Consider the following 114739-nt stretch of genomic DNA (forward strand, 5'->3'; position numbering starts at 1 on the left):
CACTGGCAGGCCACCACCCCCGACCGCCGCCAGCGCGTCCTGGTGCACCGCGCCGCCACCCGCACCGAGGCCATCGACACCCTGCTCGCCGCCCCCGGCCCGCTGTGGGGCGACCCCGCCGAGACCACCGTCCACGACCTGAACGCCGCCTGAGCCGCGCCTGCCTTCCGTCCCGATCCGAGACCTCCATGGCCGACATCGAGTTGCCCGAAATGCTCACTGCCGCCGCCGCGGTGCTGGAACGCACCGGCGAGATCGCGCCGGTCACGGTGACGTGCGACCGGGCCACCGTGCTGCCGCCGGTCACGATCTCGCCCGCCTCGCGCACGTTGCCCGGCGCCGTCCAGCGCGGCGTCGTGCCCACCATCGCCGATGCGATGGGCTGGCACGTGCGGAGGTCGAGCGACGAGGACGGCGTCAGCGCCTGCGGACGTGTCGGCGCCACCGAGGTGGAGACCCTCGTGCTCCCGCTGGCCAGCCACCCGGGCGACCGGCCCGGCCCGCGTCGTGCGAGCACCGCCGCGCACGCCGAGTTGTTGCGCGCCCTGGTCGATTGGTCGGCGGCCCTGCCCGTGCAGGTCCGGGCCCTGACGGTCGCCGAGCGCACCGCGACAGAGCATGCCGGCGGCCAGGACAGCAGTGCGCTCGGTGTGCGGCTCACCGTGCGCGATCACGCCCACGTCGACGCCGTACGCGCCGAGGTGATCGTGCCTATCGACCCGGACCGATGGTCGGGTCTGCGCGGCCTGGTCATGGTGCCGACCGGCCACACCTGACGATCAGCGTGGCCCGGCCGTGACCCGACACCATCCCCGTGCCGTGCTCACCGCCATCCCTTCGCCGATGAGCCCATGGAGCCGGACTGCTGCCAGGGCCTGCGTAGAGTCCCTGGCAGCAGTGGACCAATCGAGACGGCTGCTACATGTGGTCCTCCCAGGTGATGCCAGGCCTTCGAGAAGGCCTACGCCGCGGTGATGGACTGGAGGAACGCCGCGGCGGCCGCGACGTGGAACCGGCACCCGTCTGCGCTGACCTCCTTCACCACCTGGGCGCAGCGCCAGGAGCGAGTAGGAACCGGCGGCCCTGCCGCTCGGGGGTAGCCCAGCGCGGACGCATGCGCAATCCCGGAACTTCTCAGCCCCGGGACTGCGCAATCTCGAGCCCATGGGCGAACCGGCGCGTTCTTGCCAGTGCGGCCACGACGTGCTTTCATCACGCGGAGGTGCTGACCGAAAGGGTTCAGTGGTAGGACTGCACGAAGACCTCAGTCGTGTGCTTCAGTCCCCCAAGCCGAACCGATGCGTAGTGCTTCTTGCCGACCCTTGCATTCGTAATGCGAAAACGCATCCATTTGCCGAGGCAGAGGCCCATGTACTTCCTCCTGGGGGACCACCCGGGGAGCGCCTTTTGGTAGATGACGCCGACGGCGTACGTACCGTCGCCTCCGTTCCAGCAGCGGGCGGTGATCTGCAGGGTCTTGCTCCGGGCCGTGAAGTTCGGACTACTGATCGTCTTGGCGTTCCTCTTGCCGTACCAGACATTCCTCCAGCGCGCCTGAGCTTTGGCCTGTGGCACTGGACGGGCACTGGGCGCCGCGGACACAGCCGCTGGGGCACTGGCTTGCACTGGATTGGCGGTAGCCGGGACTGCAGCCACCACGCCGCTGAACATGAGTGGCACGGTCAAAGCGACGGCGGTCGCCGATCGAGCAGAGCGCATTGAGAGCTCCGTTCCGGGTGGGTGATGTCGGCGGGGCCGGTTGACCACCGCCGGACACAAGGTGACCAACCCGGCATGCGTCTCAGTAAGGTGTGAGCGCGATCGTGGGACACGAGGGGACGTGGTGGGATGTCCCGGTCTCCTGAACAGGTGGAACGCGGCAGGCAGGGCGAGGGTCCCAGAGGTCGATGGGATGGATCGGGGGCACGGGTTGAGTGTTTGGCAGCCGCTTGCGGATTCACTGGAGCCCGAGGTACGGCAGCTGACGGTGCGGCTGCGCGAACTCAAGGACGACTCGGGCCTGAGCTTGGCCGCACTGGCCCACAAGACCCCGGCCAGCCGATCCTCCTGGAGCCGCTACCTCAACGGCCAGCAACTGCCGCCCCGCTCGGTGGTCGCCGCGCTGGGTGATCTGACCGACGCCGACCTGGACCAACTGATGGCGCTGTGGGAAGCAGCCGAACACGCCCACAGCCGCCGCACCGCCATCACCGTCGACGACACATCCGGCATCAACACCGCGCCCACCAGCCGTACGGGTGCTGACGGCGCCACCGATGCCGTCCCTGCCGACCAGCCAAGCGGCGAGCACACTGCCGGTCACGATGTGTCCGCGGGCAACTCTCTCTCACGCGAACGCGCTGCCAAGCCTGTGCTGCCGGTACCTCGACGCCTGATGGTCGTAGTCGCTTGCGTGCTGTCGGCCCTCGCCCTGACCGTCGTGGTATCCGGCCTTTACGAAGGTCACTTCCGCCCTGCCGACAAGCCCTCGCGTTCGCCGGCGACTTCCCCTGCGCCACAGACACCTGCACCAGATTCCTCCGGCGAAGCCGGCGAGTCCGAGGAGGTAGGCGTGAAGATGGCCACCACGCGGCCCCCTGACCCCAACACCGGTAGCCAAGGCGGTCCCAGTGTCGAGAAGGGTCCCGGCACCGCAGGCGATCCCGAAGGCGACGGCGAACTCAGCGCCGCAGGAGAAGGCGGCTTCTGCAGCGAAGGCGACGTCGACGCCGGCAGCGAAGGTCCCTGCCCCACCGACCCAACCCTGCCCTAAGCGCTAATACCCGGCCGGATCTTCCAAGCATCGCCTGACCTGCATCTATGCAGGATGGCATGCGCCATCAGGTGGGCGGAGATCTCAACTGGGCCGTCTCGTCTCTAGCCGCAGCCGCTTCGGCCGCAGCACGGAGACGGTCCTCCGGAAAGAGGAGATGGACAGCGAGTTCGTCGAGAGCAGTTGCGATCGCTTCACGCCACCCAGCGAACGTCACGGCACTAGCAGAGTCCTGAGGCCGCATCGCGCGAACCCGCCGCAGTTCCCTCAGCGCAGTCTTCAACTCTGGAGTCACTGATCACCTTCGTTGTGACGATACCGCCCCGAGGACGCCGGCTGTCACAGAGCGTCATCAAACACAGGTGACCCTGTGAGAATTCGCGACGGTTGAATAGGCGACTCCGCCAGTCCGGGACCCCCGCTACGCACGCGCCCGCGGTCGGCGACGAGGACAAGCTGATCGTCTGGATGGCCGACGAGATCTGCCCGGTGGAGACCTCGCGGGACCGGCTGCGGGGCGACCAGCATCAACGCCAGGGACGGCCCGCCCGGCCACATCTCAAGGTCACACACCCTCTCCAGGCAACCGGCCTCGCCGCACTGGCACCATGTCCCCGGGGCGCGCGTCGAGGCGTTCCAGGATGCGGCTTGTCATCCAGGTCGTGAACGCCGGGCTGTAGGCCCAGTGCTCCTGCTGTAGGCCCAGTGCTCCTGCTGTAGGCCCAGTGCTCCTCGAACCTGGCGGCCAGCCGTTCATAGTGCTCGGCCTCACCCGCCATGCGAGTGGCCCGTCTCAAGCGCGGCCGCGGCGCCTGCGGCGCGCAGCTCCTGGAGCCGACCACTAAGCTCCCCACACATACCAATGCTGCCGCGACCTGGTCTGCACGCACCCCGTCCAGTAAACGCTCGACGACGACCCGGTATGCTCCAGGCAATAGCCTTCCCGGTTTTGATACCAACCCCCGTGCCAGCTTGTCCATAGCTGCTTGAGGTTGTTACTGTTGCAGGGATCCAGCCTTAGAATACGAGCAAATGCTGGACCTGGGCCGGTGATGGCTGTTAGGCAACCGTTCGGATGCCGGGTCCATCCCCCGTTCCATCGCTCAAACTTTTGGCCGAAGTCGCCCCAATAACAGGGGCTGAGGCCGACCAAACGGCCGCCCCCGCCACTTACGGTGGCGTCGAGGCAGAGCCCGGTAGCGACGTTCTGAATATTCCAAAGAGTTTGAGCTTCACTCGCGGCTGGTTGACCTTGGGCGTGACCCGTGGCTGGACCGACAAAGAATGTCGCCGCGAGAGCCGATGCCAGCACTAGGATGGAAGTCATCCGATGACGCATTAGGACCCCCCGCAGGTAGAGTTCGGCCCCGAATCGCCGTTTAACCCCAGGTTGCGTCGCGTTCGTCCGTTTAGATTAGCAGGGGGGCGGCTGGGATAGGGGTGCCGGTAAGGTTGGTGTCACTACCTGGGGTGCTGGTAAGAAACCTGTCATGGGCCCCAAACGACTGCGGGCCCGCCACGCGGCGATCTCATGCCGCCACGCGGACCGGGTTGGAGGTGACGCGGCGCCCGATGGCGGAGATCTCACTCGTCGGCTCCCCGGAACGCCGGTCATCCTGCCGGTCATCCGACTGATGCCCGCCGGTTCCCCTCCTGCGTAGCGTCATCTTCATGAACACCACCAAGAAGTCTCCCGAGCGCTACCGGAACGCCGTCATCTCCCACGCGATGATCCGCGGTGCGAAGGAAGCCCTCGCCTTCTATGAGAAGGCGTTCGGCGCCGAAGTGATCTTCCGCATCGACGCACCCGACGGCACCCTCGGACACACTGAGATCGCCATCGAGGGGTCGGCGCTGATGCTGAGCGAGGCCCACCCGCCCTTCGTCGCGCCGGACGAGCACGGCTCCAGCGTTGTCCTGCACGTCTACGTCGACGACGTGGACGCGGTCGTCGCGCGCGCCGAGTCCGAAGGCGCCGAGATCATCGACCCGCCCGCCGACGCCGCCTTCGGCGCCCGCGCCGCGATCCTGCGCGACCCGTTCGGGCACACGTGGGTCTTCCTCACCCACATCGAGGACGTGCCCGACGACGTCCTTGAACGCCGCATGAACGCGGAGGTCGGGGATCAGCTGCCGTAGGCGCCGCCTTGCAGCGGGCGGCTGCCGCCTGGGCAGGTGATGGTGATGCGGTAGGAACCGGAGAACGGGCCGACGGTGTACCGGTAGCCGTTGGAGCAGTCGGTCCAGATGTAGAAGTTGTTGCCGCTGCAGCTGATTGCGAACGTGGAGCCCGACAGGTACGCATCCCAGCATCGCAGTGAATCGGTTGACGGCGGTGTTACGCCGCCGCTCCCGCCGGAGGGCGGGACGGCGCCGGTCCGGGGGGCCTCACTTCGGTCGGTGAGGTTCTCGGCGGCGTAGCTGGCATCGTGGGGAGCGTGGGAGGTGGTTGCCGGGGTGGCGCTGCCGGCGGTGGCCAGGCCGGCGCTGAAAGCGATCAGTGCTCCGGCTCCCAGCCCACTGGCCAGTCCCCGCAGGATCTGTGTCCGCATCACCTCTGCTGCCTCCTGTCGTCGTGCCGCCTGCCGGGTCGGGGGCCGTGGCGCCAGTCCTGCGTGGCCGGTGCCGCTACCAGCAGCACGCGCCGGCCAGTACGCCGGTCCGCAGAAAGCAACGCACCCCCGACATGGGCCTGCAGCCATTCATGTACGCACAGTAGCCATCGGTGTTCCCGCCCGGCAGAGGGGCAAAGAACCACCTGCCGGTGAGCGATACCAGGCGCCGACGCCAGAGGGCGCCTCGGCGCGACCCGGGCGGGGATCTTCCAACAATCTCCATGCGGGGCTGTTATTGGTCGTGTTCACGTGATTACAGGTTGAGGTGTTGACCCCTTCCCCAAGGAGGAGCGATGGCCACGGGGGTGTGCGGGAGTCGTTGACCAACGTCTTCGCGGTGGCCGTTGGGGTGATCCCCCGTTCGGGGGAGGGTGTTGGTTCTGCGGCGTGAGGTACGGGGGCGGGGTGCGGCGGCAGGATCGTGGGTGTGAACTTGCTGAAGTCTTCCACGGCCGCGTGGGTCGGTGCCGCTGCCCTGGTTCCCTACGTGATGATGAAGACTTACTGGGCGTTGGGCGGGACGGCCGGCAAGCCGGCCGGTGACCTGGCGGTCCAGCTCAGGGTGAACGGCGCGCCCGAGGTGGTGGTGTGGATGGAACGCCACGGTCTGGACTTCACCGCCGCGGGGGCGCTGGTCGGGATGCTGCTTGTGGTGGCGTTGGTGGTGTCCTGGGGAGCCAGGTTGCCGCGCTGGAGTGTGTTGGTGCCCGGTTGGGCGGGCGCGCTGTTGCTGACGCCGTACGGGCTGGGCACCATGGTCGCTGCACCGCTGGGGTTCACGGTGGGCGACGCGCAGGGCTGGTCGTGGTGGGTGGGAATCGTCGGGGGCGTGGCCTTTGCCGGGCTGGGCGCGGCGCTGGGCGTGTGCAGCCGCTCCTATCAGCGGCGGACCAAGCGCGGAACCGGGTCGGCGTCAACCGCGGCGCCGGCGTAGCGCCAGCGCGCTGCGCATGTGGACCTCGCGCAGTCACCGTCGGGCTGGTCTGCGCTGGTGTGGGCCAGATGGTGGCGGCCCGTTGCGATGGCGCGGGCGGTGGCACCCGCGACCCCGACCAGCGTGACCGCTCAGCTGCAAAGGCCAGGCCGCGCCTGCCAGGGCCAAGGCCTACCGCGCGCGCAAGGCCGTTGACCAGACCGATGCCCCGAACCAGTGTGCATGCAATCGGTTACACACTGCCTACCGTGATGGGAGAGCAATCGCACCCTGCAGGGGGAGGCCGGTCTACCTGTACACAACAAGATCAACACGGCTTGGGGCCCATGACGCGTTTCTTATCGACACCCCGAGATCCCCCACAGTTCGCGGGGAACCGAAGGAACCTCAGCGAACCCGAAGGTGGCTTTGCCCCTTGGTGGGAGTCTTCGGTCCTTGGGTTCGCGGTGAACTCACAAGGGACGAGGTAGAGCTCCGCCGGATCGCCGCGCCCAAGGCGCGCCCTGGGAAGGGGGAGGGCGGTGCCGGGCCCCGCAGGCCGACATCGCCGCTTCTGGCTTGCGAAGGCGTCGGCACAGCTCAACACGCCAACGAGGCACGGCCGCCGGCCTGGCCCCGGCCGCGGCCGGGCGCGTCGCCCCTCGGCTTCACGACCTCCACGAAGACCTCGGCGACGACGAGGACCCTTACGCTCCCCGAGTTCTGCTCATCCTGTGTTCTCACCTCGCAGAGCGGCAAGAAGGGCCAGGCCACAGGCCAGAAGGGTGGCAGCCCGATCAGTCCATGGACGCGGGAACCGCGGGGTTATTTCTCAGTACGGCCGTGCGCACGCTGCCCTTGCTGACGAGACCGAGCCTGGGCCGCGTCCCGGCACGCGCCGCCCCTCAATCGAGCCGTGTACGCACGCGCACGTCTGCCAGATCTCCGTCCCGCAGGACCTGCGCGAAGGCGCTGGCCCAGGCAGTGCGCCGGTTCACACACTGATACAGGCTGGCGTCTCCACCAGCCCATTCCATGAGGTCGGCGTTGCCGGCTTCGATGGTGATACCGGGCTCTTCCTTATCGCGCCGGGCCCGTCCAGTGCCCGCGAGCCAACGGGCGAACTCAGTCCGGGCAGGAATCTCCAACCAGGCGAAGCCCGACCAGCCGGTTGGCCCGTCGTAGTCCATCCACGCTTGGCGCGCCGCTGCCTCAGCACGATCAGCCAGACGCCGGAACGCCTTCTCCTTCGCCCCCTGGGGCGCCGACTTGGTCGCCGTCATCTCACCCTCTCTTTCGACGGGAGGAGACATCCCAGGGATTCACTGAGTAAAAACCCCGCGATCCGCAAAGACCCGCACTGATCACCAGCGAGATCAGGAGCTTAGACAAGGGACACTCAGCTCCCGACCTTGGGTGATACATCCCCGAATGAGTGATAAGGATCGTTATGTCAACCTAAACGACTGGTATTGCAGGGTATTTTCGGCGGTCCACGGGAAGCAGGGTGGACAGACGACATGATGGCGTGGTGAACAGTGCAGATATGCATCCCGTTCAGATACCGGGATACGACGGCGGCCCCTTCACACACCGCCCCGAACTGCTCGACGAGCCGTTGTTCTGGCTCGGCCACCTCGCCTCGTGCGCGCACGACGAGGAGACGGACGAGTTGCTGTTCGGCGCCGACTATGAGGCTGCCAGTGACTGCCAGCGGCGCGTGTGGGAACCGGCGGACTGGCCGGTCTTCACCATCCCGCTCGCGACCGGTGCCCGCTTCCACATCGTCTACCGCACCCTCAAAGCAGATCCCGGCATCGACTACCTTCTGCACCATCCCTCGTGGGAGCAGGCCGAGCTCCTCGCCCAAGACGACGGACACTTCATGGGCCCAGCCCTGTCCTGGCCCGAGCTGCTGGCCGCTGCCGACAACTCCCCCTCCGGCGGCAGCATCTCTGATCCCCACGCGCGCCTGCTCCTTCTCCTGCCGTCATTCGGCGACGCGGCCGTGCCCAACAGCGAACCGTCAGCAGTCGAACGCCCGACCAAGGCACTGCGCGACCGCACGCGGGTCAAGGAGCCCAGAAAGCTTGCCGTCGCCCTTCTCGGCGGCCAGGGCCAGTGGGGTCCCGCCCCATGGACGACCACCAGCACCGGCGTCCGAGTGAACACGGGCAGCCTCTCCCCCCGAAATCCCACCACCGACTTCGCCCTGCCGCTCCCCCGCATGGCCCGGGTCGCCAAGGCCCTAGCACCATGAGTTGCTGAGCCAATCGTCACCCAATCGACGAAAACAGGCCGCCCGAATATCAGAGATCACCAGCAAGGTTGACGTGCGTGGGTTGGCGAACGGGGCCGGCCGATTCACAGTGAGGACGTGAAGCTTCCGGACGGGCGCGGAGTGCCCATCGAGCGGTACGCCACGCACGCGCTCGCGGCTCTGGCCGAGGGCCTGTGCCCGGATTGCCCGACCGCCGAGGCCCTGTGGCCGCGGCCGGTCACGCTGGCCGACTGGAGGGCACCGAGCGCACCCTGACGGTGTTGGAGTGCCTGCGGTGCGGTGGTGACTGGTGGCCCGCGTGGACGCTACCGACCCGTTCCGAAGCGATGATCCACGTCGCGATGATCGACCTGATGACCCGCCGCCTCACCGGTGAGAACACTGTCACCTGGCGGGGCACTTGACACCACAGAAACAGGACAAAACTCCCTCTCAGACTTAGTGACAGTCGTTGCGTCGGGTTGTTGTCAGTGCCGGGTTCACCGTTGACGGTTCCGTCGGGGTTGATCTCGATGGTGTGGGGCCAGGTGTTGCGCGCGGAGTTGATGTCAGTGGGCGGCGAGCATGCGCGGCTGCGGCGACGATGGGGATGTGTAAGAAGTGAGAGCGTTGATGGGGCAGATGTCAGCTGCTCGATGGACGCAGGCTCTTGGCGTGTCAGCCGCTGCTCCTGTGAGACCAGTCCGGGTGGTTGGTCCAAGAACCGTCACCGCCGCGCAGCTCGCGCAGCACGCTGACCACCTGCGGGTCATCGGCAAGGCTGCGGGGCACGCTCTGGATGGCGTCCGCGATCAGCCGCAGGTCGTCGGGCTCCATCGGACCGCCGTGCCGGTTGCGCAACGCCAGCCGGACCGGCTGCTTCTCACTCGGGTCCCGGACGAACAGAACCGAGACCGCCTGATCTCGTACCAGCCAGTTGAGGCCGAACACCACACCCCTCAGCGTCATGTCCTTCGCCCTGGCCAGATCACAGCGCCGGGTACCAAGCAGATCGGTGACCACCAGGACGGTGCCTTGCAGCCGGGCACGCTGGCGCAGGTAGTAGCGCCAGCAGTGAAACCACACGACGGCCAGCACGATGGGAACCGGCCACCACAGCAGCGCGAGCGCATTCCCTCTAGCGGTCCCTCCGACAGCACCGGCGCCGAAAGCCAAGGCAAGGAGCGCCAGGAAGCCGAGGTTCGACCAGCGGCCAACCCGCGTGGCCAGGTTGATCACTTCACCGTTGACGCCCAGTTCCCGTTCTTGCGCCACACGGTCCCCTCTTCGACGATCCGGCCACATTGGCTTTCATCATGGCCGAGCTGTACCGCGGTGGTGCTCCAGCGGCCACGCCTGGCCACGAGGTTGGACGAGATGTCCAGCGGCCAACCAGAGGACGATTGACATCAACTCCGCGCGAACCACTGTCACAACCCCGCGCGCAACACGCGAAGTTGCCGGAGCGCAGGCCACTGGCCCGTCAGGGGCCACGTGCAACGCGCCGCCCTCAGGAAACCGCCAGGTTGAGGCGAGCAGCCGGGGATCGGCGGCGTGCACACGAACATATTTCTGTTCTGATGTTCCAGCCTGGTTCCCTACAGTCGCTCTGTGACAAGCACATGGAGACGGCTGACCGACCGGCTGGCGGGGAAGACTGAACCGGAGCCCCTGTGGACAGAGGGCGTACCGGACCACCTCGACGTGCCCATCCATGACTGGCTGTACGAGGTGCTGTCCAGATACGACATGGCGATCCCGGTAGCAGTGCGCCTGAAATTGCCGTCCAGAATCGTCAAGAGCCGCGACCCGTACGCCGAATTGGCCTCTCTCGACGACCGGACGAACCCGATGCTGCGCTTGGAGGTCATCGACGCAACGCTGGGCTGCCTACAGCAAGCGCTGCGGGGCGGAAACTTGCAACACCTCAAGAACGCCGCTTTCTATGCCCGCCACCTGGAAGGAATCCTGCGCGAAGGCGATTCCGCTTTCACCGTTTCCAAAGACGGTAGCGGCCTGGAACGCCGGATTGACGAGACACTCCACGCCACCTATGGCAAGGCCGTGGATACCGGGGCTTCGAAGTCGGGGACGGTCGCTGATCATCTCCGCGCGGCATTCACCGAGGCGTACGGGATCAACCCCGACCCGAGTGCCGCCTACTCCCGAGCCATCAAGGCTGTGGAGGCCGTCGCCATCCCGGCCTTCCTCCCCACCGATCCCGAACCCACCCTCGGCAAGGTGCGGTCCCACCTGGACCAGGCACGCCACAAGTACGAGATGGTCCTCGCCGACAGGACGGGAGCGCCGGCAGACATTGACGCGGTCGTCGCCATGATCAGCCTGCTCTGGCACGGACAGCGAGACCGTCATGAGGGGGGACCCACCAGCGCTTCGGTGTCCCAGCAGGGCGCGGAAGCCGCCGTGCACGCGGCCGCGGTCCTGGTCCACTGGATCTCAAACGGCAGCATCCGAAAGAAATAGACGAAGGAGTTCGCTCCCTGCCGCCGTCTGGCGGTCGTGTGCAACACGCTGCCCTCTGGAAACCGCCAGTCTCGGAGCCTGGAGTTTGTCTACGTCTTCGTCTACGCGCACGTCACCGCAGCAGCCAGCGGATGAGTTGCGTGAGGCCGGCTGGACAGAGGGTGTCTCACACAGCCGCCCGCTCCGTGGGCCGCTGCTGCCCGGCTGCTCCCCCGCGCCGCCTGTCAGTGCCCGCCCCGGTAACACCCCGGCGATCACCGCGCACCATGGCCCGTACCGAGGGGCCCGTACCGAGGGACCCTTACTGATCGGGGGTAAGCGGTGGATCAGAGGTAGGTGATTACCCGGACGCGGTGTGTAGTGCGCCGAGTGCATGATGTGACCTCTTGTTACTGGAACTCTCCCAGGAGGCATCATTGCGCTCCCCCTCCCCCCGTACCGCGGCGGTTTCTGTCGCCACCGCCGCCGCACTGGCGGCGGCGCTGGCCGCGCCACCGGCGCTGGCCAGCCCACACGTACCCGCCGCCGGCGTGACGGTCGCCGACCCCCAACCGGCGCATCGGCTGGTCATCGAACAGGAACCGGTCCGCGCGAAACCCGTCCGCGTGGGCGGCCGCGCGCTGGCCGTGCCCAGCTGCAAGCCCGGTGAATGGAAGGTCACCCGCTTCCGCGGCTGCAAAGCCATCCAAGGCCGGGTACTGACGGTCGCGATGACCGTGCCGCCGATGATCTTGGGTGTCACCCACTTCACCGCCACCCACTCCTACCAGGCAGCCGCCAACAGCCGCACCGTCACCGACAAGCTGACCTGGCGCACCACCAAAACCACAATGCGCGGCGGACGCGGACCCGGCCCCAACCTGACGATCAAATCCAAATGCGAGGCGCCCTGCTCAGCGACCACCAAATTCAAGGGCGGGCTGATGAGGCCCGGCAAGACGCTGACCGGCACCATCACCTTCCACGACACCACACCCAAGGTGCACCAGACCCAGGGCACCTACCTGCTCATCTTCACCTCGACCTTCGCCCTCCCCGGCACCTACGAAACACCCTCGCCGCAATTCCGCTGCGACAACCTGATGCCCGGCCAGCGCGCCGGCTGCGTGTTCCCCGGCGCCGTCCCCACCGTGACCTCGCTGGCCAAACTGAAGTTCGTCGGCGCCAACATCCGCCGGCTGCAGGCCCGGGGCGCGCCCAAGGTGCTGCACCGCAACAGCTGGCTGGAGGACCTCAACCGCGGCCAGGTGTGCGGGCGCGCCAAGCTCCCGGCCGGATGGAAGCCCCCCAAGGGCTGGCCCAGGCCGCTGTCGGCCAAGCTCAACAAGCCCAGCTGTGACGAGTACGCCTTCGCCCGCACCGACGAAGGCGGCGCCAAGCCCGGCAACGGCTACGGCTGGGTACCACTGCGCGAAAACAACGCCCAAGGCGGCCTGCTCAGCGGCTTCTTCAAGCAGAACCGCGTCCTGGACGCCGCCTCCATCCTGCAACCCGGCGACCCCTTCCGCGTCAAAGCCTGACACCGGGAGTCCGCAACCCTGAGCCGACCCCGTCGGCTCGGCAATGAACCGACCGACGCGCGGTGCTCACCACCATGACGCCAGCGCGGTGTCGGGTCTGGTCACCTGATAGCCCCTCTCGTCGGACGGCGGCAGGGCGGAGTACCGGCCGAAGACCGTACGCGGATCGGTGCCGAGATAAGGCCGTCTATCTCGGCACCGATCCGCATGGTTCTCCCCGCCCTCCCAAGGCCCTGCAACGCCACGACACGATTCCGACGCGGATCACTAAGGTCGCGTACCCCTCACACGCACTCTTGGCCGGACGGGTACGAAGACAAGTTGCCGTGGTCGAGTAGGAAGCCCTCGTTGCAGCCGGGGCCGATGTAGGTATGCCAGGTGTACTCCCAGGTTTCGCCGGCGGCCATCCACACCGCTTGCGTCACGAAATATTTGCCGGCTGGGTTGCGCCACTCGAGACTGGCGAAGATGGGGTTTCCGGCGACCTTGGTGTACCAGACGCGGACGTAGCTCTGGGTCCCAACGGGGCCGACGTAGATGCAGACGTGGCCGTTGCCGGGTGACTGGCAGGAGGTGCCCATGGGCATGTTCGGCCGGTAGTTGGCCTTCTGGGGGACGCCCTTGGGGCCGGGGGAAGGCGTCGCGGCGGGCCTCGGCGGATCTGCTGAGGCGGCGGGAACGCCCACGAACAGGCCGCTCGCCATGGCCAGAGCCGCGCCTGTGGTCAGCAGCGCCTTGGTGGAGATGTTCATCGGCTCCTCCGACTGACCGCGTGCCGTGATCGAATTTCACGGACCTAGTCGAACGATCACGGTCCGCGGCCTCAGGTTGTACGGGGTCCCTTCGGGGGAGGGACCGGCCCTTGATCGCGGGGCCTTCATCTTCTCCTGCGACGCGCAGGACCTGTCCCAGACACCGAGGCGAATGATGGGCCCTGCGGTCTGTCCAACTGCAGCCAGGAGAACAGGTGGAATCGGTGCGAGGGCGCCTGTGCCTGCGGCGCGGGGGCTGTGACGAGGTGGCCGGACGACCCGCCCAGATCGTCGTCCACCCCAACTCACGGAAAATGCGGTCCCGCTTGACGGAACTTGGACACCTGTCCAGGTGGCCGCCCCGCGTAAGCCGCTTGCGCTTCCTCGTAAGCCGCTTGCGCTTCCTCGTTGTGACCCAAGTCACATTACGGGGGCAAAATAGCAGCTCAAAGACATGTGTCAACTGCTGCTTGCCGCGCAGCGCTCTCAGTGTGACCAGCGGAAACGCGCCAGTTGTAGGTATGGTGAGCGTCCGTACGGGCGTCGCCTGTCAGGCAACGCCCCGCACACACACGTCGGCCCCCCCAACTGTTCCTTGGGGGGGCCTTCGTGTGCCGGTCAGACGCCGTAGCGCCGCAGGACGGCCGTCACGATCGCGCCGATGGCGCCGGCGGTCACGCTCTGCCAGATCCACACGCACCGCAACCGGGCGCTGATCCAGCGCAGGACCCTCGCAGGCATCTTTGATCTCCTTTGCTCCCCGGCGATCCGGCCGGGAATTCCTCGGCCGGATCGGGGGCGGGAGATCTCGCCCGCTGTGTGTCCTAGAGGATGACCGTACCGGGCGGGCCACCGGTCGGCGACCTGATCCTCGGTGCTGTCGCGCGTGCGGGGAACTTGGGGGCAATCGGGGGCAACTACATGAGGGTAGGTGTGATGCAGATCATGTCTTGGCGTGCGCGTACCGGTCAGCTCTCCGGGTCGGGCGGACCAGTCTGCCACCGGCCGTCCCAGGTGCGGACGCTGAGGATGGTCCTGACGCCCTGCCCGTCCATGAAGAGCCACTCGCCGGCCACGCCGGGGTCGAGCGCGTCGGCGGGCCACCACTGCTCACCGCAGGTGCGGCAGGCCAGCACGGTGACGGTGCGCTCCACGCCCTCACAGTCGACCAGCGGCTCCGGCCGGGAGGTGAGCGTCGCGGTAAAGCAGTCCGGGCACAGCCCCTCGGCCAGCGACGCCTGCATGTGCGAGCCGTAGCGCTCCAACGGCACGTCCATCACGACCTCCTCCTCGTCAAGGATCGCCGACACCAGCGGAGTCGTCATGTCGGCGTCCCGTTGGGTGCGGGCCGTCCGGACTACAATGCCCGCATCCTTGAACGAGCGCTTGGTTGGAGCAAATGTGTCCTATCGCGTCGGCCAGTGGGCCACCGGCAACGTGGGCCGGCAGGCACTCAGGGCCATCATCGAGCATCCAGGGCTGGAGCTGGCGGGGGTCGTGGTCAGCGATCCGGCCAAGGTGGGCAGGGACGCCGGTGAGCTGGCCGGGATCGCCCGCCGCATCGGGATCCGGGCCACCGCCGATCCCGGCGAGCTCATCGCCGCACGCCCGGACGTCATCAGCTACACCGCCGTCGGCACGGCGGGCCGTCGCGGGGTGGCTCGGCTGCGACGGCGGAGGACGGCGGACGGCCCGGGGGCGCGGTCGACGACCTGTGCCGGATCCTCCAAGCGGGCATCGACGTCGTCTCCACCGCGCTGATCCCGCTGGTCCACCCGCCGTCGGCCGATCCGGGCGACGTCGGGCGCCTGGAGGCGGCCTGCGCCGAGGGCGGCGCCTCCCTGCTCACCACCGGGCTGGACCCCGGCCTCATGAACGACGTGCTCCCGATGGTCCTCACCGGCGTCTGCCTGCGGATCGACTCGATCAAGATCAGCGAGGTCATGTGCTACGGGACGTGGGACAAACCCGAGGCCATCGTCGGCAAGTTCGGCTTCGGCGCACCCCTCGGCCATCGCCCGCCGATCCTGCAGCCCGGCGTGCTCACCCTCATGTGGGGCTCGATCGTCCACCTGCTGGCCGAACGGCTCGATGTCGAGCTGGACGAGGTGACCGAGTCGTATGAGCTTTGCCCCGCGCCCGAGACCTTCCAGATCCCGGCCGGGACCATCGCCCAAGGCACGTCCGCGGGCATGCGCTTCCAGGTCTCCGGCGTCCTGAACGGCCGGTCGGTCATCGTGGTGGAACACGTCACCCGGCTCCGTGCGGACATCGGCCTGCCGCACTGGCCGACCGCCCCGTTCGGCCAGGCCGGCGGCTACCGCGTCGAGATCGAGGGCGAGCCGCCGTGGCGCATGGACATCGCCAACCCCGGTGCCACGGATCCGACCGTGCCCGGCACCCTGGCCACCGCCCTGCGTGCCGTGAACGCCATCCCCGCCGTCGCCGAGGCCCCTGCGGGCCTGCACACCCCGTTCACCCTCCCCCTCTTCACCGGCCGCGGCCTGCTCGGCGGGTGAGGCGTCGGCGAGACCACTTCCACTGCCGGCACGACATCTTCGGGGTGGGACCCGCGGATCACGAGACGAGGCGGGTGCGGATGAGGGCGCCGCTCTCGGCGAAGCGGTCACGGTTAGCCTGTCCGGATCCGGCCTGCCTACCCCTAGGGGTAGGAAGACACCTACCGGCAGGGGTAGGTTCGATGGAGGGGATGGAGGGACAGTCTGGTCCGCGATCACCGGGAGGCGCCGCTCATGGACACCACCTACACCGCAGCGATCGCCACGGCGTCTGATGTCGTGGCTGGCGAGTACTGCGATGTGTTGGTCGCTGAGAACGACGTTGTCGGCTACCGGGATGGCGAGGGCGGCCAGGAAGTCCCGGTGCTGGGCATGTCGGACCGTGTGGTGATGGAGGCTGTCGAGACGACGGTCCGCACGACCGATGACGACAAGCTGGGCCTGATCGAGCAGGAGGCCGAGCAGATCCTGGCCGCCCACGGCTGGCAGGTCGTCGGCCCGTGGGAGCTCAGCGACAACGCCGCCTACGCCGCGGTGCAGCGTGCCTAGGGCGATGACGCCGACCGGTACAGACACCGCCGCGGCAGATCCGGCCGGTACGCCATCGACCGGTACGCCATCGACCGGTGCGGACTGGCGGGAGCGGCTGCAGCAGGTTCGGCGGCGGGAGGCGCGCGTCGCGCTGGCACGCACCCAGGTCGCTGACGAGAGGGCCGCGGTCATCGACGCAGGGGTGGCCGCGCACCGCGCCGAGCGCGGCTCCAAGCTGGAGGAGGCGGTGCGCGCGGTCGCCGAGGAGCTCGGGGTGACGCCCAAGACGGTGCACCAGGCCCGCGCGCGGGCCCGGCGGGCGACTGCGGTGCGGGGGCTGCCCGCCGACATCCTGGAACGGTTGTTCGCCGCCGAGATTGCCGACTTGCCGCCGATGCCCGAGAGCTGGTGGCGCGTTCTGACCTGGGTGGTCGGCGGGATCGCCTTCGATCCGCTGTGGGTGGAGAACCAGCCGGGCCTGCTGCTGGCCGATGAGATCACCCAGGCCGGGCCGGACATCGGTGACCCGCAGCTGGTCGCCGATCTGGCCGAGCGGTGCGCGTCGTGGTCTCGAGCCACCGCGCTGGCAGTGATCGACCTGCTCGCTGAAGCGCCGGGCTGGCGTCCGGGTGCCTCCGAGCCGGACGGCCACGCCGACCTGCCTGAGCGCGCGTCGGAGGCGACGCCATGACCACTGATCTGGCCAGCGCACCTCCCACCGGCAGGCCGGATGCCGTGTTCGACCTCCTCGCCCGGCCGTGGATTCCGGTGCAGACCACCACCGGCTGCCAGCAGTTGCTGAGCTTGCGTGACACTCTGCTGCGCGCGCATGAGCTGGCTGATCTGGCGGCGGACGGGCCGATGGAGCAGGTCGCGCTGCACCGGCTGCTGCTGGCGGTCATCCACCGCGCGCTGGGCGGCCCGGTGGACCACGACCAGTGGGCGGCCTGGTGGCGCACCGGCCGCCTGGACGCCGCGCCCATCACCCGGTTCCTGGACGAGCACGCCGGACGGTTCGACTTGTGGGGCGCCCGTCCCTTCGCGCAGACGCCCGGGCTGCAGACCAAGCTGGTGCCGGTCGACCGGCTCACCGCCTATCCCGACCGCGGCGCTGGCGCGGGCTGGTTCGCCCCGGTGCCCCGCGAGCTCACCGAGGCCCAGGCCGCGGTATGGCTGCTGTGGTGCCAGGCCTACGACACCGGCGGGATCCGCGCCGCGCATGGCGGCGGCCGCGCGATGGGCACCCCGTCCGGCCACGCCGGCTGGAGCTCGCAGATCCGACTCTGCGGACACACCCTCGCCCAAACCCTGCTGCTGTCCCTGCCGCCACTACCACCGCCGACCGGACCGCTGACTGACCCGGACCGTGCGGCCAGCCAATCGCAGCCGCCCCCTGACGATCTGGGATGGTGGGAACGGCGCGACCCGCCGCACCGCCGCAACGACCACTCCCCCGTAGGCCCGATCCACACCTTGACGTGGGCGTCGCGGCGGATCCTGCTGCACCGCGACGACGACGGCATGGTCCGCCGAGTGCAGATCGCCGCCGGCGACGACGCCCGGCGCCTGCCCGGCGATCCGCACACCGCCCGTCCAGCCCGCAGAGCGACCTGGCGCACCGACACCGACCCCTGGCGGCTGCTGGAACTGCTCGGCGCCCTCGATGCCGCAGAGCTCCCCGACCTGGACGCCACCGACCCCGACGCCACGATCGAGCATGAGCCAGTACCTCAACCCGGCGTCCTCACAGCGGTAGCCGAACGCGTAACCGGCGGCCACCTGCCCGGCGACACCACCATCCGCATCACCCTCACCCAAGTCCGCTACAACCGGCACCGCTCCATGATCGAAGACGCCGCGCAGTGGCAGCTGGCCATACCAGCGGCGGCCTGCACACCTGGAACCACCGCCCACCGCGCGCTCACCACGATGGCCTGGACGCTGGCACGGATCGAACGCGCGGTGGTCTCCGCGACCACCGCCGCCGCCCGCACCCGGCCGCACACCGCCGAGCAGATCGCCCACCTGGCCGAGCAAGCACGCATGCAACTGCGCGCCGACCTCGACCCTGCAGTCCGCCAGGTCGCCCGTGACCCGTCACCAGCCGCCATCGACCGGCTCACCGAAACAGCCCGGCAAGCCAGCAGCCGTCACCTCACCCACGCCCTGGACCAAGCGATCCAAAGCGGATGGGGCCTATGACCAGCAGCACCCGCCTCGCCCCAGGCGTCGCGATAGGGCACATCGCCAACCAACGACGCCACCTGGACCTCGCGCTGCAAACCCTCGGCGACCTGCACTGCCACGAGCCGGACCGCCAGCGCCCAGCCACTCCCCCATCAAGCCACCACCCACGTAGCGCACCTGGCCCCGGCCGACCTCACACCCCTCGGCAACTGCTGAAGTGGCTCATCACCGCCGTCGACGCAGGCACTCCGCTCAGCACCGCCATTGCCGACTTCGACCTCACCCCGGCGCAGACCGAGGCCTGGCTCGCCGACCATCCCGACCTCGCCGACCAGCTCAAGGCCACCTGCGACCGCTGGTACGCCAGGCGCAGCGTGCCCCTCACACCCCGGCTCGCCCAGGCCGTCAACAGCTGGCGCCGCGGTGAACGCACCGCCGAGACCCGGCGAGCGCACAACGCCGACACCCGCGCATGGCGACGACAACAGGCCGCCGCGCAGCTACCCCCCGCGCGGCAACGCCACATCCTCAGCCAGCTCGCCGCCGGCCGGCCACTGCGAGCCGTCGCCGACGACGCGGGCCTCACCACCCAGGCCATGTTCGGCCGCGCCCAATGGGACAGCGACTGGCGTCGCCGCCTGGACCAGGCCCTCATGGACGGCCGGGACCCAGACCTGGACCACGGAACGACGACCACCTACCGCCACCACGGCTGCCGCTGCCCCAAATGCCGTATCGCCAAGAAGTAATCACGGTGACGACGCTGGCAGCTGGTGTTGCGACCTGCCGGCGGAGCGTCGGCCCCGCGTTCGCGGGATGCTCCCACTGTTGTGGGGGTGCAGCCCTGATCTTCGGCTCTCTGTTCGAGCACCCCCGACTTTTCCGCGAGCGAGGCCTTCATGTTCGACCCTCCCCTTGATCTGTCCGCCCTGCCGGGCTACCTGCCCGCGCCGTCCACACGCCCGTGCCGGACCGCGTTTTTGGGGCGCTGTTCCACCAAGGACCACCAGGACCCGGCCGCCTCAATCGCCGGGCAGGTGGCCGAGGCGTCGCTCCTGCTGGCGCCCGGCGAGCAGTTCGCCGCCTACTACTGGGATGTCGAGTCGGGCATGCTGGGCTTGGACGAGCGCAGCCAGGCCACCGATGCCGACTACGCCCGTTTGAGCGTGCCGGTGCGGCGCGACGGCGGCATCGAACAGCTGCTGCGAGCGGCCGAGCGCGGCGACATCGACCGCGTGGTGTGCGAGCGGATCTCCCGCGCCGCCCGCAAAATGCTGTCCAACCTGCAGGTGGAGGAGCACCTCACCACCTGCGGCGTGCGGTTGGACTGCGCCAACGAACCCCAGGGCGGCATGACCACCGGCCGGCTGGAGGTCCGCCGCATGGGCCAGGTCCGCGCGGAGATCGCCCGGGCGGAGCTGATGGAGATGTCGATGCGCGGCCAGCGCCAGCACGCCGCCAACGGCTACCGGCACGGCAAACCCTGCTACGGCTACATCGCCGTGATCGACCCCAACGCGCCGCGGCCGGCCGACCGGTTCGGCACGGTCCGGCCCAAACAACGCCTAGCGCTACACCCCGACCAGCGCCGCCAGGCCACCGTGGCGCTGGGCTTCCGGCTACGCCGCGACGAAGGCCTCGGCGACACCGAGATCGGCCGGGTGCTGGCCGCCGACCTGCACGCACATCCCCCCGGCGAGGACATGCTGCTGTGGAACGGCCGCCACGTGCGCCGAATGCTCGCCCAACCCAAGTACACCGGATTCCAAGTTTTCGGCCGACGATCATCGCGAGCCGACCACGAGCGCGTCACACCCATTTCGCAGTGGGTGTGGTCCCGGCAGCAAGCCCACCCCGCGATCATCACTGTTCAGGAGTGGTACGACACGCAGCTGGTGACCGCGCAGCTACGGGACCGCCGCCGGCCGGGCTGGGGCCGGGTGCGGCAGGCCGCCACCGACCACGGTGTCACCCTCACCCAGATCGGACAGTCGAGCACTCATGCGCTCTGGGACGTCGGCGGCCGCCGCATCGTGCTGCCGACCGGGGAATTGCCCGCCGCGGTGGCCGATCAGATGATCACTCTGCTGGAGCAGATCGCCCGATGACCGGCCCTGCCGACATGTCCGGCACCGGCGACCCTGGCAGCCGACCCACTTCGGATACCGAAAGCGGCAGGACACTAGTCGTGCCGGTCATGCGGCAGGACCGTGTGTGGGTCACCGCGCCAGGCGATCACGACGTGCTGGTCTGCGGCCGCACGCTGCGCGATATCCACGCCGGCGTGCACGCCGCACTGGTGCTGCTGCACGCGCCCGCCCCGCCCCCGCTGGTACAGGTACGGCCGCAGTCGCCCGGCTTGGACGAACTCGCCAAGCAGCAGCACCGGTACCAGCAGGCACTGCGCGTCCAAGCGCAAAAGCTCCGCGACGACGGTGTGTCGTGGTCCGACGTCGCCCAGGCCTGCGGAGTCCGCATCACCGACGCGCAAGCCGCTGTCAGGGGGGCCGTACCAGGCCCGTCGTTCAAGAAGGTGTCTGAGAACGATGATCTTGTCTCAGGGCGATGAGCCGCGAGGGCTGATCGGGGCAGGGCGCCGGTCCGACTTGTTGCATTTAGTGGCTGAGCCCGGGCGGTGCTGCTGGCGCTCGACCGCCGCACTACGCACCACGCGGGCGCTGCCACCAACCGGCGATTCCGCCCCATGATGGGCGTCTGGGCGAGCTCGGCCGCGTGCACGCTGGCGGCAGTCTTGACCTGACCAGGCCCGGGCCGGGCCAACGGGGCCTGGCGCGGCCCGGGACGTGGTCGCAGGGGCGATCAGGCAAGGGGACTCGCCGCTCCTGCGCTGCTGGGCAGTCCGCCGCGCGGCGGACTGCCCAGCAGCGCCTGTGTCCCCGGTGGTGCGTTGCGGCCGAAGTGATCAGCGCTGCAGCACCACGGACTAGTTCTGGCGATGTGCACCTGTCACCTCGACGGGTAGAGGCGGCCTCCATCCGCGAACCTACGCTTGGCATTCGATCACACACAATGTGTGACGATCGTTAGGTATGGAGGATCATGCGACTCCGCACGCCGAGCACGCTACTGCCCACCGCGCTCGCGGCCGCCATGGCGCTGTTCGCCCTCGTGCCGTCCGCCCCCGCGGCCGCTAGCGCCCCGGCCGGTGCCGCAGCCATCGCAGCGGCCGCGCCGCCGCCGCTGCTGGTAGAGGCGATCACCCAGCTGCCGGTCAGCCAGGAGAACCGTGCCGGGTACAAGCGCACCAGCTTCCGGCACTGGATCGACGCCGACCGCGACGGCTGCCACACCCGACACGAGGTTCTGCTCGCCGAAGCCATCCAGGCGCCTGACCAGGGCGCGCGCTGCGCGCTGTCCGGCGCCGTGTGGTGGTCCTACTACGACGACATCACCATCACCGAACCCGCCCAGCTCGACGTCGACCACCTCGTGCCGCTCGCCGAAGCCTGGGACTCGGGCGCCTCGGCATGGGACGCCGCCCGGCGCCAGGCCTACGCCAACGACCTGGACGACGCCCGGCACCTGGTCGCCGTCACCGCCCGCAGCAACCGCCAGAAAGCCGACCAGGACCCCGCCACCTGGCTACCGCCCCACCCGGCCGCGCGCTGCCGGTACGCCATCGAATGGGTGTCGGTCAAACGCCGCTGGCAACTGGCCGTGGACAACGCCGAAAAGACCGCGCTGCACACCCTGGCCGGCGGCTGCCCCGGCGCCCACCTGACCACCGACCCGGCCGCAGCCCGGAACCGGTGACCACCACCTGCACCAGATCGCAGGTCACACACCTCGCCCCGGCCGCCCGCCCGCCGGAGCCGCCATGGTCACCCAGTCGCCCAGGCTCAGGTCGACCCGGTCCAGGTAACGGCCGATCAGGCCGAGCACGGCATACGGCGCCCCGGCCATCTCGTCGGAACTGTCACCGGGCGGGGCGGCGTGCAACTGCTGGGAGCACCACCACCAGCCAGACTCGGTCAGCTCCACACCCACGGGTGAGGTCCTCTCCACCAGCCGCTCCGCACGCAGCTCTGCAGGCCGTCGCGATGGTCACCGACATCCCTGGTGCGGTGATGTGCCGCACCCTGGACACCCTGCAGTTGGCGAGACGGCTGCGCACCGCGAGCATGCCGGGTTCCCGGGGTCTGTCGACCGGCTGTGGCCTGACCGACCTGCTGTGGGAAAATCTGCAGGTCCAGCGCTCCAAGCCCGCGATCCCCCGCCAGTTCGCCGGGGACCCCGAGCAGCCGGTGAGCCGCGGCGATCACGACCCGCGTGAGGACGCCGCTCTGGTCGGCCGCCTCTGGGAGCACCTGGTCACCGCCCGGTCGATCCGGTGGGGCCCGGGGACGATGCACAGGGCGAACAAGGGCATCGCGGCGCTGCCTGACGACCATGTCGCCGAACTGCACGGCGAGCGCACCGACCCGAATACCCGCGGCACGCAGGACGCCTTCACCGCCGGCGGGCCGCCCGCCAACCGGGTGATCGCCGCGAGTCTCCCCGCGCCGACCGCGATCCGCGGCCTCGCGGAGACGCTGCAGCACGACGGCCTGCTCACGCTGGGCCGGCTGTCGGACGAGGAACTTTTCACCGCCTGCCAGTGGATGGGTATCGGGCAGAACCTCCAAGTCCGAGAGCGGATCGCCGACGGCCGCTCCTTTGTGAAAACCCAGCGGATCCGGCCGGCCCAGGCCCTCTGGGAGAGCACCCACCCTGAGCAGATGAACGAGCTCTTCCAGGCCCGCAGACATGCCTCGCCGCGCTTGGCCTCCCTGATGAGGGGGCAGGCCGCGACCCGCGCGAAACTGGCCACGGCAGTGTCCTGATCGCGCCGAGCTTTGGCAGGGTCGGTCAGCTTGGCGAGGACCATCCGTGGCCTGCCGATGAGTCGAGTCCCGACCGACCTCGATCTCTGATCTCCCGGTCCGGAAGACCGACCGACGCCACGGCCGAGGAGGAAACGTGAGCCGCCGCCCCGAACCCGCGCCGTACTTCGAGTTGTGTACGGCGGCTTCCGGATAAGCCTGCAGTCCCGGCCCGTCGGGACACTGATCTCGCTCACCACGACAGAAACACTGATGGGCGGGGCGATCGCCACCGGCGTTTGGCCGCTGTAGCCACGCGACCGCACCTAACTCGAAAATGGTGCTGCACCGGCGCGCGGCAGCGAAACCCAGCCGGCGAGCTCGGCTCCAGTGGGCACAGAGAGGTGTGGCGGGTTTAGGCGACGTCGGCCAGAGTGACCTTCCGTCCGGTGAGGGATTCGAGTTGGCGAACAAGGTCACGTTCCCGGCGGCGCCTGTTGATCCGGCTGGTGTAGAAGTCAGGGCCGAGATCGATGAAGCGCTGGTGGGATCGTTGAGCAGGTACCAGACCACGGTGAGCACGGAGTTGGCGACGGCGACGATGGCGCGTCGTTTGTTGTGTGACTGTGCAGGGATCGAGGCAGCCGTCGGCATGGCAGGGTGAACACGATGTTGGTGCGGCCGTGTTCGCCGGTGCGTTGGTCGTTGACCAGGAAGCTGTCTCCGGTCAAGGGGGGCTTCGCCCGCGTAGGCGAGAGCGATCAGCACGCCGACCAGGCTCGGATGACCGGGCCCGTCAGCCCCATTGACTGGGACGGCGCGACGGGTGAGGGTCATGACGGCAAGGCTTCACGGCGTTTCACCCTGGAGGTTCCCAGCAGTGGATTTCGTTGGCATGGACGACACGTCCCCGAAGAGCACCTGCCCGGCTGTTTTCGTCGAACCCGCCACAGGCGATCTCTTCCAGGTAGGCCGCAAGGTGACCGATCCCGACGTGATCGCTAAGCTCACTGCCCACACTCCGATCCACGACGACGAAGCCGCTTTCTGGACCCCCGCGCGCTTGAAGCCTCAACTCCTTGAGGCGCTCACCGGAACATACGAACCCGGTCGAGAGGGCTACGGCGAACCATCCTTCGAAGATCTGCTGGCCAGCGCTGAGCGTTCGGCCGTTCACCTTGAGGCCCGCGATACCTACGACGCGACGGATCCCGCCTTCCTCAAATGGCTGGAGGACGGCGACACCTCGTATGAGTGGGACGACTGGATCGAGCCGGTCGGCGCGGCCGTCGCACGCGGTGTCAAGGTCCGGCGGCTGCGAATCGTGTCTGAGCCGGTCAGCGACTACATCCGATGGGAACATGCCATCAGCCACGGCAATATCCAGGCCGGAGAGGATCTGCGATGGTTGCCGCGCCGTCTAGCCTACGACCTGGCCGTGCCGGTGGCCGATTACTGGATGTTCGATCACAGGCTTGTGCGCTACCACTTCACCAGCGGTGCCGGTGCCGAACTCGGAGTGTTCGAGTACGTCACTGACCCCCGCAAGATCATCCCGGTCGTCGGCATGTTCGAGATGATGTGGGAGCGGGCGATTCCCCACGCTGATTACAGCCCGTCCTGACCTTCGAGATCGGCCAGGGCGCGTTCTATCAACGCTACGGCGGGTTTCCCGAAGGCCGCCAGCGACCACAGCCGGTCCCAGGCGGCAACGTACATCGCAATCTCGGCCGGCTGAGTGACCGACAGGTATCCCGATACCAGCTCGACTGTGACCAACTCGGCGTCGGTGATGTCGAATGCCTCAACCGGATGGATGGCGCGGCGGTCGGCGTTCGCGGGGATGATGCCGAGTGACACCGTCGGCCTTTTCATCGTCGCCAGCAGATGGCGCAGTTGAGCGGCGTGTAGTTCACGGGAATAGGGACGCAGCCACAGCACGGTCTCCTCCAGTAGGAACAGCCACCGCGCGTCGGGGCGACCGAGCAAGGTCTGGCGATCCATGCGTTCGGCAACTGCCTCGGCCAGATCGTCCTCGCTATCGGCGACGTCGACACGCTGCTCGTCCTGCACGGTACGCAACGCCGCGAGGGTGTACGCCTGGGTCTGGAGCATGCCGTGGATGACCTTGGGCTGATAGGCCCTCGACAGGGTGAGTTCCTCGTATTCCTGGCGAACAGACTTCTGCGCCGCCGTCAGCCCACCGCGGTTGAGTTGCTGATAGGTGACCCACATCCGGGCCGCGTTTGCCTGTTCGCCGAGCAGCTCTTCGGTGCGCCGGTCCGATGCCCCGCAGATCCTGCACCATAGCCGAACATGGTCGGCGGTAATGCTGCGCTGTCCCCGTTCGATCATGCTGACCAGTGACGATCTACTCCACCCGGCAAGCTCAGCGAATCGCACACCGGAGATCCGCTTCTCCTGGCGCATCTGGCGAAGCTGATCGCCGAGGCGTTGCCGGGCGGCCTGTGCACTGGACGATGGTGAGGATGAGGAAGACATCGTGTGGTCGATATTGACGTATCAGAGCTGCACTACCAGCCATGTTTCACATGGATTAACACCCCTTGATCGTTCCCAGTCCCCGGCAGATCAAGCCGCAGGTGTTAAAGAGTGTGAAACTGCTGGACCTGGAGACCACCGAGCGGTCAGTGTCAAGCGACAGCGAAGCTCATGGGCTGGAGAAGGGGAGGCGGCCGTGGCCATCGATCCACCACGCACCGCTAAGACCCCCGGAAGCGACGAGATCGCGGTCGCTGAGCAGCCTCTTCGGCCACGTGTGGTCCTCTTGGCGCTGGCCTCGGGGCTGGACGGTGAAGGTGTCCGGTCACGCCTTGTTGACGACAGCAACCTTCTGCGGTGCTGGGATCCCCATCGGACCGGCGGCACACGAACGGTCGCTTGTGTGCCAGGTGGCGAAGGGCGCCTTGATCTGTGCTACCACCCGGACAGTGAGCGGCTGGCCGATGCCCAAGAGGTTCTCCGGCCGGGACCCAGGTCGGCCGTGGCCCACAAGGTCGCTGGAGACCTTCTCGCCGGCCGGGGGCTGAGGAGGCCAGGCATATGAGTGCGGGAAATCGCGCGTTGCACCTCGGTCGTGGTAGTGGCTCTGGAACGCCGACGTGTGGCGCTTCTCAATACCGACCTCGTCAGGAAAGCGGCAGCCGTTGGGGCCGCAGCAGAACTTGGGTGCGCCCTTCGGGGCCGTTTTCGCCGTTGGGAGTGAATGCCTCGTTCCACGAGGGGCCACTAGTGGATATGGTCAGCGCGCTCATCGGCACGACCGTTGCCTTCGGCGGCTATATGCTGGCCGTTTTTCTGCGGACTCTTGAAGATATATGAGGCGCGTGCGATCGGCTGGACAGCCTCAAGCAAAACGATGCCATGATCTGCAAGGAGTGATAATCATCGCAGCGGCCCTCTTGTGCTGATCTTCGTGGCCAGGGTTGACCTTCCAGCGACCGTTGACCAAGGAAAGGGCGCGCCATCCATAAGATCCAACGCAAAGGGCGCAATTTCTTGGCCGAAGGCGGCCGAGTCCAGGGCGTGTCCGAAGGGGTGACAGAGCGCGATGCCTAAACTACCGGGGATGGACAACGACACCATCATCTCGCCGTCTGCGGAACAGCTTCGTGATCGTCTCGTGGACGATCTCCTCGCTGACAAGACGGTTACCTCGCCCAGGGTCGAGGAGGCGTTCCGCAGCGTTCCCCGACACGTGTTCGCTCCCGGGGCGCCGCTGGAGCAGGTGTACTCGCGGGACATCGTGGTCGTCAAACGCAACGAGCAGGGCACCCCGATCAGTACGGTGTCGGCACCGGAGATCCAGGCTCGGATGCTGGAGCAGGCCGAGATCGGGCCGGGCATGCGGGTGCTGGAGATCGGCAGCGGCGGCTTCAACGCCGCCCTGATCGCCGAGATCGTTGGCACCACGGGACAGGTCACGACCGTCGACATCGACCAGGACGTCACCGAACGGGCCCGCGCGTTCCTGAACGAAGCCGGTTACGAACGGGTGAATGTCGTGCTCGCCGACGCCGAAACCGGGATGGCCGAGTTCGCGCCCTATGACCGGATCCTGGTCACCGCCGGAGCATGGGACATCCCACCGGCATGGACAGATCAGTTGGCGGCGGGCGGCCGGATCGTGGTGCCCCTGCGGATGCGGGGCGTGACCCGTTCGCTGGTCCTGGAACGCGCGCCGGGTAGCGACGCCGATCATCTTGTCAGCCGCTCGGCTGAGGTGTGCGGCTTCGTCAAGATGCAAGGGGCCGGTGCGCACACAGAACGCCTGTGGCTGCTACGTGGGGAGCAGGTCGGTCTGCGGTTCGACGACGGGGCGCTGGAGGAGCCCAGCCTGCTAGACGGCGTCCTGGCCAGTGAGCGGGCCGCGGTCTGGTCGGGTGTCGTGGTCGGCCGCGCGGAGCCGTTTGAGAGCTTGCCGCTCTGGCTGGCGACGTCGCTGCCGGGATTTTGCGCGCTGACCGTTGACTCCAGCGCGGGGGATCCCGGGCTGGCGGTGGAGGCCGGCGGACGCTGGTTCCCGTACGCGGTCGCCGAGGGTGACTCCTTCGCCTACCTGTCGACCAGGCCGTCGGGCGAAGGGCGCGTCGAGTTCGGCGCTCACGGCTACGGCCCGCACGCCGCCGACATCGCCGCCTCCTTGGCCGGCCAGGTGACGGTATGGGACCGCGACTACCGCCGTGGCAGCGGCCCGGACTTCGCCGTCTGGCCGATCGACACCCCAGCTGAACGGCTGGCTACGAGGCCGGACCGCACCGCCGTCATCAGCAAGGTCCACCGGCACGTCACGATCTCCTGGCCGTCAGTGGATTCACCTCACTGACAGCCAGGTCCCGGGCACCACCCACCGAAGAGAAGGAGCGGCCATGTCCCCAACGCCCCCCACGCTTCTCGCACAGAACCGGGCAGAAGAGGCGGTATACGACGACGCGGAGTTCAGCCTGGATCTGCGAGTCGTCGAAGCCGCCGTCCCGATCGCCAAGCTCATGTGCGACACCAGCGACAACTGTGGGAGCACCTGTAGCGGCAGCGCTTGCAACACCAGCGCCAACGACCCTTTCTAAACCATTGTGACCAGGTACCGCGCCTCCGGCCGGCTTGCGGAGGCGCGGCACCCCACCCCCCCGGCGAGGAGTCACGTGATGGGATCGCGCTCGCTCTACCGCCCCGCCGACGTGGTACTCGCCCGCGTCACCACTGACCCGGGTGATCTGAAACTCCCGGACGATCTCAGCTTCAGGGACGCGACCATCGGGCTGGACGGGCGAGGGTGGCTGGCTCGGACCTGGGAGCGCCTGGACGTCCGGGCAGCCGTGCGGCTGGCCAGCCCCGCGCTGGCCGAGCAGATCGACCACGCCCTCGCCGAGGCCGGCCCAGATCGTGAGGGCCAGGATCGCAAGACCAGGCGCCTGGTCCTCGCCCTGGTCTCGTACCTGATGCGCTGGCAGCAGCGACCGACCCCGTTCGCTCTGTTCGCTGGTGTCACCACCGCCGAGACCGCACGAACAGCCTCAGCCCGGTTCGGCACCGTTCACCGTCCACTGGCACGCACCGACGGGACATGGCTCTTCGCGATCATCAACCACCTGGAACGGCAGCCTGACCTGCTCCCGCGCCTTCACGTGGTCGCCAGCAACGAAGGAGTTGTGCGCGGGGACCGGTTCGTGGTCCCTGGCCGTGGCCCGGTCCACAGCGAGGGTCCTGGTCCCTGGGTGGAGGTGTCGGTCCGCAACACCCGCCCGGTGCGCGCCGCGCTCGCCAGCGCCCAGACTCCGGTCCCGTTGGGTGAACTCGCCGATCAGCTGGTCGCTGCTTTCCCCGCCGCAGGTACGCAAGCCGTTCACGCGCTACTCACCGATCTTGTCGAACAGGGCCTGCTGCTGACCAGCCTGCGGCCCCCGGCCACCGTCGTGGACGGCCTCGGCCACCTGCGCACACAACTGCTAGCCGCAGGCGCCGACCGCCTCCCCGATCTCAAGGCCCTGCTCGCCGACCTGGCCGAAATCTCCAAAGGCCTCGCCCGCCACAACCTCCACCATTGTCCTGTCGACGCCGAAGCGGCCCGCACCAAGACCTCCAGCGCGATGAAGGACCTCTCGCCGGGCACCGGCCAGGTCCTGGCCGTCGACACTGCCGTCGACGGCCAGATCACCATCCCGAGCGCCGTCCTGCACGAGGCCGCCGCGGCAGCGTCGGCCCTGATGCGGCTGACCGCCCAGCCGTTCGGCACCGATGCGTGGAGAGACTTCCATGTCCGGTTCCGCGACCGGTACGGACCGGGCGCGCTGGTGCCGGTCCGAGAACTCGTCGGCGACTCCGGGCTTGGCTTTCCAGCAGGTTTCCTGGGAGCTGCGCGCCAGCGGGCGGCCCGCGCCATGACCGACCGTGACGCGGTGCTGCTCTCCCTCATCCAGGAAGCGGCCATCGACGGCCGCACGGAGATCAGGCTGACCGAGCAGACGCTCACGGCCTTGGCCGTCGGCGGCCCCGACGAGCCGGTCCCTCCGGACCGGGTGGAGCTGGCCTTTGAAGTTCACGCCGCCTCAACGACCGAGCTGGATCGCGGCCGATTCCAGCTCTGGGTCACCGGGGTTCCCCGCCCGGCCAGCAGCCTGGCCGGGCGGTTCACCTGCCTTCTGCCCGACCAGGCCCGCCGTTCGCTCGCTGATTCCTACGCCACCGGAACGCACAGTGCATCCGGCGGAGCAGCGGTCGCTGCGCAATTGTCCTTCCCGCCACGCCGCCTGCACAACGACAACGTCACCCGCACGCCGCGGCTGCTGCCCGAGGTCATCTCCCTGGGCGAGCACCCCGACCCCACCGCCGCTGTGATCAGCCTGAACGACCTGGCCGTCACTGCGGACGCGACACAGATGTACCTGGTGCAAGCCTCAACCGGCAGACGCATAGTGCCCCGGGTCCTGCACGCACTGGAGGCGTCGGTACAGACGCCTCCGCTGGCGCGGTTCCTCGCCGAGGTCGTGGCTGCCCGCCATGCGGTCTATGGCCCCTTCGACTTCGGCGCCGCCCGCACCCTGCCCCACCTGCCCCGGATCCGGTACGGCCGGACCGTCCTGTCGCCCGCCCGCTGGATCCTGTCCGCCGCTGCCCTTGCACCTACGGGCGAGTCCATGCAGACCTGGGAGAAGGACCTGCACGCCTGGCAAGAGCGGTGGAACGTCCCGACCAACGTCACGCTGGTCCAGGGCGAGCTGCGCCTTCCTCTCGACCTTGAGCACCAGGCCCACCGGACGCTGCTGCGCAACCGCCTTGACCGTGCCGGGCGACTAGAGATCCGCGAAGCCGGCGACCCGGCCGCACGTGGGTGGATAGGCCGGGCCTGCGAACTCCTTGTCCCCCTCACCGCCGTTGCCGCCCCACCCACCGGCACCCCCCAGCACCGCCCGGCCGCAGGTACAAGGCCGGCCGCCCGTTCGTTCCCCGGCGCCGGGGAGGTGATCCACGCCCAGCTCCTGGGACACCCCGCACGCTACGACCAACTCCTCACCGGCCATCTCCCCGGCCTGCTCGAACGGCTCGGCCCGAACCTGCTGGAGCGGTGGTGGTTTCGCCGCCACCAAGACACCACCCGGCCCGACACCGACCAGCACCTGTGGCTCCACCTACGCCTCGCCTCCCGCGAGGCCTACCCCGCGGCCGCCGCCCAGCTCGCCGACTTCGCCGCCGACCTGCTCGGCCAAGGCCTGCTCGCCGACCTGACCCTGGGCTCCTACCAGCCGCAAACCGGCCGCTACGGCCCCCACATCCCCAGCACCGAGCAGGTCTGTGCCGCCGACTCCGCCGCCGCCCTGGCCCAGATCACCATGGCGACCCGGACCGGCCTCCCTGTCCAGGCGCTCACCGCGGCCTCCATGACCGACCTCGCCACAGCCCTGGCCCCCGACCCCGTCACGGGATACACCTGGCTGATCGAACAGCTCCCGCGCCACGGCGGGAAAATAGACCTGGCGCTGCGCGACGCAGCCCTGCACCTGGCCGACCCCAACCTGGACGCCGTACGACGCCACCCCGGCGGACCAGCGGTCGCCTTCGCGTGGGAAGCACGAAGGACGGCACTAGCCGACTACCGCAACCACTTCACGGCCAGCCAGACCGCCGGGGTGTTCCGGTCCCTGCTGCACGACCAGCACACACGCAGCATGGGTGTCGACCCTGACCTCGAACGCACGACCAACCAGCTCGCCCGCGCCGCCGCTCTTCGCCAGCTCGCCCGCACCGACCGGCCAGCGCCATGACCCGCAACGACGAATCCAGCGCCGCACGCACCCACCCACAGGACAACGGCGCCGACGACACGGCTCTCCTCGCCCAATCGCTGGCTAGAGGCGCGGCCGGAACCGCTCTGTTGCACATCGAACGCGCCCACACTCAGATCGGCACCTGGCAGACCGCGCGTGCCTGGGTCAACACCGCCACCCGAGAGGAGATCATCGCCTCCCACCACACAGGCCTGTTCTACGGCGCCCCCGCCATCACCTTCGTCCTGCGCACCGCCCAGGCCGACGGCATCCCCCGCTACCGCTCCTCGATCAACACCCTGCACGGCCACCTGACCCGAACGACCGAGCTACGACTCCAAGCGGCCAACGCGCGCATCGAACGCGGCGAAACCACAACGTTCGCCGAGTACGACCTGTTCTACGGGCTCACCGGAATCGGCGCACTGCTCCTGCGCCATTCACCTGAGGTTCCACAGCTCCAGCACATCCTCACCTACCTGGTCCAGCTCACCCGGCCTCTCCCAGATGGACGGCCAGGCTGGTGGGTCGCCCACGCCCCCGACCCGCTCCTGCCCACACCGGGAGGCCACCTCAACCTCGGCATGGCGCACGGCGCCGCCGGGATCCTTGCGTTTCTGTCCACCGCCGCACGGCGCGGCCGCACCGTCCCCGGACAACTTGACGCCATCGCCGACCTCGGCGAATGGTTCGATCGATGGCAGCAAGACGGACCAGCCGGGCCCTGGTGGCCGCAATGGATCAGCGGCAGCGAGTTGACCACCGCCGGCCGGAGCGCCCAGACCGGGCCGCCCCGACCTTCCTGGTGCTATGGCACCCCCGGCATCGGCCGCGCTCAACAACTCGCCGCCATTGCCCTTGCTGACGCCGCCCGCCAGCGCCGCGCCGAGCACGCCCTGGCCGCAAGCCTCACCGACCCCGACCAGCTCGCGCTCATCACCGACCCTGGCCTGTGCCACGGCATCGCAGGTGTCTACCAGACCGCGTGGCGAGCTGCCCGCGACGCCCTCACCCCCACCATCAGCCAGCAGCTCCCCGCCGTCATCAACCTGCTCCACCAGCACACCCCGCCTGCTGACCCCGCGGGCCTACTGGATGGATCCGCAGGCCTGGCCCTGGCCCAGCACACCGCGGCTCACCCCGACACCCCGCCGCTCTCCGGATGGGACGCATGCCTCCTGATCGACTAGACAACGACCCGACCGGACAGACGACGAACATCGTGGCCAGAGCGAACCCGCAGCTCACCCAGGACGAGACACTCCGGGCCATAGTGAAAGTTCTGGCCGGTCATCGCCTGAACGAGGTTGCCGCCCTGCACCACATGGAGATGAGCGAGCTGGCCTCCGCAGCCCAGGTCTACCAACAAGCTGGCCAGCGGGCGATCGAACAGCAGGCCGCCGATCGGGACTGGTGGCAGCTCTATCTCCAATTCACCGACTGGACGAACACCGAGAAGATCGCAGCCGACCACCTCGAACCGCTTCTCCAACACGCCGGCAACGAAGGCTCCAGCACCCAATGGTGGTTCATGCGCAAATACCCCTGCTGGAGACTGCGTCTGCGCCCAGGCCCCGACAGCAGCCGCGTGAAGTCGACTATCAGCACAGCGCTCAACGAGCTCGCCGACGCCGGCCAGATCGAGCGCTGGTGGCCTGGCATCTATGAACCCGAAACCGCCGCGTTCGGGGGCGGCACCGCCATGGCCGCCGCACACGACCTGTTCCACGCCGACAGCCACGCCATCCTGAGCCTCCGCCGTCACAAGCACGCCAACCTCGGCCGTCGTGAACTGTCGGTCCTGTTGTGCGCCGCGATGATGCACGCCGCCGGACTGGAATGGTACGAGCAAGGCGATGTATGGCATCGCGTCCTCCAGGAACGGCCTCTCCCCGCCGACATACCGCCGGACCGGCTCCGTCCCATGATCGGCGACCTCTACGCCCTGATGACCGCCGACTCCACTCCCGACGGAGCACTCTTCGGCTCAGGCGGACCCGCGGCCTTTGCCGCCGAATGGGCCGCCGCCTTCCACCACGCAGGTCACCTCCTTGGCGTCGCAGCCCGCGCGGGAGCGTTGCAGCGAGGCCTCCGCCACGTGCTGTCCTACCACGTCATCTTCCACTGGAATCGCCTCGGACTTCCCCTCCGCACGCAGAGCATCCTGGCATCGGCGGCACGCTCAGCCGTTCTGGAGCCAAATGCGCCCGAGGCCGAAAGGCGCTCACCCAAGTAGCGCCCTGAGCAGGAACGCCAGATGATCCGCCGTGTCGCCACCTTCAGCGTCGCAGCGCTCGCCGCCGCCGCGGCGACCGCCGCCACACTGGCCCAGCAGGCCCCCAATTCGCCGCCCCGATCAGTCCGACCACCACCGCCGCCGCCAGGTGTAGTTCCATCACGGCAGCATCCGGACCGCCGAACGCCGCTCCACCGCGCCGTCCACAGCCGACGGTTCTTGGTCGCTCGGAGCCACCGGGCTCGGGTTGGCCAATGACCCCGGCTGGTTCACAGTGAGGACGTGACGCTTCCGGACGGGCGCAAGGTACCCATGGAGCGGTAGCTCACGCACGCGCTCACGGCCCTGGCCGAGGACCTGTGCCCGAACTGCCCGGCCGCCGTGGCTCAGCGGCTGCGGCCGGTCACCCTGGCCGACTGGCTGGGCACCGAGCGCACCGTGACGGTGCTGGAGTGCCTGCGGTGCGGTGGTGACTGGTGGCCCGGTGGATTCTGCTTCCGGACAGGGCTGGGTGGGACGTGTTGGCGAACGCCGAGATGGTGCGCGCGGTCTTGGCTGCCCGTACCTGGTCCCGTCAGTGGCGCGTCTCTGGAGGATGAGTTCCTGAGCAGGCGGTATTGGTTCCCGTTCGGTGATGGATCGGGGGGCGGTGTCGCGCCCTTCCTTCTCGTCGTCCATGCGGGCAGCATCAACGCATGGACGATGTCGAGTTCGAGCACCTGGACCGCGATGCCACCCGTGCGATCTTCTCGCAGATCCAGACCGTGTACGCGGCCGCCTTCCCCGAGTACAGCCTTGATGGCCACCGAGATCGGACCTTTCGGCAACTCAAGGTGCCGGGTTTCGAGACGGTTACCGCACGCTCCAACGGCGCCTTGATCGGCTTTGTCTATGGTCTTCCTCTCGGCGAGGCCACTGGTTGGTGGCGAGGGCTGGAACCGCCTCGGGCCGCTGATTACACAGCCGAGACCGGCGCCCGGACGTTCGCCGTCATCGACCTGGCGGTCCTTCCTGAATATCGTGGTCGTGGCCTTGCCCGTCGCTTGATGGACGAGTTGCTGCAGGGGCGCACCGAGGAACGTGCCACCCTGGCTACCAGCCCTGGCAAACCCGACATTCAACGGATGTACCAGCGATGGGGGTGGCGTGAGGTGGGACGCGTCCCCGGCGGCGAAGGAGCAACCCAGACCGCGTTCGACCTTTATGTGATCTCTCTGCGCTGACGCCCAGGCAGCAGCATCGCGCGATATTCCTGTACAACCGGAGCGGTGATGCTCTGTGGTGGAACGGCTTCAAGTACCTTGCCGGCGATATTCGTAATCATCGTCGTGCGTAGTTCGGGATAGCATCGCTCGTAGTGCTTACGCGCATGATTGATCCCGGTCTCGACATCACCTGCTCGCACGTGCCCCAGCGCCTGCAACAGTCCTGTTTGAACGTGCACACGCCAGGGCGGCGAGCACGCAGGCAACAGTTGATGTGTGCGGGCGACGGCCCGTTCTAGTTCGTCGGTGTCGCCAAGATGGGCGGCGACGTAGGCCTCGGTGTAGCGCAGCCGGTCTTCACCCCAGTTCGCAATGGAACGGACATCGCACGTGACCGAATCGGGGAGCAGTTCGAATACGGTCGTGCACCGCGCAAGTTCCTCCTTGGCCGCGGCGGCGGCCTGCGGGTTGGCGGCCGCAAGCAGCTGTGACCGCACGGCCAACACCTTCACCAAGCCCCGGCCTGGAACCCACGGGTATCGCGCGATCACCTCGTCGGTCTGCTTGAGCAGCAGGGGAACCGGTCGCCGTTCATAGAGTCCGTGGACAAGCCATTCGCCACTGACCCACAAACTTAGATCCATGTCGCCTGACCGGTCGGCGGCCTGCTGCGCTGTCCGCCACCATGTACGAGAGCCTCGAATCTGCCCCAGGTTGGACAATGTCTTGGCCAGTAGCGCGGCCAGTCCGCCGATCACCCGGCACCATGACGGGTACGTTTCGGTACCCGCGTGCCGGGCCGTTGCCTGTTGGACCGCAACGAGATCCGCCGCCAGACTCCGCACCATCTCGTCCGAGGTTGTGGACGGGTAGCTGTACCCGTACTCCTCCACGATCGCTTCCCACTCGTCGAGGTGGTCGCCGCGATAGTCCCCTATCGTCTGCTCGACGCTTGCCTGGATGCTGTTGAGGGCGTCCAGGGCTGGTGATGTTGTCACCCCGAGGGCTGCCAGCGCCTGCAGAAGCCTTCGCCGCTCCATCTCTTCCTCGTCCGTCTCTACGGACCCCGTACGGGATCCCTTGGACTTAATGGGTCTTCTCAGCGGATTGAGTTCCCCAGGAGCGTCGAGCGCTCTCTCCAAAGCCGTCACGCAGTCATCGCCCGCGCGCTTTTGGTCGTTGAGGACGTGCGAGAGGTGCCCGATGCTGTAGTTCGTCTGCTTCGCCAACTGGTGCAGTGATACCCCGCGCCGCTCCATCAGGACGCGCATCTGGTCACCGAAACTCATCATCGCCGCCACCCAACCATCCTGACTGGGGTTGTCCAGGGTTGTCCTGTTGTCTTTTAGAAGAGGTCGTCGGACAACACCTTCACGGGTTCACAGGGTTCCGTTTCGATACCTGACGTAACCGCTTTCTCGCTCACGCGGCTAGGCAGGTACCAGATGGTGTTCCCAGCGCAAACCCACCACACGCCTCACTCGCACACCCAAGCGCTTGAGGCCGTCATGGGACGCGCTAAGGCTCGCGACTGGGCATGCGAGCTGATTACTGGCGATCGGCCGGAGAGCACCGTTCTGCGTCTGCACGTCCGAGCCCGTGGACATCGTGGTCCGCAACGTCGTGGTCCGCAACCGCGGCGGCGGTCCGTACGCGTTCGCCCAGACCCCGCACCAGGCGATCGCGCCAGTGACCGACCTCGAGTAGGCCGTTCGCGTCATCGCCTTTTTCACCTCCTGCGGCCCGGTGACCACGCTGTTCACCACAGCGGGCCGCGCCGAACTCGCCACCGACCTGCCCCGTCGGCCATGACCACCCCGTCCCAGCCAGCCCCCGGGCCCGGCGGCATCTCCAAGACCACATGTGGGTGCGTCGCGCCGTTATCCCAGCACCCACCCTCCCACTCGCCACCAACGGCGAGTCCAGCCGCCTCCCCGGTCCCCGGGGAGGCGGCGAGGGGGCCGTACGACCGGGCCAAGGCCACCACCCGCGGTCCGGCCGTACGGCACCCCCGTCCAGCAAGCACGCGGCAGCGCGGTGCCCAAAGCCCGCGCTGCCGTGTGCCACCACCTTCGAAATCGCGCCTGGAAAGGCCGACCGTGATGACATCCCCGCATCCGGTCCCGGCGGCTCCCGCCGTCATGGATCCGCGCTACTTCGGCGCCCCGACTCAACCGCCCCGCTCAGAGGTCCGGGCGACCGACCATGCTCATGCCTGCGACCTAGCGGCTGCGTCCAGACGCTTCTACACGCCTTCGACGTCCCTCTACACGCTAACGCCCTGGTTCCTGACGCGGGGGATGACTTCACTGGACGTGACCGCAACGACGCCCGTTGACCAGCCTGAAGCGCAGGCTCTGGGCACGCTAGCCGGAACGGAGGCCCGACCGATGAGCACGCCAGCCGACCCCTGGCCGTCGGGGAGACCCTTCGACGGCGACGCTGCGAGGGTGAATGCGCCGCATTCGCACCGCCGACCGAGCTGGTGGCGTCGCGCTCCGCGCCCGCCGTCTCCGCTGGACGCGGTGCCGGCCGAGCCCGATCACCCAGACCTCGATGGCGTCCCAAGGGTCACCTGGGCCGAGGGACTGCTGCACGCCCTGCGGGCCCGGCACCCCGCGTGGGTCATCTTCGGCATGGCCGGCCAGTGGTGCGCCCGCAAACAGCCACCGGGAGGCGAGCCGGTCACACTCACCGCCCCCAGCTCGCACCTGCTGGAGCAGAAGATCATCGACTGGGACGCGCGCCATCGCACCCGCGACCATCACCAGCCTGAACTGATGCGCCCCTATGTCCACGCCGACGCCCCAATTCCGCTGCCCGTCAACACCGATCCCGCCACCAGGCAAAGGACCGCCCCGTGACTAACTCTCCGATGCTTCCAGGTCAGCGACCCGCCACGACCGGCCCGCTGACCGGCGAGGACATCCTGAAGGACCACGACGTCGACCCCGACGCACTGCGCGATGCGGTGGTCGAGTACATGTGCACCCAAAGGTGCTACCCGCGGGGCACGGCGATGCGGATGTTCGGGCAGGCGATCGTGCTGCTGCACTACCTGGCCCGCAACCCCGAGCTCGCACTGGCGCCGTCGCAGGTCGTCGACGAGGCAGTGGATGCTCTCGCGGTGCACACCCCCTACTGGAACCAGCTCGGCGCCGTGCTGCTCGACGGCGTGCCACCAGTCGGCGACATCGAGCCGTCGGCGCCGACGCTGCCGCCGACGCGGATCTTGCACCACCTGCCACACGTGCCCGGGGAGTCCCGCACCACTCCCGACGGCCGCCGAGTGATACCTCCGGCCAAGGTCGCCGCGCTGCTACGCCAAGCCGGCTACGCGGTGGACGAGGAGCTGTGGCCCACCGACGAGGCGGGCGACAGCGCCGGTGACTGCTGCCTGTTCTACTCCGAGCAGACCCAGTACCTGCGGCCTTTCAACCGTCAGCCCGTCGTCGTCGCCGCGTCCTAGCGGCGTCATGAGATCCCGTCGCCCGTCTGTCATTCAGGCTCCGTCACTCCGTGGGCCGGGATGGTCCACCGGGCGGGCGGCGGGGGCCAACCAACCGGGCCCGAGGCCGCACCCCGCAGCTGGCCACGGGGCCAAGCCCCGGTTGAAGGTCTGTGCCCCGGACGGTTTCTGGAGCTCAAGCGGGCTCGCCGTCCGGGGCCGGGCGCCCCACGCCCCGCCACATCCACCACCGCGGACGAAACAGGCCCGTGCTCCGCCGCGACAACCGCACCGACCCGAGGCAGATCAACCCCTGCCAGCCAGCAAGTCCCGGTACGCACCACCCACCCCAGCGGCACCCACCACCCAGGCAACGAATTGGTCCGGTCAACGGATCAACGCATCCACGCCGCCAACATCGCAATCACCGCTGAGCACCAGCACCGCGAACTGCGCCTGCTGGAGCGCCCCTTCCTCGATCACTGCCCCTAACGGCAGCGGTGCCGGCTACAGGCTCACCCCCAGCCGCCTTCTCCGCACCCAGAAAGGCCACCTTCGAATGTCCCGGTTCGACGACCTTCCCCCCAACGTCCCCCTGCTCCTGGCCACACCGCGGCCGCTGGGCACGAACAAGGAGAAGGGGAAGGAGGAGCCGGTTGCCGATCCCGCCCGCATGTACAACTTCTACCTGCGCGGCAAGGACAACTACGAGGTCGACCGCGTCGCCGCCCAGCAGGTGATCGACGCAACCGGCGGCGAAGCGATCCCGATGGCCGAGGAGAACCTGAGGTTCGCCAGCCGCGCCGCCGCCTACGTGGTGGGCGAGCGCGGGGTGCGGCAGGTGCTGGATATCGGCATGGGCATCGTCAACGACCTGCCCGCCGACCTGCCCACGGTGGAACGGGCGGTCCGCGCCGCGGCCGACGGGGTGGTGCTGATCGGGTTCGACCACAGCCCCATCGTGCTGGCCCACAGCCGCGCCCTGCGCAGCGCCCCGGGCAGCGGCTACGACGCGGTCGCCGGCGCCGACCTACGCGACCTGGACAGCCTGTTCGCCACACCTGAGCTGCACAACCTCATCGACCTCGGCCAGCCGATCCTGGTCATGCTGGCGGCGGTACTGCACTTCATCACCGACCAGGAGGACCCGGCCCGGCTGCTGGCCGACCTGCACGCACGCCTGGCGCCCGGCTCTTGCCTGGTGCTCTCCCATGCGTGCTCGACCGGAATCCCCCAGCAGGCGGTTTCTGGCATGACCAGCGGCTACCTGCGCGCGTCCAGCCAGCTCACCGTCCGCACCCAACCGCACATCCTCGCCCTGATCCAAAACGCGGGCTGGGAGCCGCTGGATCCGGACGTGCCGTTGTGTGATGTGCAGATGTGGGCGCCGCCCGGCCAGACGCGCCAGTACCAGGGCAGGGCGTTTGAGAAGGTGCGGGTCGCCGGCACCATCGCCGTGTCCTCCAAGGCGACGGCATGAGCTTGCAGTGGGGCCTGCGCACCGAACCGCCAGCGACCTGGCCGGGGGTGTGGAACTACCTGCTCGGCGGCAAGGACTTCTCTCCGGCCGATGAGCAGGCCGTGGAGCGGACCGGCGCGGTGGACGTGCTGGCCGCGATCGCGCGTGGCCGCGCCCTGTGGCGGGCCCGCGCGGTGTGGCATCTGGCCACCGAACTGCGCCACCGGCAGTTCCTGGTGATCGGTATCGACCTGCCGGCGCCCGGTCTGCCTGACATCCATCAGATCATCCGGTTGCACACCGGCCGCTCGCGGCTGGTCTATGTCGATTGCGACCCCGTGGTGGTGGCTCACGCGCGGGTCCTGCTGTCAGGCCGCATCGGGGAGGGATGCGCGCACCTGCACGTTCCGGTCGATGATCCGGACGCGATCATGGAGGCCGTGGCGGGTGCCCTGGACCTGGACGAGCCCGTCGCGGTGGTGCTCATGCATCTGGGGCGCCATGACCTGCTCTCCTCGCGGCTTGTGGTGCAGGGGCTGGCCAGCGCGCTGGCGCCGGGCAGCCACCTGGCGATGACCGGGCTCACCCGCCTGTTCGAGCCGGAGACGATGCACACGCTGGCCCAGCGCCTTGCTCCGCTGCCGCTGGTCACACGCACGTCCTGGCAGATCATCGGCCTGTTCCAGTACTGGGGCGAGGTGATCGATCCCGGAGTGATGCTGGCGCAGGACTGGCGCGACCGCCGGCCTGAGGGGACCGATGCGGTAGATCTGCTGGGCGGCATCGCGGTCTCCTCCCCCACCCGCCGCACCGGCCGTACCCGGACCCGTCCGGCAGCACGGTGGACGCCTGCGCTGGGGTCGATGTCACCCGGGCTGGCGTCCGGGCGCGCGGCCAGCGTGCTGGGCATCACCACCCAGACGCTGCGGGGATGGGCGCAGGCCGGATACATCCGCTGGCACCCTGACGACCCGCTGCGCACGTACTGGGCGCCTGACGTGCACGCGCTGGCCGAGCTGATCGGCTGGCACCCCTATCCCAGTCTGCGGCTCCTCAAAATGCTGCTGCCGCCCGGCACCCCAGCCGCCCTCGCCGCCGACCGAGCGGCCCGCGACGACGCGGCACACGACCGCTGTGATCACGCGCCAGGGAACCGGTCATGACCTCCGCCACCACACGTCCCGCCCCCAGCACCCGGCAAGGCGCCGCGGCCGAGGGCGTCCCCGTACCTAGGATCGACACCAGCGCACCGCATTCGGCGCGGGTGTGGGACTACTGGCTGGGCGGCCGAGAGAACTACCCCGTCGACCGCGAGGTCGGCGACCTGTTCGCCGAGTTGCTGCCGGGCATCGTCGATGCCGCCCGGCACCATCGCGCGTTCCTGACCCGCGCTGTTGGCTTCATGGCCGGCCAGGCGGGGATTGCTCAGTTCCTGGACATCGGTACCGGGCTGCCGACCGTGGACAACACCCACGAAGTCGCGCAACGCGCCCGGCGTGACGCGCGCATCGTCTATGTCGACAACGACCCGCTGGTGCTGGTGCACGCCCAGGCCCTGCTCACCAGCAGCCCGGCGGGCGCGACCGGCTACCTCGACGCCGACGTCCGCAACCCCGAACAGATCCTGGCCCAGGCCACCACAACCCTGGACTTTGATCGGCCGGTCGGGCTGCTGCTGCTGAACATCCTGCACCACATCACCGACGACGCCCAAGCCCACCAGATCGTGACCAACCTCCTTGGCGGGTTGGCCGCCGGCAGCATGGTGGCCATCGGGTGGCTCACCGCCGCGGTCGACGGCCAGGTGATGCACCAGGCGTTGGACGCCTGGACAGGCATGGGCGGCGACCCGATCGTCGCCCGCCCACCTGAGGAGCTGGAACGCTTTTTCGGCGGCCTGGAACTGCTGGAACCCGGCGTCGTCTCCTGCTCGCGCTGGCGGCCGGACCCCACCCCGTTCGGTGCGGACCCCGAGGTGGCCCAGTTCTGCGGCGTCGCGCGCAAGGCCCGGCCATGACCGGCGACAACGCGGTGCAACCCGACACCATGCCCAGCCTGCCAGGCGGGCGGCAGACATCACCGCAACAACCCACCCGCACTCTCCGCCTCTCCCTCGCCGACACCGACTCTGACAGCGGGCACCACCGTGAATGACATACCACATCGCCGACACCGGCCCAGGCACGGCCCAATCACCAGCCTCAACAGATGGTGCGGGCACTACAGCGGCCCTACGCCCACCAGGCGGGCCCTTCCCTGCCCTGGTGGCCCAGACACCGCTCAACCAACGACCGCTGGGACCAGCACGCCCAGCCTTGACGACTTCGACTGGCGCGCAGCCCAACGCGACCTGTACGGCGGTATCAACAGCCAAGTGCCGCACTCGGCGCGAGTGTGGAACCACTTGCTGGGCGGCAAAGACACCTACCCAGCCGACTGTGAAGCGGCCGAACAGCTCGCCTGGCTGTGGCCCGGCATCATCGACCTGGCGCGCGGCGGCCGCGACTTCACCCACCGCGTTGTGCAGCACCTGGCCGACGCCGGGGTCCGGCAGTTCCTGGACATCGGCTGCGGCCTGCCGACGGTGGGCAGCACCCACGAAATCGCGCAGAACAGCGCGCCGGACGCCCGTGTGGTCTATCTCGACAACGACCCGCTGGTCCTCGCGCACGCCCGTGCCCTGCTCGCCTGCGATCCGCCCGGCAGCGTCGGCTACATCCAAGCCGATCTGGCCTCGCCGCAGGAACTGGTGACCGCGGCCCGCCAAGAGCTGGACTTCACCCGCCCCATCGCGATCCTGCTGATGGGCGTCCTGCACCACATCGCCAACCACCCCACCAGCCGCCACCCCGACGACGACCACGACGCCGGCCACGACGACGCCCTCGCCCAGGCCATCGTGCACGACCTCATCTGCGCGCTCCCGCCCCGAAGCTACGTGGCGCTGTGGGACATGACCGCCGGCGCGGACCCCGCCCTGGACGAGGCCGTCCAGCGGCACAACCAGGGCGGCGCGGCGCCGTGGCACCTGCGCACCGTCCCACAGCTCACCCGGCTACTGCGCGGCCTGCAGATCCAGGCTCCCGGCGTGGTCCAGCTCAACCACTGGCGCCCCGACTCACTCGACCCCAACCCGGCCCCGCTGGTGGGCGGCTGGGGCGGCGTCGGACACAAACCACAGGCCGCAAGCAGGGCGGCGAAGGCAGGGCCGGCATGAGCATGCTCCCGGCGAACAGACCCCGCCCGACCTCAACCACACGATGTCCTCGCCTCCCCGACCATCGGAGGTCCTGTTGAACACACCCGGCTCAAGCTCCGCTGCCCTGGGTGGTAAGGATCCCAGCCCTCAACAACGGGCAGAACGCCCACAGTTCCAGGCGTCCTACTGCCGCCGCGCACGCACACTCGTGCGTTACCTTCGACCGATCCTGCAAGAACGCCCCGGCGCGTCCCTCGTGGCGCCCCAGCACGGCACCGACCTCCTGCGGCGCGCCGCAGACACTCTGGCCACTGTGCAGACCCCGTATCACCACCCCGCCCGAGTCATCGCCGCAGGCCGCATCCTGGTACGCGTCCGCAACGACCCCGGCGCTGTCTATCTCGGCGCCCACCTGCAGATGATCGGCGAGCGGCTGCGCACGCGGCGGCCGCCCACCGAGACCGACATGCACCGCATCGCCCAGGCCTATGTCCTGGTTGTCTACATCTCTAGAGGCAGCCTGGCCAACGCTCCCAGCGAGGACCGGCTGCCATGCCGACAAGGCGTCTGCATCAGCCTCAACATCGTGCGCGGCGGCCGCTGCGAACACGATCCACGCATCGACCTCACCACCCTCCCGCAGCATCTCCGCCACCACCCATCTCTAACTCCGCCCTGACCGCACGGCACTCAAGGTCTGGAGTTTGTCCAGCCGTTCCCGGTCTGCCTGCTGCGCTTCGGGGCTTCTCGTAGCGGTCAAGCAGCAGCGACGTGCTGAGTTGGGCCTGCTCGGCAAGGTTGTCCGGGTCCGTCATCTCGTTCTCCCCATGCGCGTGGCGGTGGTTCCGGTCCATGTTGTCACCCCTGTTCAAGGTGGCTAGCCACCCCATTGGCAGCATGACCCTGGACGGGTGGCAAGCCACCGTGGAAGGATTTCCGCATGCCGAACAAGCACGCCTACCCAGCGATCACCCCAAGACCGCACCCCGAGCTGAAACGGCGTGCCCAAGAAGCGGTCGCCGAAGTCGGATCGACCCTCAACGCTCACGTCATCGCCTTCCTTGAGTGGCTGGTCGGCGACACAGATGAACTGCCGGAGCGGCCCGAACCGAAGAAGCTGGGGCCTGGGGAGTAGGTGCCGCCGGGCGCAGGCTCCCGGTTCCCCATGAGCGATCGCACCGCCGGTATCCACCGCGCCTGCCCGGACACGGCGAGTCGCTGAGAATCTCGTCGCCGTCCGCGCCCGTCTGAGGCTGGGGCGTCCAGCGTCCGGAAGGCCCGGATGAGGGCCTGGCCGGTGACGCCGGCCGCCGCATCCTGTCCTATAAGGCCGACTTCGACCAGGCGCGGATTGCCGCCACTCGCGCCCACGCTGGCCCGGATACCGCGCACCTCCCACGGCGGCTGCCGCCGTCGGCTGGCTGATCTGGCTGTGGTCGGCAGAGGTCGCCGATCGAGTTGCTGGTCAATCGGTCGGTTCGTGTGCGTGTCGAAGGAGTGTCCCGCAGCAGACATTCGTGGAGCAGGTGGAGAGGTTGACCGAGCCGTTCGCGCGCAGAACGGTGGCGTTGCGTCAACTGCTGGAGAAGGTAGTGCTCGCATTAGCCGGACGTCCGGGTGCTCGGTGGAGCAGACATTTGGGGATCGTGGCCAGTTCTAAGTGGGAGTTTTGTCCTGTGTCTGGTGGCTCAGGGGTTGCGCCAGGTGGGGGTGGTTTCGCCGGTGAGGCGGCGGGTCATGAGGTCGATCATCGCGATGTGGATCATGGCTTCGGAGCGGGTGGGCAGGGTTTCGTAGTCGCGGGCCAGGCGGCGGTGGAACATCAGCCAGCCGAAGGTGCGTTCCACGACCCAGCGTCTGGGCAGTGGGACAAAGCCCTTGATGGCAGGGTCACGGCGGATGGTTTCCAGATCGATGCCCAAGCCTGCCGCGTGATCGGCGACCTTGGTGCGGTAGGCGGTATCGCCCCAGGCTTTGGTGATGGTGGGGTGGCTGGTGGCGACGTCGGTGAGCAGCTGGCGGCCGGCGGCGCCGTCGGACACGCTGGCCGCGGTGACCAGGACGGCCAGCAGTAGCCCGAGTGAGTCGGTGACGATGTTGCGTTTGCGGCCCACGATCTTCTTGCCGACATCGGTGCCCTGGCTGGTCAGCGGCACGTCCACAGAGGTCTTCACGCTTTGGGAGTCGATGATGCAGGCGGTGGGCTCGGGCCGATGTCCCTCCTGCTCGCGGACCAAGCCGCGCAGCAGCCCGGTGAGCTGAGCGAATACCCCGTCGGTCTCCCAGCGCGCGAAGTAGGAATACACCGTCTGGTACGGCGGGAAGTCGTGCGGCAGATAACGCCATGGGATGCCGGTCCGATCCACATACAAGATCGCGTTCATGATGGTGCGCAGATCGTGTTCGGGTGGGCGTCCGAAGTCCAGCGCGGCGGCGCGGCGCTGCTCGCGCCACGCGGTCAGGGTCGGCTCGATCAGCTTCCACCGGGCATCGGACAGATCACTGGGATATCGACGAGGTACGCTCATGACCAGGATGTACGCCGCGCTGGCTGACATGCCCAGCCGTATGCCCGAACCGGCAGGGAACAGCACGCATCGGTGGGCATCTCGGGATGAGACGGGATCTTTTCGGGCCAGACGGACCCACACCCGCCCCTACCGTCACCGCCAGCGGTGCGAGACGCACGTGCCTCGCCAGCGCCACCGCAGCCACCCACAGGAAACCACCGTCAATCGCAACTAAACAGGACGGAACTCCCACTAACAGGGCGTTTGGTCCTGGGGAGTCTGGTTGAGTTGGCCGTTCAGGTGCCGCGCCATGTGGGTGTGGTTTCGCCGGTGAGGCGGCGGCTCATGAGGTCGATCATTGCGATGTGGATCATGGCTTCGGAGCGGGTGGGCAGGGCTTCGTAGTCGCGGGCCAGGCGGCGGTGTTGCATGAGCCAGCCGAAGGTGCGCTCTATGACCCAGCGGCGGGGCTGGACGACGAATCCCCTGGTGGTGGGGTCGCGTCGGACGGTCTCGATGTCGATGCCCAGGCGGGCGGCCTGGTTGATGAATCGGCTGCGGTAAGCGGTGTCGGTCCAGGCCTTGGTGATGGTCGGGTGTGCGGCGGCAGCACCGGTCAGCAGCTGCAGTCCGGCATGGCCGTCTTGCACGCTGGCGGCGGTGACCAGCACCGCTAGCAGCAGTCCGAGGGTGTCGGTGATGATGTTGCGTTTGCGGCCGACGATCTTCTTGCCGGCGTCGTACCCGCAGGCGCGTGCCGGCACGGTTGTGGCGGTCTTGACGCTTTGGGAGTCGATGATGGCGGCGGTGGGCTCACCATCGCGGCCCTGTTGCTGGCGAACCAGGCGGCGAAGCAGGCCGGTGAGCTGGGCGAAGACACCGTCTTTCTGCCAGGCGGCGAAGTAGGCGTAAACGGTGGCCCAGGGCGGATAGTCGTGCGGCAGGTAGCGCCAGGGGATGCCGGTGCGGTCCACGTAGAGGATCGCGTCCATCAGGGTGCGCAGGTCGTGTTCGGGCGGGCGGCCGATGTCCAGGGCGTGCTGGCGCCGTTGGGCGCGCCAGGCGGTCAGGGACGGTTCGATCAGTGCCCAGCGCTCATCGGACAGATCGCTGGGATAGCGGCGTGAGTGGCTCATGGCTTCTGGCCTACGCCGACCGCACCGGCATGCCCAGCGGTATGCGCTGCTTCCCGCAGGAACTCGCGCACCACACCACATCTTGGAACCAAACAGGATCAGACGTACCTGACCGGGCAAAACTCAGTGTGCTGGCGCCACTAGATACACCTCCACCTCACACAATGTCTCCAGCCACACCGTGATCGCCACGTAAAGCACCACATAGCCGGAGCAGCAAGGACCAAACGCCCTGTAACTGCCTGTTTCGGCTGGTGCGCAGACTGCCGGAGAAACTTAATCGAGCTGCGCAGGCAGCGCTCACCAGCAATTATGTGAGCATGTCAGACCTGCACTGGGACGAGGTCAAGAAGTTCTTCGACCCCGATCTGATGGGCGCACTACCCGACCTCTACATCCGCGACACCACCGCCGAGGACTGGCAGAAGGTGTTCGACCTGGTGAGGGACCGCGGCTGGGAGTGGAAGTTCCAGCAGGGGTTTGCCGAACGCCCCCTGCCTACCGCAGCTGAGGCTCTCAACCGCCCCACCGACGCCGACACGGTCGAACTCAGGGTCTGGCCGGCACCAGGAGTCCTGGCCATCGTCCGCCCCTGGTCGGCGACAGAGATCAACTTCGACATTGACCTGCGTGAACTGCAAGGCCAGCAAGGAGTCGACACCCTTTGCCGCTTCCTTCGCGACCTCGGCCGCGAACTCGGCAAATCCGTCACAGTGACCCCAGAAGGCGGGAGCCCGGAGCGCGCGGTACTCGGATACGACCTCGCCAGTGACCGAGTGCTCCTGCTCGCCGACCCCGCTCTGTGAGCGAACCACAACAAGTGGATCAGAACCGCTATTCATGGCCGCTGTCACTCGGTGAGTTTGTCCAGGCCGGGCGACTGCGGCCGTATCTGCACCAGCGGGGCGGTGCGGGCGCGTGCAGCAGCACGAGCGCGGGCTCGCCGCCCCACCGGCCACCCCGCCATCACCGACCCGGCCGCCCGTGCCTGGGCCGCCCGCGAAGACCTCCTGGCCCTGCACGGCATCCTGCACACCCTGCCCGCCCGCTGGATCAACCACCCGGCCGCCGCGGCCGCCGCCAACCACAAGGCCCACCAGCTCGTCACCGCTCACGCCTGCGGCCTGCCCGTCCCCGACACACTCTTCACCACCAGCGGCACCGGCGTCGCCGCCTGGGCCGGCGGCCGCCGCATCCTCTACAAGGCCCACCACGCCCAAGGCGCCGACCACGACACGATGGTCACCGCGACACCCGCAGACCCCGCCCAGCTCCCCCACCATCTAGGCGCCGCGTCCTGCTTCCAGCCCATCATCGACGGCCCCAGCATCCGCGTCACCGTGATCGGTCATCAGCAGTTCGCCGTCCGCATCACCGGTGGCCCGCCCGGCCTGGTCGACTGGCGGCCGGTCCAAGACCGGCTCCACTTCACCCCGATTCCCGTCCCCTCCCCCGTCACGGCGGGTCTGCGGCGGTTCATGACCCGCTACGGGCTGGAGTACGGCGCGTTCGACTTCATCCAGCAGCACGACGGCACGTGGGTGTTCCTGGGAGGTCAACCCTTCCGGTATGTACGGATTTGTGGAGATCCAATCCGGCCTGCACATCACCGCCGCGATCGCCTACCGGCTCCTCACCCCCACAACATCCCATGATCGGGGCGGACATACGCCCCTGACGATGACACCCTGAAACCATGCCGACCATCGCCGTGCGCTACCTCGCCCGCCCCGCCCTGGATCTGCGCGACGCCTTCCTGGACGCCCAACGCGATTACACCCGAGGTGACGGCGCCCCCGACGCTGACGGCCTCACCCTCGAGGACCTCACCCAAGGCACCCTGGCCTCCTACATCGACGGCATGGCAGGCGGCCTGTACCCCCGCCCGGGCGTCCGCACCGGTACCCCCGGCACCGAACTATGGTGGTGCGGCCCCACCGACGAAGGCGTCCGCGAGGTCCTCGGCCGCGTCTCGCTGCGCCATCACATGGTGCCCGCGCTTCGCAAGCGCGGCGGGCAACTGTGGTGGTCGCTGCGGCCCTCCCGCCGCGGCCAGGGGCTCGGCACCGAGTTGTTCACTGCAGCACTCGGCCACCTAGCCGGCCACGGCCTGTCCACCGCCACTCTGGTCATCCCCGAAGCCAACACCCCCGCCCGTAAGATCATCGAAGCCGCCGGCGGCGTCCTCGACCACATCGACGACAACCGCTACCGCTGGTACCACATCGCGACAACTTGACGTCGACAGCCAGGCGTTCCAGCTCAAGACATGGCGGCAGCAGCAGTTTCTGGTGCTCGAACTAGCGCCGGGCGTCAACGAGACCACGCCCGGCGTGACCGGCCCGGACCTCTCCGACGTGCAACGCGCGATGCGACGCACACAGCTCGGCGCGCCGGGTCTGTTCACGCGCCAGCTGCTGGAGGACATCGACCAGGCGCTTGCCCGCCTCACCCAAGGCCGGGTGCGCATCCGCGCTTGAGCATCGCGCACACCTTCCCGGCGATCACGGTGGCTGTGAGCCTAGGCGTCACCTGCCGGTTGGGCGCCCGCTGGAGCTTGGAGTTCCTCATCGCGTTCGGCGAATGGTTCGCGCGGCGTGAAGTTGGCCTGCTCAACCTCGTTGACCTTGCGGTGGTGTGGGCAGCCATACCCACCCGTGGGTGTCGGTCTCTTTGCAGCTGACCTGGAGTTGCTGGTAGGCGTCAGGGTTGATCAGACCGCCGTGCGCGGTGGCGTCGGTGTAGGTCTGCTCGGAGGCGATCATCGCCAGGTCGGTGCCCGCCTGGGTGAACAGGGTCTTGAAGGCGGGGGCGTCCAGCAGCCGGAAGGCGCGGATGAGGGCCTGGCCGGTGACGCCGTGGTCGTCGAGCAGCACTTGGCCGGTGTGGACGGCCTGGCGCAGCCGGATGCGGCCGGTGTCGTTGACGGGCAGGTTACGGCGCCGCAGGATCGCGGTGAGGTGGTGGGCGAGCGGATCCATAAACAGCTCGGTGGGCACGTCGGGCGGTGCGATGACCATCACGCCGTCGCCGCGGTCTTCGTGGTAGCACTCGCGCCAGGCCAGCGCGGTCATCGCGAACGCCTCCTGCAGCACCCGGTACAGCTCACCGCGCAGTTGCAGCTGGAGGTGATCGGTGCGGCGGCGGTCACCGAACCCGGCGATGTCGAACGCCACGATGGTGGTACGCAGGGCCGGCCGCAACCCGCCGCGCCAGCCGCCGCTAGGCACGCCCGGGGCTGTGGGCAGCGGCGCCGCGGGCCCGGACGGCTGCGGCCCGGCGGGCGGATGCGGATGCAGCTCGTGCATCGGTGAGCCAGCGTTGTTCGAACTGGTGTAGATCGACTCGGTGTTCATCGCACCGGCTCCCGGGAGGCGGACACGCTGGAGGCCGGCGTGCCGGGTGTTGGCGTGCCGGGGAGGGGTTCGCAGGCGGGGTCTGCCCAGAAGTCGATCAGTTCGGTGTCGGTGAGCTGGTCGATCGGCGCTGGGCGCAGGGTCCGGCCGGTGTGCACCCTCCAGGTGGTCACCAGCAGCATCACCATGAGCTCGTCCTCGCTGCGCGGCAGGGCCGACGCGCGGGACGCACTCGTGGCGTGGGCGGACCCAACGCCGCCCGGTTCCTGCTCGCCGGTTGGCGCCGAGGTCTGCGGCGGCCCAGCGGGCGGCGGCGACAGCGGGGAGTCTTGTCGCGTGGGGTTTGCGGGCCGGGCGGCGGGGATTCCCAGCGCGGCCAGCGCGGCGTGAAGGGTGGTGTCGGCTGCGGCGCCGGGGGTGGGCGGGGTGCAACGCGGCCGGGTGCCGCGGGCTGTGGTGTGGCGCGCGGTCACAGGGCGAGCGGGCACGGGACGTGCGAGCGCGGGGTGTGCGGCGGGTGTGAGCCGCGGCCGGGGTGAGCGGGGCGGGCTGAGTGTGACAGGTGACATGGAGGGGCCGTCTCTGGGGATTGACGATGGATCGGTCACCACCAGTACGGCAGGGCCGCGATCACAACCGCGAACAATTGCTGCGATAGGAAATGAACGAAACGACCTGGAACGGCTCTGCGTCATTTCCGTCTCCCGCACACGGTGCAGGTGCCCGTTTTATGTCGGGATGGAATTCCGTGTCCTGGGGGCGGTAGCCACTGGCCGGGTGCGGTGAACGGAGCGGGGAAGGGATGTGTTGCAGCCTGTTCCAGGCCGTTTCGGCTCGTTGCGGAGCTGTTCCAGTCCGCTCCAGCTCCCGTCGGGTCGTTGCGTGCGCGCGCATGACCAGCGGTTTTGTGCGGGCTGGAGCGAAGCGAATCGATCTGGAACGCCGCAGCGCCGTATGGCGTCTTCCGGTAATGAGACCATTTACTTCCCTTCCATGATCAGTCATGGCCGATGATCAGATAGGTGTTCCCATGGCGAACACGATCGCGGAAGATCAAGAACCGGGGGACTTGATCGACGATCTGTTGGAGCTGAAAGAGGCATCGGGCGGGCCGAGCCTGCGCGCGTTGGAGGCAAGCGCGCGGCAGGCCGAAGCCCAGCACGGCGACGTCCTGGACCTTCCGCCGCTGTCGGTGGCCACGATGAGCCGGGTGCTGGGCCGCAAGCAGGCCGTTCCCGAATGGCCTTGGGTGGCGATGTTCGTGCTGGCCTGCCAGCACCACGCACGCAGCTGCGGCGCGACCCTGGACGACCCGGGCCGCCAGAGCCTGCCGGGCTGGCACCAGCACTACCGCGCCCGGCTACGCGCCGGTTCCCGCGCCGCCGCGCCGCCGACCAGCACCGCGCCCGCTGACCAGGCCGTCGTCCCGCACGCGCTGACAGTCCCCGCCGCCCTGCAGAAGGCAGACGCCGGCCAGCAGACGGCGGGCCCGGCGCCAGAACCGGTGCCAGAGCTGGTGCAGGGGACTGCCCGAGGGAACATCAGCATGGTCTCTGACAAACCTGGACGTCCTGACGAGCCGTCAGCGCTGCCCGCCGGCGAGCTGGCCAGGATGATGGCCGCCTACGAGTCTGAGCTGGACGGCTCCCCCAACGTCCCGACCGGTACCGGTACCGGTGCCGGTGCCGGTGCCGGGGAGCCGGTCGGCAACTCCCCGGAGAACGCCACGGACAACTGCGCAGGGGAATCATCGCCGGAGCCCTCCCACAAGGGCCTGGAGTTCCCCGGCGGCCCGACCGTCGGAGACGTTCAGGCAACCGGGCTAGAGACCAAGCCGCCCCCGCCACCACCGGCCTTTGCACCAGAATCGATACACGCGTGGATCGCCACCCGCTACCGCAAGCACTTCGGCGAGCACGGGGTGGCGCTACTCCACGCCGCAAACGACGGCGACACCGACGCCGCCTGCCGTCTAGGGATCTTGCTGTTGTGCTGGAAATACACACCCGAGGCGATCGAGTGGCTGCAATCGGCCGCCGCCGGCGGCGACACCACCGCCACCGTGCTGCTGGGCACCGAACCCGCCCGCCGCCAGGAAATGGCCGCCGGAATCGCCTACGACCTCACCATGCCCGGCTACCACAACGACACCACCGCCACGTGGCGACGACCCAACGACCCCACCGGCGCCGAAACCTACTACCGCGCCGCCGCCTTCGCCCGCCACCCCGGCGCCACCTTCCAACTAGCCCTGATGGCCCAAGCCCGCGGCGACAACACCGCCGCGCTCAACTACCTCAAGCAGGCCGCCAACGCCGGACATCCCACCGCCCAAGCACGCTACGACGCCCTACCGCGCGACAACCCTTGAATGCAGAGTCACTCGTAAACATCCCCTCGCCCCTTGTCCTTGGGGGCGGCGGCCGGGCCGCAGCATGCGCGTCGGTTGTCCCTGCGGCTGGCGTGGCGCCGGCCCGCAGGCCGCGATCCTCAATCACGCCAACCGACCGTAGGCTTGCGTCACCGGCCGCACGGTTCTTCCCCAGCCTCGACCACCAGGCTCGACGCATCAACCACGGCAGGAGGCCCCGACGTTGACGTTCACGCACCCGGAACTGAATCTCACCGACCCCACCCAGGGTTTCGCCCACTTCGTCCTGTACACCGAACCCCACCTCAGCGTCGCCGGCGCCGCATGGAACGCCACGATCATCATCGAGCGGCAATCCTCCTACGTGCGCGAATGGCTCGACAGAATCCAGCGGTGCGACCCCAACCCGCTGCACACCACGCTCGTGGACAACCACAAGATCCCCCGGCTGTTCCACCCGTGCGTGGACGAGGACGCCGACAGCCCCTCGGCGGTCGCGGGATCGGGGTGCACCTGCTGCCGCACCTGGTACGACCCGGCATCGGGTCTCCCGGTCGTCGGTGAGCACTTCCGCACCCGCGGCGGCGACACCGACCGCTGGACCTACACCACCTACGCCCCCCTGGACCTGCGCCCCGGCGATACCTTCCACGCTGTGATCATTGATCGAGCCAGCCGCCTGTTCTGGATTCGCACCGGCGCCGGATCCTTGTCATTTGTGCCCGAGCACCTCAGCCGCGGCTACGACGTCGGCAGGAGCGGCGGCGGACCTGACGCCTTCGCCCAGTACCTGTCCCAACTGGTCGCATCAGGCGGCCAGGACACCGCCGTCGCTATCCCGGCATCGGAGCAGTCCATCGACCCGCAGCTGCGGGCATGGGTGACAAGCCAGGACGCCGCCCGCACCCAGGAGCTGACGCTGAGGGACCTCAACGCCATCCGCCAACGCTGACGAGCGGGTGCATACCGCCTCCTCAGAGGCGCGGGATCAAGACGACCCTCACAAGACCTGGGCACCTCTCACGGAGAGTCCCGGCTCATGGAGAGTCCCGGCGCGTCCGGCTCCCAAGGCGACCCCGTCCGGATGGGTCCAGTGCCGCTCAGCAGCGAGCATGGCCAGCAACGTCTTGTGATCCGCGCGGACCGTCATAGCCGCCTCCGTTCACCCGAGCCCTCATCACGCTAATGGGCCCCGGGACCCGGCGACCACTACGGTTCGGAGAAACGTCGGGCCCGCGGCGCCGAGTGTCGCGGCGCGTGGCGGTGGGCTCCGGCTCGCCTTTCCGTTCCAGGCCAGTGAAGATTCGTGTGTGCGAGTACTGGTGTTGGGTGGGACGTGGTTCCTAGGGCGGGCTGTGGTGGTTGAGGCACTGCGGCGTGGCCACGATGTCACAACCTTCAACCGGGGGAAGACGGGCCAGGACGTCCCTGGGGCCCAGGTTGTGCGGGGTGATCGATCTCGGCACGGGGATCTGGCCGCCGCCGTGGCGGCGGGTCCGTTCGACGTGGTGGTCGACCCGTCGGGGTATGTACCGGTCGATGTCGCGGCCGCCGCGCATGCTTTGGCGGCCCGGGTGGGCCGGTATGTGTTCGTCTCGACGGTGGACGCCTACGAGGACTGGCCGCACGCCCCGATCACCGAGCGGTCACCGCTGCATGAGTGCCCGCCGGACGTCGCGTGGGGTTCACTGCCGTATGGGCATCTGAAGGCCGGGTGTGAGCGTGCGCTGGCGGCGGCATGGCCGGGGGAACTGGTGGTGGTCAGGCCGGGGGTGTTGCTGGGGGTGCGCGAGCCGAAAGGCCGGTTGCCGTGGTGGTTGCGGCGGATGGAGCGCGGCGGCCGGGTGCTTGCGCCGGGTGAGCCAGAGCGGCGCCTGCAGCCTGTCGATGTGCGGGACGCGGCCGCGTTCGTCGTCGACCTGGCCGAAGGTAGGGCCGATGGGCCGGTGAACGTGGTCGCGCCGCAGGGCCACACGACGATGCGTCGTTTGCTGCAAGCGTGCGCTGCCGTGGTTGAACGGAACGCGGAGCTGGTGTGGCTGCCCGATGACGCGCTGGTCGCGGCGGGTGTGCGGGAGTGGACGGAGCTGCCGATGTGGCGCCCCGCGCCGGGCACGTGGGCGGTTGACGCCACGCGGGCCCGTGCGGCGGGCCTGGTGTGTCGGCCGGTCACCCAGACGGTGGCTGACACCTGGCGGTGGATGAAGTCCGGGCAGCAGGTGGCCGAGCATTGGCGGACCGCCGAGCACGGGATCGATCCGGCCAAAGAAGGCGAGCTGCTCAGGTCGTGGCTGGGGGAAGTGCGGCCCGGGCCGGGCCGGTGATCGCCGGTGAAGCGGGGGCCGCGGCGAAGTTCCAGATGTCGTGGCGCAGGTCCTGGGCCGGCCGGTAGGTGCGGTAGCGGTCGCCATCGAGAATCACGCAGACACTGGCGAGGCGTTCGATCAACCCGCGGATGCGGTGCTCGACCGGCACATCAAGCGCGGCTTCCAGGTGGTCGCAGGCGTCGGCGAACGAGCCGTCTAGCAGGTGGGCGGCGGCCAGGTCGGCGTGCGCCTGCGGGATGACCTTCATGCTGGGGCGGCCGTCGTACAGGCTCAGGGCGTGGAGGGTGCGGTTGATCGCGGTCCGCGGATCTCCGTACTGAGGATCGCCGAGTTGGACGTACACGGTGCCCTCGCAGCGCGCCTGCCGGGCCGCGCCGAACCCGAACTCGCCGCCCAGACCGTCGTGCATTTCCTCGCCCGGCCCGGCGTGCTGGCGAGCGTGATCGGCCCGCTCCAGCGCGTCCTGGGCGGCTGCCCGGTTGCCCAGGTGCGACCACGCTCGTGCTTCGATGCAGCACACGCGGACCCGGCCGGTTCCGGTGGCCTGGTAGCGCTGGCCGGACTGGGCCAGGCGTACCGCCTCCTGAGGACGGCCATCCCAGTAGGCGATGAGCGCCTGAGTGCCGCGCGCCCAAGCACGCAGGCCGTCGTGGCCGATGTGCTCGCCATATCCCCAGGCGGCGCGCGCGTGCTGGGTGGCGGCCGCGGCATCGCCCAGATCAAAACTGGACACCGCCAGCAGGCCGCACAACTCCCCCAGCAGCAGATACAGCTCACGTTGCTGGTCGGGCCGGCAGGTCCGCTTCAGCAACTCCCGGACCCGGCGCCGCGCCACCACGGCGTGGGTGAGCACTTCCCACGGAGGTGTGGTGCCGTAGCGCTGCGCGAGCCGCCGAACATCGTCGTGGGCCTGCTCCAAGGTGGCCGGCCCGATCGTCAACGCCTCAACCTCGGCGACGTGCTCGGTCGACTCCTCGGCGGCGCCAGCAACAAGATCTCGGTTCACCTCTGTGCCGCCGTGGTCGACGCCGCGCGACGCTGCAGGAATGCCGAGCCCGGCAGCGGGTGGCTGGAAGAGCTGGTGAACCGGGCGGTTGAACATCCGCTCTAAGACGCGGCAGCGCACCGGCCGCGGAAGCGTCTTCAGCTCCCCGCTCAGCCACCGCTCCCACTGGCGCGTGGTGACCGTCGTCGCCAACCCCATGTCCTCGGCGGTCTGCTGGTAGCAGGCAATCCCGTCCGGGTGGGTCCAGTGCCGTTCAGCAGCGAGCTTGGCCAGCAACGTCTTATGGCTCGCGCGGACCGTCATAGCCACCTCCGTTCGCCCGAGCCTTCATCACGCTAAGGGCGCTCGGATCCGGCGACCACCGCGGCGTGGAGAAACGTCGGACACGCGTCGCCGAACGTCGTGCTGCCGTCGCGGCTACAGAACAACAAGACGCGGCACCGTCAACCAACCTGATCCCGCCGAGGAGGTCCGCGGAATCACGTCGACCTAAGTTAACGCAGGTGCTCATCAGGGCGCCTCATGTGGCCGAGACGAGGGGCAGCGGCAGCATGAGCACGTCCATCAGCGGCGCGCCCGGCCAACCGGGACGCAGTTGCGTGGCCGTGCGCCATCCCCAACGACGATAGATCGTGTGGGCGGGATTCTCTGGCCGGACCAACAGGGTCGCACGCTGTTCCGTCCGCTGCGCAAGGAGCGCGTCATGGAGTGCGTGAGCGACTCCGCGGCCCGTCCAGCGCTGACCGACCATGATCTCTGAAAGCGCGAACGTGCGCCTGCCATCCTCGTCGGTGAAACCCGGCTCGGGCACGGTTTCCAAGCCGTCCCACCATTTGGTTCCGGCGCCGAGTGGCCATCCCCACGCCTGCCCGATCGGCTGCGCCGCCGGGCCCTCACCGCTGAAGGCGATGACCAGGTCGAGGCCCTCGCGGGCGGTGTAGGTGTCGAACCGGGTCATGAACGCCTCGTGGCTGGCGAACTGCTCGCCGGTGGCGATTTGTTCGGCATAGGCGTCACGGTGGATCTGGGACACGACGGCGCGTTGGCGGCGTGCGCCAGCGGCGTCGAATCGGCGGAACGTGACCGCGTTGGCCGCGGTCGCCCTGTCATCTCGTGCCGTCATGCTGTGACCAGGGAGAGCGAGTGCGCCGCCGTGTCGAACTGCTGGCGGAACTCTTCTGCGGCGTCGGGGTCCGCTGGATCGGCGCTGTCGCGTACGGGCTTGAGCTCGCGCAATACCCTCATGGATGCGAGTTTGCCACCCAGGTTACCGACGATCTTCATGCCTTCGGTGACCGCGCTGTCATGATCGCCGGCCTCGCACAGCGCCGTGGCCAGGCGGGCACGGTAATAGGCTCGGTCACGGGTGGAGCGGGTGCAATCCTCCAGCACGCCCCTGTACAGATTCACGGCCGCGTCGGGGCGGTGGAGGACCACAGCACCCATGGCCTCATATCCAGTGATCTCCGAGTGCGTGATGAACCGGGTCCAGGACAGGTCGCTGTCGTGCGGGCCGCGATCGACCTCCTGGCGGGCTCTGCCGATCGCAGCGTTGAACGCGATTTCGTCGCCGAGCTGCGCGTAGGCGAGCGCCTGCCGCAGCTCAAGCAACGCATGCAGACTGGCCGATGGGATATGGCGCGCGACTTCGGCTGCCCTGCCGACGAACCGCAGCGCCTCTCGGGCTGTGCCGCGCCGACCGTTGACGCGGGCCAGGTACGTCGCTTGTTGGGCCATGTTGGCGTACACGTGCACCAGCAGCCTGCCGTCGCCTGCGCTGCCCGCCAGTAGCGCCGCTTCGTTGTAGAGGGCGCGCGCAGCCGGCTGGTCGCCGGAGTCGTAGGCGAGCCACGCGGCGACCACCGCGAGGTCGGCGGTGACGACCAGCAGTTCACCGCCCACCTGATCGGTGTAGTCCGACTCGTCCAGCATGGCGCGGGCCCGGGCAAACAGCCGCATCGCCTGTGCGCGTAGGGGTGCTCCGCCGATGGCGGCGTCTTGGGTGCGCAGTTGTTCCAGGCTCGCCTGCAGGTACCGCACGTGACCGCGATCGACATGCTCGGGCGGCAGCGTCGCCGCCAACGCCAAGCCAGAGACCATCACGGTGAACTCACGCCGCCCCATTCCTTCAAGCGGCTTCATAGCATCCTCCCAGAACGCAGCGTCCTGGTCGGCATCGAGTCTGGAATCCGCGTTCCCGGTGATAAGTGGCAGAAGAGCCTGACGTGGCATGTCCAGAAGATCGGCCACACGCACAATCTCCCGGATGTCATGGAAGGTGTCGCGCTTGTGGCGTTCGATCTTGGTAATCACCGACTGGGACCATCCCAGGATATGCCCGAACTCAAGCTGGCTCATCCCGGCGGCTCCGCGCAAGATGGCCATCACCGCTGCCATGTCGGCCCGGGCAAGGGCCTGGCGTAGTGGGCCGGAGTCCCACAGCCAGGCCGGGGCCACTCCCCCACCATCGCGGACCGCGACGAGGCAGGCGCCGCACAGCGGAGCGGTGTTGTAACGGCTCAACCGAGTACAGCGGCACGCCGGACAGACCCGATCGCCTGTCTGGGCATCCATCAGATGGCCCCATTCTGTCAGTCACTCCGCGCCGTACTCAGCGTAACCACAGGTCCAGTCGGAATAAGTCCAATGTGGCCTAACGGGTGATGGCCACGGTAGGACGCTGCGGCGTTGGCCACCTGTCACGGCTCCAGCACGATCAATTCGCCTTATCGACCACCGGCGGATGGATCAGGGAGGGAACTTCGGTGAGCCAGACCAGTGCCCGGCAGATCGCCTTCATCACGGTCGCTCCGCGCCCTACCCGCCACCGACCTCGTAACCGCGACGACGTTGAGAAATGTCGGCTCGGCGTCATCGAACGTCGGGCCCTCGTCGTGGCCGAGCCACACCGGACGCGGCACCGTCAACCAACCAGGTCCCGAAGACGAAGTTGGTTCGTGGTGATGCTGCTCCGCCTTCTCAGCACGAGAAGCGCCGCCGATGATGACAAGGCCTCGATGTGGGTGTGCCGCGCCGTTATCCCAGCACCCACCTCCCACTCGCCACACACCGGCGAGTCCAGCCGCCTCCTAGGTCCCCAGGGAGGCGGCGAGGGGGCCGTACGACCGGGCCAAGACCACCACCCGCGGTCCGGCCGTACGGCACCCCCGTCCAGCAAGCACGCGGCAGCGCGGTGCCCCGATCCCGCGCTGCCGTGTGCCGCCACTTCGAGTCCGCGCCGTGAAAGGCCAGTGATGTCCTCCCGGCCCACTCTCCCCGCAACTGCCTACGTCCTGGACCCGTGCTCCTTCGCTTCCTCGGGTTCAGCACGTGACACCGTCGCGGCCGGGACCGGCCGCGATCGCCGTGGTGACGACGGCCGCGAGAGCACGGCCGCCTTTGGTGTTCTGGCGGAAAGGATGCGCCCGACGGCTCGGCGTCGGTCTCCCCTCAGCCCAGACGACTGGGTTCATGGCCAGCTGCAGGGCTTGAGGGCTCGGCATCCCGGTTGGCGCATCTGCCCACACGCAGATGGCTGGGGCGCCCGCCGGGACGGCTACGACCTCACCGCTCCCGACCCCTATCGCCTCGAAGAGTGCATCAACACCGCCGACCTTGCGCGGGCCGCGCGGTGCGGACCCGGCCGTGCGGTGTGCGGAGCCGATACCCGCTCGCGCTTGGCGCGCCTGCTGACCGTACTCCCCCGTCCCACGTGCAGCGCACTGGTCGCGGTCGCTGCCCGCGTCGTGCAGAAGGGCTCCTTCAATGCCTTCGGCTGACTCACCGCAACAGTTGGATCTCACCGCGGCGACTTCGGCGGGGATGTACAACCACTATCTGAGCGGCAAGGACACCACGGCGGCCGACCGGACGGCGGCTGACGCGGTGATGGCCGCGGCCGGCGGCTGGCAGACCCAGGCCATCGCCGTAGAGAACTTCAAGTTCGCGGGCCGGGCGGCCCGCTACGGCGTCCACCATCTGCGGATCCGGCAGGCCCTCGACATCGGCGTCGGCCGGCTGCACGGCATCCCGCACCAGACGGTGGAGCAGCGCATCCGGGAGGCCATGCCGGATGCTGTGGTGCTGGGCTGCGACAACGACGCTGTCGTCCTGGCGGGCGCGCGGGGCCTGCGCCAGCCCGACTACGACGCGGTGTTCAAGGGCGATGCGCGCGATCCCGAGCAGATCTTCGCCCACCCCGAGCTCACCACGAGGTTTGATCTCACGCAGCCGGTGCTGATCGTGCTGGCCGCGGTGCTGCACTTCATCCCCGACGACCACGACCCGGCAGCGATTCTGCGACGCATGCGCGAGCTGGTGGCGCCGGGCTCGGGCCTGGTGCTCTCGCACGCCTGTTGCACCGGCATCCCGGCCCGCGTGGTGGCCGAGATCACCGAGAGGTACCGGGCCACCGGCGGCTCGTTCACCTTCCGCTCGCTGTCGGATATCGAGCAGGTGCTGACCGACGCCGGGTGGAGCCTGCTGGCGCCGCTGGACGATGTGCAGTCCTGGGCGCCGCCCGGCGAAACCTACGACGGCTACACCGGTGGCCCGATCGCCTCGCTGCGGTGCGTGGGCACCGTCGCGGTCAGCCGCCCCACTCCGGTCTGTTCGGGCAGCGGGGCGCGCCCATGACCGGCACAGGTGCCACGCCCACGGGGCTGCCGCGCTCCTGCGTGCTGCGGCTGCGGGCTGGCGCATCCGCTGCTGTGGCGCCACTGGGAGTTCCCAGGCCTTGGCCGGGTCGCATGCAGGCGCCGGCGCCGGGTGGTCGGCGATGACCGCGCTGAGCACCGCGTCCGCGCACGCCTACCCGGGCAGCCCGGGCGGCGAGGTGCAGATCGACACGCTCACCCCGCACCCGGCGCGCGTGTGGAACTACTGGCTGGGCGGCAAGGACAACTATCCCTGCGACCGGCACGTCGGCGACGCCTGCCAGGAGATCTGCCCGAACATCGTCACCCTCGCCCAGATGAGCCGCCATTTCATGGCCCGCGCCATCGGCTATCTGGCCACCACAGCCAAGATCGGCCAGTTCCTGGTGGTTGGAACCGATCTGCCCAACGGCGACGACCCGCACACCATCGCCCAGCGGATCACACCGGCGGCCCGGGTCGTCTACGCCGACACCGACCCCCTGGTCCTGACCCATGCCCGCGCCCTGTTGACCAGCAACACCCACGGCGTGTGCGACTATCTGGACGCCGACCTGCATCACCCCGCGGCGCTGGTGCGCGGTGCGGCCACCACGCTGAACTTCGGCGAGCCGGTGGCCATCGTGCTGCGCAATAGCCTGGACCATCTGCCCGACCAGGACGCCGCGCACGCCCTGCAGGTGCTCCTGGGCGCCGCCGCGGCCGGCAGCCACCTGGCCATCAGCCACCTCACCGGCCACCTTCACCCGCGGCCCATGGCGCAGCTGGCTGGCCTGCTCACCCAGCACTGCGGCGTGCCCTGGCTGCTGCGCACGCCCACACAGATCGCCGAGCTGCTCGACAGGCTGAACGGCGGGCTGCTCGACAGGCTGAACGGCGGGCTGCCCGGTGGGCTGCGGCTGGTCGACCCGGGCGTGGTGTCGGCGCCGCTGTGGCGACCCGAACCCAGCCCGTGGCCGCAACGCCAGGCCGACATCTGGGCCGCGGTGGGGTGCAAACGATGACCAGCAGGAACACCGCCGAGCCACCCAGGGTCCCACCGCGCCTCGTGCGGCACGCCACCGCGGCCGCCACCAGCCCAAGCACAGCGGTAGGTACCGTGCGCGGCCGCGCCGCGCACTCTCGCGGTGGCGTCTACCTGACCGACCTCGCACATCACCTGGAGGAGCTGGGCTGGGCGGTGACCCACCGCCACCCTGGCGTGCCGGTCATCGCCGTCGGCGATGCCACCGGCGGCGTGGACATCGCCATCACCGACGTGCGGCGCTGGGGCCGCTGGTTCTATCGCGCCGGCAGCAGGCAGGGCCACTCGCAGGTGGTGGCCTGCCTGCCGAAGCGGCGGGCGCGCACGGCGATGGTGGCGTTCCTGGCCGAGGTGGGTGAGCAGCAGCGGCAGGCCGAAGTCCAGGATCTGGTGCGCCGGTTCGCAGACTTCAGTCTGCAGGGCGACCAGCTCAGCGCAGCGGTGTATCGGTGCAGGGACGTGCTGACGCTGCCGCAGGTCCAGGCGCTGCTGGCCGACCAGCAGGATGTCTTGGTGGCCTTCTGGCAGATCGCCGGTGCGCTGGAGGGTCGCCTCACCGCACTCCGCCAGCCCGGCAGCACAGCGCAGCTCCACCACCTGGACGAGGCACTGGTCCGACTCGCGCTCGGCAAGCAGAGCCTGGAGGTCAGCGCACACCTGATCCTCGACGCCTGCGGCGCTCTGCGGCCCCTCACCGCCGGCGCCCACACCCCAGCGCCAGCGCCAGCGCCGACGCCGGTGCAAGGCGGCGAAGAGCACGGGCAGGGCCATGCCGCGTCCTGACCCGCGACGTCGACACGAACAGGGTCGGACGCGGCCTGTGCGCGGGCGCCGAGGCCACGGTGTCACGCGGGTCCGGCGTCGTGCCGATGCCCTGCCGCCCCGATCCCCGCACGGCCTGGCCCGCCCCTGTGGCCAGCTGGTCGGCGACACGGAACGGGCTTGGACACACCACAGGTCACATCCACACCAGTGCAGGCAGGCCCCGCATGAGCATGCTCACCCCCGAACAGGTCCCCACCGCCGTCGGCCACGCACACACGCTTGCCGCGTACCTGGCCGATCGGGGCCTCAACGCCAAGCCGTTCCACCAGATCTGGCCGCCGGTCGGTGACGGGGAGCTGGTACTCACCGAGGTGTCGGTGTCGATCAGCCTGCCCGGAATCACGCCGCGGATCGGCTGCGTGGTCCACGTGCGCGAGCACCCCAAAGGCCGCACCTTCTGGTGGGCCTGGCCACGCAAATGCCCAGGACCCGAGGACAGGGTCTACTTCCACCTGATCCGGCCGGTCGGCGAATGTCGTGCGCTGGCCGCCGCCATCGATCGGGATCTGTGGCGCAAAGCCCGAACGCGGCTTGCGCCCGGCGGGCCGGGCGCCGCTGCAGGAGCCGCATCTGACCCTGCGGTGCTGGTCCACGTCGGTCAGCGTCTGCACTCCTTGGTGAGCCGGACGATGGAAGCGATGGACCGGGTCGAGCGGAAGGTGGAAGACCCCGATCTGCTGCACGATCTGTTCGCGATCGACCATCTGGTCACCCTGAACCGGCGGATGGCCGAACGGCTGGCAGTGCTAGGCGGCAGGACCGCCCGCCGCAGCCGCAAGCCGGTGTTGCTGTCGACGGTGCTGCGGCAGGCGGTGGCGGAGGTGGAGGACTTCCAGCGCGTCCGGGTGGAGCTGCCCGACACCGAAGTGGCGCTGCTCGGGCATGCCGGACCCGACATCATCCACCTGCTGGCCGAACTCGTGGAGAACGCCACCGTCTTCTCACCCCCGCACACGCTGGTAGTGCTACGGGCCACGACCGCGCCCGACCGCGCAGACCTTGACGGCGCAGGCCATGACGGTGCAGGCCTGGGAAGCGCGGCGTCTGATGGCCTGTGCATCACGGTCGAGGACCAGGGTTTGTCGATGTCGGCGGCCAAGCTGGCGGCCGCGAACAAGATGCTGGCCTGCCCGCAGGAACTCGACCCGCACGAGAAGATGAAACAAGGGCAGATCGGGTTGCTGGTGGTCGGTCTGCTCGCGGCCCGCCACCACCTGCAGGTCGAACTACGACCGCACCCAGCCACAAGGGACCAGGCCACACAGAACCAAGCCAGCGGGATCCAAGCCGGAGAGGCCCAGGCCAGGGGGATTCAAGCCGTGGTCTGGGTGCCGGGCACGCTGCTGATCGGCCGGCAACCGTCCGCCGTTGCGGCGTCACCCCTTCCCGCTCTCCCTGGACCGCCTGCACCTCTCCCTGCCGGCTTCGCTGAGGCCCCGGCCCCGGCCCCGGCCGCGTCCGCAACGCCCGACCCGCGCCCGGCCCTGCCGGTCACAACCTCACCGCACCCGCCACCCGCGCTACCTCGTCGCAGGCCAGCGCACGACCCGATACCAGCGCCGACCACAGCACCGGGCGCCACGGCCGGGGCGGCCGGTCCGCCTGTACCAGGCACCGCCGCACCCGCCAGGGTGGGCTCGCGTCCTGTGCCAGAGGCGGAAAGTGACCGGCCCGCGCTGCCCCGACGCCGCCCGGCCCCGCCACGGGACCTGCTGGCCGAGTCGCCCACCGAGCCGCCGGCCGAACCGGTTGAACGGGCGGTGGGTGATCGGCCCAGCAGGCCGTCCCGGCCGGCGGACGCGGGCTTGATGGGCCGCTACACCCGGGGCCTGCGCCGCGGGCAGGACACCGCCCCGCCGCAGACACCGCCGTGGCCGCCGCCGGGATCGGCGCGCGACCGCACCGGCTGACACCAGACCACCCTGCTCACTTTCGTTGCCGCACGGAGGCCTCGATGACCCACCACACCCCCGCACCCACGGCTACGGGCACGGGCACGGACGCGCACCTGGGCTGGCTGCTGCGCGGCTCCCTCGACCGCACCGCCGGCGCCCAGGGCGCGCTGCTGGCCTCACGCGATGGCGTGCTGATGGCGGCCGAGGGGCTGGCCCTCGAACACGGCGAGCAGCTGGCCGCGATGCTGTCGGGCATCAACAGCCTGGCCAGCTACCTAGGCAAACTGCCCGGCAATCCAGACCGGCCGGGCGGGCCGGGCGGGGTACGGCAGATCATCATCGAACACGAGGTCTGCGTGCTGTTCGTCATGAACACCGGCACCGGCGACCACGGCGGCGACAGCGGCGGTATGGCCGCCCTGGGCGGCGCTGGCGGTCAGGACGGGGCCGCGAGCTCACCGCGGCCACGCACGGTCGGCTGCGTGCTGGGCATGCTGGCCAGCCCGGACGCCGATCCCGACGGCATCGGATACGCGATGGCCGCGCTCATCTCCAAGGTGTCGGAGCATCTGGTCACCGCGACCCGTCACCCACCAACCGGCCTGGACACCTCCGGCCTGGACACCTCCGGCCTGGACAGCCCCGGCCTGGACAGCCCCGGCCTGGACAGCCCCGGTGTGGGCGGCTCAGGTTTCGGTGCCGGCGGCGCCGCTGATGTCGGTGGTGGCCGGTGACCGGGTCCCGCGCTGGTGCATGGGCCGATCAGGACGAGGAGAAGGTCCGCCCGTATGTGCTGACCGGCGGCCGGACCCGCCCGCGCCACAGCATGCGGCTGGTGTCGCTGCTGGAGGCGCGGGGTACCGCGCCGCCCGGGCTGGCGCCCGAGGCCGGGCAGGCGGTGCGGCTGTGCCGCGATCGGCCCCGGTCGGTCGCTGAGATCGCCGCCGCGATCGGGCAGCCCGCCTGCATCACCAAGATCATCCTGTCGAATCTGATCGATGCCGGGCTGGTGATGCTGGTCGTGCCCCGCACCGTCGACGACCCCATGCAGCTGTTGGAGGCGCTGCGCGCCGGCCTGCAGCGCAGATTCTCCGATGTCGCCTGACCGCGCGGCCGCACCCGAGGTGCCGCCTGCCGGTAGTCCCGGCAACCACAGCTTGCGGAACTCTCCCGCCGGGAGAGCTCGGCAGCAAAAGGAGTCCCGATGACCTTCGTGCTCGTGCTCGCCCTGGCGACGGTGCTTGTGCATGCCGCGGGCGTCTGGGTGGCGATCGGTGCCGCCATCGCCGGGTCGCAGGAGGATCTGCATCTGGTCCATGGCCTGTTCGCAGTGGGGTCCTGGCTGGCGTTCGTCAGCGCCATGGCCATGCGGGATGTGGAGCTGAGTTCCATCGCCTGCGCTGTGGCCGTCGTGTTCACCCTGTTCAGGCGGTACCGATGACGCCCTGCCCGATCCCCGCCGCTGGATGCGCACGATGACCAACCCCGTGCACGCGCGCAGGCCAGGCAATCGGCCACCGGCGGTGTTGAAGATCGTGATCGCGGGCGGGTTCGGTGTCGGCAAGACCACTCTGGTCGGCGCGGTCAGCGAAATCGAGCCGCTGACCACCGAGGAACACCTCACCGTCGCCAGCAACGGCATCGACGACCTGGCCGGGGTCGAGGCCAAGACCACCACCACCGTGTCCATGGACTTTGGCCGCATCACCTTCGACCAGCCGCAGCCGCTGCTGCTGTATCTGTTCGGCACGCCGGGCCAGGATCGGTTCCTGTTCACCTGGCACGACCTGTGCCACGGCGCACTTGGCGCCGTGGTGCTGGCCGACACCCGCCGCCTGGAGACCAGCTTCACCGCGATCGGCTTCTTCGAACAACGCCAGCTGCCGTTCGTGGTCGCGGTCAACCAGTTCGACGGCGCCCACCGCTACCCCACCTGCGAGATCCGCGACGCCCTGCACCTCCCCGCCCGGATCCCGGTGCTGCGCTGCGACGCCCGCGACCCCCACTCGGCCGCCACGGTGCTGATCACCGTGGTCGACCTCGCCCTGTCCCCTACCGCGACGCGCCCTCTCCCGGCACCCCGCATCCCAGTCCAGCCTCCCTCCCCCGCGCCAGGAGCATGAACGTGATCTACGACCCCGAAACCGGCCTGCACCTGCCCAGCCCCGATCAGGACCTGCCCGAACGCCTCAAGATCTTGGCCGCCCTCGGACTCGGCGCCGGACTCGGCCCCGGGCCGACGGGCGACGCCGGCGCCTTCGCCACCACCGAACTGACCGCGCACTTCGATGCGTTCGCCGCCGACCTGGCCCGCGCCGCCGACCTGCCCTACGCCATGGTCAACATCGTCACCGACCGGCAGGTGTTCGTCGGCCTGCACAACCCCTCAGGCGGCGATCTGCCGCAGGTCGGCCGCACCATGCCGCGCGACTACGGCTACTGCCCCGACGTCGTGGACCGCAAGCTGCCGCTGGTGCTGCCCGATGTGTGCGCCCACCCCCGCTTCAAGGGCAACCCCGTGGTCGACAAGATCGGTATCCGCAGCTACATCGGAGCCCCGCTCATCCACGAGCCAACCGCCATCGTGCTGGGCACCGTGTGCGCGGTGGGCCCCGCCGCCCGCCCGCAATCGGCCGGGCGGGCCGCCTGGACCCTGATCACCCAGCACCGCGACGCCCTGATGGCCTTCCTCACCCAGCACACCGGCCAGCCCACCAACTGACCCCGGCAGTTCAGACGACCACACACGCCGGATCACGCAGGCCGGAGGCCGGATGACGCGGCAGGCCGTGCCAGCAGCGGCCTGCCGGCGCGCAAAAGCGACACCCGCCGGCCACCGGGCCCAGGACCGGCAACCGCACAAGCAGAGGGGGAGCACAATGTCCGATGGGTTCCTGACCGACGATCATCACCGTCTGCGGCAGCGGGTGCGCGCCTTCGCCGAGACCGAGGTCGCCCCGCACGTGGCGGCCATGGAGTCGAGTGGCCGCGTCGAGACCGCACTGGCCCAGCTGATCGCCGCCCAAGGCTGGATCGGGGTGACCATCGACCCCGCCTACGGCGGGATGGGCGCCGGGCACCTGGCCAAAACCCTCATCATCGAAGAGCTCGCCCGCATCAGCGGCGCCATGGGCGCCATGGCGCAGGCCTCCCAGCTCGGCACCGCCACCATCATCAACTACGGCAACGACGACCAAAAACAGCGCTGGCTGCCCCAGATCGCCGCCGGGACCTGCCTGCCCACCATCGCGGTCACCGAACCGGGCTCGGGCAGCCACGTACTGGGCATGCGATCGACCGCCCGCCGCACCGGCCGCGGCGCCCGCACCCACTACGTGCTGACCGGCCGCAAGAGCTGGATCGGCAACAGCCACATCGGCCATCTGCACGCCGTCGTGGTGCGCACCGGCCGCGGCTCGCGCGGGTTGTCGGCGTTCGGAGTCGAACACGACCGGCCCGGCCTCACCGCCACCCCCTACCGGCCGGCCATGGGACTACGCGGCTTCGGCTTCGGCGAACTCATCCTGGACCGCTGCCGCGTCCCGGCCGCCAACCTGATCGGCCAGATCGGCGACGGCCTGGCCATCGCTTACAGCTCCAGCATCCTGTACGGCCGGCCCAACCTGACCGCTGTCGCGCTCGGCCTGCACCAAGCCATCGTCGACCAGACCGTGTCCTTCGCCCAGCACCGCCGCCGCTACAACGCGCCCCTAGCTCAGCTGCCCACCATCCGCGACAAGATCGGACTGCTGCAACAGCGGCTGATGACCGCCCGGATCCTGGCCTACCACGCCGTGCACCAGCTCGACCACGGCCAACCCTGCGACCACGACCTCATCAACGCCAAATACCTCAACGTCGCCGCCTCCAGAGACTCCGCCCGCGACGCCATGGACATCCACGCCGCCGCCGCGCTGCACACCGACCTGCCTCTGGAACGCTTCTTCCGCGACGTCCAGCACCTCTTCGCCCCCGCCGGCACCGGCGACATCCAACTGCACCGCCTGGCCGAAGCAGCCCTGGGCCTCGGCCACCGCCAATGGTCCCAGCGCCTCGCCCACCTGACCCGGCACCACCCCGACGCCACCCAGACCCGGACATCGGCACCAGCACACCCGACCGCCCCAGCCTGATCGCACCGAACACCAACACGCCGTTCCAACCTGCCCGCACACCCGCAGACCGGCGGCGACGCGCACCGCTACCACCACGCTGCCGAGCCAACGACGAACAAAGCCCGACGATGAACAGAGCCCGACGATGACCAAGGATCAGATCTACGCGCGCTGCCAAGCGGCTGTCGCCGCCGGCGCCCGTTACGCCTTCGACGACGCCTGCGACGACCTGTTCGAACTCACGGCGGGACCCGCCGGGCACGCCCGCGGGCCGGTCGTCGCCGCGGCGTTCAGCGACAGCATCCAGCACGGATGCCAGACACTTGGCGCCCTCACCGACGACGGACTCCCAGACGTGGCCAGGTTCGAACCGGCCGAACGCGGCCTCTTCTTCCGCCTCCCCGCCTCCCTGCCGCCACAGGCCATCGACCAGGTACGCCGCATCTACCAGCTCACCGTGCACGACGTCCGCACCTTCGTCACCGCCCGCGCGGCCGGCGACCTCACCGAGGCCGACCAGATCTACCAGCGAGTGACCGCCGCCGGTCACCTGGCCAACTTCGTGTTCCAGCTGTGGGCCACCGCAAGCATCATCCACCGGCACGTCCAAACACAGACCGCCGGCCGCCCAGGCCCGGCCTGCGACCGCGGCACGCCCCATCTGCGCACGGGCCAGTCCGCCGGCTGCACCTGCGGCCCCCTCCACGAGCCGAACACCAACAGCAACACCGCAAGCTTCGCCTCCGCCCGGCGACAGATACTCCACCGGCTGGCCGCGCTGCTGCGCGACAGGCTCGGTCGATGACCACAGGCACCTCGCTCAGGCCCGACACGCCCAACGCCCGACCATTCGCCACAGGACAGATCAACCAGGCATGTAGTCGTGTAGTGCCGCCACCGGCCAGTCCCGCCGATCCTGGACTTCCAGGTCAGCGCCGACAGGTCACCGCCGCTCATCTCCTCCTTCACCAGCGCCCCCGGCCAACCGCTCGCCGGACACGGTCAGCCAGACAGCAGGAGCCGTCCAAGTGCAGGGGAAGGGTTGGCCAGACGTCGGCCGCTGGCGACAACGCAATGCTCCACAACCTGAACCGGGTACGGCGCCCTGCGCAGGTAGCCCAAGACGATGACGATGGTCTGGCCGGCTGGCGGTTGAACACAGACGAAGGCCCGCCCGCTGGTGTCTTTGATGGGCAGGCGGTTGAGTTCGGCCGCGAGCGTCGCGGCGTCGCGGCTGCGGCGCCAGCTGATCAACCTGCTGTCGGGCGTCGCTGTGCCCGGATAACGGCAGATCAGCGCTGTGGCCGGCTGCTCTGGCACCAGCGAGCCGGACGGGGCGGCCGGTGCTGGAGCGGGCACCTGCATGTCGCCGTACCGGGGCCCACAACGCTGCGGCGAGACCGGCGCCGCCCAGGACGCCTCGGTCCGTGGACTCGGTACCGCTGAACCTCCCGGCAGGGGCTTGGGAGCGGGAGCATGTTGCGGAAGTGCAGCCAACACTCCGTACACCACCAACGACACCGCGACGAGCCCGATGGCCACGTACCTCGCACGCGACATGCCGAACATTATGAGCCGCCAAAGCCGCCCGCGTCATGACACGAAGCTGACGACCCCGCCGAGTTCGTCAATATCCACCGAGCCACCCCGTCTCCTCAACGGCGCACCGACGAGAGCACTCGCCGCCAGGATGCCAAGCCGGGCCCACACGACCGAGTCCCGCGATCCACCAGGCGTTTTGCTGCTCGGGGACCGTTACCCCAACAGCTGCGGCAGCACATGGCGTGGTCGGGTTAGCCGGAGCCCATTGCTGGGGCCCGGCTACCCGACCACACCATGTGTCGAGGTCAGGAATCGAGGTGGACCTTCCCGATGGCGGTTTGGCCGATTGCGTCGAGGTCCACTGTCGGTTGCGCCTTGCCCTTGCGGTCAAGGGGAACCTCGTAGGTCACCAGGACCAGGACGTTGGCGCGTCGGACAGCGAGATGCTTGATGCGGCCGGTGTCGTTGACGAATGCCTCATCGCCAAGTCGATCGACCGGTCGCTGCCCCTGCTTGTTGGCTCTTTGGTAGACACCCTCGTGGCGGCGGAAGGCGTCCTTGGCCACTTCGATGCCACCGTCGGTGGCCACCATGCGGTGCAGTTCATATTCGATCTTCAACCGCCCGGTGCGTGACTCGGCGATGTGTGTCCAGGTGCACGAGGTTCGCAAGGTGTACAAGGAGGAATCTGTGTGATCCTCGGCCTTGCCCGGTCCCGCGTCGGGCACCGCCCGTTCGACCACCGCCCGCGTGACCGCGGTGCAGGCGGAAGGCAGACGCGACGCCTCATGCCGTCCCGGCCACCACGACCGGTGCCACGGGCTGTGCTGGTAAACCAGCATCGCCGCCAGGCAGAGCATGACCAGTCCCCAGACCACGCTCCAGACCCTGCTCCGTAGCCGCTGGACGAACGTCAGTCCTCGTTCGCTCGCCCCCTCGGCACCTTCGGCGCCCTCGGGGGCAGGCAACCCCTTCGTGCTCATAGCGTGCGATTCTTCCGGATCGAGCCATGCGCGCGAGACCGAGCAGAGCAATGGCGACCGGGGCCCTTCCAAGGACCTTCCGCCCAAGCCACAGGCGTGGCGATGACCAACATCGTCAACGCCGCACTCGACACCCGCGTGGGCTTGTGACCGGCCTACGCCAGAACGCTCGGCACCACATCGACGGCCGCTGGACGGCCTCTGACGACCATCGACGCCACCGTCCACCTACACCAACTGTCGGGCGTCTGGATTGGTCAGCAGGTGATGGCCGGGTGCGGTCGTGCGGCTAGCCCGCAGGTCCCTGCGCGTTCGGGGGCCATGCCCTGTGCGGAGCGGGCAGGCTTGTGGCCGGTTATTGTGCTCGACCATGACCGAGGTGTCCGGTCCAGGCAGTGCACGACGCCGTCTTTCGACCGGCTTCACGACGCGCAGACGTGTGGTCAACGCCGTGATCACAGTCTTATGCGTGCCTTGGCTGTTGCTGATGGGCTTGCCGGCGGTCGCCTCGGCGGCCGAGGGCGGTTCCGCGACCGGGTTCGCAGTGGTGTTGACGGGCACTGGCGTTCTGGTTGTGGCGTCGCTCGTCATCAGCTGGGTGGGCGAATATCAGCGCGCCTATTGGCTCGATGGAACCTGCCTGATCCGCCGCAAGCTGCGGAGCGAACAGCGCTGCGATCTGACGGTCGCGGCGGTGACCGCCGACAGCATGGCTTCGGTGTTTGGTCCCTCGATTCCCAAACTCACCGCAGCCGAGCCTGGCGCACCGCCCATCACCCTTCGGCTGCGCGTGAAGGAGCGCTGGAACCAGATGCTTCCGGCGGCCGAGCTCACGCTCCTGGCGGAGGCGATCAGCGCCCGGCCCCAGATGGACGACCAGACGGCCGCGGTCGTCAACGGGCTGCGCGCCATGGCGAGCAACCCCTTCGGAACCAGTCACTGAACCCACTGCGATGTAGCTGCGCCGTGCTGACGGTCGGCCGGCTCTGCCTCCCAAGGCACACGTCGCCGCTATGAATCCGAGCCGGCCCTCTTCTTGCAGCTCTATCCCACCCGCGTACGCCGCGCTCATTCAGATCGACACGACGGTCGCCGACTCAACCGACATGGCCCGCGCCCGTGGCCATGGCGCAAGCCCGACGAGGCCGCCATCGCCCTCTCGCCGCCCCTCAACAAGCCCCCGGCCAAGTCACCGCCCGCCCCGGCGTCCGGGCAAATCGCCGGCGACCTTGCACAGCGCCATCCGCACGCCAACGGCGCGAACCGGCTCGCCAGAGGTTCTCCGCGATCGGATGGAACGTCAGCCGCGCGTTGCGCGAGGACGGGCCAAGCTCGATGCGCAGCACGGCCGGGAACTACCCCTTACGCCACACGAAAGTTACTCCCCCCGTAAGCGAAACGGTTACGCGCTCCGTAAGCTACGGTGGCGGGTATGAGCGAAGCGCAACTCGGCACCTCCGACATCGCCCGGCTGCTGGGAATTTCCCGGCCCCGCGTGTGGCAGCTCCGCAAGGACCCGACCTTCCCTCAGCCGATCGGGCGCGACAAGAACGACCACGAATACTGGTACGAGACACAGATCCTGCGATGGGCCGCCACTGCCCGCAAGGACTTGGCGGCCAAGGCTCCACGGCTGTGGCGGGCAACGTCCGGGCGCCGAGCACCATACCTGGGCACGACGATCATCGACGGGTACATGGTGGTGCTGTGGGACAGCGAAGTAGGCCGGATCGGGCAGGCATACGCCCCGGCAGGGCTGCCCATCGACCGGACCGGAGAGATCCTGGCGCGGCTGTTGCCCCGAGTGCACGCCGATGTACTGGTGGGCCAAGACGCCGCGCAGTACGACCAGTGGGGCCCTGAGCTGCGCGCAGTCGACGCCGATGTTCCCGACCGCGTCTACCGGCCACGATGGGCAGATCTCGCCAACGTCATCGGGACGGCCGCGCCGTACTGGCCGCACGGCCTGGTGCAACCTGAGGCCATGGAACGGTGGATGCCCGACAGCCCCCCGCCCGCCGTTGCACCCCGGCACCCCGAGCTGAACACGGCGCCGCTACTGCGCATGCACAGCACCAGTCCCGATGACTCTCACACCGGCCGCGCAGCCCTCCACCTGGCCCGTGCGATCGACGCTCAGGCAGCCGAGGCTGCCCGAGGGGACATCCGCATGCTGGCCAACCGCATCGACCGGTCGTCCATTGCGCTGGCCGCAACCATCCTCGAGCCGGCCGCGGTCGACGATCCCCGCGAGGAGGTCCTCCGCAACGGGTGGTCTGAGATCATCGTCCGCAGCGACCCGCTGGCGCACGAGTGTGTCCTGCTCGCCGCCCAGTGGGACGGCGGCCGCTACTTCCCGTTCTCCACCACCACGACCCTGCGACGCGAGCATTCCGACCAGGCCCGAGCCTGGTACGACACGCTCAAGCCCGCCGAGAGCACCGCCGCGATCACTCGGCTGACCCGAGGCACCCCACAAGCCTGCTTCACCGATCCCGCCACCGACCTGCCCGCCATCATCAGCGAGCGCGGTGATCTGGTCGCCGCCGTCCCGCAGCGCCTTCCGGCGTCCAAGCCACTGGGCGAGGTCATCTTCAGCGACGGCCAAGTATGGATCCGTACCACCGACGGCACCCTCTACCTCGCCCCCGAGCAGTCCGGCTGCGGCCTCATGTGGGGCTACCGCGGCTCGGGCGCCACCACCCTGGCCTACCTGCTCAACCGGCTCCTCGCCGACATCAACTCACTCAGCCCGCGTCACGTTCCAGGGCAAGACGAGCAGGTGCCACCGGGATTGTTCGAGCTCATCGCCAATACCCCCCGCACCGAGGGAGCCACCTATACCCGCGCCGAACTGCTGTCGGCCCAAGCAGCCTGAGTGGCGGCCAACCGGCCGCCATGAGGGCATGCCGCCAGCGAGCACACCCACGAAACACATCGAACCGCCCCCAGCAAGGACGGGCCTTGCAAGGGCAAAGATCCTGGAGCTTGCCGCGCCTGCGGCGCGCGCGGATCAACTGGGACTGGTGGTTTGGCCCAGCGCGCGACGAGTTGAGCGCTGTACGGCTGTCCGGCCGCCACCGGGTCACCATTGCCACCAGGGCCCGAAACCCACCACCCGCCCCGGACTTCAGCGCTCGATACGATCGGCACCCGGACGATGCTGCCGTTCGGCTGTCGACCGCTTGTCGTTCCCGCCTCGAACGAGGTGACCTGAATTGCCCCCGCCTGACGATCGGAGGCTCCATCGTGGCCAGACGCATCGACTACTTCGACGATCCTTCAGCGCCAGCGGCCAACAGCCTGGTCCCTTCGGTCAACGTCGTTGTCACCAACGACGCCGGCGACATCCTGATGATCCGCCGTACCGACAACGGCAACTGGGCACTTCCCGGCGGCGGCATCGACCTCGGCGAGTCCGTGGCGCAGGCCGCCGTCCGCGAGACCGCCGAGGAGACGGGCATCGACTGCGAGGTCACCGGGCTCGTGGGGATCTACTCTGACCCGCGCCACGTGATCCACTACACCAGCAACGACGAGGTCCGGCAGGAGTTCTCCATCGTCCTCACCGCCAAGCCGGTCTCGGGGAACCTGCGCACCAGCAGCGAATCCGCCGACGTCCGCTGGGTCGCCTCCCAGGACCTGAGTCAGCTCGTCATGGTCGATTCAATGCGGCGACGCCTGACCGACTTCCTCCAAGGCCCCCGGAAGGGGCCCGTCATCGCATGAGCGGCCCGGCGCAGCCGGCGCCGCGATCTTCCCGCTGAACAGACGGTCCATGCGCGCGGCGCCGGTGCGAACGACAGGCCGGATCTGGTGCCGGTACACCGTCACGGTGGTGGTGATGTTGGCGTGCCCGACCAGATCGGCGAGGGCCTCGGCCGACACCTGGTCGTCGGACAGCACCGACACGAACGTGTGCCGCAGTTCACGCGGGCAGAACTCGCGGCCGAGCCCGGCCGCATCGGTGATCTTCCGAAACCAGTACTGGACCTGGCTAGCGGTGTACGGCGTTCCGTCCGCACGGCAGAACACCAGCCCGTGCTCGCGGTGGGCGTCGCCGAGCTCGCACCGGTCGACGGCCTGTTGTGCTTGGACGGCGCGCAGTGCCTCGACCGCCAGCTGCGACAGCTGCAGGCCGCGGCGGCTCGTGCTGGTCTTGGTGTCGCCGCCGAACCGGTCCGACCGCACCACGTACACCACCGCGGCATCCAGGTCGACCTCATCCCAGCGCAGCGCCCGCAGCTCCTCGGTCCTGAGCCCGGTGGTCACGCCGACCACCACATAGGGGCCGAGCCGGTGCCGGCCGTAGATCGCTGCCGACAGCAAGGCGGCCGCCTGCTCCATGGTCAATGACTTGGACGGCCGGCCCGGCTGCTGCCCCTTGGGGGTATCGACGAGCTCAGCGACGTTCCGCGTCGCCTTGTCGTGCCGCCAGGCCCGCCGCAGCGTCCGCTTCAGCAGCCCGTGCAGCACACCCAACGTCGAGCTGCTGAGCACCTTGGCTCGGTCGTGCAGCCATTCCTCGACCCGGTCGGCCGACAACTCCAAGACCAGCGTCGCGCCGAGCTGGGGAATCACGTGGTGGTTCACCAGGCCCCAGTAGGCGGTCATGGTCGCTGGCGCCCTGCCTTGTTTCTCCAGCGCATCGAGGAATTCAGTGACGGCCTGGGCGACGGTGTAGCGGGCAGCGCGCGTTCCGCGGCGCAGATCCTCCACCGTCCACACCAGCCGGTCCAAAAGAGTCCGGTCAACCGTCCGCGGCTCACGGCGGTCAACGCGTGCGATCTCGGTGAGGAAGTCGGCCACCGCCCGCTCCACCAGTGACCAGCCCTGCTCCTTGCGGTCTCGGTCTCGCACGGCCCGGCGCAGCTTCGCTCGTACCTCGTCAGGGGAGCTGGCCCTGCGTTTGAGGCGTTCCCGCCGCCCGTCCGGCAGATATCCCACGTCGAGCGCCCCGGTCCAGCCGTTGCCCTCGGGATAGATCGACCCCTTGTACTTGCCGACCCTGACCTTCACCGCGCCCTGCTCCTCGTGCCCCCGTATACATGGCTCCGCTCCACTCCTACGCACGATCACCCTGGCGTACCTGGGGGCGATGTGTGAGGTGTTTGTCAGCGACGTCCCAGGACGTCCTCTCGGCGGGCATAGGACCACGCCGACGCCGACAAGCGCGTCAGGCGCCCTACGCCGGGCCTGCGAAGACGCGCGGGATCTGAATTTGTCCGACCCCTTGTAGCACGGCGCGCACGGCGCCGACGGGTGAGCAGTGAGCTGGTGCAGGCGTCCATCTAGGCTGCCGGGCCACTCACTTCGCCCGCGCCTGCCCAGGTACCCAACCGGCCACTGGTGGCGCTGGTGCGGCGTCCGCTGGCGGGATAGGGGGAAGCGATCGGAATCGGTTGGGGTGACGCCACGACGTCCAGTACCGACCACGACGCGAAACCACGCAGTCCGCCCAGGTGGCGGATCTGGCTGAGGAGGTCGCCAGCCGCCGCGGCGACTCGGCGGTGACCTCACCGAAGACCTCGTAAGGGCCCCATCCCAACGCCAGCGATGTCACCCCGCCGAGGCGTGTGAGCGGTGCGGTGACGGCGTCGGCATCGTCGGCGAGCTGCAGGCCGAACCCTGCTGTGGCGCGCAGGCGCACACGCTGTGCGTCGATGACCGCTCTGATCGCCACGGTCTCCTCGTGCAGCAGCCGCAGAGTCCGGGATCGGGTGGCTGCCTGCGAGAGTCCGATACCAGAGCTGAGCGCGGTGAACGGGGCGCGGCCGTCGCGGGCAAGGATGCTGATCAGCGGCCAGTCCACCTCGTCCAGCTCTGGCTGTGTGCTCAGTGGTGCGGGCACCAGCCCATCGGTGATCGGCTCGGCCACTCTCAGCACTCCTAGCGTGTCTACGCCCGGATGACGACGGATCTGATTGACCTCGGCCGCGAGCGCGCGGTCGTCTCGGGTGCGGACCCGAAGCATCACGTCGTGGCCGCCCGTGGTGATCTGCGCAGCGTAGACGGCGGCCCGGCTGGCCAGCTCGGCGGCGACCGTTGTGGCGTCACCGCAGGTGCCGACGAGCAGCCATGCGTCGACGTGCAGACCGCAGACCTGCGGATGCACTGCGCCGATCACCCGCACCACCCCAGAGTCCAGCAAAAGCTGCACCCGGGTCCTGGCCGCGGTCCGTGACAGACCAACATTCCCTGTCAAGTTCATCTGTTCACTATGTTCGCTGCTTGGCTCGGTTGGTGAGCCAAAGGACTCTGTGGAACGGCCTGTGGAGCAGCGCATTCGTCGGGGGTAGGGCTATGGGTATCTCACGGTGAGGACTACTGCCGGTCCCTGAGCGTCGGCACCGCGGAACGTAATGCCGTTGAGGGTCAGCGTTCCCGAGGTGGTGAAGGTGACTTTCCATGTGCGGTCGTCTGGAGGTTGCTCCTCGAGCCGTACGACGTTGCCGTTGACCGTCACCGCCATTGGTTGGAGTCTTTCGGCAAAGCGGATCTGATCACCGGTCCTGATCGTGAGTCGGCATGTCGGCTTGGGGCAGGTCAAGGTCTTGCCGGGCGGCGCGGAGGCGGTAGCTGAAGCGGCCTCTTGGCGGGTAGTGGTGGACGTTGGCGATACTGCCGTCGGCGGATTCTTCGGTGTGGTCGGTGGTGTCCCTTCACTGCACCCGGCCAGCGCGACAACGAGGAGAGAGGTGTTCGCGGCCACCCGCCCACGACGTGTGGGCGAGCCGTGCGGTTCTGCTCTGAGCCCGCGTTGTTTCGGCAATGCTCCTCCTTCACCGGCATGGTTGTTGCAAGGGACGGCCGGGGGCGTAGGCGTTCCACTCCTGAGCGCTGAACTGGGCCGGGCCCAGCTGGGAGCAGACCCGATCGATCAGGGGATCCGCGGGTAGGACGACATCCCATTGACGCAGGGTCTGGTCGTCGCTGCCGGTGAGCAGGGTGGCGCCGTCGGGGCTGAAGGCCAGGCTGTTGATGGCTTTGGTGTGTCCGGTGAGTGGGGATCCGACCGGGCGTCGGGTGCGCACGTCCCAGAGTCGGGCGGTGCCATCTGCGCTGCCGGTGGCCAGCAGACGGCCGTCGGGGCTGAAGGCCACGGCGGTGACTGCGCCGGTATGGCCGCTCAGGGGTGGGCCGACCTGGCGTCCGGTCGCCGGACTCCACAGCTTGGCAGTGTCGTCTCCGGCGCTGGTCATAGCGCCGCATTCCCGGGACTTTCCGTGGCAGATGACCCGGCCACCGCCACCGGTTGCCAGCAGACGGCCGTCGGGGCTGAAGGAGATCGTGTTAACCGAACCGCTGTGGCCTTGCAGTGGCCCTGCGATCTGGCGCTGGGCGTGCCGGTCCCAGATTTGGGCGGTGGTGGCTGTACCTTCGCCGACACCGCAGACGCCGTCGCCTTCGCAGGCAAATTGCCCGGTGTCTCCGCTGCCGGTGGCCAAGAGACGGCCGTCGGGGCTGAAGGCCATCGATCTGGCCGGGTCAACCCTGGTGATCAGAGGAGGCCGGGTCTTTCGTTGAGTCGCCACGTCCCATTCCTGGATCAGGTTGTGGCGGTCGGTGTCGTCGAGGGTGGCGGCGGTGGCCAGGGTGCGGCCGTCGGGGCTGAAGGCCAGTGAGGTGATCTTGTGGCCGGGCTCTGTGATCGGCGATCCGATCGGGCGTCTGGCGGCCAGGTTCCACAGCTGGACGGCGTTGCCCTTGTCTTGGGATTGGGGCCGGTAGAGCAGGGTCGCCAGGGTGCCTGCGTCGGGACTGAGGGCGGTGGTGATGAGGTACTCGTTGGGTCGGCCGGGCAGAGGCGGGCTGGACGGGCGCCGCGTGGTCCGATCCCAGATCTTGACCGTGGCGTCGTCTCCGCCGCTGATCATGTGTTTGCCGTCAGGGGTGAACGCGGTGCTCCGGATGGCTTGGCCGTGGCCGCGGATGGGGCCGCCGAGGGGGCGCAACACGGTGGTGTCCAGGAGTTGGATCGTGCCGTCGCTGCTGCCGGTGGCCAGGGTTTGGCCGTCGGGGCTGAACGTCAGCGTGCTGGCGGGATGGGCGGTGTCGGTCAGCGATTCACGCCATTGCCGGGTGCGTACGTTCCACAGCTGGACAGTGCGGTCGACTCCGGCGCTGGCCAGCATCGCGCCGTCGGGAGAGAACGCCAGGGAGGTGACCTGACCGGTGTGGACGGAGAATCCTTGGGCGCGTGGCCGCGGCCGGGTCAGGTCCCAAAACCACACCGCGCCTGCCGAATCGGCGGCCGCCAACGTGGTTGCGTCGGGGCTGAGCGTCAGGGCGGTGAGACCTGGGACCGACTCTGGTCGCACGTCCGCACGGCGATGGCGGGCGACATCCCACAGCCGTATGTTGTCCTCGTCTGAACCGTCGCTGATGGCCAGTGTTCGGCCGTCGCGGTCGAACGCCAGCATCTTGGAACCGTCAGCGGTGGCGATCGGTTTGCCGTGGGGACGCAGCGTCCGCACATCCCACAGTTGGACTCCTTCGGTCTGGCCTTCGCTGGCCAGCAAGGTGCCGTCGGGGGTGAACTCCGCCGTCCGCCACCCGAATCCGAACTTTCCCTCCGGGGCGACCACGTCACCTAGATGGCGGCGGGTGACGGAGTCCCAGAGTCGGATCGTGCGATCTCCTTCCTCGAACGGCGCCGCGATCTTGAAATCGCGGCTGATGCCCACGCCCTCGAGGTTGCTGTCGTCAGCCGACTTGGCGGCCAGGGGCTGGCCCACCGCGTGCCGCGCGGCCACGTTCCAGCGTCGAACCACACCGTCGGAACCGAAGCTGGCCAACTGAGCGCCGTCACGGCCGAACACCAGCCGGGACACGGCGCCGCCGTGCACCCCGACCAGTCCACGAGCGGGGCGGGCCAGCACGTTCAACATGCTGTGGCGGGCTTCGTCGGTGTCGGCGGTGCGCCAGGCGGCCGCCGCCAGCAGGGACGCGGTCGCCGGGGCAGTGCTGGCCAGGCTGTCGCTGCGTGCGGCCAACTGGCGCGACACCGCCCGCTCGCGTTCGCGGCCGGCGGCCGCGCCGGACTGCTGGGCGTTGACGAATCCGGCCACCGCCAGCAACAGCAGCACCGTTTGAAGGGCCACGATGATGCGCCATCGGCGCTTGCGCAGGGTCGCGGCACGGATTCCGGCTTGGAGGAACTCGCCCACCACACCGTCGAGTTCGCGATAGCGATCGGGGTCCTGACGCCACTGCGCTTGACGCTGCCTGATGTCTTCCAGACGGACCCCTCGATACAAGAAGGAGGCATCCCTGTCCTGCTGGTCCCATTCGCGGGCGTGTTCGGACAGCTGGTTGAACAACGCGTCGTCGGCGACATCGTCCTGCAGCCAGGACCGCAGCCGCGGCCATGCCTCCACCAGCACCGCATGGGCGATTTCGCAGGTGTCGTCGTTGAGGACCACAAGCCGCGCGGCGGTAAACGCCTCCAGCACTGCGGTCAGATCGTCTGCCCCGGCCCCCGAGGGTAGCCCCGCCCGTTCCACCCGGCGCAGCCGCACCTGCCCGTCGGCCACGATGACCATCCGGCGAAATACCGTGCGTGCAAGTTCCTGCTGACGCTGCGACAGCCGCCGGTATGTCGCGTCGGCGCTCTTGGCGATGGCATGTGCGACCCCGCCGATCTCCTCATATCCCCGGACCGTGAGCCGACCATCGTCTTGATGCTCCCAGGTCAGCATCATCGCCTGGGAGAGCAGAGGCAACGCGCTCACCGCGCGCGGCAGATCAGCCAAGATTGTGCTGACCAGGTTGTCCTCGACGATCGCTCCGGCTGCCTCAGCGGGGCCGGTGATGGCCCGCCTCAACTCGTCCGGGCGCATCGGGCCGACAACGAACTGCCCCTCCCGCAGGGCCGGTACCAGCTCGGGGTGGTCGGCGCAGCGGCCCCAGAAATCCCCTCGCACTCCCAGCACCACCAGCGCCGGCGGCCGGTCGTGCGGTCCGATCGACGTGGTCGCGGCGGCATGCAGGGCAGCAATGTAGGCGCGTCGTTGCGCCTCGTCGTGGACAAGGGTGAACAGTTCCTCGAACTGGTCCACGACCAGGACCAGCCGTTCGGCGTCGCTGCGCGTCGGCAACGCCGACCGCACCACCCGGTGCGCATTGGCGGGCTCTCCAGTGAGATCCCGCCGTAACCGCGCCTCGTCCATGCGGCCAAGTCGCGACAGGTGTTCGGCCAGCTCATAGAACGGATCGCGGGTGGGCGTGATGACCAAGCGCTGCCATTGGCCCTCTAGAGCGCCGCGCCCGATCGCCGGCAGCAGCCCGGCACGCAACAGCGACGACTTGCCCGACCCAGAGGCCCCGGTCACCACCACCAGCCCCCGCGCCTGCACGCGCTGGCGGGCAAGCCGAACGAGATCATCGGTCGTCTGTTCCCGGCCGAAAAAGATCGCGCCCTGATCCTGCTCGAACGGATACAACCCCCGGTAAGGGCATCCGTCAGCCCACCGCACCTGCGGCTGTCCCGGGCCAGGCATGGTCCGCGTCCGCTGCTCGACCCTGGCCAGCAGATCCATCATGCGCGCCACATCACCGGACTGGCGCCGCCACACCTGCTGATCGGCGCGACGCGCCGCGGCCTCCCGCTGTTGCCCCTGCAAGATCACAGTGAGGGTCTGGCGCATATCCGACAACTCGCCGCCCAGCTCGGCCAGTGCGGCGACCAGCAGGTCCTGCAACTGGCGGTCGCCGGACCGCACGGCCTCCTCGACAGCCACGCCCACCACGTCGAACTGACGGAACACCTCGGCGATCTCCCGGCGAAGCTCCCCGACAACGTGCTGATCACCAGCCTCCAACGCGGCCAGGATCCGACGTTCCAGCTCGCGCTCAATCTCGTCCTGCGACGGCTCACGCCCCTCAGCCCGCAGAGAACCGATGGCCTCGTTCACCACATCGGTGAGCACGTTGGCGCCCACCGACCCGACCACACCCAGCGTCGCCGCCACCGCCGCAGGAGCACCAGCGGTCACCGCGAGCACCGGCCCCAGCGCCCCCGCACACAGCGCCGCCACCAGACTGGCCGGAGTGGCCCTGCGAACACCTCGACCCACCGACCGCAGCCGCGCTCTGACACCGGCCCGCATCGATTCGGCTTCGTCGCCGCCCGAGCCTTCGGTCATACGCCTCATCCCCGCGGACACGCTGTCCCTCGACAGCCTAAGGACGAGCCCATCTCCCAGCCAAGGCCAAGGACGCGCTTGAACACGCTAAGCATTCAGGGAACCGACATGGTCGGCCAGCGACTGGTAGGTGGCCCGGCCGTCGTCGGCGAGTGCGGCGAGGAGACTCAGATCCACAGAGTCCAGCGCGGCGGTCTCCGTCGCTTCGATGTGGTCACGGCCGTCGTTGCTCTCCATGCTCGCCAGCGTCATCGCGTTCAGCACAGCGCACCCTCGCGGTTGATCCGTCGTCAACATCGGTCCGTCCGCGCCGACACCGCTACGGCGCACGATTTAGCGGTACACCGCCGACAGGACGGTAGTTTTCTCCAACCACAAGTGATGTGTCTATGGGTGACCTTCCCGTCGCCCGAAGTGGCCTAAGGCGGTCACGGGCCGCGGAACAGCGTCTGCACCACCTCATCCCGTGGAACCGATCATCGCGACAGACAGATCATCCGATACTCGTGCCGTCCAGCGGCGCACGTAGGATCGACCCGATCCCGCTTGAGCGATTCAACGACGCACGGGACTGGTGGCGCCTTCGCCTGTGCTGCGGTGCGCTCGACTCGGCAATTCCGTCCGGCGAGAATGGTCAGCTCCCCTGGGGTCGGCAGGTGCGATTCTTTCCGGGCAACCGACCCCGGCCAGAGCACGTTTCCGCTGGTCATAGCATGCGTGTCGTGGGAATGCGGTGGGTGGCTCCAGACGGCTGGGATGTCGAGCACATCGTGCTCAATGGCCGTCCGTGTCTGCGCGCCCGCCGACATGGCTACCTCCAGGGCTACTGTTACTCGATCGAGGAGTTGGCGCGTCTGCTGGACCGATGGGGGCTCGCGCTGGAGTACCTGGTCGAGACGCTGCCCCACCGGCAGGCCGGCTGAACGGCGGTCCGCCAGAGGTGGCCCGCCTGCGCCCCTCCGGCTCCCAGGTCGCGGCCTCGGCAGGATCTGCACCGGCGTCGATGAGCAGGTCCGCTGCGATGAGCCGCTGCTCACGGTCAGCGCCGACCGCTCCGCCCCGCAGGATTCCGGCGACCTCGGCCATGAGATCGGTGCGCAGGGTGCTCGGTGGCGGGTGCGGGGAACGGCGGCGCGGCCGTGCGGTGACCGTGGCGGCGGCCTGCAGTTCCGCGACGGCGTCCTGGCGCGCCTGACCCTCTGGGCGTCTCCATCCAGCGCGCCGTTTGGCGACGGCGAGGAGACGGGCAGCGATGATCCCGTCCTCATCCACGTAGTGCATGACCAAAGCATAGAACTCGTGTTCGAGCGCGTGACCGCAGGGCAGCCGTGACCAGGGAAGATATTCTCGCGTGACGGCCAGCGGCATCTGTCACCCTCCCGGTGATGCTTGTCACCTAGATCAAGTCCGTGGATGTCCGCCCTGGCCGAAGCGCTCCGGCCCGGTGACAAGCACGATGGGAACGCTGCCAGGTAGCGACAATCTCTGAGCACCGGTGCCAACTATCACTCGGAGGCGAGCGCAATTCCCCAGGTCACCAGGCCAGCCGGTGACAGGTAGCCCTGGATGTCACACCCCGGCCGCTGCCAGAGGCGGTGTGACGGCCGACAGGACAACCGTGGACCGATTCGGACCCTCCAACGCGGTGTTGCCCGCTCTGGTCGCCTGTGTGATCAGCCGTTAGCCTGGATGGCCAGGCGGATGGCGTCGTTTGATCGCTGCGCCCTGACGCTGCCGCAGCTACCTCTCGCTTCAGCGAACAGGAGCCACCCAGACCGTGATCGGCTGCCAGACCGCCACACCCTCCGCCGCCACCGTCGGCGACCGTACGGTTCACGGGGACATCGTCGGTGCCGTGCCCGCCGAGTCTGGTCCAGGTCGGCACCGCCGCGACCGCACGGCTTTGACGTCCGCCGCCATCGCGATGGTCATCCAGCAGCGCGGCGCAGACCACGGGCGCACTGTCAGCCGGGCCGCCGGCGAGCGGGGCACTGCACCGTGAGCTGGCCGCAGCGGGTCTGCACCGAACTGGCCGCCGCAACCGCTTCGGCGCAGGTGCGGCGCTGCTGTCGCCAGGTCCAGCTGGCGGTGCTGCTGCGCCTGGCCGGGCAGACCTACCGTTGCGGCGCGCACCTGGTCATCGAGGCCGAACTGAGCGCCGCGGCCGCGGCCACCGCGCGCGCCGCCCTGCTGGCGGTGCCGCCCGCCGCGCGGCCACAGCGCATCACGCTGCGGCCGACCGGCAACACCGACCGCGTACTACAGATCACCGAACCCGGCACCGGACGGCTGGCGACATGGACCGGACTGCTGGAGACCGCGCTGCGCGCCGACGGCGGGCTGCCGCGCTTTGTGGTCAGCGCGTCCCGCTGCTGCACCGTCGCGGCGTGGCAGGCGGCATTCCTGGCCGCCGGCACTCTGTCGCGCCCGGCCCGCGGCAGTGAACTGTCGGTCGCCTGCCCCACCACCGCCACCGCGCTCGCCCTCACCGGCCTGGCCCGGCGCCTACCCGCCACACCCGGCAACCCCGGCGACTCGGAGAACGTGGTGCCGCACGCGACCGTGCGGCCGCCGGGCCGGCGCATGCTGCCCACGGGCCCGGCCGCCGAACTGGCCGCCGTCAGCGGCGACGAGGAGATCACCGCGCTGCTCACCCGCATCGGCGCACCCGCCACAGCGGCCGACTGGGCCACCGCCCGCCGCACCGCGCACGCCCGCCGCACCGCCCCGATGCTGTCCGGCGCCTGCTCGCAGAACCGCCAGCGTCAGCACCGCGCCGCCACCGACACCATCGCCAAGCTCCAGACCGCGCTCGAAGTCCTGGATGGGCTCGGCGTCACGCTGCCCCAGCCGCTCACCGACGCCGCCCAACTCCGTCTGGCCCACCCGGCCCTCAGCCTGGAACAACTCGCCCAGATCGCCGACCCGCCCACCACCAAAGACACCATCGCCGGACGTCTACGGCGTCTGCTTGCCCTTGCTGGCAGCCACACCAACAACAGCACGGCGCCCCAATGATCCGGCGACTTGAGCACCGACGTCTCATGCGGCCACCCGGCCTACCGCGGTCGTCGGCTTGCCGGTCCCGGGGACCGCACGAGCGCCGCCCCGGCTGGTCTGTCCGAGGGCTGGCGTAGGTTGCCCGCATGAGGTGGGAGGAACATCTGGACTGCCCGCCCATGGTGCAGATGTCGGGCAGTCCCCCACGGCCTGTCTACCTGCTGGCCTGGGTCCGCTCCGACGTCGATGCCCGGTGGCGTGGCGTGGTCACCTACATTCAGCAGCACGACGATCAGCCGGCCCAACGCGTCGTCATCGACGTCGCAGGCGACCGGCTGGCGACACTGCTACCACCGGTCGCCTACCACAACGTGCCGCGACTGCACCTGACCGCCAGCGGCGCCGTACAACCATGGCAACCGCAGCCGCAATCCGACCCGTGACCGGCCTCCCCGGCCAAACGCTCGACCCACCCCCGTTAAGGCGAAGCGTCCAGAGCCGCCTAACCGGTAGGTGCTTGGCCCGGACTTTGTGATGCTGCTTCGTGACGGTCCAGATTGCGGCACACTTTGCTTGCGAAGATTGGGGTTGTGGTGGAGATCGTCGTCAGCAGTCAAGTAGACAGATCCGGCAAGACCACCTCGACGATCAACCTGGCGGCCTCGCTCGAACTGCGCGCCGCCAGGCCGCTCATCATCGATAATGATGCCGCGTCCTCTGCCGAGGTTCCACGGCAGCCCGACCTGCCGCCAACCCTCCGCCTGCGCCTGGCCCGGCTGGGAATCGACGGCGAGGGCTGTGACAGTTGAGCCCTGCGTGGATTTAGGGCCTCTGAGCGCCTAGGCACTAAATCCCGGGCCCGTTGGTAGCTGCGCCCTCGGCAGGAACGGCCCTCGGCGGCCGACCTTGGCCAGCAATGACCTCATGTCCTTGGCAGGAGAGCATCCGCAAGCCTGGCGATCTGCACTTGCCGAGCAAGTACGACCCCGGGCTTGCCGTCATCGCTTGGTCGAACTCACCCCGGTCGACAGCCATGCTGCAGGGTCCACATCGTGGTCACCAAGTTTGGGGCGCGGGTTCGTAGTCCGACCAACCCAGCTGCCGGGCGCCGCCGCCGAGGTGCGAGTGCTGGGGGTGCGGCTCGGGAGCTCCGGTGACTGCGACGATGCGGTGCAACGGGATGATCAGCGGGTCGTGGTCGCCGTCGGGCGCGAGCTCGAGCGTGCGGGCCTTGTCGTCGAAGTGCAGCAGGGTCCCGGTGAGGCGGTGCAGCCCGGTGGCGGGTCGGCGTCCGGTCTCGACGGTGACCTCCACCGGCGGGGCGTGGTAGAGCTTGTCCAGTAGCGCGGTGAGCGCGCGGGTGGCTTGGGTGGCGGCCGCGGTGTCGTCCGGCACCCACCGCTGGCGGCCCTCGCGGAATGCATGGGCCTGGTCGTAGAGGCTGGAACGGGCATCCTCATCGGGGCGGAGCGCAATCACGTTGTCGTGCCGGGGCCGAAGATCCGCGCGCGCCCTCAGCACCGTCTGCGTGGGCCGCGGCCGGGCCCCATCACCGTGCACGTCCTCCGGCAGATAGGGATAGGCCGTCCGCAGCAGGTCAAGGATCTGATCGGCCGCGGGGACATCGCCGGCGGCCACGACCGGACCCAGCGTGATGTCCTGACGGGGATCGTGTTCGGTCAGCTGGACGGCATGGCGTGCCGCTGACTGCGGCACCTGCAGCACGACCGCTTCACAGCGTTCCTGGCCTGCCACTCCCCACTCATTCTCAATCGGGCGGTGCCCGGCTGGAACCGCACGGCCGCGCTGAGGAAACTGCGACAGATAGGACAGATCGCGATCACGGTCGCGGGTCAGCGGAAAGCAGCCGACCAAGATCAACTGCTCAGCAGCGGCCTCCCCCTCGCCGGGCTGGTAGGCGTCCTCCAGCAGATCGATCCAGCCAGCCACGATTTCCCGCCATACATGGTCGAATTCCCGCTCGGCCCATGCCGCGACTGAGCATTCGCCTTGATAGGGGGTGTGCGAGGGGCGCGGCAGCAGGGACACGTCCCGGACCGGCCGTCCGGCCAGCTGCCTGCCGGCGATGCTGATCGCAGAATCCCGGCTGGCCGCCGCGTCCCCACCGCGTGACCGGGCCACCTTCCACGCTTCCAGAACCAGGCCGGCCAACCGATAGGGCCGGCCCCAGGTGTCCGCGGCGCCGACAATCCGCGCCAACGTCTCACCCTGCTGGTGCAGCCGCGGATGGCCGGCGACCTTCTCGCATGCCGCCGAGGCCGCGGTTGCCGTACCGACAGCGGGTGCGCAGGCGCCGTAGTCGGACAGGAAGTCCTCCCAGCGGGTCAGGCAGGCTTGCCACCCGTGGGCCAGGGCGTCCCGGTCGTCGGCCAGGGCGCCGTCGATCTGGTCCAGCCGTTCCACGACTTTGCTGGTGAGGTGCCAGGGCGCTGCGGCCAAGGCCCTGGCGTATCCCAACCAGGTGCGCGGGCTGGTGTCGCTGCTGCGGCGCCCGAGCTCGGCGTCGAAGTGCACTACCTGGCAGGCAACGTGCCACGTGGCTGCTTGCCCCGGGGTCAGCGCCAGCCCTGGCCGGCATCGAACGCATACCTCGTCCCAGATATCGATCAGCACGGCGGGCTCGCCGGGGCCGGAGGGAGCATGCTGACAGGCCCTCGCCCTCCACCGGTCCTGCTGCGGCGCGGGCACGTGGCGCTTGCGGCCACCCGAGTGCGCCACTTCGACCGTGATGCTCTCCAAGCCGGGTAGCTCCAGGCCCGCCTGCCGCAGCTCTTGGACGGTCAACGGCTCCAGCTCGGTGGCGAATTGACGTGACCTCACTCGACAGTCCCCTTCAGCGGCATGCCCGATGAACTCCACCAAACCATCCCGCTGTGCATCCTCTCGCTTCTCCCCTACCACCGATGACCGATTCTGAGCCTGTGTCAGATACCACCGGCCGCTGGCTGGCCGCCTTGTAGCTGGACCAGCTGGACCAGCTGGGCTACTGCGAGGCCGTTGCGGAGGTGCTCCGGCAGCAGCTCTCACCGGCCGACCGGGCTGGCCAAGGTCCTGCGGGAGTGGGTCGATTGCCCAGGCAGGCAGGAGCGCGAGAAGTCTCGCCGAGACTTCTGGACGTCTGTTCCTGCGGTCGTGGCGCTCTGCTCAGATTATGGGGATCCACTCGCAAGGGTCGACGGGGCGGGCTAGCACCTGGCGGGATACGTGGTCGACAACGTCTGCCTCATCGGGCAGTAGGCCGGCCTCGTCGAGGTCGTCGCTGTCCTTCAGGTGAGCTGCGTTTGTGACGCCGCAAGGGCTGGCCACGCGCTGGTCTGGTACATCCACAAAGTCAACGATGCCAGCCCGTGTCGTCGGGCACTGGGGCACTTGCGGCACGCGTACGCCCGTCGCGCTTCAGGAAGTCGTCTGGGCCGCCGAGTCAATCTACGGCGGCACCTGGGGCGGCGGCTTGACCTGTGCGGCCTCGAAAAGGCGACTACTTTGATCGGTTGCCCTGTGGCTAACGAGGCCCTCTCAAAACCGGAGCATCGTGAGGCCGGTCGACCGCCGGTAGGGCGCGAGCCCAGGCCGGTCGGCGTCGGTAAGGTCACGGCCGCCCCGGCCGACCGCGACGCCGGGCCGGTAGGAGTAGGCGCCGATCGTCTCGGAGATCACGCCGCCCGCCGTCGAGGGGCAGCTTCTCCGACAGAACCGCAAGCGACAGCATTCCCTATGGAACGCGCCAGGAACAATCCTCCGGGATCGTAGAACAGCCTCCTCAGGGGCACCTAGTTCGATCTGCCAGCGACAGATGGGCACACGTCATCGGCGGTTGTCGCACAGCAGTATCTAGGTTCTGACGACGTGTTCGTCGCCATCCTCGGTGGTGTACCGGAATACGTCGCGTTCGGTGGGGCAGTTTGCCCCAGGCACTGTGCACACCCAGGTGCTAATGGAAGAGTCTACAATGACAAGCTCTTCACGGATGAGCGATCGGTTGCCGCTGCGGACCGGGATGTCGTTCCAGGCTTGCGTGGCGACAAGCAGACTGCGGAAGTAGCGGAACTCTGAGACGGCAGCCGCAGTGCCGTAAGCCCGTGCCCTAGGCCAGAGCTGATCTGTCGCAGCGACGAGCTTGGCGACCTTCGCCTGGTCCGATCGGCTAAGGTCAGCGTCCCTTCCTGACACCAGGCCGTCCACGGCGGTGGCACGCGAGGAAATGACAGCCATCTCCTGGTAGAGGGAAACCCGTTGAATTCTGACATTTCGGTCTATTTCGAGCTGAGATGACAAGCGGCTTGATGATCTACTGTCATGGGCAGTGATCAGTGTTCCGATTACTACTCCGACGAGGGCGAACACTCCTGCGACAACCGTGGTGAAGAATGGCGAGTGCCACACCGATACTGCTCGACACTTGTGATGCGGAGCCCGATTCGGTGAGGTCCGACTGCACCTAACCAACGAGTTTTCCTTCCATGTCGATCGACCGACTCGCATTTATGTAGCGGTAGTAGAGCATCTTTCCACATACTTAGGGCTAGTTCGCCGAGATTGCTCGGCTGGATCTACCTAATCGTGCTGTTGCTCGGCCAACGCGCCAAGCCTCGGCACGCACACTGCGCTCAGAAGGCGGTGTATCGGTGGCCGAGGTTGCACCTGTCGTCTTCGCAAAGCTGTTCGACGACATCAGCAGCATCGCTGTAAGCAGGCTCAGTGCTGGGTTGATCCAAGCGGCGCTGCACATTGAACGCGCAGCAAAGATCGAAGTCGCCCGAGGAGGATCGCACCGTCCCCGCACTCCGACGCCGGCCCGTCGCGGCGGCCCCCTGCAGTGGTCTCAGGGACACTACGAAGGTCGATCACTCATTCGCCGGTCAGCGGTTCCCTACCGAACTCGAAGTACGTGTCGGTCCCGGGGCAAGGCTTCTTTCCTCCCTACGGCGGTCCGGCCCCGAGTCCCTTCCAGCAGCTACGGCGAATATCTCGAAACCGGCTGGTATCCGTGGCTGCTGCCTGCCACTCGCCGAGTGATCCCGTCTTTCCCCGAGGTTTGCCGCCAGGCGTTCCAAGGGCCCTGGCCGCACATCTGACGTAGGGCCTCGTCGCCACACACCGCGGCGCAGGACGCCGCAAACGCCGCCGTGGCAGCCTTAGTTCGTCGGTTTCCAGGTCCGCATGAACCGTTTGACGGCCTCCCCCGTCGCGGCCTGGCAGCCGTCGTAGCTGGTGCCGCCGCACTCGACGACGGCGACCAGTGAGTTCACGTCAGGTTCGTGTTACCACTCCAGCTCGGGCGCGCAGTGCCACTGGACGAGGGTGGCGAGCGCGGCAAGGGTCTGCTGCGTGTTCGCGTGTTCTACCAGGGCTTCGGTCGCTTTGGTCCGGACACTGTCCTTGCGATCGGGCGGCCCGATGTAGTGAGACTTGATCCGGTAGTCGTCGTTCAGGTGGGCGATGAGTCCGTGCCAGTGCGTGTGCCGCAGGCGGTCCCATGGGCTCGCCTCTGGCGGGTTGCCCGGGGCATAGGGGATGGCGTCGGTCGTGCGGTTCCTGGCAACGGCCCACCAGCGCGCGACGACCTGCGGCGGCGCGGGCCACGGGCCGGCCAGATGGGCCGCCAGGCCCCGCCAGTCCTTGCGGTCGACAAAGGGAAGGCATTCGGCGCAGACGAACCAGCGGTCACCCATCGGCTCGCTATCGATCTCGAAGGGTGTGCCCTGGTAGTAGAAGAGGCCGCCGGTTTGTCCGCCGCACCAGCCGCAACGCTCCGTCACCGCGCCACCATCGCACACCAGCCCAGTGCCGAGCCACGGACATGCTCTGTGACGGGGTCTTCTGCTCGATCGACATCGACGTCTGCGACCCCGGGCACGCAGCCGGCAGTGACTGCTACCCCATCTCCGGGTCCTGGTACAGCCTGTATGACGGCGCTACCTGGCACGCACCGCCCCTCGGGCATCGCCGCTCATCCCGAGCGGCAGTCTGTGATCCCGAGGTAGATCAACGAGCGGTTCGTTCCCCCACCTGCAGGTTGGTTGCCAGTTTCTCCAGGAAACGGTCCATGCCCGGATCCGACGGTCCGCTCGGCCAGGAAGCACGATCGTCGACAGGGACCCACCGGACGTCACTGAACTCGCGGGGATCAGTGGTGATATGCGCTGTGCGATCCGCCTGGAAAACGAACCACATGGTGACGTCCGTGTGGCTGTGCTCTCCACGGGTCTGGGTGACGGTGAGGAAGAAGGGGTTGCTGCCGAGGGCGGGGTGGAACGGAGGCTGGATCCCCAGTTCTTCCTCCAATTCACGAAGGGAGGACTCTCGGGGGTCCTCTCCGTCGTCCACATGGCCTCCCGGGAACAGCCATGCTTGGGCCAGCCGGTGTGAGACGATCATGACCGAGCGGGTCGGCTCGTCGAGCAAGACGGCGTATACGGCCAGGTGCTGCGGCGGGCTGTCTGGCTTGCGTACGCGAAATAGCTGGATCCCGGAGTCGACCCAGTTGAGCATCCACTGCTGGTCGGCGGCCTCCTGCTGATCGCAAGGCGTGACTGCGGTGACCAAGTCTCGGACGACCTGGCGTGCTTTGCTTGCTGCCGACAACCTGGAAGCCTTCCTCTCGATCACCAGAGCGGGCGGCCGACCGGACAAAGAGCCGGCGGCGCGATACAGGCAGGTCTCCCGAGCCAGCGACATCGTCCGGCGGGCCGCGTTTGCACGGCGTCTGGTGCTGTCTATAGTTCGCCGCGTTTCCAGGCGTCGAACTCTGCTTCAACTGCTTCGACGTTCACGGGCGGGATGTGGATGGAGTCCACCCAGGCGTGGATGAGGTCTGCGCAGTGCTGGACGGTGTCGGATTCGACTTCGCCGTGTACGTGGAAGAACGTGATGAGCGCGCCGGCTGCGCGGTCGCCGGCGTCGCAGCGTGGGCAGAGCACGACCACGGTGGTGCCGTTGACGCGGTGCCCGTCCGGGCGTTCGAAACCGTGTGGGACGCGGGCTGAGAGCAGCCCTTCGCCACCACATCGTGTGCAGGATGGGGCCTCGCCCGCGGCGACGACGTCAACACGGTCGCCGTTGACGTGCGAGGCCTGTTGCGATGCCGAGCCGTCGTCGGGAGTGGTCGGGGTCATGAAGCTACGCAGCCCGCGCCGAACAGGCTCTTGAGGTCGCCGAAGAGTCCTGGGGTGGGTTGGACCTGGAAGTATTCGAGGTTGATCAGCAGGCCGGTGCGTCCGGGCCGCCGTAGGGCCAGGTGGACGGGGGTCTCGCCCGGGTGGGCTTTCAGAATGCGCTTGAGCTCGGTCGCGATCGGTTGGGTGATCCGGTCGGCGCTGACGGTGATGACGACGGGTGGTTCTTTGCCTGTGGCCGCGGAGACGTCGAGCACCTGCATCTCTTGGGCGTGGAGGCCGACGCTTCCGTCGCGTTCGTTGATGCGGCCGAGTACTGAGATCACCACGTCGTTGGCCAGCGAGGGCGAGTACAGTTGGTACACCTTGGGGAAGAAGAGGCACTCGATGCTGCCGTCGAGGTCTTCGAGCCTGACGATGGCCCAGGTGTTGCCTTGCTTGGTCACCTTGCGGTCGAGGCCGGCGATGATGCCCGACAGCCGCACCATTCCCTCGCGGCCGCCAGCGATGATTTCCGCGGTGGTGGCTTCGCGGTTGCGCTCAAGGATGCGTTCGGCGCCGTCGAGCGGGTGGGAGCTGACGTACAGGCCGAGCATCTCCCGTTCGAACTGCAGGAGCGTGGTCTTGTCCCACTCGTCCTGGTCGTCGGGGATCGTGACCGCGATGGAGGCGCCGGTGGCGTCGCCGTCGTCCAGGCCGCCGAACAGTGAGTCTTGGCCATGGGCGGCGTTCTTCTTCTCGCTGGTGACCGAGTCAACCGCTTGCTCGTGCACCATCAGCAGGGCCTTGCGCTTGTGTCCGAGGGAGTCGAACGCGCCCGCCTTGATGAGCGATTCAATGGGGCGCTTGTGGCAGACCGCCATCGGCACTTTGGCCAGGAAGTCGTGGAAGTCGGTGAAGGCGCCTTTTTCTTGGCGGGCGGTGATGATGCCGTCGACGACGTTCTCGCCGACATTGCGGATGGCGCCCAGGCCGAAGCTGACATCGTCGCCGACCGCGGCGAACCGGCCGACGGACTTGTTGACGTCGGGCGGCAGGACCTTGACCTTCATCCGGCGGGCTTCGCCGAGGTAGACGGCCATCTTGTCCTTGTTGTCACCGACCGAGGTCAGCAGTGCCGCCATGTACTCGGCGGGATAGTTGGCCTTGAGGTAGGCGGTGCGATAGGACACCAGCCCGTACCCGGCGGTGTGGGACTTGTTGAACCCGTAGGCCGAGAAGGGCACCAGGACGTCCCAGACGGCTTGGGCGGCCTCGGCGGAGTAGCCCTTGTCGGCCATGCCCTGGGAGAAGCGCGCCCACTGCTTGTCCATCTCCTCTTTCTTCTTCTTGCCCATCGCGCGGCGCAGGATGTCGGCGCCGCCGAGGGTGTACCCGGCGAGTTGCTGGGCGATCGCCATGACCTGCTCCTGGTACACCACCAGGTGGTAGGTGTGACCGAGGATCGGGTCGAGCGCGTCTTTCAGCTCGGGGTGGATCGGCGTGATCTCCTGTTGCCCGGCCTTGCGGAGCGCGTAGTTGACGTGGGCGTTGGCGCCCATCGGGCCGGGCCGGCCGAGCGCCAGGACGGCGGAGACGTCCTCGAACTCGGTGGGGGCCATCAGCTTGGTGAGGTCGCGCATCATGGTGGAGTCGAGCTGGAAGACGCCGAGGGTCCACCCGTCGCGCAGGAGTTTGTAGGTCTTGTCGTCGTCCATGGGGATGGTCGACATGTCCAGCTCGATGCCGCGGTTGGTGCGGATGTTGTCGACGGCGTCGCCCAGGATCGTCAGGTTCCGCAGGCCCAGGAAGTCCATCTTGAGGGCGCCGAGTTCCTCGCAGGAGGGACCGTCGAACCCGGTGATGCGGGCGCCGTCGTCGGGGCGCTGATGAATCGGCATGACGTCGAGCAGCGGCTCAGACGACAGGATCACGCCGGCGGCGTGGACGCCGGTACCGCGGGTTAGTCCCTCGATGCCGAGCGCGGTGTCGGTGACGCGCTTGACGTCGGTGTCTTCCTCGTAGATCTGCCGTAGCTCGGTCGCCTCAGGGTAGCGGGGGTGGTTCTCGTCGAAGATCGCGGTGAGGGGGATCTCTTTGCCCTGGTTGGCGGGCGGGAACGCCTTGGTGATGCGGTCACCGAGCGCGAACGGGAATCCGTGGATGCGGCACGAGTCCTTGATCGCGGCCTTGGACTTGATCGTCATGTAGGTGATGATCAGCGAGACGTTGTCACGGCCGTACTTCTCGGTGACGTAGCGGATCATGTCTTCCCGCTGACGGTCGTCGAAGTCCAGGTCGACGTCGGGCATGGAGACACGTTCGGGGTTGAGGAACCGTTCGAAGATCAGCCCGTGCTCGATCGGGTCCAGGTCGGTGATGTCGGTGACGTAGGCGACCATGCTGCCGGTCGCCGACCCGCGGCCGGGGCCGAGCCAGATGCCGTTGTTCTTGGCGTACCGGCAGATGTCGGAAACCACGAGGAAGTAGCCGGGAAAGCCCATCTCCTCGATAACGCCCAGCTCGTAGTTGATCCGCTCGATGACCTCGGCCGGCACCGGGTCGCCGTAACGGTTGACCGCTCCGGCCATCGCCTCCTTGCGCAGCCAGCTCGCCTCGGTCTCCCCTTCGGGGATGGGGAACTTGGCGGCCAGGTCACGCTTGGCGAAGACATCGTCGTAGGACTCGACCATCTCCGCGACGAGCAGGGTGTTGCGGCAGCCTTCGCCCCAGACCTCGGAGCTGTCGATGGCGCGCATCTCCTCGGCGGTCTTGAGGTAGTAGCCCGAGCCGCCGAACCGGAACCGATTGGGGTCGCTCAGCAGGGACTGGGTGCCGACGCACAGCAGCGCGTCGTGGCCCTCGGCCTGGTTCTCGGTGACGTAGTGGCTGTCGTTGGTGACCAGCGGTGGGATGCCGAGCTTGCGGGAGATCTCCAGCAGGTCGTCACGGACCCGGCGTTCCAGCGGCAGGCCGTGGTCCATCAGCTCCAGGAAGTAGTTCTCCTTGCCGAAGATCTCCTGGTATTTGGCGGCGGTCTTCAGCGCTTCGTCGAACTGGCCCAGGCGTAGCCGGGTCTGTACCGCGCCGGACGGGCAGCCGGTGGTGGCGATGATGCCCTCACCGTGCTCGGCCATCAGCTCGTCGTCCATCCGCGGCCACTTGCGGTAGTGGCCCTCCAGCGACGCCAGGGAGGAGATCTTGAACAGGTTCTTCAGGCCGGGCCCGTTCTTGGCCCACATCGTTTTGTGCAGGTAGGAGCCGGAGGCCGACACGTCGCCGCCCTCACCGGTCTCCTCGTTGGTCTTCTTCTGGGAGGGGTCGCCCCAGGTGATCGGCTTCTTGGTGAACCGGGATTCCGGCGCGACGTAGGCCTCGATGCCGATGATCGGCTTGACGTCGGACTTGTTGGCGGCCTTCCAGAACTCATAGCTGCCGAACATGTTGCCGTGGTCGGACATCGCGACCGCGGGCATCCCGAGCTCGGCGGCTCGATTGACCAGAGGGGAGATCTTGGCCGCTCCGTCCAGCATGGAGTACTCGGTGTGAACATGCAGGTGGACGTAATTTTCGGCCACGTTTCCCCTCCCAGGCGCCACTGATGACCCTTAAATCTAGTCCGTCCCGGAGGGCGAAAACCGCCTCTCGACGAGCCAGGTGGCAACTATCACTCGCTGCGCACGTCGGCTCGCTCAGCGCGGACGGGCGGTGGTGGAGGAGCCCCGTCCGCTGGGCGTGTCGACTCGACAGGCGCGGTTCGCGGGGTGCGTGCCGGGGCTCCTCCAGGCGGGCGGTTCAGGTGCCGCTCGCCAGGTGAGGCGCTGGCTAGGAGGCCGGCGCCAATGTGGCCTTCACCAATGTGGTCTTCGCCTCAGAGCGCAGGGCGTAGTTGTCCTGCATGCCCTTGTCGCAGGGCGTTTGGGGGACGATGAGGCCCTTGGTGGTGGCGTCCATGAGCGCCTCGATCTCCTCCGGGTCCAGGCCGAGGCCGAGCCCGGGGGCCTCCAACCGCAGGCTGGTCGCTGCCCTCTCGCTGGGTTGTGTCATGGGTGTGCTTCCCTTCCTCGTGGGGATTGCCCGGCGGGTTACCGGACGGACTTGGCGATCGCGGCCACGACGAACTGGCCGCGTTCGAGGGGTACGACAGACGAGGTGAGCCAGCCAGGGGCGGCCAGGTGCGCGCCGGGGATCGGGCGCACCATGTGCTGGCGTCCCCAGGGCAGGCCGGGCATGGCGGTCATCGCGCTTCCGGCCCGGGGGTCGCCGAGCGCCAGGGCGCCGGACTCGGTGTGGGTCGGTGCCTGGCTGGCGGCCAGGACGCACCATCCGACCAAGTCGGCCGCGTGGCCGGCGGCGGGTTCGTCGTACCCGTACCGCCACACCTGGACTTCCAGGTCGACGTCAGTGACGTCGGGGCGGATCTGCGGTGGATAGGTGGCGGCCAGCGCCGCGAACGTGGCGCGGAACTCGGCTTGGAGCCGGTCGGGGTCGGCCAGTGCGTCCTCCACGTTGAGGACTTCAAGGGCGGGACCGTCCGGCCCGGTCGTGGCCAGGTCGGGATGGACGATGTCGTCCAGCGGCAGTGCGATGGTCAGGACGGGCGTGCCCCAGTGCCGGGTCACGGTGGCGGTGCTGGCCGTCTGAGCGGTGGTGGTGTGGGTCAGGGTCATGACATCCCCGTGAAGATCTCGTGGTAGGCGACGTTCCAGGCGATCGCGATACGCAGGTTGCTGTCGCTGGCGGTGGCGCGCACCGAGTGCGGCTGCCAGCCGGGGAAGGCGATCATGCGTCCCGGGACGGGCTGAAACCGCACCACCCCAGGTGACGCTTGGCAGCCGACGGCGGCGGGCCTGGGGTCGAGCATCTGGAGATATCCGGCCTCATCTGCGCCGCTGGCGTCGGCGGCGACGTACAGCACGCCGCTCCATGCCGAGTCGTGATGAGTGTGGGGGCGCAGGCTGCCGCCTGACCGGTACACCACCGCCCACGCCTCGGCGTCCACGCCGTGTCCGGTGATCTCGCTGGCCGCACCGCCGAGCACATCTGCGGCCAACGCCACCGCGGCCGCGGAGATCTGGGCCTTGAGCCAGTCGATGGACGGGTGATCCCAGGTCAGCATCGTCTGAGACGACTTGATCGCGTCGATGCCACCGAAGTTGGCAGCCTGGGTGTCGGTCTTCTCCGCGTCCAGGATGAGGTCCCGCAGGATCGGCAGGTGGTCCTCGGCGCCGGGGCAGTCCGCCTGGTAGATCGGTGTCCGCCACATCTGAAGCACCGGGCGTGGCAGGGGTGGGGGCGGCGCGGCGAGATCGGGCGCCGCGGCGGCGGCGGGTGCTGTGGTCTGGGTCATCGGGCTCCTCCGGGTCGTCAGTAGAGGCTTCGGGCGAGGTGTTTGGCGATCTGCTCTCCGACCGGTGTGAGGTGGTCGACGCGGTCCAGGCAGGCGGTGCCGTAGGCGGCGAGGCTCTCCAAGCGGTCGAGCGAGGCGCCACCGACGGTGTCGTAGCGGCGGATGAGCACCGCGGCGACGTGCACGGCGCCCAGGACCTCGGCCGGGCTGCGGCCGCTGGTACCAGACGGCAGGGTGATGCCGGGGGCACCCTCCTCTTCCAAGGGCCACAGCTCTTGCAGGAGGTAGAACCACTGATGCGCGAGCTCGTGGTGGAGTTGTTCGGCCAGCTCGGCGTCGCTGGCGAACGCGGCGTCCGCCAAGAGCACATGCTGCTGCCAGGCACGGGACGAGGCCGAGATCGCGCCGCGATCCGGATACAGGCGTGCGTAGCGCACAGGGAGGGAAAGGAGGTACGCCCATTCGGGCATGAGCTGCCCGGCCTCGGCAAGCTGCGCATCGATCACAGCGCGCCGGGTGGGGGTGAGGGGCTCAGCGGGCATGGACGGGGAGTCGCGCAGCATGTAGATCGCCGAGGGCGACAGCCACGCCTCCGGAGTTACCCCGGCCTTCCCTGCCTGCTGGGCTTCCCGATGCCGGACGGCAGCCACACCAGCCAGCAGCCGGCGGGCGCGGAAGTCCTCACTCAGGAACGGCAGACCTTCGAGAAAGGCGAGTGGATCGGCCAGCTCATCGGCAGTGAACCGCGCGGCCTCGCGGCGTGGCGGCGCGGCTGCGTTGGGGGCGGAGGGCATGGTCAGCGTCCTTTCGGCAGTGAATGAGTGAGCAGCCGGGGGTGCTCGTGAAGAGGTGTGGTGTCCAGCCCCGAGGCCACGATGCCCAGGCCGGCACGGCGACCCGTTTGAAGGCATGGCAGCGCGTGGCGGGCGTTGGGATCCGGCGTGAAGTAGTGCTCGGGCGGGGTGGGCAGTGCGGCGAGGAGGTCGGGACCGCAGTCCACTCCGCCGTAAGAGTCGTAGGAGAAGCGCGGGTGGCCGATGTCGAAGTCATGGATCAGCGCCACAGCGGTGCCGTCCAAGATGAGTTCCAGTTCCTCGCGCAGCGGCCATGACTCAGCCCAGTGCGCATCCAGGAAGAACAGCGGCCGGGTGAACTCGGCGAGGACTTTGCCTACCAGGTCCGGTGAGGGGCCGTGCATCACCGTGGCGTTCCAGTGCTCGGCAACGCGATGGGTGGTGACGGCGGCGTGCTCGGCGTCGACGTCGCAGGTGTAGACCGGTGTACGTGGGTAGCGGCGCGTGAGGTACGTCGTGGTGTCGCCGAGGAAACAGCCGGTTTCGCAGATGGCGTCGAGGTCGTAGAGGTTCATGAGCTCGTCGACCAGCAGCGCCACGGTGACATCGAAGCCGAAGGGCCCGCCACCGTCACTCAACCGGATCTGCCCTGCGCGCTCTACCTGGTAGAAGACGTTGAGGGTTTCGGCGGTCGCTGGCGATGATGACGCTGTGGCGTGGTCGTGGGCTGCTCGTGGCTGGGCTTGCGGCTGCACGTTCATGTCGGTCCTCACCGGTTCGCTTTGCCGCGGTTGGAGCTGTGCACCGAACATCGGGGTCCGCTGATGTCAGGAAGGAACTTCGTGGATGTCAGCGGATGCGTGCGGGTGGCGCGAGCGGATACAACCGGATGGCGCCCAGGTCGGAGCCCGGTCGGCTCCAGGGTTCTCTGGTCAGTTCGCGGTGCGCTGGAGCGAGAATTGAGCGAAGACGGTCTTGCCGCCGTCTGGGCCTTGGCGGTGGCCGCAGGTGTCGGCAAGGGCTTCGATGATCTCCAGGCCCCAGCCGCCGGGGTCCGGGGAGTTGGGGTCGAACCGAGCGTCCACGACCGCTTGGGTGTCTCGTCGGCTGGGGGGCGTGGGCGAGCAGTCCCAGACTTCGAGGTGCAACCGGCCGTCCGCCATGAACAGATCGATCATGATCTTCTTGCGCGGTGTCGCGGCGATGGCGTTGGTGACCATTTCAGAGATGACCCGGACGGCGTTGTCCACCAGGTCGGTGTGCAGGTCCCACGAGGCCAGGTGTATTCGGGTGGTGTCTCGTGCCGTCCGCGCGACCGACGTCAGTGCCAGGTAGGTGCGGCGTAGGCTGTACTGTCTGGCCTGGGTGCTGTGGGTCAGTGTCGTCATCGCCTGGTCCTTGCTCTGCCGGGTGCGGTGAGCTCTGTGCGCACGACACTGACGCCTGCCCGAGCGCGGCGGCTAGGTCCTTGCACCACTTTGCACATGCCGCCTGGCGCGCTCGATCTCACCGCGCGCGGCCTGCCCGTACACGGCGTGCTTGCGCAGGGTGGTGAACACTTTCCCGAAGTAGGCGGCGTCGGCGGGCTGGGCCGTGCGGAACAGCCCTGACCAGAACTCCTGCCACACGTTGCGTTCGTCGAACAGGTAGAAGCCTTCGCCCGGGAACAGCAGACGGGTCGTGCCGAGGGGAACGACGCCGATGGCGACGTGGGGTCGGGCCGCGGCGGTGAGCAGCAGGTCGTACTGCTCGTTCATCGCCTCGGCGTCGCCGATCACGTTGTACAGGGCGGTCGCTTCGAGGATGAACGAGAACGCGGGGCCGCCGCCCCGGGTGACCAGGGGCTGCATGGTGAGCCTGTTGCGTGCGGCGTCGTCGACGTCGTCGGTGCGCAGGCCGTGCAGCCGCGCCCAGATCAGCCGCTGCGTCCGTGCGTAGGCGAAGGTCTGCAGGATGCCGGGGATGTGCAGCGACTCATAGATCCGCGCCAGCTTCACGTTGTCGTAGGCCGCGCGGCCTTGCGCCTGGATGGCCTTCTGCCCGAGTTTGAGCCGCCGCCGGTATTCCAGCCACATCTGCTCGACCTCGCGGCGCGCGGCGATCAGTTCGGGGATCTGCCCTTCGGCGCCGCACGCCGTCGCCCAGACTCGCACGTCGGCCTCCGGCAGGTTCTTCCGGCCGTTCTCGGCCCGGGAGATCTTCGCGCCCGAAAATCCGGTGCGGCGCGCGAGCTCGGCCCCGGACAGGCCAGCGTCCAGGCGCAGCTCACGCAGGCGCGTACCGAAGGCCCGCTTGGCTGCGTCTGATGGTTGGTGATCGGACACGCTGACGGCTCAAGCGTGGATCATGCGGGCGCGGTAGTCGTGGTGCGGGACCGCGAGGTCCCACGCAGCATCGAACGCCTCCCGGCAAAACCGCAGCTCTGCCGGCTCGGTGGCGCGCTGGACCTGCACGACCTCCTTGGCCATCGCGTCCAGGACCGTGAAGATCGCGGTCTGCTCGTCCAGGACGAAAAAGTCGTTGCCGGGCAGGGCGAGGGTGGAGACCAATCGCCGCGGCAGCCACCGCAGTCCCTCGCCGAGGTCAACGGTGGCGCCGCTGTAGGTCAGGGCCATCTCCTGGTACGCCGACAGGGGTTCCGACACCACCCGCACCCGGCGGAACGTGCGTCCGGCCTCCACGTACTTGGTCACAAAGAACTCGCGCCAGCCCTGATAGGAGGCATCGACGGCATCCAGGTCACCGGACTGCCAGTCCGCAAACAGCTTCTCATCCGCGCTGTAGTGATCTCGTAGTTCGACCTTGCGCACGTCCTGGGCGGCGCCGAGCTGTTGCAGCCACTGGTCAGTTGAGATCAACTCCATAGCGTTCCCTCACGTAGTGGCGCACGAACCGGTCCATCGTCGGGTCGGACATCTCGCAGAACGTCTCGTCGGCGGCAAGACCGATGAGCTGTGCACCGACCTTGTCGCCCCGCCGCTTGCCCTGGATCACCCAGGAGCCGCGGTCGGTGCGGTAGAAGGTCTCGCATTGAGCGTCGCCCTGTGAGGTGCCGTCCTTGATGTAGAAGGTAACGACCACGTCGTCTCCAGCGTCTGGGGGTTGCACGTCTTTGCACCTCCGGGTCCGCATCCAAGGGAAGCGTTTCAAGGCTGGCCCGCAGGCCTCGCGCCAGCCACCCAACCGATGACCCAAGATCTGACCCAAAGCCTCCCCATGACCCGCCCACGCGGGTAGACCATGCGATATGGGTCGTTACGGAGCCAACCTCGCGCTCAAGGCCGCCCGGCTTGCGCTGCGGTTGTCCCAAGACGGCTTCGCCGAGCGTCTCGGCTCCCACATGCGTGAGCACCTGGAGCTGAACGTCGCACCCTCTGGAAATCTGGTCGGGATGTGGGAACGCGGCGAAACCCGGCCCGGCCTGGCCTACCGCCAGGGCCTGACGTCGTTCACGGGTATGTCGGAGTTCGACCTCGGTCTCGCCACGGCGCCGGCCACGGCCCACGCACCCAAGGAGGACGACACGAACCGCCGAGAGCTACTGATGGGCAGCGCGGTCACGGCAGGCGCCGCGCTCATTGGGCTGCCGATCACTGCCAGCCTCGGCCCCGCCGACCTCCAACGCCCCACGCCACAGCTCGTGGCGGAGTTGCACCGGCTCGCCGACCTGCACCGCGACTGGCTCTACGAACACGGAGCCTCCACCCAGGTCCAGCGCGGCATCGCCCAACTCCTGAACCGCAGCAGCGCCCTGCTCGCACACGCCAGCAGCGAGGCGATGCGCCGTGACGTGCTCGGCGCGATCTCCGATATCTCCGGCGTCGCCGCCTACACCTGCCGCGACCTCGGCCTGCATACCGAAGCCGACCAGCACTACGTCACCGGAGTCCAGGCCGCGCAGGCCGCAGGCGCCCATGACCTGGCGGGCCACCTGGTCGTCCGGATGGCCGGTCACCAGGTGGAACGCCGCCAACCCGAGCAGATCCTCGCCCACCTGGAAACCGCCTCCCGCATCGGCACCTTCACGCCCCGGCAGGTCAGCAACCAGCGCGCCATCGCGGCCTGGGCGCACGCGATACGCGGCGACGACGCCAGCGTCCGCCGCCTGGTCGGCGACGCCGAAACCGCGTTCGTCGCCCCTTCCCGGGCACAAGGCACGGCGACGTGGCAGTCCCGGCACGTCCATGAATCCGAACTGTTCAGCCTGACCGGCGCAGCCCTGGCCACGCTCGCCGAGGTCAAGCCACAGCACGCCCCAGAAGCGATCTCACGCCTGACGCGAGCGCTCAGTCTGCTCGGCGGCGGATTCTCCCGCAACGCGATCCTGGACCACCTGTCCCTCGCCGAGGCCTACCTCGCCGCCCACCAACTCCAGCCAGCGCTGGACGCCGCGCACCAGGCGCGCGAGATGAGCCACAACGTCTCCTCGCGTCTTGTCTCCAACCGCCTGCTGATCGTCTCGGGTAAGTTGCGGGCCCACAGCCGCGCTGGCGACGTCGCCGACTTCATCCACCTGATCGAGGGGAATCGTTGAACGACCCACGCCTTTCCGAACTGCTGACCCTCGCCCAGCAGATCTGGGCGGACCGGCCGCCCATGGACCTGCCCCACGTCGCCGTCGCCGCATGCACGGTCACCGGCGACATCGCCCGGATCAGCCGCGACGAGATCGAAGGGCACGGCGACCGGGCCGCACTCAGCCGCGAGCTCGGCAACCTCATCCTGTCCGACGTGCGCTGGGCGTCCGACCTCGGCCTGGAGCCCGGCGAGTGCGTACGACAGGCAGAGGCCGCGCAGCGCCGATACCTCGAGTCACGCTTGTAGGGCCGCTCGCCCGCGGCGGAAACGCACGTGGGCGAACGCGTTGCCAAGGCGCCGGTGGAGTACCTCGACCAGATGCGCAGCGCCGCGACCAGACGCGCAGGGGCCGCGATTTACGCTCACCACAGGGTTTCCAGTTCCTCAACGCTGTAGCTGGAAGGGCGCACCCACCGCCAAAATCCAGAGCCTTGACCTGCGCAGATACGCTGAATCATGGCCGATAGCGGATGGTCGGGCAAACGTCCCGCCGACATGAGCGACGATGAGCGCGCCGCGCTGGCCGCCGAGCTCACCTCCGAACTTGCCGATGATGATCCGATGGTCGAGATCGTGCAGGCGTTGCTCGCCCAGTGCGGCGACCGCGATCACCGCGCGGCGGGCCATCGGCCGACCTCGTAGCGAGCACCGTGGTAGGGCTCTAGCAACCCCGGTACCGGCCAGAGAGAGACGCTCGGCCGTTTTGAGGGCTGTGAACCCAATCACTGTTGTCCAGTCGCTCGGAGGGGTCAGGGCGAAGTGGAGGTGGTCGCGGCTGCGTGCGGACGGGCGTGGTGGCGCGGACGCTCTGGCACGCCGCCCAGCCGGTGTCCTCGCCGAGCCCTTCGCCCTCGCTCTGGTGACCAACCGAGACGCTTTGGATCGGGCGACCGGCGGGTCGACCGGCCGTGGGTCACAGCTTCACGGCTGGCGGTGAAAACCGCCGCCGCTGATGCGAGCTGGCGGCGCATCATGGGTGACAACTGGTGAGGTCATGGGGTGAAGATCGCCCACAGGATCCCGCCGGAAGGCAACACGACCAGGCCAACAGCGACCGCACACACCGTTGCGTTCATACCGGCCGGGACGCCGTCCGGGCTATTGCGCCTCATGATCGCGCCTATCGCCGCCGCGCCCATGAATCCGATCAGCAGGATCACGGCCACCAGGTTTCGGTGCAAGGGATCGCTGAGGTCCGAGCCGAGCAGCACCGCAGCGAATCCGCCACAAAAGCCCGCCCATGTGATCGCGATGCGCCCGAGCCCAGGCTCGTGCTGTTCGGTTACCGGAGATCGGTCAGGATCCGACGGCGCGGGGTGGGGCTGACTGCGTGGATGACGCTCGGTGGCCATGGCTGGCCGCCTTCCTGTCGGCTGATGGCGTTGGTCCTTGGGCTGGTCAGCCTCTCACAGGGCCCTGACAAGTTCCCCATGCGGCATCGCTGAGCCGATCTGGTCGGCTTCGGCTCGGTGTGGGTTGGGACCAGCTCGCGACGGTCTCGGTGCAGACCGGGGCGTTGGTGACCTTCATGTGGGGCCCGCCAGCGCGCCGGCATCAGGTGTCAGACAGCCCGGTGCGGGCGAGGGCGATCAGGTGCTCGTCGGGAAGGGTCCCGATCAGGTGCGCCGGGGCATCTCCGATCCGGCTGTTGCGTTGCAACCACCAGTCCGTTACGCCCACCGGGTCGTCCGCAACATCCAGCATCCGGTTGATGGTCCGGACGATCTGAAGGGGTGCACCGTCGTCGGCGAACTGGAACGCGGGCCACCGGGTGCGGCCGTCGATGTCCAGCCGGATCAGGTCGGGATCCTCGGGGTCGTGACCGTGGCCACGCATTTCGTCGGCGTCCAGCGCCGGCACCGACCGCAGCCACCGAAGGACGCCTTCCTCAACCTCGGCGGCGGTCGGCACCGGGTCCCCAACCGGCGCCGGAGCGGTTCAGCCAGCTTGAACCAGCCGCTCAACTCCGTTGCACGGCGGGTGGGGTCGGTGCTGTGGCGGGCGCTCGCGCTGTGGTCCTTCTTGCTCAGTTCGGCGATGACGGCGTGATCGGCTGGCAGATTGTCGCGGAGCAGCAGAGTGATCCTGGCGGCGATGTCCTCGGAGACGTTCCGGTCACCCTCGTGGGTGAAGTCGTCAGTCAGCGCAACCAGCCGCTCGGAGGCTTGGGGAGTCAACCGGTCGTGGATGTCGTCCCACTCCTCGGCCAGGGCGGTCATCGCTTGGGGTGGTCCCATGCATGGCTCGCTCTCGTTGTCGAAGTCATCCGGATTGTCATTGGTCATCTGCGGCGGCGGCAACCGTCCGCCCGGTATCCGCCCGGTATCCGCCCTGGCCGCTGCGAGCTGTACACGACTTGGTCGCGGCCGACCGTACGGTTGACGATCTGCCTGAAGCGGCGCTGCCCCTCCTGGGCGCTCGCAAGCCGCAAGATCGCGGCGATCTCCTGCCACCACGGCCGTCCTCACGAGCCGCCCCGACCGCCGACGTTCGTGCTGGTCCAGCCTCGCAGCAGGGGTCCAGTTCGCTGTCCCTCATGCAGATCGTCACGCTGGACGTCGGCAGCGTGAACACCCAGAAGCTTGCTTGTCGCGTCGATCAACTCCCGGTCGAGCACACCGAAATTCTTGCTGACTCCACCGCAATGGCTCACCCGGGTTCACTGCTTCGCTCCGTCGTTGACCGTGTCGGCCTGAGCACCCGGCCAGTCAACGAACTCTGGAGATCCTGAGCGCCAACTCCGACCGGAAAGACCTCGGTGTTACCTGTCCATGCCGGGTAATCAGTGGATGCTGGCCGTCGAGGCTGATGGTCGTGCGCTGAGGACGGTGAAGCACATTCGGACATGTGCAGAGACACCGGGCGCAAGCGCACACCAGCCAGGCCAGCGGATTGGTGCTCTGGCGTGCATTGACTCGTCGACATCACCAGACGGTGCGAGGAACCGGAGGTGGTCAACAGGCTCGCTGAATCTCGGGAGTCGTGAGGCGTGGACAGCAACGCCATAGAGGGCCAGTCTTCGATGCCATCAAAAGAGTAGTCGTCGAAATCGAGAAGGTTCATCCCAGCCTCGACGTCTGGCACGAGTGATGCACCGACGCTGTCGGCAGATGGAACGATGGAGGTGCCTAGCTAGAGCACCCGGCCAAGGGGTGCTTGCTTAAGGAGGAATGTACGTGGCTCAGAAGGTTCAGGTTCTCCTCATTGATGACCTTGACGGTGGCGAAGCTACCGAGACGGTGGCGTTCTCGCTCGACGGAACGGCCTACGAGATCGACCTGAGCAAGGAGAATTCCCAGAAGCTGCGGGACTCTCTTCGCCCGTTCGTGGAAAAGAGCCGCAAGTCCGGCGCTCGGCGAGACGGGAGGCGATCCTCCCGTACTGTCAGCAATCGGGAACGAAGTGCCGACATCCGGGCCTGGGCCAAGCAGCGCGGTATCGAGGTCAACCAGCGGGGCCGCATCCCGCAGAACGTGGTCGAGCAGTATGAGGCCGCGCACTAACCATCCAGAAGCGGCACAAGTCCGTGGGCTACAACAGCCGGGAGGCTTCGACAGAACCCCGACTCTGTTCGGCTCGGGATGGCCGGTGGGCCGTTCGGCCCTGGACGGACACGGCCCGCGGGCACCGTCACCCGTGGTGGTGACCGACGGCTGTGCCCGCGCCGATAGCCGGACCGCACCTGCTCAGCGTGTGTCAGGATCGGTGCCCAATGGGCGTGGCCATCACCTGGAAGCAGCGTCGACCATGCAGACAAAGCAGACCTCAGCGTCGGCCAAGGCGAAGTCTCGGATCCTGCTCACCCCGCTGGGGATTATCGCGATCGCCGCCCTGGCCGTGGCCGGGCTGGTCAGCTGGTCCAGCGGCAGCGATGAGGGGGACGTCGCGATCGGCAGGGCAGGTCCCGCCGGGAATGCGATCACTCTTCCCGATCTCCGCAACGGCAGGATCTTGCCCGGCAACCTATGGCCCAGCGCCTGCCAGCTGGTCGACCAGCGCGACGTCACAGCGATCCTGCCCGAGGCCGAACAGATCCAGCAGCAACCCGGTCTGCTCTACCTCAAGTCAATCAAGGAGTTCGCCGCCGACCCCGAGTGGAACCCCAACGACCGCGCCGAGGCCGGTCGATGCCAGTACAGCATGAAGCTGCCCGGCGAGACCTACGCGGCCACCCAGCTATGGGTCCACATCCACGCCATCGCGGACCCTGATGTGATCAAGCGCTACTACGCCGCACAGGTACTAGGCGGGGCCGGCACCAACCAAGGCGATCACGGGGCCGACTATTGCGTTCTCGCCGGGTTGAGCGAGGGGACCTGGCTCTGCCGCAAGGGGCCTGTGCTGTTCTCGGTGGGCGGGCAGACGACCGTGGCCTTCAAAGGCAAGCCTGCCCCGGCTCCCTTCGTGTGGCGCGACGATGTCAACCCTCTGATCGTCGAAACAGTCGCCGCCAGGATCCGATAACCGGTCCTGTCATCCGGTCGCCCGATCGATCGGCATCGCTCCACAGCGCGATCACCACGCCAGGCGAGGGTTGGCTCTCAGCGTGACCGCCGATGGCTGGTGACCTCCATGGTTGCCAGCTGCGGAAGGCGTCTCGCCCGGCCCGCGCTGCTATCCCGCCAAAACGGCCGCGCCGCCTGACATCCCGCCGGTCGGCCACCCGGCCAGGATGATGAGGCACGCCGGCGGCTGCACACCACGCCGTCGGCGACACAGCGGCCCAAGCCCGCGGGTCGAGGTCGTCTTCGTTCAGCGGTTCGCGGCCACGCGCCTTGGTGGTGGTCCTTCTTGCGCCGGCTCACGTCAGCTCCGTCCCAACTCACTCTGTGTCCGGTCCGCGCCGCCTCGTCAGGTTCCGGTCCGTCTCTTGATGCGATCTTGCAGTGTTTGACTGAAGTCGTCAGTGCAGCGGCCGCCGGAGGGGCAGGATGTCGCGGTAGGACCGAGTTGTCTGTGGTCCAGGACGTGACGCCTGGCCAGCCAACGTGCCCGCCTTGCCGCAAGTCGGTGCACTCGACATTGCCGACCGCAGCGAGGGGCTACCTGGTGACCGGCCGCACCCGCATGACTTTCATGTCGCTGACCGCCACACTCCTGCTGGGACTCACGGCGAGCGCCTGTTCGACGCCGACGAAGGGCACCCAGGCCCCCGGCACCGCCAAAGCCGATGCCACACCGCCATCCACGTCCGGGGCTCCCGGCCCCGTCGGCGTCAGCGACCTTCCGCCCAGGCGAGATCCCTACCGCTCCTGACCCTCGGACGATGTTGTCCTCGGCGCTGCGCACGAAGCTACGGTTCGCGGCCAGCAGCAGTACCTCGTGCACCAAGGACAGGGCGAACAAGGTGACCGACCGCTGGGACTGCTATCTGTTCACCCCACACCGGCGGCCCTGGGACAGCGACTTGACCCACATCCTGGTGGAACTGCATCACCCGTCGGCAGAGCGAGACGCGACAGCGTGGGCGGCCCAGGACTTCGCCAGTAAGAAGAAGGGTTACCCCGGCGCTGACGGATGGACCCCGACCACCCTTGGCGATGAGGCCCTGAGGTCACCGGATGTGGATCAAACCTATGTCTTGTTCCGGGTGCAGAACGTGACGGTGGTCGTCTCCGCTGCTCTCGGCGACGAGGACAAGGCCGAGAACCCCAAGCTCTTGGCCGAACAAGGACGCCGCGCGTGGCGAGTCGCCACCGATCTTGCCCGGTCACTCACCAAGCTGCGCCAGTAGACCCCCAGCGCCCCAGCCCGCGTACAACTACTCCCATCCACGGGCGCGGTGGGCACCGCCATCGAGGCGGCGGTCGCCACCAGGCCGAGCTCTGTCGCATGCGAGTCGGTGTCCGCGAACACCTCGGCGCCAGGGTCGGTCAGAGCTAAGTTAGGGTCCAAGGTCCTCGGTGGCGGAATATGCCTAGTCGGCCGGCCAGAACTGAAAAAGGAAGGCTTCGTCAATTCCCTCCGCCTCTTCCGCAGCGATGGCACCTACATTCCTGCTCGACTGAGCGCGAAGATTCCACCGTGAACTCGATCGCCCAAGAACGAGGACTTCGGAACCAGGCTCGCCCATCAGTTCAGCCACATGAAGCTCGCCGGTTTCCGTAAAGAACTCTACTGTTCGCACGCGGTCCCAGTCGTTCGGCGTTTTCTCCGTGGTTGGTGGGCCATCCCAGAGTTCCATGCGGACGATTGCTGCGGAACTCGATCCCGATCCGGTGATCATTGCCCCGTTAGGCGCCACCTCAATCCAGTCATGGCCTGGCAGGTCCCACGGTGACTCCCGAGACTCTCCGGCCCCGGCGACATCAATGAGAACGAATTGTCCGTAGTCCAGTGCAACGTTATCTACAACTGAAGCAAACAGACGACTCATCAGAGTTCTCCTCAATTGCGCGCATCTCGGATCCGAGCAGAGTTTCCGACGCAAGCCGCTAAGGATATCGCCCGGTTCGGCGTGCGGTACGCGACTTCCAGAAGAAGTCGCGTACCACGGGTAGATCGCCGGTTAGTAGACCCTTACGAAGAAGCGGTCAGATGCGAGGACGCGATCCCGCTGATAGAAGCGGCCAAGAAGGCGCCCGGCCTTTTGGTTATCTTCAGCATCAATAACTCGCGCCGACCAGTTCGGATAGTTATCGGGCCAATGGGCGGCACCTTCTCTCGTTGAGGCGAACGGAAACTCATCGCAATTGTATTCCGAGCCGTCGTATGAGCCGCAAACTCCCCTGGCTTTGTTGCGGTTCGCATCGATCTTGAGCTGTCCGACGTGCCGGGTGATTTCCTTCCCGTACCCGCCTCCGAGAATAGATTTCACGCCAGCGTATGCCGGGAGGATCGGCGGCGTGTTCTCGAGTGCGTTCTTGATGTGTGTTGCGGTTTGGATTCTGGTCCGATCGGCGAGGTCGTATCGCAGAGAGGGCGTGACCCGGGGCAGCACGCAACCAGACCTGTACCAAGTAATGTATGGCGCTGAATCGCACCGTACGTTGATCACATAGTGGCCGAGTTCCTTGTTGACACCACTAAGAATGATGTCGGCTGCGTAAAAGTAGTCTGCCTTCTTCTCTAGTCCGACGCCTCCGCCGACACGTGTGATCCACTTGGTGTACGGGTTCGCCCGCCACCCGGCGATGGTTGAACTGCGCGCGCCCTCTTGGATCGTCGTCACTTTGGCATTGACCAATGTCCCGCCGGCTGGAGTATCGATCCTGCGACCATTGTAGTACTTGCCTTTTGTGGTGATCTTGTCAATCCTCAGATAGTAGTCGAAGTCTCGCTTACCTTGATACAGGTAGGCGACCCGCGTTACTCTGAAGGAGATGGCGTCGAGCAGCAGTCCGAACCGGTTGTAGCGCCGCGCTCCCGCGTAGGACCACTTGCAGTACACGAGCCGATTTGGGTACCAGCCGTTCGGCTTATTGGCTGCCTTGTTCGCCGAACATTGGTCATAGGTAACACGGTGATACTGGAAGTTCGGTGCAGCCACGGCCGCTGCGGCGGCTTCGGCCTGAGCCTCATCGGTGATTGGGTTTTCAGCGTCATCGCCAGGCGCCCACTTGTCCCCTTCGGCGAGAACCTCCTGGGGCTGGTTCTCTATGGCCGCAATCGGGGTCGTACTCAGATCCGCCTGGTCATCCTTGGGTGGAATCGATTGGACCGGCGCGGAAGGATCTTCAGCCGGGTCAGTCTCGGAAGAGAAGACGGTCTCTGTGTAGGTTTCATCGTCTCTGAAGTAACCTCGCATAGAGGCCTGAATGTGAACGGTCCCGGGGCCTCGGTTCTTGATGGTCACCTTTCCTTCATAGTCGGGGGCTGCCAGATCAAAGCCGGTTGTGCTTTCGGACTTGTCATAGTTGACACTGGAGATATTGGGATCTTCGTCGGATGCGGGATAGACGGTGAGCCATCCGGCATCGGTTGGCTGCCGAGCCTGGATGACCAGAGCCGCCGCCGCCATTGTTTTGGATCCGAGGTCGATGCCTTCGGTGACGTCCACGGTGACCGAGGCCCCAGGAGCAAGGGGGCTGGTTCCGCCTCCCGGCACCCCAGCGCCCGTGAGTGTTTCCACAATGACCTTGGAGGGAATGGCGATGTATCCGGCGCCACCCTGCTCGGTAGCGCCCTTGAAATAGCCTCGCAGTGTCAGCGCCACGTGAACGGTTCCGGCTCCGTGGTTCTGCAGGATCAGCTTTCCGCTACCGGTGAGCTGGGCGACCGTGAAGCTACTGTCTGTCTCGTCGGGAACGTAGTCCACCGTCGGGACCGTGTTGGTGGGCTGGTCGGCGGCGTGAAGCGACAACCAGCCTCGCCCGCCCTGCGACCACGCCACGACATTGAGCGCGACCGCGTTGACGCCGCTGGCCGGAATGCTTCTCTGACCGGCCACATCTATCGTGACCGAGGAGTTCGCGGGGACCGGCGTGGCCTCGTGCGCAGGAGAACCGGTCACATGACCGGGGCGGGTGTCATAGAGATATTCGGTGTCCACGGGGTAGTACTCGTTGCCGGCGTTGGTGTCGGCGGCGTTCAGGAAGTAGCCGCGGACGCCGACCACGATATGGACGGGGCTTTCGCTGTTGTTGACGACCGTTACCTTCCCAGTGCCCGTGAGGCGGGTGAAGTCCTCGCCGGTAGCAGGCTCACCGGGATAGTAGGTCAGCGTGGCCACACTCGCCGGGGAGTCTGAGGGGAAGACCGTGAACCAGCCGGGCTTCTCGATGCCAACTGCCGTGAGATTCAGCGCAACTGCCGCCACCCCCGAAGATGGAATTCCGGCCGTGCCGGCGACCTGGAAGGTGATCTGCCCCTTGCCCGCAACCTTGGCGACGCCGACACCGCCAGTCCCGTAGCGGGTGTCGACGAGCACCGCAGGCGAAACCGCCACGAACTGATTGGCGGACGCTACGTCAGCCCTGGCAGCCGGAACAGCTGGCCTCGCTACGAGCAGCGAGGCCAGTGCGATGAGCAAAGCCAGGACCGCAACCGCGCGCCGCGCGATCCATCGCAACGGACCTGAGTCGGGGGGATGTGACAAAAAGGACTCCTCGATCTTGACGGCGGTCATCGCGCATCTGCGACAGACAGCCATCGAAGTGGATAGAACTACCCAGACCGGTCAGGGCTTGGACACCCTAGCGGAACCAGATCCATCACTCAGGCAAGACCAATGCGCCGCCGGGTGATTCACCCCACCCGGACCCGCGGTAAACCACCGCCTCAACAAGGGCGTCGGATCGAAGCCGCGCATGGCGGTGCCGTCGACATGGCCTTCGGCGGGTATCGGAGTGTGTACGTTCCGAGGTTTCCATCGACCTCGGCAGGTGGTCAGTTCACGATGGTGTGCAGCTCCCCGGGGCCGGTCTGCCATGGGTGGTCTTCGTGCGGTCACTGGCAGCGGATCTATCGCTAGTCCAGCCAGCGGGTCAGGACGGCAAGGACCGCGGCGTGGTCGCGTGGGTCATCCCAGCCGCCGGCTGAAGTGAGCGTGAGCTCCGCGAGGGAGTTGGCGTGTGGCTGGTCGGCGGTGTGCTCCAGGACGGGACCATCTGGGCCATAGACCATGCGCAGGTGCGGGTGCAGGTGCAGTTCCTGACCGCCGAGCGTCTCGAACTCGGAATTGCCCGGGCGGGAGAGGATCGAGTCGCTTATGCCGCCACCGCACCGAGTCGCCGGGGCGTCCCGCGCGGTCGGCCAGGCCCTGCCCCAGGACGGTGAACAGATCCTCCAGTTGCGCACGGGTGATCGGGCTGATGACGCCGACGGTGGTGGTCAAGGTCATGGCCAAATGTCTCTTTGTGATGGCGTCGAACGGCGATGTGGTGCCGCGCCTGCTTGATCTCTCAGTGGTAGACGCCCACGCCGGTGAGGAAAAGTCCGATCGCGACGCTGGCGGCGCTGCCGCCGACCATGATCGTTTTGGGGAAGGTGGCGCCGTTCCAGCAGGCGATGATGCCGGCGGCGAAGGCGATGTTGAGCGCACCTGACAGAGCCAGGAGCAAGCTGAGCACCTGTGCGGGCGTCACTGGCGTGGGCTTCCTTTCCCGCTACCTGCGGTCACGGCCGGGCGGCGGCATCACGGTGCGCCCAATCTCGGACGTCGCGCCAGTGCAGCCGCAGTGGTCCCTTGCTGGTGATGGCGGACCAGAGCTGACTTCCCGGCGGGGGCTGGAAGTCCTCGCCAAGCCCGATCGGGTCGTCCAGCGCCACACGTAGCAGCGCGTCGTACAGCACGCCGGGTCCGGTGCCGCCGTAACCGAAGGCGAAACTGGACCGGTGCCCGGGGGGCAGTGGCACAGGGTCGAACCGCACCTCAGAAGCGGTTTGGATGCGGGCAAGGACTGGTTGGCCGCCTGTGTCGACGTCACTGGTGGCGTCGGCGGCGATGAGGGTGGTGTCGTCCCAGCCTGCGGGCAGCCCCAGTGGCCATTCGGCGTGCCAGCGGGTGTCTCCGGACCAGCGGTCGGCATCGAACAGCGCGACCAGACGTCCGGCGTGGTCTGACAGGAGCTGGCGGACCTGGCTGGCGTCGTGGCCCCGCAGGAGGCGGCGTCCGCGGCGCGTCTTCAGCCGCTGGTCCCACTGCACCTGGGGTTCGGGACGCAAGCTGGCGATCCACTGCTCGGCGACCGGACCGCGTGCCGAGCCGCTCTCGATCACGCAGGTGTCGACGACCAGTCGCGGGTCGTGCGGGACAACGGCGATCTCCAGGAGCGCCAGGGCGCGCGTGAGCGCTTCGCCTTCGGCTTGTGAGTCGGGGTCGGTGGCGAGCAGGTCCGCTTCGGCGGTGCGCAGGGCGGTGAGTTCATCGGCCATCTGCTGTGGGTCCAGGTCAGTGCGCCGTAGCAGGCTGTCCAGTTCGGCTTCCAGTTCCAGTGGCAGTTCAGGGGCGGCCGGCCGGGCGGCCAGGTACCAGCCGTCACCGTGGTCGGGAAGCGCGGCCAGTGCCGTGCGGGTACGGTCACCTACTGCGGCGGTGTCGGCGGCCAGCACGGTGTAGGCCGACGGGTGCGAGGTCGCCCAGCCCAGGCGGCGCGCATCTTGCAGCCGCTGCAGCGCATTCGGCCATGCCCCGGAGGTGTCGGGCACAGTGAGCGTGGTGCGGTAGGCGCAGGCCCGTGTGATCACCTCGGGACGGCGTGTGCCCTCCAGCCAGATAGCCAGGTTCTGGCCGAGCACCCGGGCCACCACTGCGGGGGTGACTTCGCTGTGGTACTCCGCGCGCGGGCGCAGTCGTGTGGCGGTTGACGGCTCGGTCGGCGGCTCGGTGCGGCCCAGTAGCTGCGCCAGCTTGACGCGCAGGCTTCGTTCGATGACCGACTCCTCCGCCTGGGAGTTCGCGGGGGCGGTCAGAAGGCGGTAGCACGACAGCATGGGCGCCCGGCCGTCCTCGTCGAACACGTCGAACAGCCGGTCGGGATCGTGTGCGCGAGCCAGGGAGTGCGGGGCCTGGCCGGGGTCGAGCACGATCAGCGTGTCCTGCCAGAACCGGGGGGCGATCAGGTCGGCGGCACCGAGTGCGATGCGGGCGATGTTGCCCCGCAACGCCTCCACTGGAGCGTCGTCCAGCGGGGTCAGGTAGACCAGGTGACCGTGATCGGTGCCCCACACCACCGCGTGCAGGCCGACCCCCTCGGCGCCGGCGGTCAGCACCGGATGGATGACTCCATGGAACAGCGTCGGAGCCGGGGTCGTGGCGGCCGGAGCGGTATGCAACCACACGGCGTCCGCGCCGGTGGCCCGGCCGGTACTGGCGGCCCAGGCATCGATGGTGGTGGCGAACCACAACGGGCGGTCATCGGCGT

General features: G+C 68.3%; 112 protein-coding genes (1 of these 112 cut by a window edge). 67 read left to right on the plus strand and 45 right to left on the minus strand.

What is annotated here, in order from left to right:
• Nucleotides 1-188 precede the first annotated feature (188 nt).
• Together ABD333_RS36550 and ABD333_RS36555 are read left to right on the plus strand one after the other, a co-directional pair.
• Complete coding sequence (locus tag ABD333_RS36550; RefSeq protein WP_344547154.1) at nt 189-776, plus strand: hypothetical protein; 588 nt, start codon at nt 189-191, stop codon at nt 774-776.
• A gap of 1136 nt (nt 777-1912) precedes the next feature.
• Nucleotides 1913-2773: a helix-turn-helix domain-containing protein gene (locus ABD333_RS36555; protein WP_344547155.1), complete on the plus strand. Its 861-nt coding sequence runs from the start codon at nt 1913-1915 to the stop codon at nt 2771-2773.
• Between the two features lie 841 nt (nt 2774-3614).
• Here ABD333_RS36555 and ABD333_RS47680 read toward each other — a convergent pair.
• Nucleotides 3615-4112 carry a ricin-type beta-trefoil lectin domain protein gene (locus ABD333_RS47680; protein WP_425546958.1) on the minus strand — a complete coding sequence of 166 codons (498 nt, stop codon included), beginning with the start codon at nt 4110-4112 and terminating at the stop codon, nt 3615-3617.
• 332 nt (nt 4113-4444) lie between these two features.
• Between ABD333_RS47680 and ABD333_RS36560 the strand changes: the two genes are divergently transcribed.
• Nucleotides 4445-4912 carry a VOC family protein gene (locus ABD333_RS36560; protein ID WP_344547156.1) on the plus strand — a complete coding sequence of 156 codons (468 nt, stop codon included), beginning with the start codon at nt 4445-4447 and terminating at the stop codon, nt 4910-4912.
• Here the strand turns inward: ABD333_RS36560 and ABD333_RS36565 are convergent.
• On the minus strand, nt 4900-5325 hold the full coding sequence (locus tag ABD333_RS36565; RefSeq protein ID WP_344547157.1) for a hypothetical protein: 426 nt from the start codon (nt 5323-5325) through the stop codon (nt 4900-4902). The genes ABD333_RS36560 and ABD333_RS36565 overlap by 13 nt on opposite strands.
• A gap of 490 nt (nt 5326-5815) precedes the next feature.
• Here ABD333_RS36565 and ABD333_RS36570 point away from each other — a divergent pair, with 490 nt between their 5' ends.
• The gene (locus tag ABD333_RS36570; RefSeq protein ID WP_344547158.1) at nt 5816-6322 is read left to right on the plus strand and encodes a hypothetical protein; all 507 of its coding nucleotides are present in this window, start codon (nt 5816-5818) and stop codon (nt 6320-6322) included.
• Nucleotides 6323-7206: 884 nt separating this feature from the next.
• On the opposite strand, the gene ABD333_RS36575 is transcribed toward ABD333_RS36570, so the two are convergent.
• The gene (locus ABD333_RS36575; RefSeq protein WP_344547159.1) at nt 7207-7584 is read right to left on the minus strand and encodes a hypothetical protein; all 378 of its coding nucleotides are present in this window, start codon (nt 7582-7584) and stop codon (nt 7207-7209) included.
• 248 nt (nt 7585-7832) lie between these two features.
• On the opposite strand from ABD333_RS36575, the gene ABD333_RS36580 reads away from it, so the two are divergent.
• On the plus strand, nt 7833-8561 hold the full coding sequence (locus ABD333_RS36580; RefSeq protein WP_344547161.1) for a hypothetical protein: 729 nt from the start codon (nt 7833-7835) through the stop codon (nt 8559-8561).
• Nucleotides 8562-8678: 117 nt separating this feature from the next.
• The gene (locus ABD333_RS36585; RefSeq protein WP_344547162.1) at nt 8679-8837 is read left to right on the plus strand and encodes a hypothetical protein; all 159 of its coding nucleotides are present in this window, start codon (nt 8679-8681) and stop codon (nt 8835-8837) included.
• A gap of 402 nt (nt 8838-9239) precedes the next feature.
• Here the strand turns inward: ABD333_RS36585 and ABD333_RS36595 are convergent, their stop codons facing one another.
• On the minus strand, nt 9240-9836 hold the full coding sequence (locus ABD333_RS36595; RefSeq protein WP_344547163.1) for a hypothetical protein: 597 nt from the start codon (nt 9834-9836) through the stop codon (nt 9240-9242).
• A gap of 336 nt (nt 9837-10172) precedes the next feature.
• Here ABD333_RS36595 and ABD333_RS36600 point away from each other — a divergent pair, with 336 nt between their 5' ends.
• Nucleotides 10173-11045: a hypothetical protein gene (locus tag ABD333_RS36600; protein ID WP_344547164.1), complete on the plus strand. Its 873-nt coding sequence runs from the start codon at nt 10173-10175 to the stop codon at nt 11043-11045.
• Between the two features lie 416 nt (nt 11046-11461).
• Entirely contained in the window at nt 11462-12565 is a 1104-nt protein-coding gene (locus ABD333_RS36605) for a NucA/NucB deoxyribonuclease domain-containing protein (RefSeq protein ID WP_344547165.1), read from the plus strand.
• A 284-nt stretch (nt 12566-12849) separates the two neighbouring features.
• Here the strand turns inward: ABD333_RS36605 and ABD333_RS36610 are convergent, their stop codons facing one another.
• The 3 genes from ABD333_RS36610 to ABD333_RS36620 all read right to left on the minus strand — a co-directional run bounded on the left by ABD333_RS36610 (nt 12850) and on the right by ABD333_RS36620 (nt 14642).
• Entirely contained in the window at nt 12850-13317 is a 468-nt protein-coding gene (locus ABD333_RS36610; protein ID WP_344547166.1) for a hypothetical protein, read from the minus strand.
• Nucleotides 13318-13935: 618 nt separating this feature from the next.
• On the minus strand, nt 13936-14058 hold the full coding sequence (locus ABD333_RS36615; RefSeq protein ID WP_344547167.1) for a hypothetical protein: 123 nt from the start codon (nt 14056-14058) through the stop codon (nt 13936-13938).
• Nucleotides 14059-14285: 227 nt separating this feature from the next.
• On the minus strand, nt 14286-14642 hold the full coding sequence (locus tag ABD333_RS36620) for a hypothetical protein (RefSeq protein WP_344547168.1): 357 nt from the start codon (nt 14640-14642) through the stop codon (nt 14286-14288).
• Nucleotides 14643-14718: 76 nt separating this feature from the next.
• Between ABD333_RS36620 and ABD333_RS36625 the strand changes: the two genes are divergently transcribed.
• From ABD333_RS36625 to ABD333_RS36665, 9 genes are all read left to right on the plus strand, one after another.
• Nucleotides 14719-15078 (plus strand): hypothetical protein, encoded by a 360-nt coding sequence (locus ABD333_RS36625; protein WP_344547169.1) that lies wholly within the window; start codon nt 14719-14721, stop codon nt 15076-15078.
• A gap of 110 nt (nt 15079-15188) precedes the next feature.
• Nucleotides 15189-15836, plus strand: coding sequence for a hypothetical protein (locus ABD333_RS36630; protein ID WP_344547170.1), 648 nt, complete (start codon nt 15189-15191; stop codon nt 15834-15836).
• A 234-nt stretch (nt 15837-16070) separates the two neighbouring features.
• Nucleotides 16071-16385: a hypothetical protein gene (locus ABD333_RS36635; RefSeq protein ID WP_344547171.1), complete on the plus strand. Its 315-nt coding sequence runs from the start codon at nt 16071-16073 to the stop codon at nt 16383-16385.
• Nucleotides 16386-16389: 4 nt separating this feature from the next.
• Nucleotides 16390-17058, plus strand: a complete 669-nt coding sequence (locus ABD333_RS36640; RefSeq protein ID WP_344547172.1) for a hypothetical protein — start codon at nt 16390-16392, stop codon at nt 17056-17058.
• Nucleotides 17055-18569, plus strand: coding sequence for a type I-E CRISPR-associated protein Cse1/CasA (casA, locus tag ABD333_RS36645; RefSeq protein ID WP_344547173.1), 1515 nt, complete (start codon nt 17055-17057; stop codon nt 18567-18569). Before ABD333_RS36640 ends, casA begins: the two co-directional genes overlap by 4 nt.
• On the plus strand, nt 18566-19303 hold the full coding sequence (locus tag ABD333_RS36650; RefSeq protein ID WP_344547174.1) for a hypothetical protein: 738 nt from the start codon (nt 18566-18568) through the stop codon (nt 19301-19303). Before casA ends, ABD333_RS36650 begins: the two co-directional genes overlap by 4 nt.
• 150 nt (nt 19304-19453) lie before the next feature.
• Nucleotides 19454-20662, plus strand: coding sequence for a recombinase family protein (locus ABD333_RS36655; RefSeq protein WP_344547175.1), 1209 nt, complete (start codon nt 19454-19456; stop codon nt 20660-20662).
• 89 nt (nt 20663-20751) lie between these two features.
• A complete protein-coding gene (locus ABD333_RS36660) occupies nt 20752-21123 on the plus strand; it encodes a hypothetical protein (RefSeq protein ID WP_344547176.1) in 372 nt (123 codons plus the stop codon).
• A 491-nt stretch (nt 21124-21614) separates the two neighbouring features.
• Nucleotides 21615-22328 carry an HNH endonuclease family protein gene (locus tag ABD333_RS36665; RefSeq protein WP_344547177.1) on the plus strand — a complete coding sequence of 238 codons (714 nt, stop codon included), beginning with the start codon at nt 21615-21617 and terminating at the stop codon, nt 22326-22328.
• A gap of 24 nt (nt 22329-22352) precedes the next feature.
• Here the strand turns inward: ABD333_RS36665 and ABD333_RS36670 are convergent, their stop codons facing one another.
• Nucleotides 22353-22580 (minus strand): hypothetical protein, encoded by a 228-nt coding sequence (locus ABD333_RS36670; RefSeq protein ID WP_344547178.1) that lies wholly within the window; start codon nt 22578-22580, stop codon nt 22353-22355.
• Nucleotides 22581-22615: 35 nt separating this feature from the next.
• On the opposite strand from ABD333_RS36670, the gene ABD333_RS36675 reads away from it, so the two are divergent.
• From ABD333_RS36675 to ABD333_RS36685, 3 genes are all read left to right on the plus strand, one after another.
• Nucleotides 22616-23398 carry a hypothetical protein gene (locus tag ABD333_RS36675; RefSeq protein ID WP_344547179.1) on the plus strand — a complete coding sequence of 261 codons (783 nt, stop codon included), beginning with the start codon at nt 22616-22618 and terminating at the stop codon, nt 23396-23398.
• A gap of 442 nt (nt 23399-23840) precedes the next feature.
• Entirely contained in the window at nt 23841-24041 is a 201-nt protein-coding gene (locus tag ABD333_RS36680) for a hypothetical protein (RefSeq protein ID WP_344547180.1), read from the plus strand.
• A gap of 231 nt (nt 24042-24272) precedes the next feature.
• Entirely contained in the window at nt 24273-25001 is a 729-nt protein-coding gene (locus ABD333_RS36685; protein ID WP_344547181.1) for a DUF6879 family protein, read from the plus strand.
• On the opposite strand, the gene ABD333_RS36690 is transcribed toward ABD333_RS36685, so the two are convergent.
• On the minus strand, nt 24986-25879 hold the full coding sequence (locus tag ABD333_RS36690; protein WP_344547182.1) for a helix-turn-helix domain-containing protein: 894 nt from the start codon (nt 25877-25879) through the stop codon (nt 24986-24988). The two genes, ABD333_RS36685 and ABD333_RS36690, sit on opposite strands and share 16 nt — an antisense overlap.
• A 1087-nt stretch (nt 25880-26966) precedes the next feature.
• On the opposite strand from ABD333_RS36690, the gene fxlM reads away from it, so the two are divergent.
• The 6 genes from fxlM to ABD333_RS36720 all read left to right on the plus strand — a co-directional run bounded on the left by fxlM (nt 26967) and on the right by ABD333_RS36720 (nt 35118).
• Nucleotides 26967-28223, plus strand: coding sequence for a methyltransferase, FxLD system (fxlM, locus tag ABD333_RS36695; RefSeq protein ID WP_344547183.1), 1257 nt, complete (start codon nt 26967-26969; stop codon nt 28221-28223).
• A 43-nt stretch (nt 28224-28266) separates the two neighbouring features.
• Complete coding sequence (locus ABD333_RS36700) at nt 28267-28464, plus strand: FxLD family lanthipeptide (protein WP_344547184.1); 198 nt, start codon at nt 28267-28269, stop codon at nt 28462-28464.
• A 78-nt stretch (nt 28465-28542) separates the two neighbouring features.
• A complete protein-coding gene (locus tag ABD333_RS36705) occupies nt 28543-31656 on the plus strand; it encodes a lantibiotic dehydratase (RefSeq protein ID WP_344547185.1) in 3114 nt (1037 codons plus the stop codon).
• Nucleotides 31653-32849 (plus strand): lanthionine synthetase C family protein, encoded by a 1197-nt coding sequence (locus ABD333_RS36710; RefSeq protein ID WP_344547186.1) that lies wholly within the window; start codon nt 31653-31655, stop codon nt 32847-32849. Before ABD333_RS36705 ends, ABD333_RS36710 begins: the two co-directional genes overlap by 4 nt.
• Before the next feature lie 32 nt (nt 32850-32881).
• Complete coding sequence (locus ABD333_RS36715) at nt 32882-33895, plus strand: thiopeptide-type bacteriocin biosynthesis protein (RefSeq protein ID WP_344547187.1); 1014 nt, start codon at nt 32882-32884, stop codon at nt 33893-33895.
• Between the two features lie 695 nt (nt 33896-34590).
• Nucleotides 34591-35118 (plus strand): GNAT family N-acetyltransferase, encoded by a 528-nt coding sequence (locus ABD333_RS36720; RefSeq protein WP_344547188.1) that lies wholly within the window; start codon nt 34591-34593, stop codon nt 35116-35118.
• Here ABD333_RS36720 and ABD333_RS36725 read toward each other — a convergent pair.
• Nucleotides 35097-36392, minus strand: a complete 1296-nt coding sequence (locus ABD333_RS36725) for a helix-turn-helix domain-containing protein (RefSeq protein WP_344547429.1) — start codon at nt 36390-36392, stop codon at nt 35097-35099. The two genes, ABD333_RS36720 and ABD333_RS36725, sit on opposite strands and share 22 nt — an antisense overlap.
• A 1233-nt stretch (nt 36393-37625) precedes the next feature.
• Between ABD333_RS36725 and ABD333_RS36730 the strand changes: the two genes are divergently transcribed.
• The 8 genes from ABD333_RS36730 to ABD333_RS36765 all read left to right on the plus strand — a co-directional run bounded on the left by ABD333_RS36730 (nt 37626) and on the right by ABD333_RS36765 (nt 44341).
• A complete protein-coding gene (locus ABD333_RS36730) occupies nt 37626-37964 on the plus strand; it encodes a hypothetical protein (protein WP_344547189.1) in 339 nt (112 codons plus the stop codon).
• Entirely contained in the window at nt 37961-38569 is a 609-nt protein-coding gene (locus ABD333_RS36735) for a hypothetical protein (protein ID WP_344547190.1), read from the plus strand. The genes ABD333_RS36730 and ABD333_RS36735 overlap by 4 nt, the downstream gene beginning before the upstream one ends.
• Before the next feature lie 538 nt (nt 38570-39107).
• On the plus strand, nt 39108-40028 hold the full coding sequence (locus ABD333_RS36740; RefSeq protein WP_344547191.1) for an SAM-dependent methyltransferase: 921 nt from the start codon (nt 39108-39110) through the stop codon (nt 40026-40028).
• Nucleotides 40025-41170 (plus strand): SAM-dependent methyltransferase, encoded by a 1146-nt coding sequence (locus ABD333_RS36745; protein WP_344547192.1) that lies wholly within the window; start codon nt 40025-40027, stop codon nt 41168-41170. The genes ABD333_RS36740 and ABD333_RS36745 overlap by 4 nt, the downstream gene beginning before the upstream one ends.
• Nucleotides 41167-42024 (plus strand): SAM-dependent methyltransferase, encoded by an 858-nt coding sequence (locus tag ABD333_RS36750; protein ID WP_344547193.1) that lies wholly within the window; start codon nt 41167-41169, stop codon nt 42022-42024. Before ABD333_RS36745 ends, ABD333_RS36750 begins: the two co-directional genes overlap by 4 nt.
• A gap of 357 nt (nt 42025-42381) precedes the next feature.
• Complete coding sequence (locus ABD333_RS36755) at nt 42382-43224, plus strand: SAM-dependent methyltransferase (RefSeq protein ID WP_344547194.1); 843 nt, start codon at nt 42382-42384, stop codon at nt 43222-43224.
• A 238-nt stretch (nt 43225-43462) separates the two neighbouring features.
• A complete protein-coding gene (locus ABD333_RS36760) occupies nt 43463-43885 on the plus strand; it encodes a hypothetical protein (protein WP_344547195.1) in 423 nt (140 codons plus the stop codon).
• Between the two features lie 261 nt (nt 43886-44146).
• Nucleotides 44147-44341 carry a hypothetical protein gene (locus tag ABD333_RS36765; protein ID WP_344547196.1) on the plus strand — a complete coding sequence of 65 codons (195 nt, stop codon included), beginning with the start codon at nt 44147-44149 and terminating at the stop codon, nt 44339-44341.
• Between the two features lie 553 nt (nt 44342-44894).
• On the opposite strand, the gene ABD333_RS36770 is transcribed toward ABD333_RS36765, so the two are convergent.
• Nucleotides 44895-45734: an IS5 family transposase gene (locus ABD333_RS36770; protein WP_344547430.1), complete on the minus strand. Its 840-nt coding sequence runs from the start codon at nt 45732-45734 to the stop codon at nt 44895-44897.
• Nucleotides 45735-46012: 278 nt separating this feature from the next.
• Entirely contained in the window at nt 46013-46852 is an 840-nt protein-coding gene (locus ABD333_RS36775; protein ID WP_344547197.1) for an IS5 family transposase, read from the minus strand.
• Nucleotides 46853-47172: 320 nt separating this feature from the next.
• Between ABD333_RS36775 and ABD333_RS36780 the strand changes: the two genes are divergently transcribed.
• From ABD333_RS36780 to ABD333_RS36795, 4 genes are read left to right on the plus strand one after another with little or no spacing between them, the layout of a single operon-like run.
• On the plus strand, nt 47173-47658 hold the full coding sequence (locus tag ABD333_RS36780) for a hypothetical protein (RefSeq protein WP_344547198.1): 486 nt from the start codon (nt 47173-47175) through the stop codon (nt 47656-47658).
• A 51-nt stretch (nt 47659-47709) separates the two neighbouring features.
• Nucleotides 47710-48507: an MvdC/MvdD family ATP grasp protein gene (locus tag ABD333_RS36785; protein ID WP_344547199.1), complete on the plus strand. Its 798-nt coding sequence runs from the start codon at nt 47710-47712 to the stop codon at nt 48505-48507.
• Between the two features lie 41 nt (nt 48508-48548).
• Nucleotides 48549-49091: a GNAT family N-acetyltransferase gene (locus ABD333_RS36790; protein ID WP_344547200.1), complete on the plus strand. Its 543-nt coding sequence runs from the start codon at nt 48549-48551 to the stop codon at nt 49089-49091.
• A gap of 52 nt (nt 49092-49143) precedes the next feature.
• A complete protein-coding gene (locus ABD333_RS36795; protein WP_344547201.1) occupies nt 49144-49332 on the plus strand; it encodes a hypothetical protein in 189 nt (62 codons plus the stop codon).
• A 132-nt stretch (nt 49333-49464) separates the two neighbouring features.
• On the opposite strand, the gene ABD333_RS36800 is transcribed toward ABD333_RS36795, so the two are convergent.
• Together ABD333_RS36800 and ABD333_RS36805 are read right to left on the minus strand one after the other, a co-directional pair.
• On the minus strand, nt 49465-50208 hold the full coding sequence (locus ABD333_RS36800) for a nucleotidyl cyclase domain-containing protein (protein WP_344547202.1): 744 nt from the start codon (nt 50206-50208) through the stop codon (nt 49465-49467).
• Nucleotides 50205-50681: a hypothetical protein gene (locus tag ABD333_RS36805; protein WP_344547203.1), complete on the minus strand. Its 477-nt coding sequence runs from the start codon at nt 50679-50681 to the stop codon at nt 50205-50207. The genes ABD333_RS36800 and ABD333_RS36805 overlap by 4 nt, the downstream gene beginning before the upstream one ends.
• Before the next feature lie 557 nt (nt 50682-51238).
• Here ABD333_RS36805 and ABD333_RS36810 point away from each other — a divergent pair.
• The 3 genes from ABD333_RS36810 (at nt 51239) to ABD333_RS36820 (ending at nt 54903) form a co-directional block, all read left to right on the plus strand.
• Nucleotides 51239-52579, plus strand: coding sequence for an SEL1-like repeat protein (locus tag ABD333_RS36810; RefSeq protein ID WP_344547204.1), 1341 nt, complete (start codon nt 51239-51241; stop codon nt 52577-52579).
• 223 nt (nt 52580-52802) lie between these two features.
• A complete protein-coding gene (locus tag ABD333_RS36815) occupies nt 52803-53531 on the plus strand; it encodes a hypothetical protein (RefSeq protein WP_344547205.1) in 729 nt (242 codons plus the stop codon).
• A 370-nt stretch (nt 53532-53901) separates the two neighbouring features.
• Nucleotides 53902-54903, plus strand: coding sequence for an NAD-dependent epimerase/dehydratase family protein (locus tag ABD333_RS36820; RefSeq protein ID WP_344547431.1), 1002 nt, complete (start codon nt 53902-53904; stop codon nt 54901-54903).
• On the opposite strand, the gene ABD333_RS36825 is transcribed toward ABD333_RS36820, so the two are convergent.
• The 3 genes from ABD333_RS36825 to ABD333_RS36835 all read right to left on the minus strand — a co-directional run bounded on the left by ABD333_RS36825 (nt 54860) and on the right by ABD333_RS36835 (nt 58435).
• Nucleotides 54860-56215 (minus strand): NsdA family TPR-like regulatory protein, encoded by a 1356-nt coding sequence (locus ABD333_RS36825; RefSeq protein WP_344547206.1) that lies wholly within the window; start codon nt 56213-56215, stop codon nt 54860-54862. The genes ABD333_RS36820 and ABD333_RS36825 overlap by 44 nt on opposite strands.
• Before the next feature lie 217 nt (nt 56216-56432).
• Nucleotides 56433-56945, minus strand: a complete 513-nt coding sequence (locus ABD333_RS36830; protein ID WP_344547207.1) for a GNAT family N-acetyltransferase — start codon at nt 56943-56945, stop codon at nt 56433-56435.
• An 86-nt stretch (nt 56946-57031) separates the two neighbouring features.
• Nucleotides 57032-58435, minus strand: coding sequence for a helix-turn-helix domain-containing protein (locus tag ABD333_RS36835; RefSeq protein ID WP_344547208.1), 1404 nt, complete (start codon nt 58433-58435; stop codon nt 57032-57034).
• A 1242-nt stretch (nt 58436-59677) separates the two neighbouring features.
• On the opposite strand from ABD333_RS36835, the gene ABD333_RS36840 reads away from it, so the two are divergent.
• The 11 genes from ABD333_RS36840 (at nt 59678) to ABD333_RS36890 (ending at nt 69231) form a co-directional block, all read left to right on the plus strand.
• On the plus strand, nt 59678-60547 hold the full coding sequence (locus ABD333_RS36840; protein WP_344547209.1) for an SAM-dependent methyltransferase: 870 nt from the start codon (nt 59678-59680) through the stop codon (nt 60545-60547).
• A 142-nt stretch (nt 60548-60689) separates the two neighbouring features.
• Nucleotides 60690-61571 carry an SAM-dependent methyltransferase gene (locus ABD333_RS36845; protein WP_344547210.1) on the plus strand — a complete coding sequence of 294 codons (882 nt, stop codon included), beginning with the start codon at nt 60690-60692 and terminating at the stop codon, nt 61569-61571.
• Entirely contained in the window at nt 61568-62374 is an 807-nt protein-coding gene (locus tag ABD333_RS36850; RefSeq protein WP_344547211.1) for a hypothetical protein, read from the plus strand. The genes ABD333_RS36845 and ABD333_RS36850 overlap by 4 nt, the downstream gene beginning before the upstream one ends.
• Before the next feature lie 206 nt (nt 62375-62580).
• Nucleotides 62581-64326 carry a histidine kinase gene (locus ABD333_RS36855; RefSeq protein WP_344547212.1) on the plus strand — a complete coding sequence of 582 codons (1746 nt, stop codon included), beginning with the start codon at nt 62581-62583 and terminating at the stop codon, nt 64324-64326.
• A 44-nt stretch (nt 64327-64370) separates the two neighbouring features.
• A complete protein-coding gene (locus ABD333_RS36860; protein ID WP_344547213.1) occupies nt 64371-65045 on the plus strand; it encodes a roadblock/LC7 domain-containing protein in 675 nt (224 codons plus the stop codon).
• Entirely contained in the window at nt 65042-65416 is a 375-nt protein-coding gene (locus ABD333_RS36865; protein WP_344547214.1) for a DUF742 domain-containing protein, read from the plus strand. The genes ABD333_RS36860 and ABD333_RS36865 overlap by 4 nt, the downstream gene beginning before the upstream one ends.
• Before the next feature lie 99 nt (nt 65417-65515).
• Nucleotides 65516-65752, plus strand: coding sequence for a hypothetical protein (locus ABD333_RS36870; RefSeq protein ID WP_344547215.1), 237 nt, complete (start codon nt 65516-65518; stop codon nt 65750-65752).
• A 34-nt stretch (nt 65753-65786) separates the two neighbouring features.
• On the plus strand, nt 65787-66434 hold the full coding sequence (locus ABD333_RS36875) for a GTP-binding protein (protein ID WP_344547216.1): 648 nt from the start codon (nt 65787-65789) through the stop codon (nt 66432-66434).
• Nucleotides 66431-67033 (plus strand): GAF domain-containing protein, encoded by a 603-nt coding sequence (locus ABD333_RS36880; RefSeq protein ID WP_344547217.1) that lies wholly within the window; start codon nt 66431-66433, stop codon nt 67031-67033. The genes ABD333_RS36875 and ABD333_RS36880 overlap by 4 nt, the downstream gene beginning before the upstream one ends.
• 157 nt (nt 67034-67190) lie before the next feature.
• A complete protein-coding gene (locus ABD333_RS36885) occupies nt 67191-68444 on the plus strand; it encodes an acyl-CoA dehydrogenase family protein (protein WP_344547218.1) in 1254 nt (417 codons plus the stop codon).
• A gap of 127 nt (nt 68445-68571) precedes the next feature.
• On the plus strand, nt 68572-69231 hold the full coding sequence (locus tag ABD333_RS36890; RefSeq protein WP_344547219.1) for a hypothetical protein: 660 nt from the start codon (nt 68572-68574) through the stop codon (nt 69229-69231).
• A gap of 197 nt (nt 69232-69428) precedes the next feature.
• On the opposite strand, the gene ABD333_RS36895 is transcribed toward ABD333_RS36890, so the two are convergent.
• Together ABD333_RS36895 and ABD333_RS36900 are read right to left on the minus strand one after the other, a co-directional pair.
• Nucleotides 69429-69791, minus strand: coding sequence for a hypothetical protein (locus ABD333_RS36895; RefSeq protein WP_344547220.1), 363 nt, complete (start codon nt 69789-69791; stop codon nt 69429-69431).
• 482 nt (nt 69792-70273) lie between these two features.
• Nucleotides 70274-70846, minus strand: coding sequence for a hypothetical protein (locus tag ABD333_RS36900; protein WP_344547221.1), 573 nt, complete (start codon nt 70844-70846; stop codon nt 70274-70276).
• 475 nt (nt 70847-71321) lie between these two features.
• Here ABD333_RS36900 and ABD333_RS36905 point away from each other — a divergent pair, with 475 nt between their 5' ends.
• The 3 genes from ABD333_RS36905 to ABD333_RS36915 all read left to right on the plus strand — a co-directional run bounded on the left by ABD333_RS36905 (nt 71322) and on the right by ABD333_RS36915 (nt 74680).
• A complete protein-coding gene (locus ABD333_RS36905) occupies nt 71322-71894 on the plus strand; it encodes a hypothetical protein (RefSeq protein ID WP_344547222.1) in 573 nt (190 codons plus the stop codon).
• 489 nt (nt 71895-72383) lie between these two features.
• The gene (locus tag ABD333_RS36910; RefSeq protein ID WP_344547223.1) at nt 72384-73829 is read left to right on the plus strand and encodes a helix-turn-helix transcriptional regulator; all 1446 of its coding nucleotides are present in this window, start codon (nt 72384-72386) and stop codon (nt 73827-73829) included.
• Between the two features lie 371 nt (nt 73830-74200).
• Nucleotides 74201-74680 (plus strand): NUDIX hydrolase, encoded by a 480-nt coding sequence (locus ABD333_RS36915; RefSeq protein WP_344547224.1) that lies wholly within the window; start codon nt 74201-74203, stop codon nt 74678-74680.
• Here ABD333_RS36915 and ABD333_RS36920 read toward each other — a convergent pair.
• From ABD333_RS36920 to ABD333_RS36935, 4 genes are all read right to left on the minus strand, one after another.
• The gene (locus tag ABD333_RS36920; RefSeq protein WP_344547225.1) at nt 74618-75970 is read right to left on the minus strand and encodes a site-specific integrase; all 1353 of its coding nucleotides are present in this window, start codon (nt 75968-75970) and stop codon (nt 74618-74620) included. The genes ABD333_RS36915 and ABD333_RS36920 overlap by 63 nt on opposite strands.
• A gap of 289 nt (nt 75971-76259) precedes the next feature.
• A complete protein-coding gene (locus ABD333_RS36925; protein ID WP_344547226.1) occupies nt 76260-77237 on the minus strand; it encodes an Lrp/AsnC family transcriptional regulator in 978 nt (325 codons plus the stop codon).
• 496 nt (nt 77238-77733) lie between these two features.
• Entirely contained in the window at nt 77734-82098 is a 4365-nt protein-coding gene (locus ABD333_RS36930) for an nSTAND1 domain-containing NTPase (RefSeq protein WP_344547227.1), read from the minus strand.
• A gap of 87 nt (nt 82099-82185) precedes the next feature.
• Nucleotides 82186-82362, minus strand: a complete 177-nt coding sequence (locus ABD333_RS36935) for an AsnC family transcriptional regulator (RefSeq protein ID WP_344547228.1) — start codon at nt 82360-82362, stop codon at nt 82186-82188.
• Between the two features lie 458 nt (nt 82363-82820).
• Between ABD333_RS36935 and ABD333_RS36940 the strand changes: the two genes are divergently transcribed.
• The 4 genes from ABD333_RS36940 (at nt 82821) to ABD333_RS36955 (ending at nt 85907) form a co-directional block, all read left to right on the plus strand.
• A complete protein-coding gene (locus ABD333_RS36940; RefSeq protein WP_344547229.1) occupies nt 82821-83021 on the plus strand; it encodes a hypothetical protein in 201 nt (66 codons plus the stop codon).
• 1075 nt (nt 83022-84096) lie between these two features.
• On the plus strand, nt 84097-85116 hold the full coding sequence (whiA, locus tag ABD333_RS36945; RefSeq protein ID WP_344547230.1) for a DNA-binding protein WhiA: 1020 nt from the start codon (nt 84097-84099) through the stop codon (nt 85114-85116).
• A 128-nt stretch (nt 85117-85244) separates the two neighbouring features.
• Nucleotides 85245-85541, plus strand: a complete 297-nt coding sequence (locus tag ABD333_RS36950) for a hypothetical protein (protein ID WP_344547231.1) — start codon at nt 85245-85247, stop codon at nt 85539-85541.
• Nucleotides 85542-85688: 147 nt separating this feature from the next.
• On the plus strand, nt 85689-85907 hold the full coding sequence (locus tag ABD333_RS36955; protein WP_344547232.1) for a ParA family protein: 219 nt from the start codon (nt 85689-85691) through the stop codon (nt 85905-85907).
• Between the two features lie 247 nt (nt 85908-86154).
• Here ABD333_RS36955 and ABD333_RS36960 read toward each other — a convergent pair whose 3' ends face one another.
• From ABD333_RS36960 to ABD333_RS37030, 15 genes are all read right to left on the minus strand, one after another.
• Entirely contained in the window at nt 86155-87978 is a 1824-nt protein-coding gene (locus ABD333_RS36960; protein ID WP_344547233.1) for a hypothetical protein, read from the minus strand.
• 657 nt (nt 87979-88635) lie between these two features.
• Nucleotides 88636-88776: a hypothetical protein gene (locus ABD333_RS36965; RefSeq protein ID WP_344547234.1), complete on the minus strand. Its 141-nt coding sequence runs from the start codon at nt 88774-88776 to the stop codon at nt 88636-88638.
• Between the two features lie 1604 nt (nt 88777-90380).
• The gene (locus tag ABD333_RS36970; protein WP_344547235.1) at nt 90381-90878 is read right to left on the minus strand and encodes a hypothetical protein; all 498 of its coding nucleotides are present in this window, start codon (nt 90876-90878) and stop codon (nt 90381-90383) included.
• A 226-nt stretch (nt 90879-91104) separates the two neighbouring features.
• A complete protein-coding gene (locus ABD333_RS36975) occupies nt 91105-91665 on the minus strand; it encodes an NUDIX domain-containing protein (protein ID WP_344547236.1) in 561 nt (186 codons plus the stop codon).
• Between the two features lie 170 nt (nt 91666-91835).
• The gene (locus ABD333_RS36980) at nt 91836-92234 is read right to left on the minus strand and encodes a DUF6300 family protein (RefSeq protein WP_344547237.1); all 399 of its coding nucleotides are present in this window, start codon (nt 92232-92234) and stop codon (nt 91836-91838) included.
• Entirely contained in the window at nt 92231-95791 is a 3561-nt protein-coding gene (dnaE, locus tag ABD333_RS36985; RefSeq protein WP_344547238.1) for a DNA polymerase III subunit alpha, read from the minus strand. Before dnaE ends, ABD333_RS36980 begins: the two co-directional genes overlap by 4 nt.
• Before the next feature lie 247 nt (nt 95792-96038).
• The gene (locus ABD333_RS36990; RefSeq protein WP_344547239.1) at nt 96039-96260 is read right to left on the minus strand and encodes a hypothetical protein; all 222 of its coding nucleotides are present in this window, start codon (nt 96258-96260) and stop codon (nt 96039-96041) included.
• 38 nt (nt 96261-96298) lie between these two features.
• Nucleotides 96299-96883, minus strand: coding sequence for a hypothetical protein (locus ABD333_RS36995; protein ID WP_344547240.1), 585 nt, complete (start codon nt 96881-96883; stop codon nt 96299-96301).
• The gene (locus ABD333_RS37000; RefSeq protein WP_344547241.1) at nt 96880-97563 is read right to left on the minus strand and encodes a putative 2OG-Fe(II) oxygenase; all 684 of its coding nucleotides are present in this window, start codon (nt 97561-97563) and stop codon (nt 96880-96882) included. The genes ABD333_RS36995 and ABD333_RS37000 overlap by 4 nt, the downstream gene beginning before the upstream one ends.
• A gap of 17 nt (nt 97564-97580) precedes the next feature.
• Complete coding sequence (locus tag ABD333_RS37005) at nt 97581-98357, minus strand: hypothetical protein (RefSeq protein ID WP_344547242.1); 777 nt, start codon at nt 98355-98357, stop codon at nt 97581-97583.
• A 2-nt stretch (nt 98358-98359) separates the two neighbouring features.
• The gene (locus ABD333_RS37010; RefSeq protein ID WP_344547243.1) at nt 98360-99118 is read right to left on the minus strand and encodes a hypothetical protein; all 759 of its coding nucleotides are present in this window, start codon (nt 99116-99118) and stop codon (nt 98360-98362) included.
• Nucleotides 99119-99289: 171 nt separating this feature from the next.
• A complete protein-coding gene (locus ABD333_RS37015; RefSeq protein ID WP_344547244.1) occupies nt 99290-99745 on the minus strand; it encodes an ATP-binding protein in 456 nt (151 codons plus the stop codon).
• Nucleotides 99746-99817: 72 nt separating this feature from the next.
• The gene (locus tag ABD333_RS37020; protein ID WP_344547246.1) at nt 99818-100681 is read right to left on the minus strand and encodes a helix-turn-helix domain-containing protein; all 864 of its coding nucleotides are present in this window, start codon (nt 100679-100681) and stop codon (nt 99818-99820) included.
• A gap of 9 nt (nt 100682-100690) precedes the next feature.
• The gene (locus ABD333_RS37025; RefSeq protein ID WP_344547247.1) at nt 100691-101221 is read right to left on the minus strand and encodes a DUF6879 family protein; all 531 of its coding nucleotides are present in this window, start codon (nt 101219-101221) and stop codon (nt 100691-100693) included.
• Complete coding sequence (locus tag ABD333_RS37030) at nt 101202-101465, minus strand: hypothetical protein (RefSeq protein WP_344547248.1); 264 nt, start codon at nt 101463-101465, stop codon at nt 101202-101204. The genes ABD333_RS37025 and ABD333_RS37030 overlap by 20 nt, the downstream gene beginning before the upstream one ends.
• Nucleotides 101466-101604: 139 nt before the next feature.
• Between ABD333_RS37030 and ABD333_RS37035 the strand changes: the two genes are divergently transcribed.
• The 3 genes from ABD333_RS37035 to ABD333_RS37045 all read left to right on the plus strand — a co-directional run bounded on the left by ABD333_RS37035 (nt 101605) and on the right by ABD333_RS37045 (nt 103577).
• On the plus strand, nt 101605-102891 hold the full coding sequence (locus tag ABD333_RS37035; protein WP_344547249.1) for an NsdA family TPR-like regulatory protein: 1287 nt from the start codon (nt 101605-101607) through the stop codon (nt 102889-102891).
• Entirely contained in the window at nt 102888-103181 is a 294-nt protein-coding gene (locus ABD333_RS37040; RefSeq protein WP_344547250.1) for a hypothetical protein, read from the plus strand. Before ABD333_RS37035 ends, ABD333_RS37040 begins: the two co-directional genes overlap by 4 nt.
• Before the next feature lie 210 nt (nt 103182-103391).
• The gene (locus tag ABD333_RS37045; protein WP_344547251.1) at nt 103392-103577 is read left to right on the plus strand and encodes a hypothetical protein; all 186 of its coding nucleotides are present in this window, start codon (nt 103392-103394) and stop codon (nt 103575-103577) included.
• Between the two features lie 350 nt (nt 103578-103927).
• Here the strand turns inward: ABD333_RS37045 and ABD333_RS37050 are convergent, their stop codons facing one another.
• The 3 genes from ABD333_RS37050 to ABD333_RS37060 all read right to left on the minus strand — a co-directional run bounded on the left by ABD333_RS37050 (nt 103928) and on the right by ABD333_RS37060 (nt 105235).
• Nucleotides 103928-104287 carry a hypothetical protein gene (locus tag ABD333_RS37050; protein WP_344547252.1) on the minus strand — a complete coding sequence of 120 codons (360 nt, stop codon included), beginning with the start codon at nt 104285-104287 and terminating at the stop codon, nt 103928-103930.
• A 202-nt stretch (nt 104288-104489) separates the two neighbouring features.
• A complete protein-coding gene (locus tag ABD333_RS37055; protein ID WP_344547253.1) occupies nt 104490-104795 on the minus strand; it encodes a hypothetical protein in 306 nt (101 codons plus the stop codon).
• Entirely contained in the window at nt 104732-105235 is a 504-nt protein-coding gene (locus tag ABD333_RS37060; protein ID WP_344547254.1) for a hypothetical protein, read from the minus strand. The genes ABD333_RS37055 and ABD333_RS37060 overlap by 64 nt, the downstream gene beginning before the upstream one ends.
• A 236-nt stretch (nt 105236-105471) precedes the next feature.
• Here ABD333_RS37060 and ABD333_RS37065 point away from each other — a divergent pair, with 236 nt between their 5' ends.
• From ABD333_RS37065 to ABD333_RS37080, 4 genes are all read left to right on the plus strand, one after another.
• A complete protein-coding gene (locus ABD333_RS37065; RefSeq protein WP_344547255.1) occupies nt 105472-105666 on the plus strand; it encodes a hypothetical protein in 195 nt (64 codons plus the stop codon).
• A gap of 445 nt (nt 105667-106111) precedes the next feature.
• Nucleotides 106112-106438 (plus strand): histone-like nucleoid-structuring protein Lsr2, encoded by a 327-nt coding sequence (locus ABD333_RS37070; RefSeq protein ID WP_344547256.1) that lies wholly within the window; start codon nt 106112-106114, stop codon nt 106436-106438.
• Between the two features lie 136 nt (nt 106439-106574).
• A complete protein-coding gene (locus ABD333_RS37075; protein WP_344547257.1) occupies nt 106575-107399 on the plus strand; it encodes a hypothetical protein in 825 nt (274 codons plus the stop codon).
• An 802-nt stretch (nt 107400-108201) separates the two neighbouring features.
• Entirely contained in the window at nt 108202-108669 is a 468-nt protein-coding gene (locus tag ABD333_RS37080; protein ID WP_344547258.1) for a hypothetical protein, read from the plus strand.
• Between the two features lie 183 nt (nt 108670-108852).
• On the opposite strand, the gene ABD333_RS37085 is transcribed toward ABD333_RS37080, so the two are convergent.
• From ABD333_RS37085 to ABD333_RS37095, 3 genes are all read right to left on the minus strand, one after another.
• Nucleotides 108853-109311: a hypothetical protein gene (locus ABD333_RS37085; RefSeq protein WP_344547259.1), complete on the minus strand. Its 459-nt coding sequence runs from the start codon at nt 109309-109311 to the stop codon at nt 108853-108855.
• 132 nt (nt 109312-109443) lie between these two features.
• Nucleotides 109444-112002 (minus strand): NucA/NucB deoxyribonuclease domain-containing protein, encoded by a 2559-nt coding sequence (locus ABD333_RS37090; RefSeq protein WP_344547260.1) that lies wholly within the window; start codon nt 112000-112002, stop codon nt 109444-109446.
• A 341-nt stretch (nt 112003-112343) separates the two neighbouring features.
• Nucleotides 112344-112673 carry a hypothetical protein gene (locus tag ABD333_RS37095; protein ID WP_344547261.1) on the minus strand — a complete coding sequence of 110 codons (330 nt, stop codon included), beginning with the start codon at nt 112671-112673 and terminating at the stop codon, nt 112344-112346.
• Nucleotides 112674-112675: 2 nt separating this feature from the next.
• Between ABD333_RS37095 and ABD333_RS37100 the strand changes: the two genes are divergently transcribed.
• Nucleotides 112676-112921, plus strand: a complete 246-nt coding sequence (locus tag ABD333_RS37100; protein WP_344547262.1) for a hypothetical protein — start codon at nt 112676-112678, stop codon at nt 112919-112921.
• Between the two features lie 70 nt (nt 112922-112991).
• Here ABD333_RS37100 and ABD333_RS37105 read toward each other — a convergent pair whose 3' ends face one another.
• Nucleotides 112992-114739 carry the 3' portion of a hypothetical protein gene (locus ABD333_RS37105; protein ID WP_344547263.1) on the minus strand. It continues 22 nt past the right edge of the window, so only the last 1748 of its 1770 coding nucleotides appear in the window; its start codon lies beyond the right edge, outside the window — the gene reads right to left on this strand; the stop codon is at nt 112992-112994.

It is taken from the genome of Actinomadura fulvescens, assembly GCF_039533225.1.
In the GTDB taxonomy this organism is placed as follows: domain Bacteria; phylum Actinomycetota; class Actinomycetes; order Streptosporangiales; family Streptosporangiaceae; genus Spirillospora; species Spirillospora fulvescens.

Bases quoted from the DNA above. Each gene is read 5' to 3' on its own strand.
- ABD333_RS37080 (WP_344547258.1), top strand. From the start codon at position 108,202: ATGTTGTCCTCGGCGCTGCGCACGAAGCTACGGTTCGCGGCCAGCAGC.
- ABD333_RS36635 (WP_344547171.1), top strand. From the start codon at position 16,071: ATGGACACCACCTACACCGCAGCGATCGCCACGGCGTCTGATGTCGTG.
- ABD333_RS37090 (WP_344547260.1), bottom strand. From the start codon at position 112,002: ATGACCGCCGTCAAGATCGAGGAGTCCTTTTTGTCACATCCCCCCGAC.
- ABD333_RS36845 (WP_344547210.1), top strand. From the start codon at position 60,690: ATGACCGCGCTGAGCACCGCGTCCGCGCACGCCTACCCGGGCAGCCCG.
- ABD333_RS36905 (WP_344547222.1), top strand. From the start codon at position 71,322: ATGACCGAGGTGTCCGGTCCAGGCAGTGCACGACGCCGTCTTTCGACC.
- ABD333_RS36750 (WP_344547193.1), top strand. From the start codon at position 41,167: ATGACCTCCGCCACCACACGTCCCGCCCCCAGCACCCGGCAAGGCGCC.
- ABD333_RS47680 (WP_425546958.1), bottom strand. From the start codon at position 4,112: ATGCGTCATCGGATGACTTCCATCCTAGTGCTGGCATCGGCTCTCGCG.
- ABD333_RS36660 (WP_344547176.1), top strand. From the start codon at position 20,752: ATGCGGCAGGACCGTGTGTGGGTCACCGCGCCAGGCGATCACGACGTG.
- ABD333_RS36710 (WP_344547186.1), top strand. From the start codon at position 31,653: ATGACCCGCAACGACGAATCCAGCGCCGCACGCACCCACCCACAGGAC.
- ABD333_RS36740 (WP_344547191.1), top strand. From the start codon at position 39,108: ATGTCCCGGTTCGACGACCTTCCCCCCAACGTCCCCCTGCTCCTGGCC.
- ABD333_RS36885 (WP_344547218.1), top strand. From the start codon at position 67,191: ATGTCCGATGGGTTCCTGACCGACGATCATCACCGTCTGCGGCAGCGG.
- ABD333_RS36850 (WP_344547211.1), top strand. From the start codon at position 61,568: ATGACCAGCAGGAACACCGCCGAGCCACCCAGGGTCCCACCGCGCCTC.
- ABD333_RS36550 (WP_344547154.1), top strand. From the start codon at position 189: ATGGCCGACATCGAGTTGCCCGAAATGCTCACTGCCGCCGCCGCGGTG.
- ABD333_RS36640 (WP_344547172.1), top strand. From the start codon at position 16,390: ATGACGCCGACCGGTACAGACACCGCCGCGGCAGATCCGGCCGGTACG.
- ABD333_RS36855 (WP_344547212.1), top strand. From the start codon at position 62,581: ATGAGCATGCTCACCCCCGAACAGGTCCCCACCGCCGTCGGCCACGCA.
- ABD333_RS37000 (WP_344547241.1), bottom strand. From the start codon at position 97,563: ATGACCCAGACCACAGCACCCGCCGCCGCCGCGGCGCCCGATCTCGCC.
- ABD333_RS37015 (WP_344547244.1), bottom strand. From the start codon at position 99,745: ATGACGACACTGACCCACAGCACCCAGGCCAGACAGTACAGCCTACGC.
- ABD333_RS37045 (WP_344547251.1), top strand. From the start codon at position 103,392: ATGGCCGATAGCGGATGGTCGGGCAAACGTCCCGCCGACATGAGCGAC.
- ABD333_RS36630 (WP_344547170.1), top strand. From the start codon at position 15,189: ATGAACGACGTGCTCCCGATGGTCCTCACCGGCGTCTGCCTGCGGATC.
- ABD333_RS36560 (WP_344547156.1), top strand. From the start codon at position 4,445: ATGAACACCACCAAGAAGTCTCCCGAGCGCTACCGGAACGCCGTCATC.
- ABD333_RS36555 (WP_344547155.1), top strand. From the start codon at position 1,913: ATGGATCGGGGGCACGGGTTGAGTGTTTGGCAGCCGCTTGCGGATTCA.
- ABD333_RS36745 (WP_344547192.1), top strand. From the start codon at position 40,025: ATGAGCTTGCAGTGGGGCCTGCGCACCGAACCGCCAGCGACCTGGCCG.
- ABD333_RS36610 (WP_344547166.1), bottom strand. From the start codon at position 13,317: ATGAACATCTCCACCAAGGCGCTGCTGACCACAGGCGCGGCTCTGGCC.
- ABD333_RS36925 (WP_344547226.1), bottom strand. From the start codon at position 77,237: ATGCGCTGCTCCACAGGCCGTTCCACAGAGTCCTTTGGCTCACCAACC.
- ABD333_RS36705 (WP_344547185.1), top strand. From the start codon at position 28,543: ATGGGATCGCGCTCGCTCTACCGCCCCGCCGACGTGGTACTCGCCCGC.
- ABD333_RS36980 (WP_344547237.1), bottom strand. From the start codon at position 92,234: ATGACCCCGACCACTCCCGACGACGGCTCGGCATCGCAACAGGCCTCG.
- ABD333_RS37065 (WP_344547255.1), top strand. From the start codon at position 105,472: ATGCAGATCGTCACGCTGGACGTCGGCAGCGTGAACACCCAGAAGCTT.
- ABD333_RS36675 (WP_344547179.1), top strand. From the start codon at position 22,616: ATGGTCACCGACATCCCTGGTGCGGTGATGTGCCGCACCCTGGACACC.
- ABD333_RS36800 (WP_344547202.1), bottom strand. From the start codon at position 50,208: ATGAACACCGAGTCGATCTACACCAGTTCGAACAACGCTGGCTCACCG.
- ABD333_RS36655 (WP_344547175.1), top strand. From the start codon at position 19,454: ATGTTCGACCCTCCCCTTGATCTGTCCGCCCTGCCGGGCTACCTGCCC.
- ABD333_RS37025 (WP_344547247.1), bottom strand. From the start codon at position 101,221: ATGGAGTTGATCTCAACTGACCAGTGGCTGCAACAGCTCGGCGCCGCC.
- ABD333_RS36880 (WP_344547217.1), top strand. From the start codon at position 66,431: ATGAACGTGATCTACGACCCCGAAACCGGCCTGCACCTGCCCAGCCCC.
- ABD333_RS36890 (WP_344547219.1), top strand. From the start codon at position 68,572: ATGACCAAGGATCAGATCTACGCGCGCTGCCAAGCGGCTGTCGCCGCC.
- ABD333_RS36620 (WP_344547168.1), bottom strand. From the start codon at position 14,642: ATGACGACTCCGCTGGTGTCGGCGATCCTTGACGAGGAGGAGGTCGTG.
- ABD333_RS36870 (WP_344547215.1), top strand. From the start codon at position 65,516: ATGACCTTCGTGCTCGTGCTCGCCCTGGCGACGGTGCTTGTGCATGCC.
- ABD333_RS36650 (WP_344547174.1), top strand. From the start codon at position 18,566: ATGACCAGCAGCACCCGCCTCGCCCCAGGCGTCGCGATAGGGCACATC.
- ABD333_RS36685 (WP_344547181.1), top strand. From the start codon at position 24,273: ATGGACGACACGTCCCCGAAGAGCACCTGCCCGGCTGTTTTCGTCGAA.
- ABD333_RS36665 (WP_344547177.1), top strand. From the start codon at position 21,615: ATGCGACTCCGCACGCCGAGCACGCTACTGCCCACCGCGCTCGCGGCC.
- ABD333_RS36575 (WP_344547159.1), bottom strand. From the start codon at position 7,584: ATGACGGCGACCAAGTCGGCGCCCCAGGGGGCGAAGGAGAAGGCGTTC.
- ABD333_RS36995 (WP_344547240.1), bottom strand. From the start codon at position 96,883: ATGACCCTGACCCACACCACCACCGCTCAGACGGCCAGCACCGCCACC.
- ABD333_RS36775 (WP_344547197.1), bottom strand. From the start codon at position 46,852: ATGAGCCACTCACGCCGCTATCCCAGCGATCTGTCCGATGAGCGCTGG.
- ABD333_RS36690 (WP_344547182.1), bottom strand. From the start codon at position 25,879: ATGTCTTCCTCATCCTCACCATCGTCCAGTGCACAGGCCGCCCGGCAA.
- ABD333_RS36910 (WP_344547223.1), top strand. From the start codon at position 72,384: ATGAGCGAAGCGCAACTCGGCACCTCCGACATCGCCCGGCTGCTGGGA.
- ABD333_RS36825 (WP_344547206.1), bottom strand. From the start codon at position 56,215: ATGACGGTCCGCGCGAGCCATAAGACGTTGCTGGCCAAGCTCGCTGCT.
- ABD333_RS37050 (WP_344547252.1), bottom strand. From the start codon at position 104,287: ATGGCCACCGAGCGTCATCCACGCAGTCAGCCCCACCCCGCGCCGTCG.
- casA (WP_344547173.1), top strand. From the start codon at position 17,055: ATGACCACTGATCTGGCCAGCGCACCTCCCACCGGCAGGCCGGATGCC.
- ABD333_RS36700 (WP_344547184.1), top strand. From the start codon at position 28,267: ATGTCCCCAACGCCCCCCACGCTTCTCGCACAGAACCGGGCAGAAGAG.
- ABD333_RS37035 (WP_344547249.1), top strand. From the start codon at position 101,605: ATGGGTCGTTACGGAGCCAACCTCGCGCTCAAGGCCGCCCGGCTTGCG.
- ABD333_RS36895 (WP_344547220.1), bottom strand. From the start codon at position 69,791: ATGCAGGTGCCCGCTCCAGCACCGGCCGCCCCGTCCGGCTCGCTGGTG.
- ABD333_RS36720 (WP_344547188.1), top strand. From the start codon at position 34,591: ATGGACGATGTCGAGTTCGAGCACCTGGACCGCGATGCCACCCGTGCG.
- ABD333_RS36565 (WP_344547157.1), bottom strand. From the start codon at position 5,325: ATGCGGACACAGATCCTGCGGGGACTGGCCAGTGGGCTGGGAGCCGGA.
- ABD333_RS37005 (WP_344547242.1), bottom strand. From the start codon at position 98,357: ATGCCCTCCGCCCCCAACGCAGCCGCGCCGCCACGCCGCGAGGCCGCG.
- ABD333_RS36725 (WP_344547429.1), bottom strand. From the start codon at position 36,392: ATGATGAGTTTCGGTGACCAGATGCGCGTCCTGATGGAGCGGCGCGGG.
- ABD333_RS36930 (WP_344547227.1), bottom strand. From the start codon at position 82,098: ATGACCGAAGGCTCGGGCGGCGACGAAGCCGAATCGATGCGGGCCGGT.
- ABD333_RS36840 (WP_344547209.1), top strand. From the start codon at position 59,678: ATGCCTTCGGCTGACTCACCGCAACAGTTGGATCTCACCGCGGCGACT.
- ABD333_RS36875 (WP_344547216.1), top strand. From the start codon at position 65,787: ATGACCAACCCCGTGCACGCGCGCAGGCCAGGCAATCGGCCACCGGCG.
- fxlM (WP_344547183.1), top strand. From the start codon at position 26,967: ATGGACAACGACACCATCATCTCGCCGTCTGCGGAACAGCTTCGTGAT.
- ABD333_RS36780 (WP_344547198.1), top strand. From the start codon at position 47,173: ATGTCAGACCTGCACTGGGACGAGGTCAAGAAGTTCTTCGACCCCGAT.
- ABD333_RS36950 (WP_344547231.1), top strand. From the start codon at position 85,245: ATGAGGTGGGAGGAACATCTGGACTGCCCGCCCATGGTGCAGATGTCG.
- ABD333_RS36615 (WP_344547167.1), bottom strand. From the start codon at position 14,058: ATGCCTGCGAGGGTCCTGCGCTGGATCAGCGCCCGGTTGCGGTGCGTG.
- ABD333_RS36770 (WP_344547430.1), bottom strand. From the start codon at position 45,734: ATGAGCGTACCTCGTCGATATCCCAGTGATCTGTCCGATGCCCGGTGG.
- ABD333_RS36765 (WP_344547196.1), top strand. From the start codon at position 44,147: ATGCCGAACAAGCACGCCTACCCAGCGATCACCCCAAGACCGCACCCC.
- ABD333_RS36990 (WP_344547239.1), bottom strand. From the start codon at position 96,260: ATGACACAACCCAGCGAGAGGGCAGCGACCAGCCTGCGGTTGGAGGCC.
- ABD333_RS36810 (WP_344547204.1), top strand. From the start codon at position 51,239: ATGGCGAACACGATCGCGGAAGATCAAGAACCGGGGGACTTGATCGAC.
- ABD333_RS36790 (WP_344547200.1), top strand. From the start codon at position 48,549: ATGCCGACCATCGCCGTGCGCTACCTCGCCCGCCCCGCCCTGGATCTG.
- ABD333_RS37085 (WP_344547259.1), bottom strand. From the start codon at position 109,311: ATGAGTCGTCTGTTTGCTTCAGTTGTAGATAACGTTGCACTGGACTAC.
- ABD333_RS36860 (WP_344547213.1), top strand. From the start codon at position 64,371: ATGACCCACCACACCCCCGCACCCACGGCTACGGGCACGGGCACGGAC.
- ABD333_RS37010 (WP_344547243.1), bottom strand. From the start codon at position 99,118: ATGAACGTGCAGCCGCAAGCCCAGCCACGAGCAGCCCACGACCACGCC.